Consider the following 113,129-nt stretch of genomic DNA (forward strand, 5'->3'; position numbering starts at 1 on the left):
ATGAATGTTTACGGAGAATTTGATGGAATAGTGGCAGCTTGTAGAGAGTCAAATAAAGTTAGTGGTACTTCTGTATATGTGATGGATTTAAAAACTAAAACAATTAAAGAAATTTTATCAGATAAAACAGTTGAGTATTTTGCTAATTATGAACTAAGCCATGTCAGATAAAAGGAAAATTTCATATAAGGATTGGAGGAAATTAAAATGAAAATTAAAAACATTGATTGGGATGCAGACAGTGAAGATGTTTTATCCCTTCCGACAGAAGTAAATGTCCCAGAATGCATACCAGAAGAAGATATAGCAGATTACCTTTCAGACACTTATGAATTTTGCGTCAAGAGTTTTGAAATGAAGCATTAATAAACAAAAATGACTTAAACGGTCGGAAAGTAGGCAGGCAATGAAAAGATTAGGGATGTTTAGTGGAAAAATATACAGTGAAGAAGATAAAACTATGAATGAATGTAGTTTATGCATTACAGAAAAACAGGCAAATGATAACGAATATATCAGTAAAAAGAAAGAAGAAAATCTTTCTAAGTGTGGCGGTTGTTTCGGTTGCCCAATGTCTAATATGATGATTTAATATTCAATCAAAAATAGATTTCAGTAAATGGTAGGAAGATAAACATAACATTAAATCGTTCTACTTATGGAAAATCAGAAACTAAACAGAGAATAACAGTAGGAAGGTAAAAGCCTTCCTTTTATGTTGCAAAAATGGAGGAATTTAAAATGTTAGCACGAAAGAAGGTTATCTATCAACCATTTTCAGTATGCACCACGTTAGAAGATGTAAGACGGCAGCGCAGAATAACGAAAGCATATTATATTAAACAGAAGTTATTAGGTTTATTGATGCTTGTAATAGGCATAATTTCGCTCTTTACAGTACATGACGGTACATTTTTTATGATGTCTATATTGATTGGTTTGTACTTGGTATTTACGCAACAAAAGGTAACTATATTCAGAAAGGGGTAACAGCTATGAGAATAACAGGAATAATGATCAATGGAATAGAAGTAATTCCAGAACATGGACACTATTTGTTACAAAAGGATAATACGAAAATGAGATGCGATTTCGGAGAATTAAATGAGTGTATACCAGAATTTGAAGAATATTTAGAGGAAGCAAAACAAAAATTGCAAACAGCATAAATTAACAGGAGGAGGATTTATCATGAGAGAAATAGATTTAATTCGTAACTACTATGCTCTTTTAATTAGCATTTGTAAACGGAAAAGCGCAAAAGAATCTTTAATTGATATGAGGATATCGCCAGAAACAAAATAATACATATTGCCGGCTATTCAGTGAAAAATAGTCGCTTACCGTCAAAAACAAACGGATGTACCGGAAGGGAATTATATTTCTTTCGCTAACCTCGTGTAATTGGAGGTAGAAAAATAATAAAAACGCGGCTGGTAATTTTCAAAGGTTATCAGCCGATTTTAGAGAACGGTGTACTTCTCAAAGTAACAGGAAAACGCATTTCAATATAAGATTGGAGGAAATAATAATATGTTGGTTTATATAGTAAATGAACGCACAAACGGAAAAAACGGTTCCTTATTTGGTGGAATATTTAGCACTAAAGAAAAGGCTAAGCAAGTAGCAGATAGAGAAAATAGCAGAAAAAATAAACCTAATGATGTATGGTTTGATTATGTTGGAATTGAAGTTGATGATGATTTTAGAGCCAAATATTAACTTGAAATTCACATTTCAAGACTAATTAGAAAGGAAAAGGATAGGTGAAATATATGAATTTTTATCTAATACAACGTGGGAGTTTTAAAGAATTAAATAATGATTATGAAGGGCTTACAGGTAGAAATGGGCTTATTGATTTAGATTATATGGGTTCATCAGAGTTTGAGTGGGGAGCAATTCCTAAAGCATATCGTAGAATTATGGGAAATAGAGAAAATTATATTTTTTATTATTGCCATGATATAAAAGACTACAGAGGAAAAATCCTTGTAATTTTTTGCAAGAAAGAAAATGCAGAAGCAATTGAAGAAGAATTAAAAAGATATATTAAAGAACATTACCATCTCAAAGAGTTTTGTACTCTTCATGCACATTTAGAAGGGTCGAAAAAGAATAGGATGAATGAATATCAAATTGGAAAAGATTTTTTTTGGTGTATTGATATAGGAGAAGATATATCTGATTGGATGGCGTGGTTTGGAATGGATAAATTGACAGTATTTAAAAATATGATTGATAAAGATTATAACGAATGGTGGATGAAGAAGGCAGAGTCAGAAAGAATAGATGAATATAACAAAGCATTGAATTGGTAACATATATAATGAAATGTACCTTTCTTATGGTATAGATTGGAGAAAAACGATATGAAACGTATGGGATTCTATACTGGAAAAATATATGATGATTCTGTTAATCCAGCAGACATTAAAGAATGTTGTCAGTATATCAATTACAAAGAACCTATTCTTGATGATGAAGAGCTGATTATCAGAAAACGCAAGTTGTTACATGAAAGATGTATTGAATGTAACAGTTGTGAAGAATCGAAAAAAGGTGAATGATGTCTTTCAATAGAGGAGGAATAACGAGATGAAGTGGAAATTATTTTGTACTATTACAATGGGAACTTATCATATAGAGGCAGATAGTTTATATTCAGCAAAAAAGCAATTAGCAGCACAACTTGGCGTACCTGTTAGTTGCATAGATGATTACAGATAAAATGCACGTTTCTTATGGTAGGTATTGTAATTATAGAAAAAAGTTAAAACACATTGAAAATACTTGTTTGATATAGAGAGGAGAAAACTATGAAAGTTAGGGAATATATAATAAGATTAAGAAATGATAATCCAGAGGCGTACATGGTTGCCTATAAATCTCAAGAAGGAGACGGAGACAGTGCACATTTAAGCATCATATCTTTCCTGACGAAGTATGGTGATAGAAATATGGGTGACGAATATCATGATGATTTTTGTCATGCCGATGGAACAAGAAATCTTAATCAATTCATAAAGAGAATATATACGGTATAAACAGAATGCTGATTTTAAATTGAAAGGTAAGAATATGAGAGAAGATTTCAAAGTGGTTGAAAAGAATGGAAAACAATATAGAAAAAATCTTAATACAACAGGAATGTGCGTTTATTATTCTGATTTGAGGTGTGTATGCTGTAATCCAGATTGTAGCTATAACTGTAGTATTGATGATGAAATAGAAGAACAGTTAGAAAATGATTTTCTGAAAAGATGAAATCGGAATTTAGTCTGGATAAATATTATCAGTAGAACTAAATTAAACTTTAAAGAGGTGAAAAATGGTAAATAATGAATACCCAAAAACAAGCAGGACAAAGTTAAGAGGAAAACCTCTTGATGATGATTGCAAAAAAGCAAATACAACTACACATGAAATGGGTATGAAAGATAACAGGGTATTTTGCCGTGGATTATATGCGTGTGGTGGAATGTCGGAAGATATTGATAAAAAATGCCTTTTATGTGGAGCGTATGTATTTAACGATTTAAGTTAGGAGAAAATATGGAAAATATTAAAATGATTGTAGAATCACTATTGGGAGTAGCGGAGGCTACTTATGAAGTATGCACAGATGAAATCGAAAAGGCAAGAATGGATGGATAAGTAAGAGCGTACAGAGAAGTTCTTTCTCACCTAAATTAGCCTTTCGAAAAGGAGAATATATGACAGATAATGATTTAAATGATTTGGCAATACAAACGATGAGTAGTTTAATTGAATATTACGGTAATTCAGACAGCAGAAGCATTGATTGTAAAAGGGCAAAAAATTTATTAATAAAAAACTCTTTGAAAATTTACAAGGGTAATTATACATGTCCCTCCTGCAGCACATTTAATTCTGTATGGGAAAGCAGAGAACATACAGTTAAAAACGATGTTGTGTATTGTTGGCATTGCGGACAAAAAGTTCAATTAAAATAAATTAGTCTTTAATGAGGTGTTGAACATTGAAAACTTAATATTGATAGTTAGTGGTATTGTGGTACAATATAGGTATTGATGAGTAGTAAATTGGAACTTTGGAGGAGATAATGAAATGAAAGTAATGATTAAAATGATTGCTGCCGTAATTATATTTCTAGTTTATTATATTGTGTTTTGTGCAATAGAAGGTATAGATATGGGTGACCCATGGAAAAAATTAATGAAATGGGCAAAAAGTTAATTGGTATAGTCCTTGTAAATTTAATAGTCTTGAGATATCAACTACTAACTACAAATATTAAGTTAGTAGTTTTTTTACGCGAAAAATAGCTAGTTAAACTAAGCATTAGTGGGTAAGAAAAGATGAAACATAGGTTTCAACCGGCACTGGGTTGTGTCGCTGACCATTAAAAACTAATGGTAGATATTTCAAGATTATAGTATAATAACAATAACAGAATATAGTGGATAAAGACCTACATGGTAGGCAGAAAGAGGTATAGGAATGGTAGGATTGATAATTATAGGTGCAATAGCTTGGATAGCATGGCAAGTACTTAAAGACGTATCTACAACACCGTATGATCCGGGTTCGTATGGTGGTTCACATGAAGCGCAGACGAAATTCAGACAGGATATCTCAAAAGTCAGTTTTGGTGAGATGTCACAAAGGGAACTTGACAGAAATACCCGTAACGGAAAATATAGAGACAAATAAGGAGGAGTTTATTATGGGAGTAGCAGAATTTTTTATAGGATTATTTTTGATTTTAGGAACTTATATTTTTATTAAAATGCCAAGATGGAAATCGGACAATAGGGTATCACCGCCAGGATATACGACAGACTATCATAAAATGAACGTTGACAGAAATAATGGTATGAATCAGCGTGATATTGATAATAAAAATATTAATGGTGGTTATGATGTGAAAGCAGATAAAAACGGTTGTCCGGACAGAAGTGAAAGCGGAACAAATTGGATGTATGGCGGAAAATCTGAATAAGGAATGAAAGTTGAATATGAATTATTATAAGAGAGCCACTGGATAGTAAAAATCTGGTGGCTTTTGTGATTGGAAAATAGTATAATATGGAGGTGTATTAATAGTGTTGACATATAAAAAAGTAGAAAAGTTAGTTGAACAGAAAAACAAAGAGCATGACTATTCAGATATTCGTTATCCGCTTACGCTCAAAAGAGGAGTGCCAGATGCGAGATATTCAAATAGTTATAAATACACACTGTATAATGCTGCAAATAGGGGTGTAGACAGTGTTCATAAAACGTTACAAGACGTAGTGGATAGTTTGAAGGGAGAATAATTATGGCGAGAAAAATAAAAATTAAAGACTACTTAGGTGATGAGTATCAAGGTTCTTGGAACGGAAAAGAATATAGCTCAAAATTTTCAGACGGAAAGGATCTTGTACGAATTTATATCGATGACGAAGAGGTTCATGTTGAGCGTAAAGAATTAGATAAAATTTACGCTGGCGATGAAAGACTTCATCTGAAAATGCAAGCAAATTTATTAGATGAAATAATGAAGCAAGATGATGAGTTTCTCAAAAAAGTATTGAGCAAAGTTATAGGCTGTGGTAGGCTAGTTAATAGAAAAGAGCGGAACGAAATTATTACAATATTGGACAATAGCACTACATTTAAAGCCATAGAAGAAAAGGATTACAGATATTAGACGAAGGTAAACAATAATAAGGGACGAGGAAAACAGAAAAATGGAATTGAATCATTTTACAGTAAACACTAAAAATAATAGAGTTAGTAAATCGGAGGAGGTGCTAAAAGCCACTCGGAAAAATTTGAGACAGACAATAATAGATGCACAAGGTGATTGTGGGGTTGATGTGCTTGATAATACCAACTTTAAATTAACTGTTGAAGAAAACTGTTATATGGGAACTCTGAGTGTCTATGAAAAAGATATATTACTCCCTATTTTAGTAACTGGTGGAGCATCTACTGAATATAGTCGAAAATATATTTGGGGTGAAATGTTAAAAGTAAACAATGTTTTGCAAACACAAAGGTTAAATACAATACTTGATGCAAATAGCATTATTTTCCCCACCTCACCTTTAATTATGGATATTGTTATTGAGATGGTTGCAATAAAACATATTGACATAATGGAATGGACTGGTGATTTTTCAAAGTGTATAGGACATATACTGTTAGGAAGTTCAGTTGATTTCAAATAAAAGGATTATTTCATGATGTGATAGGAGGATGTTGATATGTGTATGCCAGAATTAAAGGAAATAAAGTAGTATCAATAAATGGATTTAAAGTTGAATTAGATATGGTAACTTTATTCTATGGAAGCGCAGTAAGTGGGTATAAACAAAAAAGCTATATGTTATATGACGTGGAAGTATTTGAAAGATGAAATGATTGTTTGATTGGAGCATGTGGCTCGTAAAAATAAAGGACAAACTATAAGGAAATATAAAATGTCAGTTGGAGGCTAGAATATGATTATAAAAATGAGTATTGAGAAGTATGAAGAATCTTTTGAAGAACTTAGGAATAAAATAAAATCGTTTAATACGGACAACTATATGTTTGATTTACAATTATCAGATAAGAAGATTTTTGGCAATGTATCTTCTTGTTTTGAATTAATTATAAAAACACCCGTGGTGAAAGAAGTGGAAAGAATTGAATTAGAGTTTATGTATGAAGATGTAGATAGTTATATTTATAGATTTGAACCGATAGTGAAGAATGGTCTTATTGACGAAGCTTTATTAGGACTTATGAGTTATATAGTAGAATACACTAAATAATAGTTTGATCAAGAAAGGAACAAAAATATGGTAACAACAGTTTGCTATAAAAATGAGAAAGTTTGGGAAACGAGAGAGTTAGCAGAACAGTATTTTTTAGAGTGTATGATGAAATGTGACGCGGGAAGTGAAAGAGATAGATATGTTAATATTTATTGTAAATTAAAGAGTGGAAGAGATTACTGCACTGACAATATAGATGAAATTTGAGATTTATAGGATGTAATTATATGAATGCAACATATTATAACAATGAACAACTTTTAAAATCTGTTGTTCAGCTAGAAAAAGATTGGAAAAGATTGTACCCGAATGGAGATATTGACAACCCATTATATGAAGGATTACAATATGAAAGGTACTTATGTAATAAGCGAGGACTTAACTATTGATTAGTGAAATCTAAGATTCAAGGAGGATTTTAAAATGAGTGGTATTAAATTTAAATCTGTGCCTAAACACGCAAATATTATACATGAGACCCCAATTATAGAAATTGATGGTGTTGAATTACATGGGTGCGTGACAAATAAAGACGACGATGAAATTTTAAAAGTTAAGGTTTCAAAATGGAGCGATATGGTACATATTGCTAACGCTCACACCGATGCATGACCGTGAAATCATCGTTTCAAAGGACTGAGAAATCAGTCCTTTTTTGTACGGTGAAATGTTGGATCGTCAGTACGTCCGACTAAATAATCTATAGACGTTTGAAAATAATCAGCTAATTTTATTACCATGTCTAAACTTGGCTTTTTCTGTTCATTTTCAAAATTACTGATTGTTGCTCTCGTAGCCCCTAAATCATTAGCTAATTGCTCCATCGTTAATCCTTTAGATGTACGAAGTTCTTTTAATCTAGTGGAAAATGATGGAAGAAAAAAGAAAAAAAACATTTTATCACCTCTTGACAAAAGTATTCAAATAGAATACAATGTATTCAGATGGAATACAAACGAGATATAAAAACTGGAAAGGAGAGCAAAATGAGCCAGTTAAAGAAACTTCGTTTGCAACATCATTGGACTCAACAATATGTAGCAGATGTTATTGGTATTACAAAGGCAGCTTATTCTAATATAGAAAATGGAAATAGAAATCCATCATTAAAAATTGCTTTACATCTGCAAAATATATTTGGTCTACAAATAGAAAAAATATTGGAAAAAGAATAGCGGTTTCACTCCGACCAAAGAACGAAAACCGCTACACCGTAACTTGGATTTAATCCCTAAGTCGATTACATTCTATCGTACTTTCAGGACTAATTCAAGTCAAATTTTCCAAAACAGAGCACATTGACAATTAAATCCATCCACAAACGGAGAATAACAAAGTGAAACCGTAAGCGTAATACCGTAAATTCGCTGTGAAGTGTGTGACGGATGATAAAAGAAAGGATGATATTATTATGAAGAAAAATTATGAAGTAAAAGAAGTTCCGTTTAAAGGAGACTCATTATTAGGAGTAAAAGATGAAACAGGACAAGTTTGGTTAGGAGTTAGAAAGTGTTGTCTTGATATTGGATTAACAGAGCATCAAGCTGATAGGCAAAGAGATAATATTAAGAACGATTTAGCATTATCCAAAGGGTACTCAAATTTGGATATCCCTACAAATGGAGGAATTCAAAAGGTGTTATGTATTAGCGAAAAGTTTGTCACATTATGGCTTGCTAAAATTTCACTAACTCCTACTATGCAGAAGAAGAATCCGAAGGCAGTACAAAAACTACTTGAATACCAGCTAGAAGCTGCTGATGTTCTTCATAAAGCATTTTATGAGACAGAAGAACAGAAGTCTGCGTTTAACGCTAGAATTGGTTTAGAGGGACATATTGAGGTTATGCAAGTACAGATTAATAACATGGAAAGTATGTTAGAAACACAGACCGAAAAACTTGATAGAGTTGTAGAAAATATGACACTTTCTACCAGGCAACAGCAGAAACTTTATAAAGCAGCTAAAGACAGGATCAATCATCTTTTGGGTGGCGCTCATAGCAGAGAGTATAAAGCTAATGCAAAAAGTTATTTTATTAACCTTTGGAACGGTTTGAAATCTCGCTTTGAGTGTGGCAGCTCATATAAGGATCTAAATCCCGTTTATTATAATGAAGCCTTCGACTTTATTTCTGAATGGGAATATGTAGAGGGATAATACATATAACATAATTCACGTTTTACATATGCGGTCGGTAGCTGTCAAAGGCTGTCGGCTGATTTCTGACATGCTGTATATGCGATGTCGATGGTCTTATACTTTCCCATTGTAAAGAAAGTAGTTACTAGAAATGATTTCTGGAAAGGAAGTGAAACTATGTGCTACAAAGAAGAAGTACAAAGAAAAAATGCTGAGAAGTTACAACGAAAATTTGATGAAGAGAATGTACCAGAATTTATTCAGGACTTTTTCCCACGCATAGCAAGTAGAGCTGCAAGGATTAATTATTGGTCAACTATTAAAAATATGCTTAAATGGTTAATGGAAAATAATTTCATAAAAAGAGATAAGCTAAGTGATATAGTATCTGATGATATTAAAAACATCAGACCTGCAAAGATGATTTCCTACTTTGAGTATTTAAAATATGATAAAAAGATATCACTCAACACACTAAGCACTCAAAAAAATCAGCTTGGAAGTTTTTGGGAGTACTTAAAGGAAGAACACTATCTTGACGATAATATTGTCCATATGGTCAAATCAGAAGAATTTAAGCCAGCAAAAACAAACAGAAGAAAGATGGAAAAAATGCCATTACATGAAGATGTTGAAGAGATGATTGAAAAAATACTCAGAAAGCCAGATGAATTTATAAGGATAAGAAATATTATGGTGTTTAGAGTGTTGAGAGGAACTGGACTAAGAGAGTCTGAATTAGCTGGATTAGATATTGATAATTTATTTTTAGAAGAAGAACATCCCTATATTCTTGTAATCAGTAAAGGAACCTATGATTACTCAGATAATGGAAAAGATATAGTATATCTCACTAAAGATGCAACAGCGGCTTTAAATGAGTGGTTAGAATATCGAATGGAACTAGATGATATTGTAGATAGTAAAGCCATTTTTCTCAACAAAAATGGAAAGCGTATGAATGAGGAAAATATTCAAAACATGTTTAAAACCTATTCTAGTGGAAAATTAACGCCACACATGATGAGACATGAATATACCACTATATTACAAAGAGAAACGAATGATCCAACGTTCGTACAGGAGCAAGGAAGGTGGAAGTCTGATAAGGTTATGAGGTCTGTATATGATAGTGGGGCAAGTAGGTCTTTGGGTAAACTGGCAAATATGTAAACATAAGAATTGTGTGTTTCATAGAGAATGGATTTGTGATAAAATTGAAAGAGAATTAAAAAGAATGCAAGGACGGAGCCGGTTTACCATGAAGAAAATTTTAGACTACACAATTAATAAAGATGATATGGCAAAGATGGACGATAGAGAAGTGGCAGAATTGTTAATGTACACCGATAGAGATAGAAAAGAATTAGAAGTTGCCGAGAAAATATATTGGTGGTGTGTTGAAGAAATTAATCGAAGAGAAGATGAGGTGGTTTCATGAAATGCACATTAGAAGAGGATGTTAATACTTGTCAATTCTTCAAAAGAGAGGTTCACACATGAAATGAAGGTAAATGTTCTTTTCAGGAAGAAGACGAAACAAACGTAAACGGAGAATATACAAGAGATAAGCGTTGGTATGAGCAATATTACAAGAAGAAAGATTGATTTCAAGTGAAGAGGAGGATTTAACATATGGAAACTATTTTGTATGGGGAGCATAGCGTGTGGAAATTTTTAAAAAAAGATAGATATACCAAAGAAGGAATAAAGAAAACAGAACAGATTTATGATTTTCTTCAAAAGATGAAAGAAGATGTGGGTGTTGACAGAATGAGAGAATTGTTTGATATGTGGAATGAATATAGTGATGAGACATTTTGGATTTTATCAAACATTACTCATGATAATGAATAGCAGTTAAAAGCCAGATTAATAGGAGGAAATGATGGAAAAATTTATGAACGAACCAATCCCATATGAGCGGACTAATAAAGACATTATTCAGGAATATGAAAAGTGCCAAGATAAAAAGAAAGTGGCTGTCATATGGGGAATTAGTGTAAAAGAAGTTGATGAGATATTAAAACAAGAGAAGACTTGAGGTGATGTTATATGAAAGTAAAGAGAAATAATCCGGAGTGGTGTTGTCAACAGATTGAGGATAAAATACAAGATTATAAAATAAGTATAACTGAAACAGAAAACGAAGATGTAAGAAGGCAATTAGAAATTATTGTTGAGGACTTAGAAGAAATATTATATGGATGAAATGCTGTTTTCAAATTAAAAATTATTCAGGAGGATAATATGAATATGGATAGTAAGATTAATAATTTATTATATTTAGAAACAATCATAACAAACCTGATACACCGTGAAATTGAAGAATTATTAAGAGGAAAAGAATCGGATAGTCAAAAACTTAAAGAAAGTATTATATACCAAATAGATGACAGACTGAATACACGATAAAATCAACTTTAAAAAGAAATTCATGTAAAAAGAAGTTAGAAGATATGGAATATGAGGTGAGCTTTTCTCCAGATAATTATGAATTAGTGATACGAAAATTTGATATGATAGACAAGCATTGAATAAAATCTTTGTTTGTGGTTGGAGAATAATAAACGTAAAGAGGTAAGGTAGATGAAATTAAATTTTAGCTTGAAGAATAAGGAAGCAAGTTTAGAAGCAGATGTTGAAGGGGTTATTGAAAAAGGTTTCGAGCATAGGGCTAAAAATCCTAATAGAAAAACTCGACATCAGATCAAACAAGAAGAAAAACGGTTGAATGAAGAATTAAAACAGAAAAAGTTAATTCAGGGTATGCTGCTGATGATGGGACTCATTGTTTTTGCTCTAATTATCTGCGCAATCGGATCTGCGTTGAATTGGTAGAAAAGATGTGAGAATTAGTGGTAAGATACAATGAAAGGATAGTTTCGTGGGAGGTGATGTTGTGGGATTTGATATGTACCTGATTAAGGTGGACAAAAATAAGATAAGAAATTTAGAAGAACCTTTGTGGCAAGAAATTCAAGATGCAACGATTGATGAAGTAGATAACTATTATCCTGTTTTACATGATTTTTATTAGGATCATGATGATTTACAATGGATATATGAAGAATATAATCTCTTATCGGAAATCAGTTTGACTGAAATAATTGAGTGGTTAAAAGAGAAAATAAAAACAAAAAAAACTTTGGTTTAGATAGTAGCGAAGAAAGAATGACTAAAATGGTTTATGAAAATATAAAAGATTGGATTCCTCTAAAAGAAAATGAGATTGTTTATTTTGAGGAAGATAGCTAATAAAAGAGAAATCTCTTTTGGAAAGGAGAATAAGTAATTATGGACAATAAAAAATGCATTGAGATTTTAGAAACTTTAAAATGCGACTTAGATGACAATTGGGACAAATCAGACCCTGAAATAATTCAAATTATAAATAGATATTTTTCCGCTATTGATCATGCGATTATCAGTTTATCAAGTAAGAATATGGTAGGAGAACTGATTATTGAAGACAAAAAATATATTATTTGTGGACAAGAATTGAGTTGATGATTTACTAGATAGGAGGGCTTGTATGAGCGTGGAAATGCAAATTGCTTTATTGGGTATCATAGGCACCCTTGTAGGTACAGTATTAGGTTGGTTTTTAAATAATCTGTCACAGCGAGGAAAACTTAATATATATGTTTCATCTTGGAAAGATAAATTCGAGTACAATCATATTGGAACAATGGTTCCTAGTTCAAGCATCGAACAGACTGAAAGTTATTCATACAGATTAGCACTCGATTTATATAACGATAGTGGTGAAACAAAGATAATGAGAAATGTTGAAATTGTATTTGCTAAAAACAAAGAGGTATTGTATTGCAGTGTTCCCAAAGATGAAGCAACTGGGCGAACAAGCCATCCGATGGCATATTATGATGATGTATTACCTATAAACATCCCACCAAAGACTGTTTTACATATAGAACTCTTCAAAGGGGTTTGGAAAAGTAATACCTCACTTGATTTTATTTGGAAAACTACTTCGGTATTTTTGAGATATGTAAACGAGAATAATAAAAAAGTAAGTGTTATGATTAATAAAGTAAACTACAAGGATTATTTTATTCATCATAAGACAGATGAGCAAGATAATGAATAAAAGTTCAGTTTCAATACGGGAGGGATAAATATGGATTGGAATAAAGTAAATCTAAGAAGTAAAGATAAAAATTTACCACAAGCGGACATACCTGTAATATGGGCAACTAATGAAGAAACTCATGATGAAAAGATATTCCATAAATTTATTGGATGGCTAAGTAAGGATTGTAAATATGTGGAGTCTGGATGGAAAAGATATAGAGTAACTAGTAAATTCTGGTGGCAGGAATTGCCAGATGATCCGGAAATTTAATATATAATGAATGTGAAATTTCGTAGCATTGGGAGAAAGTAGGTGATATTTATAATTTATGTAACCGGAGATACTCATGGAGATTGGATGAGCCGTTTAAATTCTAATTCATTTCCAGAGCAAAAGGAGATGACCAAGGATGATTATGTGATTATCTGTGGTGATTTTGGTATATGGGACAACTCCAACAGAGAAAAATATAATCTAAATTGGCTCGAAGATAAACCTTTTACAACACTGTTTGTGTCTGGAAATCATGAAAACTATGATATTCTTGACTCATTGTCAATTTCAGAATGGCACGGTGGCAACGTCAATTACATAAGACCATCAGTAATGCACTTGATGCGTGGACAGGTTTTTAATATTGAAGGTAAGAATTTCTTTACATTTGGTGGCGCAAGTAGCCATGATATTTCAGATGGAATTTTGGAGAAAGACGATCTCAAAATAAAAAAATGGAGAAAAGATTATTCTAAAATGTTTCGTATTAACCATGTCTCATGGTGGGAAAGAGAATTACCTTCCAACGAAGAAATGAATGAAGGAATTGCAAAACTTGCTGTTGTTAAAAATAAAGTTGATTATATTATCACTCATAGTCCATATACATGGCTATTAAAGCAGGTGGATGGTGGTAGTGGACTGTATAAACCGGATATACTGACCGATTACTTGCAAGACATCAAGCAAACTGTTGATTATAAGCATTGGATGTTTGGGCACATGCACACCAATCAAACGTTTTATTGGGAAAGAGCAAGTTGCTTATATGAACAGATTATTAGAATAGAATAATGAAATGTCCAAACGTGAATTATAGTATTAATAAAAAAAAGAAATAAATTCCTATTGAAAAAGAACAACTGTTCGATTATAATAACCTTATCCAATAATTTAGGAGGTGTCATTTTGGATAGGGTTATTTTTCATATAGATGTAAATTCCGCGTTTTTATCATGGGAAGCAGCATATCGCATTCATCATCTGGGAGGTAGATTGGATTTGCGTACAATTCCATCTGCTATCGGTGGAGATGTAAGTATGCGCCATGGTATTATTCTTGCTAAGAGCATACCAGCAAAGCCGTATGGAATTCAGACTGGAATGACGATAATGGAGGCAAAACAAAAATGCCCTAATTTATATTTGGCTCCTCCGAATTACTCTTTGTATCAGAAATGCTCGAAGGCATTTTTGACTATTTTACGTGAATATACACAAGATGTTGAGGTATACAGTATTGATGAAGCATTTCTCGATATGACAACTACAATGCACCTATATGGAGATCCTATAGATGTAGCTAATCAAATTAAGAATCGAATACGAGACGAATTAGGATTTACTGTGAATATTGGAATTTCATCTAATAAACTTCTGGCAAAGATGGCAGGTGATTTCAAGAAGCCAGATTTAGTTCATACACTTTTCCCGGAAGAAATTGAGAAGAAAATGTGGGTATTGCCAGTATCAGAACTATTTTTCTGTGGTCGAGCTACCACAAAGAAATTATTGAACTTTGGTATTAATACAATAGGAGATTTAGCGCATACTGATATAGAGTTCTTAAAAAGAAATTTAAAAAAGCAAGGTGAAATAATGTGGAACTTTGCGAATGGACTTGATTTTTCTGCTGTAATATCAGAAACGCCAAAACAAAAGGGGTATGGAAATTCTACCACCACTCAGTTTGATGTAAAAGATGCTGAGACAGCTCAAAAGGTGTTATTAGCATTGTGTGAAACTGTAGCTGCTAGATTGCGAAAAGATGATTTCCAAGCACAAGTAATATCTGTTGGCGTTAAGAGTTCCGATTTAAGTTATGCAAGTCATCAGATGATTATGAAAAGTCCAACGAATATTACAAATGAATTATATTATTATTCTTGCAAGCTATTTCTTGAATTATGGGATAAACAAACTCCTATACGACATCTTGCGGTTCACACCAGTTCTTTAACATCTGAGTTTGGTTCCCGACAGCTTAACTTATTCGACGTAACTGATTATATAAGGTTAGAAACGTTAGATAAGACAGTAGATATTATCAGAACAAGATATGGTAATGATGCGGTTAAACGAGCAGTATTTATTCAAACGCCAATTGACCATATGGAGGGTGGAGTGTCTAGAGAAAAGCGTACAGTAGATTATTCAAAGATTAACGTTGTCTGATTCAAAGGAAGGTGATTTTTGTGGGAATGGGCATCGGAATAAATGATACAATTACCGATGAAGGTGTGATAAAGGGGCATCAAGAAGAAGTGGCTTGTGATGCGTGGTTTACAGCTAGCGGCAGAATAATTATTCGCCTTATAAAACAAAAGAAAAAAGACGAAAGTATAGTTGAAATAGATAATATTCGTGTACTTTCATCATCTAAAAAGAACTTTTGTGGTATTCAAACGATAGAATTTATATGCGAAGCAGTTGTTGAAGGTTTTATGAAAAGATTTAAGCTGTTCTTTTACACAGAAGAACAAATATGGAGGATGATAATGTTGTAATAAATAAGGAGGTGTAAAAATGTGTGGACGATATTATGTTGATGATAATACAGCCAAAGAAATTGAAAGATTGCTTCAAAAATTAGACAATCGATTAAAGGTAGCACATAAATCAGGAGATGTATATCCAACTAACAGTGCAATGATTGTCAAAGGAGAAAATGAGAAGCTGATTTTAGATGAAATGATTTGGGGTTTCCCACAATATCAGAAAAAAGGTGTTATATTTAATACAAGATCGGAGTCGGCATTAGAGAAAAAGACTTTCTCGAACAGTACACGGAGTCGTAGATGCCTAATTCCTGCAAAGGGGTTCTACGAGTGGGATAGTGTAAAAAATAAAATTTCTTTTGAGCGTCAAGATGGAGATACTATGCTACTGGCTGGTATTTGGAATAATTTTGGATTGGATAGAAGATTTACAATTTTAACAACTGATGCAAATGAAACGATGCATCAGATACATGATAGGATGCCTTTAATAATCGAACCTGAAGAAGCAGAAACGTGGTTGTTTGATGAAAGTTGTGTAGAGTTTATGCTGAATAAAATACCATGTAATTTAGCAATTGTTGAAGGAAATTATCAGCAAAAACTAGATTTATAATAATGTTTGATGAAGAAAAAGACGATAGAAATTATTCACTATCGTCTTTTTTATTTTGTTTATTTAACATAAAATATGCCATTAAGCGATTTAATCGAGGATCATCTGAAACCATAATTTCATTTGGTGTGCATTCGAGTTCGAGACAGATTGCTTCGAGTATTTCCAGCTTTATGCTAGTTGATTCGCCATTATATATTTTATCTACGGTCTTGTAAGTAACGTCAATACGTTTTGCCAACTCATACCTGGTTATTCCTTTATTATCTAACTTATCTTTAATATTTAAACGCATGTTGATATCTCTCCTTGTCCATGACTATACATACTAGTGTACATATAGATAATATCATACATATAGGAAAATAAATATAGGAAATATTTTACTTATAGTTACTTGACAACCTATATGTACTTGTGTATAATATGAAATATAAAGGCACTAATCAGAGAGGAGGATGCGTAAATATGACACATAATTTAAAAAGGTTTGATATTGTTCTTGTTGATTATGGAATAGAAGTAATAGGCTCGGAGCAGGGCGGAATACGTCCATCTATTATTATACAAAATGATATGGGTAATATACATAGCAGCACAACTATTGTAATGCCATTAACAAAACAAATCAAACGCCTCAACCAACCAACGCATACTCTCATTACAAAAGGAGAAGGCAAAGGAATAGTTGAAGATTCTATGGTTTTAGGAGAATGTATGAGACAAGTATCAGAAAAAAGAATTATCAAATATCTTGGTTCTATAACTGAAATTAATGAGAAAAGAAGAATTAAGCGTGTATATGACGCTAATTTTGGAGAGGTGGCATAAGTGCAATATATAATGATGAGTATGGAAGAGGCAAAAAAGGTTGCTAAGGACGATGCAATTGTCTTGCTCGCTGTTTCTAATTTAGAAACAGATGATTGTAACACAGAATTTAAAAAGAGGAATTTTAGGGATTGTGAGAAACTTATTCAAGAAGCTGAAACAATAGCAAGGGTATATGATGATTTTGTCAATCAGTTAAGAGTTTTTACAGCAAAGCAGGTTGATGTAATTAATTATGAACCGCGAGGTAAGTTAAGTACTATACTTCTTCGAGAATAAAATTCGTGACAATTACCAAACTTACATATAAACATATGTTTGCTTTTGGTATTGACTAGAACGCGTGTTCGGATATATAATAGTAAACAAGTCACGCAAAAAGAAAGAAGGCTAATCTTTTCATCGGTGTTGGCGCACCTCCAAGATTGAACCTTCTTTCAAATTACACATATATAACATAATACACGTCAGAATTGACGCAAATTATGAAACATAGCAGAAAAGCTATGTCTAAGCACATTTTACATACTTTCACTTGATTCGTCAAGTAAATTCTTGTGTTAAGGCAGTTCTGCTATAAAATCCCAATTACAAAAAGAGAATAAGTAAGTGAGAGCTAAAGTAATAGAAATTACTTTGGTGTGATATTTTGTTGTCAAAAATCAAAAAAGGAGAAAAATACATGGCAGATTATGTTATTACAGATGGTTCACGATGGATTATGAAAGACCGAAAAGGCAAATATGTTCCTACGTCATGTGAGACTTTTGCTGACCTTTACACCCAGAGACAGGCAAATGCGTTGTACAATAATTCTCTTCCTAAAGCACTGAAAACAGTATTTCGTGTAGAGAAGGTGGACAAACCACCGTCTCTAGTAAAGCAAGCAACTATCAAGGATACTACATACAATACTGAAAAGGTTATGGTTGCTGATAATATCCAGAAGTGGTTGGACAAGGTATCTGACCTAAATGGGTTGGCTAATGATGCATTACATAGGAAAGAGGAATTATTAAAGCAATTAAGTGAAATAGACAAAGAGTTGTCCGATATTTCGCACTACATAGAGTTCGTAAATCTTAATGCAGCACAGGGTTACATGACATATAAGATGATAAAGGATAGACGCATAAAACGTAGAAGTGTCAAAAATGAATTGGAAGTATTGGCTATTATACTTGGTAAAAAGATTTCGGAAACAGCGACTGATGAAATTCAAAAGTGCGTGGCTGGAATGGATGTCAGACAATATGAGCCTAGAATTATGAAAGAGCTGTTTGATTTATGAATAATTCAATGAAAAATTAGTGGGTGGGTGTGACAATGAATAATATGCAAAAACAACAAAACAAGGGAAAATACTCTGAAACAGAAATTAAGATTATTGAAGAGTATTGTGATAATGAACTGTATATATTGAAAAAAATATGTGATCCTATAATTTTCAAAAAAGGTGTTCCACAAATGTACCACGATGATTTATATGCTCTTGCGGTAGACACGCTAGATGATAGTGTAAAGCGTTATGACGCCACTAAGGACTGCCAGTTTAAGACTTTTCTTACGGGAAACATTAAACGAACCTTTTATGATTGGACAAGAGACAATACACGTTGGAAACGTTGTAATCTGCAAACAAACGAAGAGGGGAATATTGTAAAAGATGAAAATAATAATCCTATCATTATTCCTAATATTTCAATTGATGCTCCCACCGATGACGGAATTGATTTAAGTGAAAAAGTAGCGTCATCATTTAAAGTAGAGGACGAGCTATCAGAAGAAATTGGACTTTCATCTAATGACAAAATTGAAAAGTACCTAGAAAAGTTATCTAAAGTACAAAGACAAATTGTATTATTCTTGTCTGATGGATACTCCCAGGAAGATATTAGAGAATTATTACATATAAGCAAAAAAGAATATTCAGATAACATGCTTACCATAAGAGCGTATGAAAACGTAAAAATATTATATTAATTTGGGGGACATAGTCATGGCGAAGAAAATTAGAAAACAAACATTAGCATTAAAATCGTATCTTGAAAAGATGAAAGAAGAAAATCAAGAGATTAGAAGTGACCAGGATGTACAGAGATTATCTGGTCAATGGGATAACAGTATGATTAATGAATTGGTTGCTACAGTACTTACCGATGACTATATTCCACCAATTATATTAGGAGAAGAAGAAAGAGAAGATGATACAACACAGCTTTGGGTTATTGATGGACTACAACGAAGCTCGACATTGGATTTGTACAGATATGGCAACTGGACAATTACATCAGCTATTGAAGATAGTATTATAGAGTATCAAAAGAACAAAATAGAAGATGGAAAAGTTTGTAGAGACGAAGAGGGTAATTTAATTAAGGATACTGTCGAATTTGATATTAAAGGTAAAACGTTCGATGAATTGCCAAATGAACTAAAGAAAAAATTTGATGACTATCAAATAGAAATGGCAGTACATCAAAATTGCACAATGGAACAAATATCAAAACTAATAAGGCGCTATAATAATCATCGCGGAATGAACACGGTACAAAAAGCCTTTACATACTTAAACAACTTTGCACGAAAAATTCGTGCAATTATAGATATGAGATTTTTTAAAGATTGCATGAAGGATTTGGGTAAAGAAAAAATAAAGGGTGGCTATGAACGAATTATTATGGAGTCAGTGATGGTAATGTTTCATTTGGACAAATGGAAAAAGACTCCTAAAGATATTGGAAAGTATTTAAACAATAATGCAACAGATGAAGAGTTTGATGTTTTAAAAGAAGTGATTAGTCGCTTAGAGCCTGTAGTAGATGATAATTTTAAAGAAATATTTAATATGAAAGATTCATTTATTTGGTTTGCATTTTTTCATAGGTTTTTAAAATTAGGTTTAGATGATAGTAGATTTAGAGATTTTCTTAAAGAATTTACAAGTGAATTACATAACAAAACATTTGAAGAATATGATAACAGATCCTTCGATACAGTTGACGGAGGGAAGGGTACTAAAGACAAGAGGGTCATCATTCAAAAATTGGACATGCTTGAAAAATTAATGAATGATTTTTTACATATTAAGAATGTGGAATTTAGCAAAAATGAGCTGGAAATAGAGAATAACGAAGTGAGTAAAGAGCAATTTATTGCGGAAAATGTTGGCATGGATATTGAAGATATAAAAGCTGATATGGAACTTTATGAGCAATCACTTGACGATTTACTTGATAAAGCCGTAAAGGATGGTTCGAAATTGCTTAATAAAGCAAACAGAGTATCTTTGCTGGCAATGATTTCGTATTCGTATAAAGAAGACAAGGATTTAGATGAGTGGATGCTTGAATACGCAAAAAATAATAATACATATTTTATTGACCAAAAGAAGAATTACATACATATGCTTAAAGACTTAGAGAATTTTATTAAGAAGGGAGTAGCTGCTTAATGCCTAGTAATGAATTTAATAAGTGTAATTTTTGCAGAGCATTTGATGAGTATGAGGGATGTCGCAGTTATCATTGCAATAACAAATTAGATTTTGTAGCGGTCCCCGACAAGTTAATTGAAAAAGCAAAAGAGAAAGCCATTTCTGTAACAGATGTAATTGCCTTATTAGAAATAGCAGGCAATGAAGTATAGATATTAAATATAGTAGAAAAAGGAGAGATGAATTATGTGTAGATTTAAATCAGCAGTAATCTTAAAAAACAGGGTGATATTAGCGCCAGAAGGGAATGAAAGTCACTCAGATTTATTAAGGAGTTTAAATATTGAAGATTCTCATTTTAATGCATCAAAGACATTTGTTAGAGCAGAGTTAGTGCCGCCAGATGGAAATAAGGCAATTGATATTGACAAATGGGAATATATTGTTGATCAAGATATTGTACCCGATTGGTTTGATGAAGACTCAGGCAGATATGAAATAGAAATGCGAAATGCAGTTGGCGAATATATGAAGGATAAACTTAAAAATATTATTTGCGGATATGATTGGACACCGGTTACAGAAGGAGAATATACATATTACTTCATGAATGGAATAATGTCTAAATCCAACTTTGGAAAAACAAACGACTACAGAGAATCTGCTGTTAGAGCAGATTTGCTATCTAGTAATCTACTGGCGAATTTAAAGGAAAAGTTTGGCGATAACCTTGTTCCAATTACATTAGACCTTACTTCTATGGATGGGTTTAAAGATTACGGAAATGTAGAAGGAGATCTTCTGGCCATTCCAAATATTGAATTATTAATGAAGTTTGGAAACCAAATTCAACTAATAGATAATTGGTATTGGCTTGCAACACCAAATCAGACTCCTTCTAGGAGAGATTCTTCCAACGTTCAGTGTGTTGGCTCCGATGGCCTCGTGGACTGCTGCGATTGTTGCTGGAATGGCAGGGGCGTGCGTCCGTTTTTTATCTTGAAATCTGATATCTTAGTATCTGCAAGTAAGTAGAGGGCAGCCAGTGAACAGGGCTAGGGCGTAAGCCCTGCCCGTGAGCTTTGGATGAGATTGACAACAAGGAGCAAAATAGTGAGCGAAAATAAACTGGATATTATTGTAAAAGCAATAAATCTTATGGAATACACAATGACAATCACATCAAATAGAAAAAGATTTCCAGTTAAGCATTTAATGTTAGTAAGACGTATCCAGGAATGTTGTATGGATATTTATGAATATTTGATTGATGCCAATAGGATTAAATTAGATACTTCAAAATCCGAACGACAAGAATTGCAGACCAAGGCGATTTCATGTTGTGATAAATTATCGTGTTATGTAGAACTTTCTATGAAATTAAATTTAGTTGGAACCGATACTGTTTCATATTGGCAAAAGCAAGTTAATGATGTGAAATATATGGCGATTGCATGGCGCTCTAAAGACAAACAGAGATAGATATGAAAATGGGTTGTTTGTTGCTTGACTTCCAACGTTCAGTGTGTTAACTCCAATGGCAACGTGAACTACAACGATTGTAACTGGAATGACAAAGGCGTGCGTCCGTTCTGGGTCGGAAGACGAAAGAAAGTAGGAGAAACACCGAAATTAGAGTCCCGATATCAAAAGAATAGACAACCTTTCCTGTCTGATAAAAGGCAGGATAAATACAAAGGATTGAAATATTATGACAGAAGATAAAACAGATTTTGAGGTCGTTACGGATTTTGGTAATTTATATCAAGCTTATAAAAAATCAAAATCAGGTAAGGGATTTTCAAAGAGCAGTCAACAATTCCAAGTGGCGACTCTTGATGGAATTCATCAAATAAAAAGAAGATTAGAAACCAAAACATACGAAGTATCTAAATATAATGAATTTACAATATATGAACCAAAAGAGAGAATTATTAAAGCAGGTTCATTTGTAGATAAAATAGTTCAGCACAGCTTATGCGATAACGTATTAATTCCTAAATTGGAATCTGAATTTATTCAAACTAATTATGCTGGACAAATTGGAAAGGGAACGTTATACGGACTCGATTGTTTAAAGGCACAAATGTATTTGGCATATCAGAAATATGGATATAATTGTTGGATAGTTAAAGCCGATATAAGTAAATTCTTCTATAATATAAATCGCGATATTTTAATAGATATAGTTGCTTATTTTATAGAAGATAAAGATGTATTTTGGTTGTGTAAAAAGTTTATAAATAGCACAGAAGGATTGGGGCTTCCACTTGGAAATCAAGTAAGTCAAGTATTTGCATTATTATATCTATCCGGATTAGATCATTTTGTAACCGGCGAATTAGGTGTGAAATATTATGGAAGGTATATGGACGACTTTTATTTAATTGTAGAAACAAAAGAATGTGCTAAGTGGTGTTTAAGTAATATTTATGAATTTGTTCATTCCCTTGGATTAGAATTGAATAACAAAACTCAAATTATACCTTTCAAAAATGGAATTAAGTTTTGTGGTTTTCATACATATGTTACGGAAGATGGCAGGGTTATTCGTAAATTAAAGAATGAGAACAAAAGAGCTGCAAAGAAAAAATTTAGAAAGATGGCTAACTTAGTGAATAAAGGTAAGTTAAGCAAGGATAAATTTAATGAGTCTTATTGTGCATGGAAAAATCATATTTCTCATGGAAATTGTGTTAAGTTGGGATATGAGATGGATAGGGATATAGAAGAATTATTTAATAAGTCTTGTGAAACGAATATTTCAATAGTAGATTAGGAAGAGAAATATGAAGCTACTTAAATATTGATATGAGAAATAAATAGAGTAAAAATTTTTACTCTATTTATTAAGAACCATTGATTATTTTTCTTACTGCGTAAGGAAGTAAATAATGTTCACTATGATCAATGAACTTTTGTCCATATTTATGTCTTATGTTTGTAACGTAGGTGTCGAAACCTGTATAACTGTAATCATAATTTAGTTTATTTACTATATCACAATATTTACTATTATTATACTGCCTGAAAGTCCAACAAGTATTAGGTCTAATGCTATAAATGGAACAAATGTTATCATTTAAAAATAAACATTGTTTGTTCAATTTTGAATATTCTAAGTTTATGTTGTAACTTTCGTCGTTTGTTATATGCAATATTTTGAATGGTACAAGTGACTCGTTCACAGCATTACATATATTGTTGGCAGTGTTGCCAAGATACCTTTTAACTCTTTTATTTAAAAAATTTATATGGTACTTTAACATTTCAAATTCAATAGGATCAATATAAATAGCTTGTGAACAACACTTAGAGCAGCCAATAGTGCATACGCATTTTAAGCCACAATTATGTTCGACAAGATTAATCATGTCAGTTGCACGTATTATTTCTTGTGAATTCCAATCAGTCAAATCTTTCAAATCTTTAAAATTTGGAGAAACGCCTAGATTAAAAGCTATTTTATTTTGATTATCTTTAATGTAATTTAGAATTTCTTTTGTTTTTAAATTCCAAATAAATTTACTCATATATACAACACTCCTTTGGGGAATTATAGCAAAAATAAAATAAGAAGTAAATAGAAAGATACTAGTAAAGTAGATATATAAAAAATATAAATGGAGACGAAATCAGGATTTTAACGGAAAAAAGTATCAACATATAGTGGCAAATACAATATAAACACAACATATAGTATGTAAAAAGGAGAGAAAATATGGGATTTATTAAATTCAAAGAGGAATTGCAAAAGCATTTTAAAGAAATGACTAAAGATGTGACACATTTATTTGAGGTGGAAGTAGATAAGGATGAATTATGGAATACCTATCTTAGTAGTTATCCACCCGGTACTAATAAAATATTTAGAGAACGTACAGAAAATGATTGCAGTTGTTGCCGACACTTTATTAAAAATATTGGCAACGCAGTTATTATCAAAGACAATCAAGTACATACAGTTTGGGATTTAGAACTAAATGATACTACATATCAACCAGTAGCAAATGCATTGGCATCTTTTATTAAATCTAATGTTGTAACTGATATCTATATTAGTAAGGAAAAGAAAATTGGCACCGATTTCAATTATGAAGATATGAACGGAAAAATGCATAAATGGGATCATTTTTATCTTGACTTACCGGACAAGTTTGTTGATAGAAGTAGCCGTTCAATTGGAGATATTCAGGGAGGATTTAGAGATACAAGAAATGTATTTAAGCGTTCATTAGATGAAATTTCTATAAGTGCACTTGATACAGTTTTAGAACTTATCAATTCGAATACTCTCTACAAAGGTGAAGAATGGAAAGGCGTACTTACAGAATTTCGTAAATATAAGAAAGAATATGACAAATTATCATCCGAAAAAGAGAAAGAATTATATACATGGGAACAATCTGTAAAAGCTGGTGTGGCTATTGGCAGAATTAGAAACCATAGTATTGGAACATTGCTCGTTAATATCAGTGAAGATATGGATTTAGACTTAGCTGTTAAGAAATATGAACAGATAGTAGCTCCGTCGAATTATAAACGCCCAAAGGCTATTTTTACCAAGAAAATGCTTGAAGACGCACAGAAAACTATTACAGAATTGGGTTATATGGATTCGTTAAATAGAAGATTTGCAACGCTTGATGATATTACGGTGAATAATATTCTTTTCTCAAATAAGGATTCCGCTAAAAGAATTGTGGGAGTGGATGATATTTTTGGAGAAATGGAAAAAGATGTTGTTGTAAATCCTAAGAGATTTTCTAAGGTAGAGGATGTTACTGCAAAAGATTTTATTGACAATGTACTTCCAACTACAAAAGAGGTTGAGGTGTTTGTAGAGAATAAACATGATAAGAATTTTGTATCTTTAATTGCCCCAATTAATCCAGATGCTAAAACAATGTTTAAGTGGAATAATGGAATGAGTTGGGCTTACACAGGAAATATCACAGATAGTGACATGAAACAAAACGTGAAGGCTGCCGGTGGTAATGTAGATGGTGTTTTAAGATTTTCCATTCAATGGAATGAGGATGGAAAAGACAATTGTGATTTGGATGCACATTGTAAAGAGCCTAATGGTAATGAGATTTATTTCGGCTCTGATAGAAAACCAGATGTTTCAAGGTTGGGTGGTCAGTTGGATGTTGATATTGTTAATCCTGGTGGTAAAGTAGCTGTTGAAAATATTACATGGGCAGATCAATTAAAAATGCAACCAGGTATATATAGATTTTTCGCACACCAATATTCTGGTAGTGTGAGAAATGGATTTAGGGCAGAGATTGAATTCAATGGTGAAATCTATTCATTCGATTATAATAAATCAATAAGAAGTGGTGAGAATGTTCAAGTAGCAGAAGTTACTTTGGATGTAAACGGAGAATTTACCATTAAAGAGAAATTATCTGGTAGTTCAACGATTTCAAGTAGGGATGTTTGGGGAGTGAGTACAAATCAGTTTACACCAGTTTCCGTGATTTGCTATAGCCCTAACTACTTTGATGAGCAAGACGGTATTGGACACAGACATCTGTTCTTCATGTTGAAAGATTGTGTGAATCCAGAGTCACCGAATGGCTACTATAACGAGTTTTTAAAGAATGAGTTAGCAGACCATAAAAGGGTTTTCGAGGCATTGGGAGCAAAGTGCAAGGTAGAAGATTTAGAAGATCAGCTTTCAGGAGTTGGATTTAGTATGACAAAGCGAGCTGATTTAATAGTTAAAGTAAAAGGCGCAACAGAAAGAGTAATGAAAATTAAATTTTAATTTGGTCCTATGTCAAGATTTAGTACAAGTTAAAATGAGAAAAAATTCCTCACATTAACTTGCTAGAAGCAGGCGGCCATCTTGGCTCTGCTCATATAGTTTTTCAAAGTCATTTGGTGACATATAATCACAGTGACTGTGGATACGTTTTGTATTATAAAATGCCTCTAGATATTCAAATACGAGGCGATAAGCCTGGTCGAAATCGAGGATATGAAATCGGTTCAGCCACTCCCGTTTTATGAGTGCATGAAATGATTCAATACATGCATTATCCCATGGGAAGGCCTTTTTTGAATAACTACGCTTCATATTTTCGGTTGCTTCGTTGTAGGCTTTTGAAACATACTGAGAGCCGCGATCGCTGTGTATAATCAACGGAAGATCTGTTTTGCGACGTGCTTTTGCTTTGGTTATGGCATCAATTACACAAGAAACCTCTAACGTTTCTGAAAGTGTCCATGCAATGATTTTCCTGGAATACAAATCCATAATGCTTGTCAGATAGACAAATCCGTCTACGGTCCAAATATAAGTGATATCGGTGCACCAAACAGCGTTAGGGCGGTCAGGATTGAATTGTTCATCAAGGATATTTTGAAGTTCGTTACTAAAATCAGAATCTTTTGTAGTGATTGTCCATGGTTTTACCCATTGCGCTTTAATTCCCATTTCCTTCATGTAGGTACCAACCGTTCGTTCTGCAATAACTTCTCCCTTTTTTTTGAGCTCTTTGGTGATTTTGGGAGCACCATAGTTTTGTTTGGAGCCATCATAAATCTCTCTTATTTTGGCCTTTATAGTTTTCTTTCGTACGAGTGTATTTGAAGGAGTTTTTCTTAAAAATGCGAAATATCCCGATCGTGAAACGCCTAAGATTCGCAGCACTCTGGAGACAGAAACACGGCGTCCGTTTTTCTTGGAAGCTTCTGTCTTCTCAGATACTTCGAGGTAAATGGCTTGCGTCATTTTCCCAGAATGCCGATGGCTTTTTTTAACACATCAAGTGCATCCTGTGTGTCGCGCAATTCACGCTTAAGACGGGCAATCTCCTTTTCTTCATCCGAAGAGAAATTTCCAGAGCCTCTAGATTCGAGATCACCTGTCTCACGAAATTCTCTTTGCCATCTTGATATAGACTGGTGGCTGATTCCAAGATTGTTGGCACAGCCAATCAAACCAAGCTCCTTGTGGTCATGATAGTACTGGATGCAATCCAATTTAAATTGTTTGTCATAGTTCTTCGGCATAATGAGACCCTCCATGATTCAGTACAAGTATTGTACCATAATTTTTTATATTGGAATTTCTCATTTTGACTTGTACTATTTAAATTCTAACATCAATTAAGAAAAGGAGAATAAGGATTATGAGTACAGAAAAAATGTTTATTTTAGCAACTAGAAACAAGATGAGGTTTCCTTATAAGGGAATGGTTTCAGTGGAAGATTTGTGGGATATGAGCGTATCTGCGCTTGACTCAGTATTTAAAAATCTCAATTCACAGAAGAAACAAGCAGAAGAAGAAAGCTTATTAAATACAAAATCTAATGCTGATGAGGAACTCGAATTACAGATTGAAATTGTAAAATACATCGTATCCGTAAAATTATCAGAAAAAGAAACAAGGGAAAAAGCAAATATAATGAGAGAACAAAAACAAAAGATTATGCAAATTATGGCTACTAAACAGGATGAAGCCTTGCAGAATGCATCATTTGATGATTTACAGAAAATGCTTGATGAATTAGGAGAATAATATTATAGGGTTAGTTGGTGTAACGGCTGGCTAACCCTTTGAAGCAACGATTTCTTTCGAAGAAAGTAGGTGAAATAATGCAAATGGAAACGCGTGTTGTTATAACCGATTATAATAAGTATTGGAGAAGTTACAAAAATACTGTTGGGCATCACGGAACAATTAAAAGCGAAATAAGTAGTGCTGGAAATTACGCAGTGAAGATAGACGATTTACGAAATGATAAGTTTAGTAGTGCAACCGGATGTTTCTGGATTAATAAAGAATATTTAAAATTAGAAAGCGAGGAAAATAATATGAGTAAATTAACAGGATTTAAAGCAGTAGCAGTGGTTAATCAAGGATATAAAAATTATCATTTTGCTATTTACGAAGATAATACAGAGTATCAAGTAGGGGATAGAATTATTGTGTCTGGAAGCGAAACTATACATACTATTACAGAAATCATTACGCCGGAAGAAGCAGAGCAAAGATATAAGGGGAATATAACAGCCGAGGTTATAGGGAAAGTAGATACTTCTGCTTATGAAGAAAGAGTTGCCAAGAGAAAAGAAGCGGAAGAATTAAAGAAGTCTATGGATAGGGCTATTAGGGAAATGGACGAGGTAAATAAGTACGAGATGTATGCAAATCAGAATCCTATTTTGAAAGAAATGTTGGATAAATATAAGAAGTTAGTTGGGTGATGTGATGAAAAAAGAAAAGTGGTTAGTGACGGAAAGTTCTACTAGACCAGCCGGTAAACCAGACAGATGTTTTTATTGCGGCCAATTGATAGGCGAACAACACAAAGAAGATTGTGTTATTAGAAGTAAAACGGTTGTTGTAGATTTTACATTTAGAACTGTACTATCTGTTCCTGAGTGTTGGGACGAAGAACAAATATGTCTCCATTATAACGATGGGTCTTGGTGTGCTGATAATATATTGTCTGAATTAGACGGCAGAAGTGAGAAGATGGGATGCAACTGCGATATCTATAAAGCTAAATTTATTAGAGATGCAGATGAGAGAGATGAAGAAAAATATGGTGTTACATATATTTCAGAAAAAGAAAGCTAAAAAGAGAATAAATAAAAGAACAGTCTGACTAACTTTGGTCGGTGAGCAGACTGTTCTTGCAACACAACTAGGGATAATCCTGAGTTGATATTCTAATTATATCAATTCTGAAATGGCTTAGTCAAGCCTATTATCCCATTAAATAATGCTTTCATTTATTTTTAAAAGAAAGTGAAGAAATATAAATATAGGAGGAAAGAGGTTTTGTATACCGTTAAGTTGCAACTTACTCCTCATACATAATGGAAATAAAAAGAGTTTGGTAAATGCCAAATAAAAATACATTTTCTATCATGCCTATAAGATAATTAATACATAAAGGAAATTTTATTGGTTCCTTATGGTGGTTGGCATAATGATACGATTGTTGTTGTAGAAAGAAAATCAAATTAAAAGACTGAGTTCATCGGTCAACAAAAAAAGAAAGGACAAAAAATTTATTTCACCGGTGGAGCTGCGCAGCGATAGATTTGGTGGAAGATTGGGATTAAACATAGGATATTTAACATCTGATATAGAAGACAATGAATTATTTTCTCCTTATTATATAGTAGATCATATAGTCAAATACTTACCAAAGGATAAGATTATTTGGTGCCCATTTGATGATGAGTGGTCTGCATTTTATCAGAGATTAAATGAAGAAGGATTTAATGTCGTAAGAAGTTCTTTGATGGAAGGATGTAATTTCTTTGAATATGAACCTGATAATTGGGATATCGTTGTATCAAATCCACCTTTTTCAGTAAAGGACAAGATATTAGAACGATTGTATTCATTTAACAAACCGTTTGCAATATTACTTCCACTCAATTCATTACAGGGGAAAACAAGATATAAATATTTCAAAGAAGGTATTCAGATTCTTAGTTTTGATGCGAGAGTTAGCTATCACGATAAAGAACATATGGATAGTGTGGTAAAAGGAAGTCCGTTTGCAACAGCTTATTTCTGTAGAGATTTACTTCCAAAGGATCTGATAATTGAGAAACTGGTTACATATGAAAGACCGCTGATAGGATAAATGGAGGAAGCAATAATGGAATTAGTTATGTGGGTATTAGTGGATGATAATGACAAAGTAGTGGATCAAGTTTTACTTTCTATAAATGATGAAGAGAAAGCAATTGATACATTTGCAATTCGAGGTGTAAAAGGCAAATATTTCTTTGGTTATTTAAAAAATAATGGAAGTAGCCATATTTCAAAAGTAGCAAAACAAGTATTTTAAACTAATGAAATTTTAGTTTCCTTTGAAGAGAGGTGGTGGAATTATTAAAGTAATATTTTTAGATGTAGATGGAGAACTTACATATTCAGGATATAGGAATGAATTAACAAATGGCATTGATCCAAAAAAAGTGTCACTATTAAAAAAGATAGTAGATGCTACAAATGCAATTATTGTGTTGTCATCTTCTTGGAAGGTTGGATTTGAAAAGGAAACCGGTATAAAGAGAAGGTTCTATCAAGTGTTGGAAAGTGTACTAAACGATTTCGGACTAAAAATCTTCGATGTTACACCAGATATCCCAGCTCAAATTTCTGATGACAACCCAGCAGTTGAAGTAATGACTCTCGAAGACACGATTAATATCAAGTGTGTTTACGGCACTGGTAGAGGAGCAGAGGTAAGAAAGTGGATTGATGATAATAAGCCTGAGTCATATGTAATTTTAGATGATGAAAATCACGATTGGTCTGATTATGCTTTAGAGAAAAATTGGATTCAACCAAGTTGGTTTGATAAGAATGGCGGATTACATCAAGAACATGTAGATAAGGCAATTGCAGTATTAAACAGATTATAAAAGGGGAATTGTAATGAATAGTGTTACAGAAACAGTAATAGGATCGGGATTGACAATGCCAGAAGCTTTGGTTGTATGCGTTTTGATCATTGTTGTGGGTATTATTATTTATAAATTGATAGACTCGATTTTTTAATTAGAGGAGAATGTATAATTGAGAACAGAAAATGTAAAAGTAACATTTGAAATCCCTTGCCATTTTGATGAGCCTGATTGCAATGGAGATATTTATACAAGAGAGTCATGGGAAGAAGCTGTTAAGAAGGCAGTTGGATTACCCATTGAAATTATTAATGATGATGGTAGTTCGACAGTTGTTGGTGTTATTCGGGAGTTTGAATTAATTGATGATGGTGAGAATTCGTACATAAAAGCAGTTGGCTCATTGTGGCATGGTGGAACATCAGAGTCAGTTATATTTACTAGAAACAAGATAACAAGTGTTGAGTTGTGCGGTGTTGGGATTACAAAATAAGGTATGGAGGATAAAAATTGGATTTTAAGATTATAGATTGCATTGATTACATTTATATTTCAAAAAATGAAAGATATAGCACGTCTCTTGATAATTTATTTTTTGATGGAGAAAAAGCAGAAAAAACAAATAAAAATGGGTGGTACAAATTACCTCGTATTCCCAAAAACATAACAATTAAAAAGCCAAATGAGCAAATAGATAAAAGGTATGAATTAAAATCTGGTTATGCTGCTACAGAATTAATGCCACAAATCATTACAATGGGAATGTATAACACTGATGAATATGATGAAATAATTGGTTGCTATTCATTAAAATATGATGAGATAGATGGCGGATTTGAGGACGTAGAATTCACTATTGATAAAGTATACACGAAGAAAGATTTTGAATTTATTCCGAATACATATCAAGCAAGTGTTGGGCTATTGACAGAAATCGAATATCCAGAGGAAATTTATCAGGATATGCCATGTAAATTGGATTCCAAGCAGGTTTTTGATTTGATTAGGGAACATGTAAAAGCTAATATAAATACTTCTATTGCAAAAGTAACTTCTGATTATGATTTTCATTTTGAAGTGACAAGAAGTATCGGATTGGCTAATCCATATACAAAAATGGTTGATACAAATAATTCTTGGATGAATAAAAGAAGAAAGCCAAAATGGGTTGAAAAAATGGTATCTGATAAATCTGTTCCTATCTTAAATATTAAGACACCCAGTTCAAGTGATTATGGAAAAGATTGCGTAATTCCTTCTCCAATAATAGGGGAAAATTATAAAGATTTAGAGAAAAAGGTTAACAGCTATTTAGATGAAATTATGATTAATATTAATAAAAAATATTGTGAATGTCCTCAATGTCAGGGTTGGGGAGTTGTGGAGGTGGAATAAATGGCTACGATAAAATTTAGTAAAGACTATCTTAAGAACGAACTTGATTTACCTTATGAAAATACAATTGTTGATAATATTATTGACACTGGAAGATGGTCTATTTATCACGAAATAGTGTTTGCAGATAAAGGGAAGTTTTACATGACGACTTATTCAGAAGGAGCTACTGAGTGTCAGTATGAAATTCCTTGGGAATACGAAGACGAGATTGAATGTACCGAAGTAGAGTTAAAAGAAGTAAAGATTAAGAAATGGGTTCCAGTAGAGAATTAATCATAAGAATTACGAATTTCGTTGGAGGTAAGAAATGTAAATGGACAATACGATAGAAACAAAAGCTCTAATTAAGTTGATTGAAAATTCCGCAATTGGACGTTCGACGAGTTATTGGAAAGGTTTCGTCAAGGCTGATGACCTTATAAAAATAGCGAATATGATTAACAAAGGTGAAATTGATAAATTCGGGAATGACATAGCAGAAATAGATAAATAAAAATTACAGAAAGGATTAGGGTGCTGCAGCCAATAGTCATATGAGCCTTTCGGTAGTTAAAAATAGAGAAAAATATTTACTAAATGAAGATTGTCTTACAGGGATGAAAAGGATTAAGGAGGAACGTTATATTAGAAATTTTAGCAAATGATGAACAGAGAGTTATAAAACTATATGTAGAAGATAGATTTTCGTTACGAATGATAGCAGATGAATATGGAACAGATCATCATAGAATAAAAAGAATATTAGAAAAAAATGAAATAGAAATTACCAGAAAGAATAGAAAAAGAAAAAGTTCTAAGGGTTACAAAAGAAAACCATTTACAGATGAGCATAGAAAGAACATAGGATTGGCACAAAAAGGCAAGGTGGCAAGAAACAAAGGTAAAAAGATGCCAAAAGAATCTTTATATAAGAACATACTCGGACACCTACATAGAAAAGTTTCTTTAGAGTGGCTACGATCGTTTGAGGATATAGAAAAATTAAAATACTTAAACCATATTATGAGTAGAGATAGAGTTGGTAAAAACTTCGCTAATGAAGAATATATAAATTTTATAGAATATTTTTATTATAATAAAGGATTCAATAATACATATGATAATTGGATAAATGAGAATAAAGCGAAATACGCAAAGCCGTCATTAGACCATATAATTCCACTATCCAATGGAGGTGGTTGGGATTTGAGTAATCTCAGAATAATTCCATGGTGTGTGAATAGAGCAAAATTTAATTATAACCCAAATGAATGGGAACATATAAAACATAATTATTTAACGAAAGAGTGGTGATGAAAAATTACGGAAGTAAAAATAGAAAGTAACAATATTTATAACGAGGACTGTTTGGAATTGATGCGATATATTCCTGATAAATCAATAGATATGATTTGCACAGATCTTCCGTATGGTTAAGGACAAAAATCTCGAAATAAGTGGGATACGGTTATACCATTTAAACCATTATGGGAGCAGTATGAGAGAATAATTAAAGATAATGGAGCAATTATCTTATTTGCAAACGGAATGTTTACTGCTGATTTAATGCAAAGCAACCGAAAATTATGGAAATATAATCTGATTTGGGAAAAGACTCAACCAACTGGATTTTACAATGCTAAAAAAATGCCACTAAGATCTCATGAAGATATTTGTGTATTTTATAAGAAACCACCTACATATAGTCCCCAAAAGACAATGGGACATGTTAGGAAGGTAAGTAAAGCGGAACATAAAGTAAATTGCAAGCAGTCTACTGATTATGGAGTTGCTGGTCTTACTACCTATGATAGTACAGAACGATATCCAAAATCTGTATGGACTTTTGCAAAAGATATTCAGAAATCAGCATTGCATCCGACACAAAAGCCAGTGGCTTTAATTGAGGAGTTAATAAAAACCTATTCAAATGAAGATGATACCGTTTTAGATTCTTGTGCCGGTAGCATGACAACGGCAATAGCTGCCATTAATACTAATAGAAATTACATATGTTTTGAAAAGGATAGAGAAATATTTGAGGTGGGAAGAAATAGAGTTGAGGAACATTTAAAAAGTATAGACCGATAAATCTTTACATTCTTATGGTTTATTGATAGAGAGGAGAGAATTGAACGGGTTTTATGACAGAAATAGCGACTAGAAAAAGAAGATTGACTATTTGGGAGAGATTATCAATCAAACTTACATATAAAATACTTTATTCTAAAAGAGGAAAAAGAAGTAGATTGGTATTTTTAGGTGATGATAATCTGCCAGAGTTAACTTTTAGTAAATTATTGAAATGGAAATTGAAACGATAATCTAAATGAAAACGATATTTCAAGATAATAATAGAGACGGCTTATTCGCCGTCCCTGCATGAATCGTGTTTTGATATTTCTATGTTAAAGAATTTAGTTTTTATTTTTACATCGTGAATTTGGTCTTTTATACATATATGTAAAATAGCTCGAATGCCATATATAATCAAAATCACCAAAACCAAAGTAAAAACAACGCCCAAAAGAGCTTCCACATGAAGCACCACCTTTCAGAAAAATGTGAGAGTGTTACTAGCTACAGTATATAAATAATAAGTTTTTTTGATTTTCTCTACGTTTTTAATATTTTTCTGTTTTGGTTTTATATTTGATTGTTGTTTAGTCTGTTTTAGGTTTTTTTGATTTATATTATACATGATTATATCAAGGTTGTAAAGAAAAACGATATTAATTTGGATATAAAAAATATCAAGTATGCAGTTTTAAGGAGTGAATAAATGATAAAAAGAGAAGCTATTAATATAGAAGAAACAGTCAAAAAGATGTTTCCCAAAGAGCTTATCAAAGACTTACAAGATGATGAACGTATTTGTCCTACTTGTCATGGTTTGGGAATGCGAATAGAGAATAATGTTTATGGAATCCATGGTGATACATCTGAGGCCGGTAAAAGAGAGCGTTTCCCATATAAGCACCAAGCATTATCTTTTTGTCCGGATTGTTACAATGGCGTACAAAAGCTGTGTGAGTATTGTAAACAACCATTTAAGCAAAGGGGATATTACCATTGTAACTGTGAGGGATTTAAGAAAGATGAAGAAGAAAAGCGAATTGCAAAATATAATGATATGGTTTCCAAAGCGAAAGATGTTCAGGAAGCAGATGTAACAACAATGTTGTATTGTGAAGAGTTTGATAAATATTTTATCGATACAGATGACTTTTTTGAATATTGGGCTAGTGATTGTGATGATGAAGATATTATACCAGAAAGATTATGGGTGTGTTCTATTGCAGAAGTTGGTATTGATGCTGCTAATGTAATTGAAAACGCTTGCAGCGATTTACATGAGGATGCAAGTGAAAACTGTGATTATGGAAGTTTGCAGAAATTACTTGATATTTGGTGCAAAGAACAAAGTGGAACTACAACGTATTATCCTTGTTACGATGAATATATAACGATTGATTGGATAGGTACTAATGATGAATACAATTAACGAATTTAGAGGTAAATATTATTTTTTAAGTAACTTTTATGAAGCACCTGTTGCGTATGAAGGGGTTACATATAGAAATAATGAAGCAGCATTTCAGGCACAAAAAACATTTTCTGACAGAGAGTGTTTTGGAAACTTAGACCCTTCGTCTGCGAAAAAGTTAGGTAGACGTGTACAACTAAGAAGTGACTGGGAAAAGGTTAAATTTGATGAAATGTACAATATCGTAAAAGCAAAATTTAAACAAAATACTGAGCTGAAAGACAAACTGCTTAATACTGGTGATTTTCGTTTAGAAGAAGGTAATACGTGGGGAGATAGAATATGGGGAACTGTCAATGGTAAAGGGCAGAATAATTTGGGCAAAATTTTGATGCGAGTAAGAGACGAGTTGAAATGAAATGAAAGTCGAGTTTCATTAGAAAAGGGGTGGTGAGAATACAGTTACGAATGAATAAAAATGAGAGTATGTTAAAACAGATAATAGCAGGAATGTCTGTATCTTTGGGCGTTAGTATTGTTACGGGTATATTTCAGATTATGAAGAGTATGAAAATGTCAACCATTCAAGTTGGAGAATGGGATAATTCGTATAATAATGTAAATAAACAATTATATAAATTAGATCCTAAGACCTACATTAAGCATAGGACTCCTACCACTAATCAGGATTTTTACGAGCTTAGTGAAAACATTTCTTATTTCATTAGGCTGAAAAATAATAATTATTTAAAAGTAGAAACATTCAGGGATAAAAATGATAAGACTTCGTATCCGGAGCATCGCCTAAAAATATCATTCTTTGGAAAAGAAAAATACAAGAACAGAGAAGAGTTTTTAAAGAATGCCTTGAAAATGACAGATGATAAACATATCAGGGTTCAGTATTTAAATGAGTTTGACATGAGCTGCGATGTTATTCCGCATACATTTGATAATATTGTTCTCAACAACATCGTAAGAGACAGAATTGTAAAAGGATTGTCAAACTGGGAGAAAAGCAAAGAGTGGTATGAAAAACATCAACTTGTACATAAAATCGGAGTATTTCTATATGGGAAGCCGGGGACGGGTAAGTCTACTATTGCAAAAGCTATTAGTTCGATGTTTAGTAACGCCCCTATATTGACTATCGATCCAGATAATATTATGAATTCAGTTAATGGTATTCTTAGAACTAGAAAGAAATATAGTGGCACAATTATAGTTCTTGTTGAAGATTTTGATTTATTCTTCAAAAGTAGAGAAGAAATAGAGAATGTAGATTTAAACGTGCTACAAAAGAAACAAAAGGATACTAATCAAAATGCTATATTTCAATTATTAGACGGTGTATATTCGACAGATAATACTATTTATATAGCTACAACTAATTACAAAGAAAGGATAGATTCTGCACTTATAAGATATGGTAGATTTGATATTCAAGAAGAAATAGAATATTTTTGTTATAATGACGCATTAAATTTTGTTCAATTACTTGGATATAACAAGAGTGTTTTGGATAGTTTTGAGTTGGAATATCCTGTGCAGCCTTCATATTTGCAAAGTAAGGTTATGGAATATAGGGCAAGGAATCAAAAAGATAAATAAGGGGATGTATGGTATGGAAATACGAGAAATTTAAAGGTAATGGAGCTATATATGCTTTTTGTCCAAAGTGTAATTTTCATCATAATCCAAGTAATCTTGATTGTAAAACCATGATAGTAGAAATTACTTTTCAGTACAATTATTGCCCCATGTGTGGAGAATATCTGCACGACAAAGAAACTGAGACAGATGTTGATGTTACATGGGATGAGAGAGAGATTGCTGTGTTATATGAAGAATATTAATGATAGAAAAGGGTTGAAAATCAAATATGAACATATATGAAGAAATGATAGAAAAACTGCAAACAAAAGAGAAATTAAATTCCAATGATGAACAGATATTATCAAAACTTAAAAAAGAATCTAATATTGTAAAAGCAACAGAAAAATATGGTGTAGATTTTTTACATAGAAGATTTATTGGGATAAATTATACACAAGATGGGATTCCTTATGGCTTAGTGGATCTTTCACCTAGTAGTACATATATTGGAAAACACGAAGAAATTACAAACATAGGAATGTTTGAAACTCCAGAAAACTTGTTATCAATTCGATTTTCAACAGGTGCTTATATTTTTGGGGAAGATTACCCTACTGCGTTTTTCAGAGAATTTTATAATGAATTTTTAGAAACAATGCAGCCGAAATACAGAGATAATATAAATAACCGTACATTTTATGAATTAGATAGAATAAAAGAAGTTTTAGAAAAGTTCGATGTAATTATAAATAAGTATGAAAATTTGAATCGAGAAAACAGAAAGCAAAGAGCCATTGAAGAAAAATTAAGGGAAATTGAGAAATTAAAAGCATCGTTGAACAGTTGAAATCTTGGTTTAATCTTGCATATGAAAGGTACTGAATTATGGACAAAGTAAAAACATATAAAACGCCAAAAGAAATAGTTGAGGATTATTTTCCTAATAGGATTAATGAAGGTTGTAAGGGCGGGGTTATTGGGTGTCCATATGAACTAGTATATAACGAATTAATACACTTGACAGAACAAGAGTGCGTAAAATTCTGTAGCGAGTATGAATATGCAATACCGGCAGCTGCTTGTGACCAATGTTGGAAACAGAAATCATAAGATAAATCCATCGTTTCATCGGAGAAATTAAGAGAATAAATATAAAAAATAGAAAGGGTAGTTTTAAGTTCCTATAGGGTAAAGGTGCACCTGCTTATGACGGTAAGCAAACATGGAACAAAAAGAAAGAGCATTAGCGCATATTGAGAAAATTGAGTGGATTAAACCAATTGAAGGAGCTGATAATATTGAGCTTATTGGTATTCTTGGTTGGATTTGTATCGCCAAGAAGGACGAATTTAAACAGGGAGACTTAGCGGTATACATTGAAATTGATAGTAAGTGTCCTGAAAGCGATGAACGTTTTGCATTTTTACAGTCAAAACATTATAAAGTAAAAACAATGAAGTTAGGGAAGTTTAAAGTCATTTCACAGGGATTAGCCTTACCGATTTCATTATTTCCAGAATTACATAATAAAACGATGGGTTCAGATGTTACAAATGATTTGAAAATTACTTACGCTTCTGAGGATGATATTAAAAGAAAATCAAATAAAGTAGATCCGGAAGCCAAGTATAAAGCTATGGCAAACAGAAGACCAGATTTATTCAAAAGACCGATAGTGAGAACAGCTATGAAATATAAAATTGGTCGAAGATTAATGTTCTTGCTGTTTGGAAAGAAGAAGGATAATCCAAAGGAATTTCCAAAGTGGATTGTAAAGACTGATGAGACAAGAATTGAGAATGCACCATTCTATCTAAATAGTACATCCAAATTTATAAAGACAGAAAAACTTGATGGTACTAGCTGTACATTTGCAGTAGACAGATTAAAGAAGGGAAAGGATAAGTTTGATTTTATTGTTTGTAGTCGTAATGTGAGACAAGCTGACAGAGAGCAGTCTTGTTACCATGAGTTGAATATCTATTGGGAATTAGCAGATAAGTACAATATAAAGAAAATTCTTACGGGTTTTGCTTCAGAAAACGGTTACAACAAAGTCGTATTGCAGGGCGAAGGTGTTGGTTTTGTACAAGGCAATCCATATAAATTAAAAGAGAATAACCTATATGTGTTTAATCTAATTGTAGACGGTATACGTTTCGGAACAATGGAAATGGCTGAATTTTGTAAGCAGAATGACTTAAATCATATCCCTATCATTGACGAAGCTTATACACTTCCTAAGACAATGGAAGAAATGAAAGTGGAAGCTGATGGATATAGTGAAATTAATACAAAAGTAAAGCGAGAAGGATTTGTATATAGAAGTATTGATGGTCAGCAAAGTTTCAAAAACGTAAGTCGCGAATATTTATTAAAGCACAACGGATAGGGGTGATTAATTGTATAAAGAAGAAGTACAGAAACAAGTACGGTGTCATTATGATAAATTGATTAAATTAGGTTACAACGTAGTAGGTGTATTTCTATATGGTTCACAGAATTATGAATTGGATTATGAAAATTCAGATGTTGATACAAAGGCTATTGTATTACCAACTCTAAATGATATTGTTTTAAACCGGCAGCCAGTAAGTACAACAGTTGATATGGGAGATAATTGTCTCTGTGATGTAAAAGATATTCGTAAAATGTTTGAGTGTTTCAAAAAGCAAAATATTAATTTTATCGAATTGCTCTTTACACAATATTATGCATTAAATCCGATTTACAAGAGCCTATATCGACCTATGCTAGATAATGCTGAGATAATCGCTAGGTACAACAATTATGCGAGTATAAATTGTATGTCAGGTATGGCATTAGAAAAATACAATGCGTTGACTCATCCGTATCCAAGTATTATGGATAAAATTGAAAAATACGGATGTGATCCAAAGCAATTGCATCACATTTTAAGACTAAAAGATTTTATCATTAGATACTGTGAGGAAGAAGAATATCGTACAATCTTAATCCCTAAGAACAAAGAAGAACTATTAGATATTAAAGCAAATTATCATTACGAGCTGGAATATTCTAAATCTTTGGCAAAGTCAACGTGTGATTGGATAAAAGAATACAAAGATGAGTATATGAAAGACAATCCTGTCAAAATAGATGAGCGAGCAGAAAATATTATGGCAAAGGTAATGACAGATTTGATTACTTTCAGTATAAAACGAGAGGTGAATACAAATTAACAAACCTAAATTATTTTGTTTTGTAGGGTTGTCTGCATCTGGAAAGTCCACAATAGCCAAGCAGATAGCGATTGTAAATGACTGTGCAATCATATCATCAGATGATATACGTGGTGAAATTTGTGATGGTGGTGTAATTGACCAGACTAAAAATGATGAAGTGTTTAGACTTTTTCACAAGAAAGTCAAGGATAATTTGAAATCTGGTAAAAATGTTATTGCAGATGCTACGAATATTAACATGAGAGCAAGGCGGAGTTTACTTGAAAACGTAAAGAATGTTGATTGCCATAAGATTGCTTACATAGTTCCAAAGTCGGTAGAAAAGTGTATTGAAGATAATATTTATAAAGAATATCCTGTACCACATCATGTTATTCAAAAACAGATGATGAATTTTCAGATACCGTTCTTAGAAGAAGGCTTTGATGAAATTCAGATACATAGATTTGATAAGGATTATGAATTAGCACTTACTGATATTCAAGACAAGATGATTGGATTTGACCAAATGAATCCACATCATAATATGACATTGAGTAATCACTGTGCACACGCTGGTTTATTGTTTTCTGATATATATGGCAAAGATTTTAGAGATGCAGCATACATTCACGATATTGGAAAAATATATACTCAGAAGTTTGATGAGGAAGGTGTAGCTCATTATTACCAACATGAAAACGTAGGTAGTTATTATTTATTGAGTAATTATAACAATCTTAAAATTGAAAGTAATGAGATTTTAAACATGTGTTTTCTAATAAATTATCACATGATACCTATGTCATGGAGTAATGATAAGGCAAAACAGAAGTGGATGAAAAGATTTGGAGAATATAAATATAAGCTGCTTTTAGTTTTTAATGAGTGTGATAAAGCAAGATGAAACAAATCTTTCGTATGGAAATGAGGTGAGATTATCAAAATAAAAGAGAAGATAAAACAATGGTTATTTAAAGATGAATTAACCGACATGAGTATTTTGCAAGAACATTATCTACATATCAAGAAAACTTTGGAGAATCTAGAAAATCAGATACAGCAAGCACGAAATATATACAAACGATCATCTAATGAGTGTAAGCGAGCAACAGAAGAATGTGAAAAGGCTTATGAAATAGTTTCAGATTGTCAAAAGATGATGAATGAAATTTGTGATGTTGGTGTGGATGTGGACTTTCGTGATAATTATCATAGTTGGGCAGTAGTTTGCATTCATGGAAAAATGGATTTTATGAAATTCGTTCCTTTGAATCACTCTGATGTAAGAGAAGTGGCAAGATTTCTAAAACAATTTGAATATTCAAAAAGAGTAGTAGATAGTCCATTCTCCTATGGCATGATTGAAGATTTGATAGCAAGGTTTTAGCAGACGAAACGTGAATTTCAAGTTAGAAATGAGGTGATTTATATAAGTAATCAATATAAAGCAGAGTACATACTAAGTTGCCAATTATCAGGTAGTTTTAGAGTTGGTCAATATGTTCTTTTAGAATTAGGTGGTCTTGATGAAAGCGGAGAATATAAAAGTAACTATTGTGGTGAAATAAAAAGGATTACCCATGACTCAATCCTTGTCGTCTCAGATCAAAATGAAAATCGTGGAATTGGTGGGTATATACCAATTTCTGATATCAAAACCATAACACTAGTATATAGGATTGATGAGAAAACCTGTGGCGGATTTATCTATGATGATGATGTCTTTACTCCGAGTTTTGGTATCTATTGCAAAGATGATATAGAACAGAACACATGGTAAAAGGAGAAATGAAATGAGTTTAGCAGATGGAATAGCATGGGAACGAGAATTTGGAAATAGTATGTCAACAAAAGTGGAAACAAGTAATGGTAGAAATTGTAGAAATTGTAATAAGTCAAATGTATGTAAATATAAAGAGACAGTTGTCGAAGAAGTTGAGAAATTAATTGTAGAAGTTGCGAATTTAGAATTACCTCTTTCTATTAATATTAATTGTCGAGAATTTTTAGGAAAAAACTCAACAGTTAGGGGAGTGCAATGAGTAGATTAACAGAAAATATACATAGTTTTGATCATTATCAAAAAGAGTTTGCCACTTGGGAAGCTACGGAACAAAATATTGACGATAATAAAGCATTTTGGATGTTGCGAAAGCCCGGTAGTCAGTACCAGAAAGTTTGTCTTTACAGAGACGGCTGCAATATGTTTATATATGGCGACTACGGTCAATTCACATTTGATAATATGACGTGGTTAGGTGACGTTTACAATCTGGAATATGACAATATTGGATACCAGACGGAGAAGTTAAATTATGAGAGTAAACAATCGCTGAAAGTATTTGACGATGATTATTGTAAAGAGGATATTATTAACTGGTTCGAAGAAAACGTTCAGGAAAGTTTTTATGATATTGCAGACACTGATGAAGAGCTGAATATCTTAATCAGTAAAGCTAAAGAAAACTTAGTCAATTATGGTTTTGATGTAGACGATTTTTGTGAGAAATATCATTGTGAGGATTTAAGAAGTCTATTAGATTTTACAGATGATCTTTTATCCAACACTGATGAATATGAATGGATTTCGTATCTTAGAAATAATACAGATAGATTACAAGAATTTGATGAACCATGCGAAAGTAGTCTATGGAATGCCGGTAAGAGGATTAATCAGAGATACTTTGTTTGCATGTACGCATTACAGGTGTGTGGTGAAAAGTTGAAGGAACGAAAGGAGATAAAGATGCAAGACTGGGAAAGGATTATGTCAGAATTAGATAAACTAACAAATGAAGTAGTAAATAGATATGAACGTAAAGCTGGGATTGTTATGTTAGAGGATATGAAAGATAGGATAAAAAAAGTGATTAAAGACAACAAGTGATTTGGCTTGAAATGCGACATTCGTAAGGAGGGAAATAATTGAAGAAAAGATTTTACTTTGAAGTAATGTATGGGGATGCGGACGGATATGATGATTTTACACATATCACAGAAAATGAAGCAGAAATAAATTTTCTAACATTTTTCTTAAGTAAATACGATGAGGATTTGTTTCAATTTTACAATAGACCTGACTTGTTAAAATACAACGAGACATATAACAACAACGAGGAACAACTAGTAGCAATTGTTAATGAAATGGCAATATTGGGTAATGAAGTAATAAAACAAGACGATGATTGGGTGGGTTTTGGAATTATTGATAATGCAGTAAATAAATATAATGCTCATGGGTTACTAGAAGAAATTATATGCTTTGTTGGTAATTGGTTTGATTGGAACATGTATCATAGTGGAATGGATTGCTATGGTTGTCCTCAAAGTTATGCCATTGATGATATAACCGGATGTGAAGAGATTACTAGGGAAGGTGCTATTAAAATGTTTAAAGAAAAATTGGGTATAAACGTTGTATTTACAGATTAAATGTTGATTTTAAATGATTATAAGGAGAGATTATGAGTAGAAAACTAACTGATGTTTTGGAACTTGTTAATATTTATAATAAGATTTTACTTCGTTCGAATGGTGTCGCAATTGGATTATATGGTGATAAGGATAGTATTGATAAAAAATTCTTACAGTACGATGTTGATTGTATTGGTGCAATTACAAGAGACGATGAGCCATGTTTGATTGTTGATGTTTGCAGCTAAATTTATTCAAAAGGTGGTGAATTAGAATAGGAAGACTAATAGATTCAGATGAAGTATCGAATAAAATATATTTAAATGGGTGTCTTACCGACAATGCCGAGGACGCAATTCAAGAAACTCCAACTGCTTTTGATATGAATATGGTACTTGATCAGCTTGGCGATTATGGCAAACACAAAGGAATTCTAAAAGGTGATTACGACAAATGTGAGATTTACATTCCTGTATCGGTTGCAAAGCAAATTATAAGAGGTAGGGGACTTGGAGGCGTTTTAGGATATTTAGAAGATAATAATAAGAAGGTAAACGACTGTTCCACTTGTAAGAACAACGTGGAATTTCCAGCTCCACATACCTGCAATATTTGCACAAGTCTTGACCAGGAAGAAGAATATGAGACGTGGGAGGAAAAGTGATGGCAAGAGAACTAATTTGGGTTGAATCAGAATTAGTACCTAAAATCGAATTGATTCAAGATATTATAAAACTAAAAGGAGAAGATATTAGTAAGGCAATTAATAAGTTGGTTGAAAATACAGATGTTTTAAAAACTGATAATATCGACACTTCTCTTCTTGAAATCAAACTACATGCTGCGAAAGTTAGAAATACATATAAGGAATTAGTAGACAAAGAGATCGAAGAGACGAATGTGTTATGGGAAGAATGTGATAGTCGAATCTATGAAAGCAGAACAAAGATTAATCAAATAAAAGACACTTTTAGCGAGTTATCCAGTAGTATAAAAGAGTGTTCTAACAGTTTGGATAGATGGGAAATGGATAAATTTTCAGATGCTATGGATTTAATTGACAGATATAATCAGTACTCAGATAAAGAGAAGGAATTACTAAAAGGACTAATGAAATCAGAATGAAAGGTGGGTTTCAACCGTAGAAAAAGAGGTGAAAATTTTGACTGATAAAGAAAGAATACTAATGACTATAATCACTAGAGTTATACCAGGACTTACATATTGTTGCCATTCATATGAAGACAGAGAAAAATATGTAAAATCATATATGCTGAATAGAAATGGATTAGAAAAAGGCGACTTGGTTTTCGCTAATACTTCTATAAAAATGAATGATTTTGTGGTTGGTTTCATCGAAGACTTTAAACCTGAATGTACAGTTATCAGAGAATTGGGAAGCAATCGTTTATGTAATTATTATAATGAGTCATTTAGCGTAATAAACAAAGACAAACTTGGTTATGAAATATTAGAAGGTATTCAATATAAAATATATCAAAAGGTATTAAAGGCATTTTCTGATTATAGTAGTTATTCAGCCCGTTTTCATAGTATTGAGTTTAATAATAAAATTTGTACAGTAAAGTCAAGAAAGATGTTTTCTAATGAACCAACACATGAGTTTTCTTTTAAATACAATTCAAAAACAACAATAAAAGAGATTGGTAAATTATTAGAGGAGAAAGAGAATAAATGATATATACAAGTTATTTTGCAAAGCTTAAATCACTACCAGATAATATAATTCCAATATCAATTTGTGCTAAAGCTCCTGATTGGTATAAGGGGTTAGAGTATAAAAAACTTACTCCTAGTTATGACTTATTGATGCATTGGAAGATATTCCATGATGAAGAATATTATAGAAAACGCTTTAAAGAACAAGTATTAGATAAATTGAACCCTGAAAGTGTTAGTAGCGATTTATGGTATTTATGTGATAACACAATGCAGACAGAACCAGATATTGTACTCATGTGTTATGAAAAATCGTCGAACTTTTGCCATAGACATTTGGTGTCTGATTGGTTAAACGAGAATGGAATTAAATGTGAAGAATTGAAAGGAGAATGAAACAATATGAATTTTGGAGAAGCAATTGAAAAATTAAAAGTAGGTCAAAAAGTTGCAAGAGATGGTTGGAATGGTAAGGATATGTTTGTCGTATATCAGAAGGGATATCCACAAGGTATTCCGTGTAATAAACAAACGGCAGATGCATGGGGGTTAAGTGAGGGCGAATTATTTAAGTGTGAACCATATTTACAGATTAGAATGGTAAATGGCTCTCATTCCATGTGGGTACCATCAATAAACGACTGTTTGGCAGAAGATTGGAATGTTGTAAGCACCAATTAAACTTCGATTTCGTTTGGAGAATATAAAAGGAGATGTGATTAAATGAGAAAGACAAAGATTATAGAAACTACAGAGAAATATGATGAAAGTGGAAAATTAATAGAGAAAATAGTCAGAGAAGAAACAGATGAAGATGATGCGATTTATTATTCACCTAATTATTTCGATACTTCTCAAGGCACTGAATATCTAAAATATCAACCAACATGTCATTGTGCCAAATAGTTTTAAAGAATATTAATAGGAAATGTTTCTTTTATCTTATAAGGAAGGAAAATAATTAGCCTTGAGAGTACAAAGAGTAGAACAACAAATAATAAGAAAAAATAATCCGATTTGGATAATAGTTGATAAACATTGTTTTTATTCAAAAAATGTATATAACGAGGCTAATTACTTATTAAGGCAGGCTTTTATAAAAGAGAATAAAATTCTAACTGCCTACGAAGTTCAAAAAATTATGCAACCAATGGACTGCTACAAGGAGTGTGGATCGCAGGCAGCCCAAAAGACCATCCAGCTATTAGATGAAAATTGGAAATCATATTTCGCAGCCATTAAGGATTGGAAGAAAAGTCCGGGTAAATATCTTGGAATGCCCAAATTACCGAGATACCTTCCTAAAGATGGTAGACAAGTATTTATGTTAAAGAATATTCAATGTTCATTAAAGGACGGTATATTCAGAATTTCTTACAAACCATTTAAACAATATACAGTCCCAACTCACGCTAATGGAAAATTAATGCAATGTAGGTTTGTTCCAAAACCAAATTATTATGTGATGGAAATTGTATATCAAATTGAAGTGCCAGATATTTCAGAAGAGAGAAATAAAATTTGCAGTATTGATTTAGGAACAGAGAATTTAATAACGATGGTAAATAATTTTGGAGAGCAACCAGTTATTATTAAAGGTGGTGATATTAAATCTGCGAATCAATTTTATAATAAGAAGAAAGCCGAATTACAGTCGCAATTAAAGAAAGACACCAGTAGAGATTGGAGTAATAAACTTCAAAAACTTACTGATAAGAGAAATGAGAAAATCAAATATCTTATGCATTGTGCAAGCAAACAAGTAGTAGACTACTGTGTTCTATACAGTGTCGATACTCTCATAATTGGATTGAATAAGAAGTGGAAACAAGAAAATTGCAATATGCAGAATTTTACTTATATTCCATATGATATGTTTATCAATCAATTAAAAAGTAAATGTGAAGAAAATGGAATTGAAGTTATTATAACAGAAGAAAGTTATACTTCTGGGACATCATTTTTAGACAATGAGAGTCCTGTAAAGGAGAATTATAACAAGGATAGACGAGTTTATAGAGGATTGTTCGTATCTAATACTGGTAAGAAGATCAATGCTGACGTGAATGGCGCGTATCAAATTATGAAAAAGGTAATTCCTGATGCTTTTAGCGAGGGAATAGAGGGTGCAGGTTTACACCCAATACAGTTGAAAGCTGTATAAATGGCAAATATAAAAGCCGATGAATCTCCTGTTTCATTCGGAGAAAGATTTACTCTATTATATTGGTTTGGCGGCTAATGAGATGGCAAGAAAGTTTTTACATAAAATCATATCAATTAAAAATTCCAATATTTAAACTGAACAGAGAATATCTGCACGGGTGCTAAAATAGCTCACCCTTGGGAGAGTTCGCTCATAAATAGCTATTTTTACATAGATTTTTCATTATAGAGTGATTTTCTATGTATCGTCCGGGAGGGCGTTGAAGTAATAGATGTTTTAATATTTTACATATTTAACATACAAAAAATTTAATTAACGGAGGTAGTTTATTTAATGAATTTTGAAATGACAGGCAAGATTGGACTCAGTAAAGAAACAGAAAAGTTTAAACCATATTTAGAAACAACATATGATTCAGGATGGGTTAAAAGAAAGATTATGTTTAACGTAATTTGTGGTGATAACAGACATTTGCTCACGGTAGATGCTGGCAGCTTTGCAGATGGACATGGAGACATCTATACTTTCAGCAAAGGTTCTATTGATGGCAGTGGTAATAAAGTAAAAGGTGAATCTTTAAAAATTCCATTTAAAGATAGGCTCACGTCAAAAAAACTGGCAGAAGTTGCTGAGTTCAAAAAGTTTATTTTTGATTTAGAAAAGCCAGGAAGACGGTATAAACTAGAAAAAGCTGCCGAAAAAATCAAAGAAGGTACAAGTCTTACTGATGAAGAGTTGAAAGAGGTTGGGTTAGAGAATGAAGCAGAGGTAATAGAAGCTCTTGAAAAGAGTAAGAAGAAGCATCATGAATTTATTTCTGAGTGGGATTTTGCTGAATTTATCAAGAAGGTTATTGAAAGTGGAAAGTATAAAGACAGCAAGTTTTTCATTAGAGGAAATAGCAATTATCAGTATTCAGATAAAAAGCAGCAAGTATATGAAAGTTATGTTCCACAGAGAATCTACCTTGCGGCTGAAGATGCTGAAGAGTCTTCAACTGCAACTGTTAAAATTATTTATAATTCCGATAGTCTTGATTCCATGAGTATTGAAGAAAAGGGCAAATATTATGTGAATGGCTACATGATGGAATATGATAACAACCGTAAAACTAATATTCCTGTTCCTGTTACAATTACAATTCCTGTCGCACCAAAAGATGCAAGTGAAAAGGATAAAAAGTTTGTAGAGGGCATTAAGCGAAAATTCACAGTAGAAGATGATACATATAAAGAGCTTGGTATTGATATTAAAATGCTTAATGGTGCTCAGAAGGTTGAAATCACAGATGACATGTTGACAGATGAACAGAAAGAGGATTTAGATTGTGGTCTTATTACTCTTGATGATATTCGTTCAGAACTTGGTGGAAGTGTGTATGGAGACAGAATTCAGGAGTATCAGTTTTTGAAGATTGCACGAGGATTTACTAAGGGAAGAAATGAAACAGTATACACTGACGATGATATGGTAATCAGACCCATCGAAGAAGAATTACCAGAAGGCACAGAAGATTTGTTTGAGGACGAAGATGTAATAGATAGTGATGATGATCTGTAAGATACAGGGGAATTCCTCCCAATTTAAACGAAGTATGAACATAAAAGGAGATTTTTATTAAATGCAGAAACCACAGATTAATGTAATTAAACCAGATATTAAAAATTTATCAATCTATTTAAGGTCAACTAAAAAATTTGGAAAGACAACACTTTTTAGAGATGTAATTCTTGCAAAATATGGAGATGCCTCAAGAGGGCTTTTGGTTGGTTGTGGGAATGAAGTTGGATATAAAATGCTTGACAACTTAAATGTTACCCAGGTCAAAACATATAAGGATATGATTGAACTTTCAGATTGGTTAATCAAAGAAAAGGGGAAAGAGCATAATATTGAAATTATCGCTTTTGATACTGGTGATGAACTCACTCTGATTACGGATACCGAGACAATCAGGCAGAGTAACATTGAAAATCCGAATAAGAAATGCAAGTCTGTAAAAGCTGCATTTGGTGGATACACAGCAGGAGAAAAATATTCGGCTAATGATTTGGTTAAGCCATATATGACAAAGTTGCAAGAAGCTGGATTTGGGGTATGGGCTATTGCTCATACGAAATTTAAAACAATCAAGGAAAAGGGTGGACTTGAGGAAGATGGTTATATGCAGTTATCTTCTAATATGAGTGCTGATTACGAAGCTGCATTTGGTGATATTTTTGATGTGGTTCTCACCGGTGTAATTGATAGAGATTTAGAAGAAAAGAAAGTAGGAGACAAGACTAAGAAATATACAACTGATACTGTTCGTAAGTTGTATTTCAGAGGTACTACTTTGATTGATGCTGGTGGGCGATTTGCAGATGGAGCAGTGCCAGAGTATATGATATTTGATAAACCCGATATGGGTTCGGAATTCATTAAAGTTGTAGAAGAAGGAATGGAAAAATCTAAGACAACATTTGATAAGCCAAAGACAACAACAAAGTCCAAGAAGGAAGAAAAGAAACCAGATCCACTAGAAGAATCGGCAGCTGATATTGATACAACACCACCATTTGAAGAAGAAACTAATACTTCCAATTATCCGGATAACCTAGAGGAAACCATCAGAGTCATGTTCAAGGAGTGCAAGGATAAGGACTTGAAAGCAGAAGTAAAAATAATCATCAACTCTTTTGGTAAATTAAATGATTGTGATGACAATGCTTTGAAGGAAATTTATGACAAATTGAAATAGTTGTATTTATCAAATAATCAGATTGGGTGGCTTACAAGCCACCCAATACTATCAAGGTGGTGGGAAGATGCTTGTCAAATGCAAAATATGTAGAAGCAAGGTAGATAGAAATGAAGCATATAAGGTAGTAGTTGATGGGAAAAATCATTACTACTGCAACAAAAATGAATATACTGAATGGAGAAAAAAGAAAGATATAAAGGATAGGGCATATAATCTGATTTATGAGATTTTTGATAGAAAAGTAACTAATACAATTTTATACAAAGAAATTGGTGAGCTTGCAGATGTTTATACATATGAAAAAATATTGGCATATCTCATAGATAATGAAAATTATCTAACAAGTGTTATAAAGAAAACTTTTATAAGTGAGTATGCTCAAATTAGATATTTTACAGCAATCTTAAAGAACAACTTAACTGATTTTCAATATGAGGGCGAATCAAAAGTGGAAATCAATAGGTTGGATATGCCTGACGTCTCTAACAATCAATTTAGTAGAAAGAAAAGGAAAAAATCATTGTCTGAATATGAGGAGGAAGTTGGTGAGCAGATATAGGCGAATTTCTTACAGGAGTCACAGATAAATACCCACTACAGTTATTAAAAGGAAGAGTAGAGGTAGAGGGGAACGTAGTTAGTTGCTTGTTCAAAGATATGCTTTTACTAGATGAAATCACACTAGAACAGAAAGATTTTATTACAAGTGATGGGTTATTCTATTTTTCATTACTTAATCAGCTAAGAGGAAAAGGCTTCTATTCCCTTGATGAGGTTACAATTCTGTCAAATATGAATGAAGATGTAATTGAAAGATATGAGTCTTGTGGCGGATGGGATTCCATTCAGCATCAAATTGATATCATCAATGAGAAAAATTTTGATACATATATAGATATCCTATATCGAGAAAACATTATTTTACACATGCATGAGGACGGTTTTAATCTTTTAAAAAAGATTGATGTCAACGGGAAAGAAATATCACCGCTTAGTATGTTCCGTAAAATGGATGCCGAATCTGTGACTGATTGGTATGAAGCAAGAATTAGTTCTTATGGAACTGGATACTCTAGCAAGATTATTGAGGAGGAAGAAATTGATTTTGATGACGAATTCATTAAAAACTGCCAAGAAGGATTAGAAAATGGTGTTCCTTTTGACATCGCTGGATATGACATTAATGGGGAAGAGATGAATTGCTTCCAATTCCTTTCCAGACAAGTAAATGGTTTATTGGAAGGGACACTTACTATGATGGGTGGATATAGCAGCACCGGCAAATCCACTTGGTGGGTAACAGTTATAATGGCACTTCTTTATAGAGATAGGAAAGTGCTGATAATATCTAACGAAGAAAATGTAAAGAAATTCAAAATCAAATTCATGGTCTGGTTGCTTGGCAAAAGAAATAGATACTTTAAATTAACAAAGAAAAAATTGATGAGCGGAGACTTGAATGCAGAAGATAAAAAGCAGTTGGCTTCAGTTCAGGATTATTGGAGAAAGAATTATAAAGGCAGAGTTAAATTTATTTCGTTAGCTGACGCGAATATGTCAATTGTAAAGAAGAAAGCAAGAGAAAATATCCTTAGATATGGATACGACACAATACTATATGACACATTCAAACTGGATTTTGACTCTGCTGGCAATACCAGGCAAGATTTATCTCTGATAAAAGATAGCCGTGAGTTTGATTCATTATGTAAAAAGTATAATGTAATTGGATTGGCCTCTCTACAGCTTGCTATTAACACAATAGGAAAGTTATTTCTTGACAGTTCTGTTTTATCAAATAGCAAGCAGATAAAAGAAGTTTTAGAAGGGTTATATCTTATGCGTAATGTATATGATGAAGAACTAGATCCTGATAATAAAAAATATTATTGTAAACCTTTCAAATTAAGAAAGGTAAATGATAAATGGATTCAAGAAGAATATGTGTGTGATAGAAATGCTGTTTGGAGAATGGTATTTCCAGATAAAACTAGAAGCGGGGCAAATTCATCAGATAATGGAATAGCATATTTGTTAAAGTTTTCAGGAGATCACTGTATCTTTAGAGAGGTAGCACAATGCTATCCTAAACATGGATATATACAATAATAAGAAGTAGAGTGGTGAGATATGTTATCAGAAATTAAAAAGGAGTTAATTAATCACCCTGAAAAACTCAAGGAAGTATTAAAACATTTTGGTTATTGTAATGTGGTAGCTAGAACAAAATATTTACAGTTTGGTAGAGATGAATATTCATCAAAAAAGTCTCTAGTTGTTAAACTGGAAAATAACCAGTATCTGTATGTGACTGATTATGCAAGGAATATTCAAAAAGACTTATTTAGTTATATTAGCGAACAAAGAAAAATTGAATTTTCAGAAGTGCTGCATGGACTAAAAGGGATATTGGGTATATCTGACTACTGTGAATATTTTAGTAAAAAGGGAATTTTTGGTGGGTTTTATGAACGCATTAGAAAAAAAAGCACATACAAAGTCAATACATATAATGAATCCATCTTAGACAATTATGCAAAATACGGCAATTTAAGATTCCTTGAAGATAGCATATCAATAAACACTCAACAGTTTTTTAATATTAGATATGATGTTGAGTCACAAGGAATTGTAATACCAATATACGATCAAATAGGGCAACTCATAGGTATAAAGATCAGGGTGAATTTTGAGGTTTCAGATGGTGAGCAGAAATATTACTATTTGATTCCATGTGCAATGTCTCAAACTTTATATGGGTATTCACAGAACTATAACTATTTAGTGGAAAATACAGTGTTTATATTTGAGTCTGAGAAATCAGTGATGCAATGTCATTCATATGGAATAAGGAACTGTGTCGCACTAGGGAGTGGTTCTATTAGTTCAAAACAAGTGCAGATGATTTATGAACTAAATCCAAGTAAAGTAATTTTTATGCATGATGTTGGATTTGACTTAGAAAATATTATGAGAAATATCTTATTGGTAAAATCATATTCAAGATTTTCGGAAATTGAATTAGGGTATTGGAATTACTTTGACTATGGATATGAAGGGAAGATATCTCCCTCTGATTTAGGGAAAGCCGAATTAGAGAGAATTATAAATACAGAAATTTTATTGATTGGAGATGATGAAAGCGAAGACAACTTATAATGTGATTTCTGATTGTCGGGGAATGTGTGAGAATGAAATAATAAATACAATTATTTCTGATAGAGGAATTAAAGATGTAGAGCATTTTTTGAATCCAAATGAAGGTGATTTGTTGCCTTTGGATTCCTTAGAAAATATTGATATGGCGAGAAAAATTGTTGAAAATGGAATCGATAGTGGCTCTCGCTTTGGTGTTTTATGGGATACAGATACAGATGGAGCAACATCTGGAGCAATCATGACCAGATATCTATTGAATTTTACAAAAACTGTGTTTCCATTTATTAATGAGGGAAAAGCCCATGGATTGATAGGACAAGATATTGATAGATTCAATGATTGCGATATTGTGATTGTTGTGGATAGTCTGGATAAAGATATAACTCAATATAAAGAATTGGTAACAAGAGGTAAAGAAGTTATAGTCTTAGATCATCATGCCATCGCTCAAGATGTCCCATATGACAAATATGTCACACTGGTTAGTTCACAGAGAAACTATGATAATCTTGCTCTGTCCGGAGCAGGTGTTGTGTGGAAATTTTGTAAATACCTTGATCAATATTTTATAGAGGATTATGCGGAAGACTATGTCGATCTGGCGGCCTGTGGACTTGTGGCAGATATGATGGACGTTTCTGAAAAGAGTATGGAAAACAGATACATAATTGAAATTGGACTAAATCGGATGATAAATCCTGCAATAAAAAAAATTGTCGGTAGTTTTCCCTTTAATAGTACTGCAATTTCTTTCAGTATCGCACCTTTGATAAATGCTGCAAACCGTATGAATCAAAATGAATCGGCGATGAGTGCTTTTTTAGCAGACGATAATAAAGAAGTTCTAAAATATGTAAAAGAATTAAAAAAATGCAAAGAAGAACAAAATATTGAAGTCAAAAACTTGATGGATGATATTATCATTCAGGCAGACGGACAATTAGATAAAAAGGTTATATCTGTTTTTATAAATAGTGAAAATGGAATCTCTGGATTGGTTGGGAACAAACTACTTGAAAGATATCAAAGACCTTTGTTGATTTTAAAAGAGATAGAAATAGGTGGAGAAAAATATTATGCGGGATCTGCAAGAGCAATTGGTATCGATGATTTTAGAAAACTTTGTAATGAAACTGGTGTTGCTGAAGCAAATGGACATGAGTTGGCATTTGGGATACAGGTAAAGGCAAAAGAATATAGAGATTTTATTTCCAAACTTGAAGAGTCTTTGGAAAACATTGAATTTAAGATGGCAAGAACTGTGGATATTGAGTTAGATATATTTGATATAACAAGAGATTTAATTGACAAAATTAAGTCTATAGATAAAATATCTGGCACAGGATTTAAACCAATAACAGTAAAAGTATCTGATATTACGGAATATGAGGTAGGTAGTATGTCTCAAGGGAAGCATCTTGTATTAAAACCAACAGATTATTTACAACTTATCAAATGGAATTGGAATGGTTCATTTGATGATATGGAGGATAATGCGATATTAGAAGAACCAATAACTGTGATTGGTAAATTGGATTCTGGTTGGTTAGGAAGAACGTTTTCCTTAAAAATAATATGTGATGAAGTAAAGGTGGTGGCATAGAATAGGGACTTTAGAATTAATCAAAACAATTATTCCAACGCTGAATTTTAAATTTCCGTATTCAGCAGAGGATTATGCAGAGAATTTATATCTTGAAAATTATCATTGCCATAAAGATTTTAGCAATACAAGTACACCTGATTGTGCAGAATCTATTGAGAATTATGCAAAGTTGACTCATGAATATCAGTCTAAATGTTTGTTTTCAGGAGATCATGGTTCACAAGGAAATCAATTCTTGGTATATAAAACTTCCGAAAATGAAAAATTAAAATATATTCATTCAACAGAAGCTTATTGGGTGAAGAATCGGTATGAAAAAGATAGAAAAAATTGTCACATGGTTATTGTCGCTAAGAATGCAGATGGTAGGGGCGATATCAACTTTGCCCTATCAAGAGCAAATGAGGATGGATATTACTATAAACCAAGAATTGACTTGGAATTATTGTTTGATATTCCAAAGGATAATGTAATTGTTACCTCTGCGTGTATTGCAGGTTGGAATTACGAAGATGCTGAAGATATTTGGATTAAAATTCACAACTATTTTGGCGATAATTTTTATCTCGAAGTTCAACCACATAATACAGATAAACAAAAGAAACTTAACCAGAAGATTCTTAGAATTGCCAAGGATAACAATATCCAGATTATAGCTGGCATGGATAGTCACTTTTTAAATGATAAATCATCAGTAAAACGTGATCAGATTCTTAAATATAAGGGAGTAAATTATCCAGACGAAGAAGGATGGTACATGGATTGGCCGGATACTAAGACGGTAATCCAGAGATTTAAAGAACAAGGTATCTTATCCGAAGAAGATATTTATAGATCTATTATGAACACTAATGTGTTTGTAACAGAGTGCAGAGAGATTATTCTTGATAAATCATTCAAAATTCCCACTGTCTATCAAGGTAAGACATATGAAGAAAAGTGCAAGATATACAAACATGAACTAAATATCGCTTATGCAAAAGAAAAGGAAAAGTCAAAAAAAAAGGCAGATGGAGTAAGGTACGAAGCCAAGGAAGTTATGGATTCTGGTGTTGTAGATTATTTCCTAACAAGCAAGGCTATTGTTGATGATGCGGTGAACAATGAGGGAGGTATATTAACAACAACTTCTCGTGGTAGTGCAGCTTCATTTATTACAAATAAATTATTAGGACTTACAACCGTCGATAGATTCAATGCTGATATCCCTATTTATCCAGAAAGGTTTTTAACAAAAGAACGTGTTGTTGCGGGTATGATGCCTGATATTGATTTAAACGTAGCTACTCAAGAACCGTTTGTAAAAGCGACAAGGAAATTATTGGGAGAACATGGCTGCTATCCATTAATGGCTATAGAAAAACTAAAAGAAAAGGCTGCATGGCAATTATACGCTGGTGCCAATGATGTTAGCCCTGATGATGCAAATCAAATCTCAAAGTACCTAGATGAATACAACAAAGCATTAAAATATGCTGATGACGAAGAAAAAGATTTGATTTTGGTTGAAGATTATATTCCCGATGATTATTTGGAATTATATAAACAAAGTAACGAATATCAGGGGATTACAATCAATTTAAAATGTCATGCCTGTGGACACATAATTTTTAATGGAGATGTTCGTAGAGAAATTGGACTCATCAGTGCTGTTTCTGAAACAACTGGTCAAAGAACTCTTTGTGCTGCTATTGAAGGTGGATACCTTGATGAATTTGGATATGTAAAAGAAGATTTTCTTATTGTTGATAGTGTTTATCTTACATATAAATTTTTTGGCAGTATTGGCATGAAAGTTCCAACATTTGATGAACTTAGAAAAATGATAGACGGAGATAAACTCACATGGAAAATATACGAAAAGGGTATCACTTGTTGTGTGAATCAATGTGAAAAAGACGCTACTACTAATAGGGTTAAGAAATATAAACCACAAAATTTACGGGAATTGAGTAGTTTTATAGCCGCTATACGCCCTGGATTTGCATCTCTATTGAGCACATTTTTGAATAGGGATCAGTATACAACAGGAGAATCAAAAATTGATGACTTACTGTCAGATACTGCTCATTTCATGATATATCAAGAATCAATTATGAAAGTTTTATCATTCCTGAAATTGGAAATGGGAGAAACATATGGTGTAATCAAGTCCATTTCAAAGAAAAAATTGAAGGGAGAAAAGAAACAACGCTTATTAAATGAACTGACTACATCATGGAGAGAAGAATTTCATAACACTAATAGTTTTAATAATGTGTGGAATGTTATTGAGGATTCAGCTAGATACGCTTTCAACTCCCCTCATGCTTACAGTATGGGAGGAGATAGTGCATATCAAGCGTGGTTTAAAGCACATCATACAAAAGAGTTTTATGAGGTCGCCATTAACCACTATCAAGAAAAAAATAAGAAGAACAAAATTGATGCACTCGTGAAAGAGGCTATAAAGTTTTATGGGTATAAACTAGGAGATTACGAATTTGGAGCAGACAATAGAAAAGTTACAATTGATGAGGAATTTGGATTGATTTATCCTAATCTATCTAGTATTAAGGGGTTTGGAGAAGGAGTATCTGAAACACTTTTTGAGTTAGGACAAGAAGAATATGACAATTTTACAGATGTCCTGACGATTCTGTTTTCAAACTCGATAAACAAAACTGTTATTGACAAACTGATTAGAATTAACTATTTCAAAAAATACGGCGATGTTAATACTCTTTTGTGGATAACAAAATATTATGACTTAGTATTTGAAGCTAAGACCATATCAAAGTCAAAGGCTGAGAAAAACAATCTTCCATTTGATATCTTGAAAAAACATGGAAACGAAACAGAAAAACAGTTTAACAAAATTAATTCAGTTGACTTGTTGAATGAACTAATTCAAAACATCAAATATCAAGAACTAACTATAAAAGAGCGTCTGGATAATGAGAGAGAGGTATTGGGAATTGTATCTAGTTATGAAGAGAAAGCTGATAAGAGATTATATTACATCTCAGAATTAGAGTCTAAGAAGTCAATCACAAATGTAAGACTGTTTGAAATCTATAGTGGTAAAACTAGAGAAGTAAAAATGTGGACGAGTCAGTATAATAAGAGTCATTTTGAATTGGGTGATATTCTGTATATAACCTGTTTGGAGAAAAAGAATAAAAAAGAGCCAACAGGTGAAATAAATCCAGATACTGGGAAAAAGATATATAAGGAGATACCTGATAAATTTGAATACTGGTTGAGCAGATTCATTATAAAAAATGAAATTGAAAACGAGGTGAGAGATTGAAATATTACTATACTGAAAAGCAATTGAAGGAACTAGTTTCTCACCTCGTAATCCTTCACACTACTAATGAGCAGAAGAACCAACATATTTTGGATTATTATGATAAAAGAAGTATTAAACATAAGGCAAAAGCTTTAAAGACGGGAGACTATTCATTTATGATAGAATCTTGTCCAGAATTAGGATTTGCAAAGGATACATATTTTACAGATGAATTATGCATTGAAAGAAAAAATTCTGTTGATGAATTGGCAGGGAATATCAAAGAACATGATGAAAGATTCTTCAAAGAACTAAACAGGATGATTAATATCAAAAATTCTTATCTCTTAATAGAGAACAATAGATTAGACGATATCATCAGCCACAATTACCGGTCAGAGTACAACGAACTTGCTTTTATCAGAAGATTGTTAGGAGTTCAAAAGGTGGCAAATATTTATATTAATTTTGTAAATAAAGAGAATATGGGATTTATGATTTATGAGATTTGTTACAGTGCTTTAATGGGACAGATACTGAAATGATTTTATTTTTCAAATGAAACATATTTTTCATAAAGAAAATCGGAGGTAGTGAAACATGATAATTGAAAGTAAAAAATATGCAATCGCAACTAAGGGGTTCCCGCTATTATTTGATGATGGAGAAGGAAATAACGTAAGTAATTTTGAAGAAGCTTTTCTGAGTTCATATGAAAGCACCGAAGCCGAATTGAAGTGCTATGATGAACCAGACAAGTATCAAATTCTTGAAGTAAAAGTTACATACGAGTTTTAAGGAGGCTGAAAAATAATGTATCAGAACTGTTGTAAAAAGTGTGGCAGCACATCGCTCCACACTGAAGTAAAAGGTAGCAATACCGGCTTATACTGTGACGATTGCGGAGCCTGGGTAAAGTGGTTATCCAAAGATGAACTAAGGGCATTTGAGCATAGTAAAAAAGAGAATAAGAATCAAGGTGATATTATTGAGTGCGAAATCCCAATTGGCAGATTGTGTTGCTTTAAGCCATTAGATCAAGACGCAATTTATTTTGGACATATGGCTGGCAAGGTAGTTGATGATTTTGAAAACATGACGTATATGTATGTGCTTGTGTGTGACGATAGATACTTCTTTTCAAGAAAGGTTATTATCAAACCAAACGACGTTCACACGTCCAACGAGGCGAAGAGGTATTTCTAATATGACAGAGAAAGTTAAAAAATACAGGACGAAACATAAGAGATGTAAATACTGTAAACATCTTAGGCTGGTTATTCGTCGAGATAATACTGGCGGTGATTATTATTGCTGTGTAGCAAAAGATAAAATCATCGGAGATTACTTCCCGGACATAACACAAGTGCCAAGATGTTTCTGTCAGTGTTATGAGGTAAAAGAAGATGAATAATAATTGGACTTTATTTAAAGATGAGAAACCAAAGGTCGGTGAGCCGGTATTGTTTCAAGCAGAACGTGACGGGCATATGTATATCGGATATGTAACAACCTATGGAGGTGTTAAGTGCATTACTGCAAGAAATTCTACAGTAACTGGTATGAAACCTATTACATGGATGGAATTGCCTGAAAGATATAAAAAGAGTTGAAACAGTGGTTTCAACAGGAGGATATAAATGAACGTAACAATAGAACTAATAAATTTACAGACATATATGATATCAAAGGATAGAAGTATTATCGATAGAAATGGGAAATATAAAAGCACTCCAGATGTACTTAAAATACTACATCAAATTTGGGAAGAAATTGATGATAGCGAAAGACATTATTTAGAAAAATTAGTAATTGGGACTCCGTATTTCACGGGAGAAATGAGGTTTTGTTTTTGAATTTATTTTACGTGGGATTAAAAGTAAGAGTAGTAAATGCAGATAAGAATTTGTATGGAGCATTGCTGGATGAATATCAAAAGCGTGGCTATTTGTATATAGCAGATATTTTTGAAAATGGGAATGTCTTTATTTCGTATTCCTCACACGGAGGATTACTCATGAGCTTCGATAGGAACTTATTAGAACCGTATTATGATGAAAATATTCTGCAAGTTCTAAACAATAAAAAGGAAGAACTTAAAAGAATTGGCAGAGAAGTTGCTGATATTGAGAAGTTCATAAATGAAAGGTGTAAGAACAGTAGTGAAAGCCCTATTTCAGAGAGAACGGAGAAATAAAATATGAAACTTAAAATTACAACACAAATAACTGTGGACGACGATATTACTGGCGAAGAGATTGAAAAAATTAGAGAAGAGTTTGAGGACGTTGGCTGGGAAAATAATATGATAGCCACTCAACCAAATGTACATATAGAAGAAATTTCCAAGTAAACGAGTATTTTATACAACGTGAAATTTAAAACCGAATAAGGGGAGTGATAACTATGCAGTTTATTTTATCAGAACACGAAATGAAACGTGGTTGCGAATTACTAGATGCGTGGACTACAGAACCAACAACGTTGGATAGTGTTTATACGGAGCAAGTAAGTCTTAACGAACAAGGATATTTCACTGTAATACATTGCGTTGACGTGGACAATGACTTGTATATAATTAAAGTATTTGAAAGAAATGAGTAATATCTAATAAAATAGAAAGGTTACGATAAGTTCCTATAGGATAAAGTGCGCACACTTATGACGGTAAGTGAATGGAACAAAAGAAAGTATTAGCAGGAAGTAAATTGGCAGGTGGAAATCCTGCAAATGGAAGAGTTGAAAATGATTTTTATGCAACGAACCCAAAAGCGGTAAAGATGTTATTAGATGAATACGCTTTTAATGGGGAGAGGTGGCTTGAACCATGTGTTGGTCAAGGACATATTTCAAAGACTATTTCAGAAATCTATAACAACGATGTGATTATTGATGGAATTGATTTAGTTGATAGAGGATTTCCGGATACAATTGTTGCAGATTTTCTTACATATGAGTCGGATAACAAATATGACGTAGTAATAAGCAATCCTCCGTTTTCTCTTGCACAAGAGTTTATTGAAAAGGGATTGAGTTTATTAAAAGATAAAGGACAGATGGCAATGTTCTTGAAAATTCAATTTTTGGAAGCCGGAAAACGTAAAGAATTTTTTGAAAAATATCCACCTAAATATATTTATGTATTTAGAGATAGAATGGCGACTTGGAACAACGGAAATGAAATAAATCCAGAGACAGGAAAGAAATGGGCAACTACAATGTGTCATGCTTGGTTTATATGGGAAAAAGGTAGTAAGACGGAACCGATTGTAAGATGGTTATAAGATACAGTCGAAATCGTGATTTCATGCGATTTCAAACACTATATATAGTGTTTGAGCGAGGATAATAACACTACATATAGTGGCTGGCTGGCTGACTGAAAAATGAGAATTATGTATAGGTACAAGAAAATGATAGAAAGGCGTCAAATAATGTTAGTAAGATATTCAAAATATATAGACGAACATAGACTTCCAGAAGAATCCAAGTTTTTAAAGGGAGAATACATTGAAGATTATGACAGGTTCTATAATATGCTAAATGTAGCAAATAAGATTGGTAGGACTGTAAAATTAGCGATTGATAACGAATGGTATGAAGTTATAGATTTTGTTTATAACGTTCCCGAAGACGACGATTCATTGACACGTATTAATGTCTATGTTGAAGAACTATACTAGAGAAAGAGGTGATAGATTGAATAAAGTAGAAAAACTAAAACAATTAAATGAAACGCTAAATCAATACAGAGACTCATACTACAACGACTCAAAATCAGAAATTTCAGATGCGCTGTATGATGTCTTGTATGATGAATTAGTAGAATTAGAAAAAGAAACTGGAATTATCATGAGTAATTCACCCACACAAACTGTTGGGTATGAAGTTAAATCTAAATTAGAAAAGGTAAGACATAGTCATCCAATGCTGTCTCTTGACAAGACGAAATTAGCAAGTGATTTAGTTGAATTTGCAAATGATAAAGACTGTTTATTAATGCACAAACTGGATGGGTTAACTATTTTGCTTACATATGAAAACGGAGAATTAATTCAAGCTGAGACTAGAGGCGATGGTGAACAAGGTGAACTAATCACACACAACGCTAAGGCATTTACTAACGTACCATTGAAAATTGATTTTAAAGAGCGACTGGAAATCGAAGGTGAAGCAATTATTACATATGATAATTTTGAAAGAATTAACTCTAGATTACCAGAGGACAAAAAGTATAAAAATCCAAGAAATCTAGTATCAGGATCTGTTAGACAATTAGATAGTGAAATAGCTGCTAGTAGAAACATTAAATTTATAGCATGGAAAGTTCCTATTGGTATAGATACTAATTCCATGTGTGAGCGGTTGATGATAGTTAGGTTCATGGGGTTTGATGTGGTGAATTACTGGGCTTACGCAAACAAGTCGAGCGATAGAGAAAACATTCATAATATGATACAGAATTTAAAATGTAGAGCAAAGGAGAATGGCATTCCGATTGACGGATTAGTTATGTCATACAACGATATTGAGTATGGCAAATTTCTTGGAACTACTGGACATCACCCAAGGCATTCCATCGCCTATAAATTTTACGATGAGGAATCGGCTTCTACTATCAAAGAGATCGAGTGGTCAATGGGAAAGACGGGAGATTTAACACCAGTCGCAATATTTGATGATGTTGAGATTGAAGGAACCACAGTAAGTAGAGCTTCACTTCATAATGTAAGCATATTAAAGGATTTACAAATTGGCATTGGAGATGAAGTAACTGTATACAAAGCAAATCAAATAATACCACAAATACGTGATAATCATACAAGAAGTGACAATGTGATAATTCCTGACACATGTCCTGTATGTGACGGATTTACTATTATTGTAAAAGATAATGACACGGAAGTACTAAAATGTAATAACCCAGAATGTAAAGGTAAATTGCTTGGAAGATTAACTCATTTCTGTTCCAAGAACGCTATTAATATAAAAGAGATGAGTGAGTCAACAATTGAGTTTCTTATAAATAAAGGTTGGGTTACACGTTTTGATGACTTGTATCATCTTGACATATATGCAGATGAATGGACTAAATGTGCTGGGTTTGGTAAGAAGTCGGTATATAAACTACTTGATAACATTGAGAAGAGTAAAAACACTACGCTTGATAGGTTTATCTATTCACTTTCTATTCCACTTATTGGTAAAACGGCGAGTAAAGCTATTTTTAAACACGTAAACGGAGATATTACAGATTTTTATGATAAGTTAATTAACGGTTACAATTGGACTGCACTTGGCGATTTTGGTGCTACTATGAATGAAAGTATCAATAGTTTTGGTAGACATAATTGCTTGTGGATAAAAGAATTGGCAACAAATTTTATCTTTGAAATACCCAAACAAAACGCTCAAAATTATGGTATGAATATTTTGGAAGGAAAGACATTTGTGATTACGGGTAGCGTTAACCACTTTAAGAATAGAGATGAATTGAAGGATAGAATTGAAAATTTAGGTGGTAAGGTATCTGGATCTGTGAGTGCTAAGACTGACTACTTGATAAATAACGAAAAAACAAGCAATTCTTCGAAAAATAAGAAGTCAAAAGAATTAAGTATCCCAATTATTACAGAAGAAGAATTTTTATCAATGATTAATAATTAAATCTATTGAGGTGTTGGCGCATCGAAATAGAGAATTATACATATGTAACATAACTATAAATTCCATCAAATGTAAGGAGATAAAAACTGAATACAGAAAATGCGATTAAAATTAATCTTCACGGAAATGTAGACAAAGCAAGCAAATTGGTTAGTGTTGTCAATACATTTATTAGTGATGTTGATGTTGCCTGTGGTAGTCGTACACTTGATGCCAAATCTCTTTTATCAGTTATGAGTTTAGATCTTAGAAGAGAACTGAGTGTAAGGATTATTTCAGACAACATTGAAGAATACACACGTTTTATAGAAGAAATGGAGGACTTTAAATAATTGAAAATTGAGAATACAAGAGTATATGGTATTGAAAATGCAATTAGCGTAAGTAAATTTCCGATGGCAACAGATGTAAGTAAGTGTGATGAATATTTGGGAAAGAACACAGCAAAACTTTCGAGTTGTAAACCGGGTACAGGTCACGACCAGTTCACACACGGAATAATTGTTCAATTTAATTTGACAGCTTCGAATAAGTTTTGGACAGAGGCTCAACGGTATCACTGGCTTGAGTTTATAAGTTCACAGTCAACAATGCATAAGATTACCCAATTTGATATCAAACAGCAATGCAATAGATATGTAGACGAATTTATTGTTGAGCGTTTACAGACATTGGTTAATGATTACAACAATATCGAGGACAAGTCTACCGATGAAGCTAAAGAAGCTTACTTAAAAGTTCTTTACAATATTCCATCTGGATTTCAACTAACAGCGGGAATGACAACAAACTATTGTCAATTGAAGACAATTTATCATCAAAGAAGACATCATAGATTGCCTGAATGGAAAGTTTTTTGCAAATGGATTGAAGAATTACCTAGATTTAAAGAATTGATGCTGGGAATGGAGGACTGTTACGAATGACCAAAGAGGAGTTAGACATATTAGATGCAGTGAGTTGGAAAGATATGAATGATAGAGATCCACAAGATATTAAAATATGTCAAACAGAAAAAAATTATGATGTAGTAAATAGTCCCTCTCATTATACAGATACAAAAATCGAAGTTATAGAATATATAGAGGATAAGCAGCTTGGTTTTTGTTTGGGGAATGTAATTAAATACATATCAAGAGCAGGCAGGAAACATAGTGCTGATAAATCGGATAAAGAAAAGGCAATTGAAGATTTAAAGAAAGCAAAATGGTATTTGGACAGAAGGATTTTTGAAATAGAGAATGATATTAATGTCTAAAGAAAAGGAAGTCACTCAAGAATTTATATATTGTAGTCTACGAAAGTGTCCACATACGGAGTGTCTTAGACATAATGCAAACACTCCGTGGAATGTGTTGATTTTGAGACGGAGGTACAACCCTGATAAAGATTGGAATTGCAAAGATAAAGCGGAGGAACAATGAGTAAATCTATATATTTAGCTGGTGCTATGGAGATATACGAAGGCACGGATGTAGCAAGAGAATGGAGAAAGCAAGTTGAGGACTATTTTTTACGTGATGGAATTGCCGATATTATTAATCCTACTAGGTATTATGAATATGGCAGAAATTATCACAAAACTGATATGGAAGTTTTTAGATTTGATCTGCACAAAGTTAGAAACGCAGACTTAATTTTAGTAAACCTAGCAGATATAAGAAAATCTGTTGGTACTTGCTTCGAAGTATATGAAGCATATAGAAGTGGAATACCAATCATTGGTTTTATTACAGATGATGTCGAAGGTAAAGAATTAACTAAATTAATACATCCTTGGATTGAGTGTTGTATTAACAGAATAGAAACAGGTGAATTTGCTTTAGAAGAAGCGATGATACATATTACAAAATATTATTGTTAAAAAAGAAATTGGAGGATTTTTATTACGATAGATTTAATTAGTACAAGTCACTTACTGGCTAGAGAATTATTATCCAAACCAGACGGATTTTTAACAGTGACAATAGACGGAAGAGAATGTGTAATCTCTAATATAAAAAGAAGTAAATCACACGCTAACGCTGATGATACAGTGATTAACTGGACTTTGAATACTAGAGATTGCGGACAAGGAAATTTGAAAAGGTAGATAAAAATGATTGAAATAATTGCAGACAAGGAAATCGAGCAGATTTCTAAGGAAGATAAGAAGTTAATTATTGAGCTGATTTGCAATGAACAGACTCATATGATTATTAAAGACCATACGAAGTATGAGTCGGAGAAGTATAAGAAATTAGAGGAACTAAAGGTAAAGATAAAGGATTTATAAAGGAGTGTGGTTTATTGAGAGTTATTAAGAGAGATGGACGCAAAGTAGAGTTTGATAAAGACAAGATAGTTCAAGCCGTATTAAAAGCGTTTAGTGAAGTTGATGGAGAATTAACATCAGAAGCAAAAAGAAAAGCTACTAACATCACCAATTACATAGAGGGGCTTCAAAAACCATTAAAAGTAGAAGAAATACAGGATATTGTCGAAGAACAATTAATGACAGGGAAACGTAAGGATGTTGCTAAAGTTTTTATTTTATATAGAAATGAAAGAACCAAAACAAGAGAGAAAAACATGCAACTAATGAAAGATATTTCAGAAAAACTGCAAGCATCAAATGTACAAAATCAGAATGCAAATGTAGACGAAAAATCATTTGGAGGACGCGTAGGAGAAGCAAGCGATGCGGTTTTAAAGAAATATGCACTTGATAATTGTGTGTCTGAAATGGCTAAAAATAACCACTTAAATAATGAGATTTATATTCATGATCTCAATAGCTATGCGGTTGGTTCTCATAATTGTCTGTCTATTCCATTTGATAAATTACTACTAAATGGATTTAATACAAGACAAACAGATGTTAGACCGGCTCAATCTGTTAGCACAGCTTTTCAATTAATTGCGGTTATATTTCAATTGCAATCCCTGAACCAGTTTGGAGGTGTCTCGGCAACTCATTTGGACTGGACGATGGTTCCTTATGTAAGAAAAAGCTTTTATAAACATTTTAAAGATGGTTTGAAATATGTTGAAGAATCAAATTATTTAAATTATGAGACCATGGAAGGTTATTCTATAGAGAACGATGGTTTTAAATTCCATAAAAAGGCATACCAATATGCAATTGATAAAACAGAAAAAGAAGTATATCAGGCAGTAGAAGGTATGTATCACAACCTAAATACATTACAATCAAGATCAGGAAATCAATTACCATTTACCTCTATAAATTATGGAACTTGCACGGAGCCAGAAGGAAGAATGGTGACTAGAGCACTATTAGAAATTTCGATTAAGGGAATTGGAAAACTACACAAAACTTCAATTTTTCCGTGTGGTATTTTCCAGTGTATGAACGGTGTCAATCGTAAACCGGAAGATCCTAATTACGATTTGTACAGATTAGCATTAAGGTCAACAGCACAAAGATTATATCCAAACTATGCTAACGTTGATTGGTCTGGTAATGAAGGATACGACAAAAATGACCCCAAAACATATTTTAGCACTATGGGTAAGTGTAAATGCAGCCCATGTAAAACCGATTGAACCTTGCTTCGAGGGTGTGGCTGAATAAGCTGCTAACGGATAGGTCTTATTGAGAAGAGATTCTATGACATAAGATGAGTACCGTGCCAAACCTATTTATATAGGAAGTGTGTATCGACTAAGGTGGGATGAGTGTACCACAAGAGGGTTGGAGATAAGCACCAATTCAGAGCAGTCGGCTTGTTGATGAAGAGTAGTGCCTTCGGAGAGAACATATAGTCAGTATCATTAGTAATAATGAGATGTGCAGAACAGCAAACGGTTTTGATATTAATGGTTTAGGTCAGTTAAAAGATGGACGTGGAAATATTTGTCCCGTTACCATCATACTACCAACATTGGCAATGGAAACCAAAGATGTAGAAAAATTTATGGAGTTGCTAGATAAAAAGATTTATGAAGCAAAAGATATGTTGATAGAGCGATTTGAATGGATTTGCAGTCAGTCATCAGAATCTGCAAAATTCATGTACGAAAATGGCGTTATGGAAGGATATATACCAGAAGAGGGAATAGTGAGTGCACTCAAACATGGAACATTGGCTTTAGGACAATTAGGATTGGCAGATACTTTGCAAATTTTAATTGGGTGCGACCACACAACAGGCAATGGAATGGTTTTAGCGAAAAGAATAGAACAACTATTCAAGGATAGATGTGCAGAATTTAAAAATGAATATCAATTAAATTTTGGAGTGTATTATACACCGGCAGAAAATCTTTGTTTTACAGCCATGAAAAAATTTAAAGAAAAATATGGTGTCATTAAAAATGTGTCTGATAAGGAATTTTTTACAAATAGCATACATGTTCCAGTGTGGATTAATATGACACCAATGAAAAAAATCGACATTGAATCACAATTAACTGGATATAGCTCGGCTGGCTGCATAACATATGTTGAATTAGAAGGTAGCGTTAAAAATAATATAGAAGCAATTGAAGCAATTGTGAATTATGCAATGGATAAGGATATTCCGTATTTTGCTTTAAATGTTCCTAATGATATGTGTACCAATTGTGGATATTGTGATGATATTGACAAAGCTTGCCCTATGTGTGGAAGTGGTGAAATCCGTAGACTAAGACGTGTGACTGGATATTTAACCGGCGACTACAAATCAGCTTTTAACGAAGGTAAACAACAGGAAGTTGAAATGCGAGTAAAACACGAAAAGTTCTAAAGTATTTAGAGAATTAAATGTTGGAGAGGTTATTAAATTAATCTCTACTAACATTTAATGAGGTGGTACTTTATAAGAATTTTAAATGAAGATACAAAAAGAAAAAGAACAGAAACATTCCGTAAACACATGTATGAGAAGGCAGAAAAAGAAATTGGTAATAAATATGGTAATTTTATAGTAAAGAACATTAATTACAAAATTACCGAGCAAAATTATAACGAAGGTAAACGATATGGTATATTTTTCGATTTAGAGTGTGTATGTGGAAACAAAAGAACACATAGATTTAATAGTATTAAAAGTGGACATGTTAAATCCTGTGGCTGTTCAAGATTTAATAATCCTCTAATTGTAGAAGATTTAACTGGTCAAAAGTTCGGTAGGCTCACAGTGATTGCAAGAGACATTGAAAGAGACAAACAAGAAATAGAAGATGAGAAAAAGAGAGGCAATGCACACTGGATATGTAAATGTGACTGTAGAAACCCTGATTATTCTAGTGTGGTGGGCTACCAATTAAAATCTGGACATACCCAGTCTTGTGGGTGTTATGCTTCAGAGCAAATAATAAAACGAAATAAAAAATATTCAACCAAGTATAATCAGATTATTGATAATGGTGATGGATTTATTTCACTGATCGATGGAGACAACAGATGTTTGGTTGATAAAGAAGATTATGACACTGTTAAAAATTGGTATTGGAGAAAGATTTGTAAACGTGGAGATAACACTAAAGGATACTGGATTACAAATGTTAAAATTGATGATAAATATACCAAATCGGTACTTATGATTCATCAAGTAATAGCTGAATTGAAATATGGTGAATATGATAAAAATTTGGTGCCAGACCATTTATCAAGAGATACTAATGATAATAGAAAATGCAATATTTTATTAAAAGATAATATGAGTAATAGCAGAAACAGAGGAATTAGTAAAGCCAACAGTTCTGGAAAGACAGGTGTTAGTTTTACTAAAGATAAAAATATGTGGACGGCATACATAACAGTAAATTATAAGACTATCTTTCTTGGAGACTATTCTGATATAAATGATGCAATCAAGGTTAGAAAAGAGGCAGAGCAGCGTTATGGGTTTACTTGTGATGATGTGGTGGCAGATTACGATGAGGTTATTTAAATGAATTACATAAAAATTGAAAAAGAGAGTGCTATTTCAGGAAACGGACTTCGTGTTGTCATATGGCTATCCTCTTGTTCACATAACTGTCCAGGATGCCAAAATCCTCAAACCTGGAATCCGAATAGTGGGATAGTATTTGACCAAGCGGCTCATAATGAATTATTTGAGCAATTATCAAAAGATTACATATCGGGGATCACTTTTACCGGTGGTGATCCCCTCCATGATAATAACCTTCGCGGTGTATTAGATTTGGTAAACGAATTCCATATTTCATATCCAAAGAAAAATATCTGGTTATATACGGGATTTTATTGGGAAGAAATATTTGAACCATCGTTCACTGAGCAGTCAGACGAAGAGATAGAAAAATATTTACAGGATTGTGAAATTAGAAAGAGAATTATATCTATGTGTGATGTATTAGTTGATGGTCGATATGTTGATGAACTCAGAGACTTAACATTAAAATTTCGAGGAAGTAGTAACCAACGTCTAATTGACGTTCAACAATCATTGAAGAAAGGAGAAGTGATGCTATGGGATACATAATTGCAAATTTAGCGTGTCTGCTAATGGGTATATTTATGGGCATTATTATATCTACACTATGCAAATCCGCTTCATCTAATTGGAACAACGAGGATAATATAGACGATAATCAGAAAAGCGAGGAATAGTGCATGAAGAGATACATATTAAATAATAATGCAGAAATAAGTGCTTTAAAGAGTTATGGCTTCAAATATAGCGGCGTAGAAGATAAATGCATTGTTCCTATTTACTTATATAAAGATAAGCACAATAAGAAAATTCCACTTATTTTTTTATCGTTTACTATCAACATTTCAGACAAGTTTTTTGGATATACGGTTATTAATAAGGATAATACTTTACATTCAGCATATTACAACAAAGACGGCAATAAGAACAATAAAGTTCTGAATACTATTGAGAGAAATATACAAAAGGAACTGTCAAAACTAGAGATGATGAATATTATCACAGTCAAAAGTGAGGAGGATTAACTAACAATGCAAAGAGTAACTGATGGTAATCTTGCAAGTGAATATCTTTTTTATGATAGGGTGTTCAGTGTTTTAATAAAAAGTAAGAAACATAAATTATGGAATAGATTGAGAATAGAGGGAAATAAACTTGATGATGTGCAAGAAAAGCTATTCCAGCAAATTAGATTAGGAAGTTGAGGGTGATAAAGTAAATGCCAAACGTATATGAGTATAGGAAATTACTAATGAATAAAAATAACTTTTCACTTTCAGATATAGAAAGTTTTGAGTATATGACAGCAGATGAAATTGACAATCTTCAAGCTGAAATTGAGAAAGATACTAACAATCCAAAACGACTTGAATTATTAAGAGCGTTTATTACTATGAAGAAGCAATTAGCAGAAACAGATCTGTTTAGATAAGGATGTGAATTACAACGAGCAATTATTTGATTGATAATTATAAGCAAAAATATAAATTAAAAACAGAATATGACTTGCAGCTTAATCAATTTCCTCGTGGGTTGAAGGGTGAGTTATCAGATTATGACGTGTATATCGAATGTCAGAATAAAATGAGAATATTTAGTTATGGTCATGGAATTTTACAAGCATATATTCCGTCACTGGGTAGAGGTAGAAATATACTGAAAGCAATAGCTGAAATTGTACAAGTTGATGTTGAGAAGTACATATATCAGGAAGAGTATACGAATAAAAACGGTGAAGTCAATATGAGACAGATTTACGATTATGACAATTTTTATCATGCATTAAATGAAAATAAAACAATATTCAATATAGAAGAAACAGACTCAGAAATACTGTTTAAATTTCATTCTAAGAATTTTTCAGTGCTTGAACCATTTTTGAAACCGAAACAAAGTACCTCTGGACGTTCACCTTTTTCTACAAAGAATCTACGCAAAATCAAATATGAAATGTCGAGTGAGGATTTGTCAGCGTATAAAGAAATAACCACGAAAATTCCCTCGACAGACATATTAAAGTTAAGCACATACACGAATGATTTTATCAAATCACTGACAAACAAATCAAAAACTTTGGATGATATTAAGTTGGATATGAGCAAAAAATGTATCAAGGGAAAAGATTACATTCATAGTTTGGGCGATAAAACTTGGAATAATTATTTAGGATTTCTAAAAGGAGAAATATGTCGTGATTATGAAAAAGTACTTTAAAACAAAAGAAGATTATATAGCATTTGCTGACAGTGAAATTGAAAGAACAAAAAGAGAATACTTCTATAAGCTGTTTATTCTAGCTACTGACAAAGAAGATTTTGTGTCAAGGGCTAAAAGAGATTTCCCAACTTTTTCGCAAGAAGAAATAGAGAAAGCATATAAGGACAATAGCAATATTTTGATTAGAGTTAGAAATAAGAAAACAAAGGAGAAAACTAAATGCAATTAAATGAAAATGATTTAATATTTTCAAAAGTGAAACCCGATGCAATCATTCCAACTAAGAAAGATGAAGACGCCGGCTATGATATTTTTGCTTGTTTTGAAGAGGATTATATGGTCATTCCACCTCATTCAACGGTTATGATTCCAACTGGAATTGCTAGTGCGATGCATCCATCTAAATATATTCAAATAGAAGAAAGAGGATCCACTGGAAGTAAAGGAATTAAAAAATCAGCAGGTGTCATTGACAGTTCGTATCGTGGAGAATGGTTTATTCCAATTTCAAACGTAAACAATGTCAATATTATTATTTCAAAACTAAGTGATTATGAATTATTAAACAAAGACATAATTTACTCATATTCTAAAGCTATTGCACAAGGAATTGTCCACGAAGTAATTAAGATGAACAAAAAAGAAATCCCCTATGAAAAATTATTAGCTATTAAATCTGAAAGAGGCACAAACTGTTTAGGCAGTACAAATTAATAAAATTACAAGGAGTATGAATGACAAAATTTACAAAATTACTAGGCGTGTCATTACTTGTAAGTATGTTCATGGTCGCCCCCGCAAGGGCGGCTGGAATATCAAATTACATAGACACATTAACAAATAACCAAGCAGAAATACAGAATCAAATAACTAAAATAATTGAACAGAATAAAGAACAAAAGAGATTAAACTTAGGGATAGAACTAGAAGAGATTAATAATATTGAAGATAGTCTTGAAAGGTATCTTGCATACAAAGAACTAGTATTTAACAACAATGATGTTTTAGATGCACCCGAAACAATCTACGATTATTATACAGAAGAAGAGATCGCTATACTTTGGAGAATAGTAGAAGCTGAAGCTACAGCAGGTGATTTTGATAATAAGGTAAATGTAGCAAACGTAGTGTTTAATCGAGTTGATTCAGAAGATTTTCCGGATACAATTTCTGATATTGTGTTTCAGAAAAACTCAAAGGTCACACAATTTTCACCTGTTTCAGATGGACGTTTTTGGAAGATAGAAGTTTCAGAAGAGACAAAATTAGCATGTGAATATGCTTTTATTTTTGAAGATACTACGAATGGGGCTTTGTATTTTACAAAGAATGCGACCGGATTTTTTAAGACACTTGATTACATTATGACTGATAGTATTGGTCATGATTTTTATAGATAAATATAGTTTATCCGCTAAGTACAGCTTGGCGGATTTTTACAAACAAGGAGATGTGAGATATAGATAGTATTGAATTGTTGAAATATGCGCTCGAAAATGGTATGATTGATATATCCAATATACAAAAAGATATAACAATGAAAAAGCGAGAGCAATATTTAGAAATGCATCCTTATGAAATATGGCAAGGAAGTAATGGAAAATATTACACTTATCTTCCTGACGACGAGAAGGGAAGAATATTAAAGAAACGGGCAAAAAGAAAAGATTTAGAAGATATTATAATCAACTATTACGAGAATTTGGATGACGAGATTGAGATTATTAACAAAATAAACAAGAATATGACACTAAGAGAACTTTACGATGTATGGAAAAAGTATAAAAGCTTACACACTAATTCAAGTTCTTATATGAAACGTATTCATTCTGATTGGAGAAGTTTTTATAGTAATGACCCAATCGCAGATGTGCAAATTGAAACACTCACTAAGATATTTATTGACGAATGGTTTCATAAGAAAATAAAAGATTATAATATGACAAAAACAAAGTTTTATAATATGTCTATTATAATAAGGGAATCGCTTGTTTATGCTAAAGATCGTGAACTCATTGAAAATAATCCATGTTTAGAAGTAAAAGTTGATTCGAGATTGTTTAGGGGTAAAAAGAAAAAGGAAAACTATGAGGAAGTTTTCCTGACCAATGAAGAACCTATTATAAAGGAGTATTGCAGAAAAAGATTTGAAAGCAACCCAGCGTGTACAACTCCGTTAGCAATTCTCTTAATGTTTGAACTTGGTTGTCGTTCCGGGGAATTAGTAGCACTTTCAGATGCGAGTCTAAGAGGTAAATATGTATGTTTTTCAGATCAAGAGGTAGCAGAATATGATATGGAAAGTGGAGAATTTGAATATAAGGGAACAAAAGTCGTATCATATACCAAAACAGAAACTGGAGATAATAGAAATGTTTACGCCTCAGTCGAAGCTAGAAAATTAATATCACAAATTAAAGAAGCAAATATGTTAAATGGGTATTCTGATGGAAGTTATTTAATACTCAATCCTAATGGAAGAACACATGCCGAAACAATCAATAAAGCATTGGGAAGATATTGTAATGCTTCAGGAGTAAGTCACAAAACCACTCATAAAATCAGAAAGACTTATATCTCGAAAGCAATTGATGGTAATATTAACATTAAAAAGTTAATGGAGATGGTTGGTCATTCTTCAGCAAAAACAACTTATGGCAACTATTGTTTTGATAGGAATACAGAAACAGAATTTGAAGACAAAATGGAACGAATTCTTGTTGGGTAATCAATGATTACCTTTTTGATTACCTCATTAAAACAACCTCTCAAAAGCCCTTAAAACAGTGGGTTTATAAACACTTTCGTGGGTTCGAGTCCCATCGGAAGCTTTATAAATATAAATCATAAAAATAGGGTAGAAGAGAAGTAATAATACAACATCTCAACTACCTTTTTTATATACTCAATTCTACCCAAACTATTTTGAAAATGAAAATGCACGTTTTGTCAAACACCCCACGATGCTCTCATATTTCTTACGATTTATAGAATAGTATTGTATATGGCAGTATTTTAATATACTATATATAGAGGATTTTATATAAAATATTTTAGGAGATAGTATAAGTGATTGAAAAGATTACCTTAGATAAATTACAGAAAAATTTAGACTTTTTTAATAAGATGTATGATATGGTACGTCTTGTAGATCCAATTCATAAAAGAGTCATAGAATATCGCAGTAATGGTACAGAGCATACTTGTGAAAATTGTTATGCATATTGGGAAAGTGGACAGATTTGTGAAAATTGTGTTTCGGTTAGAGCATATCGTGAGCAAAAAAGCTTTATAAAACTGGAACACAGCCCTAATGCGGTAATGCTAGTTACGGCGTTACCGATAGATTCCGCTCAACAGCCTGTAGTTCTTGAACTTTTAAAAAATGCAACGGATACAATGATGATTGGTACAGGTGACTATAACAAAGGGGAGACGTTATTTAATGCAGTTCAGGATATGAATGATATGATAATACGAGATGAACTGACATCCCTATACAATCGTAGATTTATTGATGAACGTCTGCCGGCAGACATAGTATCTGCTGTAGCTAATCAAAAACCATTATCCTTGATTTTTATAGATATTGATAATATGAAAACAACAAATGATGCTTTAGGTCATCCCGTTGGAGACAAGCTTTTAATGTATGCATCAAAAATAATTAAAGAAAGCATTCTCACGAAAGCAGATTGGGCAGCTCGTTACGGAGGGGATGAGTTTGTAATATGTCTGAATAATACCGATGAGGAAACTGCATTTCATGTTTCGCAGCAGATTGAAAATAATTTTAGTAAAGCGAAGTTTTTAGTACAGGACTCTGAGATTACGATTAAAGCATCTCTTGGTGTAACTACAATGCCTGAATCTGGGTTAACGGCAGAAGAGCTAATTAATTTGGCTGACAAAAACATGTATAAATCAAAAAAACTGCACAGAAAAAACTAAAGATTAATTCTTCATATAAATTGAAAAATTCAGATAAGCAGCAAATAAACACCATAGTAAATATGGAATTTGTAAATATGCGGCAATCGGACTTATTTCATAAAATTGTTTTATCATGATGACAATTAGAATGATTAATACTAACAACCACAAAAACGCAAGTAAGTATTGGGAGAAACCAAAAAAGAGGATGCTCCATCCAAAATTAAAGAATAGTTGAAGTGCATAGGTTTTTAAAGCCTTTGGTGCATTTTCATCTTTTGAGGTATATATGATATATGCCGATATCCCCATTAAAATATAAAGTATTGTCCACACAATAGGGAAAATAAAAGAGGGCGGGCTTAGCACCGGTTTGTTAATGGTGGAATACAATGATGTATTTCCGCTTAAAAGTGAAGACAAAGCCCCAACAGCTAAAGGAATAAGAATTGAAATTATTAAACCGCTTTTATTTTGTAGCCTCATACAGTAATCACACCTTAATTATATACATATAAGTAATCATATGAAACAAGATAAAAAAATATAACCAATATGAATTGGTTATATGAATGAACCAATATGACGCTTTACTTGGAATATTTTTTGTATTTAATATAATTTGTTAGGAAAATGGTTATATTCGCACATAGAATGGAAAGCGTGCAACAAAACAGCACAATGCCGCTGGCTGCATCGTTTTCATTAATGATCGTATATCTAAGGTTTATTACAGAAATAAGAACTGCAACGAGGCAAATCACAATTGAAGCCATAGAAATAATCAACGATATTTTGTTGCTTTTAGCATTATCTTTCATTTTGATACCCCTATAAAATTCTTAGATATTTGTTACCCAACATTATATAAATGCAAATTATTTACATATCAAGCATACATCAAATCACATTATTTTACAATAATGAACGTCTTTGGATAGACCAAGACGTTCAACAGATATTACAGGTAGGAAAATAAAATTCTGGCAAACCGGTTGAGTATGGAGCGATATCATAATGCTGATAATAAATAACACCGCACAAAGGCTGTAAATAAAAATTATCGGCACAAAAATAATCTCTTAATAAAAATCTATAATTATCGAAGTATATGCCCGGATTTTCTTGCAGTCTTTCCGATATTTGTTTTTCAATACATTTTTGCAGATCGAGTATTGAGTTTGGTGTAAGAAGATAGACATCGCCAAGCTGCATTAAATTTCCTGTTCTTAAATCCCATGTGTTTGAGTTACGTCTTGTATTGCCGTGTGCACCGCCTGTGTAAGTATAGGTGTCCATGTAAAGACTAATAACGTTACATTGGTTATATGTCACTGTAAAATCAACAATAAATTCATAGCTATGGAATGGCGCTTCTTCGGAATTCTGAGCGTTTTCCAGAGCCATTGGGTATAACACGGTACGGCAATAATCTTCACTATTTTTTGCCTCGTGGTAATAAAAATAATTTATGTCTTTTACAGATATTGAGCAACGATTTGATTCAATACATGGATAATAGATTTTGTAAGTTAGTACAGGTATATCACCATAATACATGGTATCTTCTAAAAGTTTTCGGCAAACATTTAACATAATAGCACCTTAAATTAGTAGTTGTATTAATATATGCGTAAGCTTTCAAAATGACACCAAACGGTATTGGAAATAGGCATAGCATTTTGCAAAAACAGGGCAGACGAGAATGGCATCTCGACTACCCTGTTTTTTTATCATTAAGAAGTTCTTGTGAATTTCTTATGATATCAATTATTTACTCCGTTTTCATACCGTCATTGTCAGGCTGCGGAACTAGAATAGGAGGCATCGGTGCCGGTTCAAACGGACTAAAAGGAGGAATCGGAATAATCGGATCCTCGTCACCGGATTTATTTTTTACATTTTCTTCTTCATCTTTTATCATGCATGCACCGCCTTTCAAGGATAGTATGTACCGGATATTGAAAAATATTAGGAAAAATATAAAAAATATAACAAAGGTACCATAATATGGGAAAGTTATAAAATTAACATAAAATTAATGATATTTTAGGAAAAGTCATGTCGAAATCGCTCGTTTGCTGTATAATGAATTCAATCAAAAGAAAGGGGGCACTTGTTATGAAAATAATAAAAAATTTAAAAGTATCCACAAAATTACTTTTGCTTTATCTACCGGTCTGTGTTTTACTGGCAGCCATGCTGGGAGTATTCATTTATGAAACCGGATATGTAAATAATACGACAAAGCGGGTGTATTATGATGAAGCATATGTAAGCACACAGATGATTTTAAATGCTGATCGTGATTTTTATCAGGCAGCGGTATCAGAGAAGGAGCTTTTTCTCAGCCAGTCTACATTAGACGCGGATAGGAAAGAAACTCTGGTGAACGACTATAAGGAAAATATTGGCCAGACAAAGGAACGTATGCAAGGGGCAGTGGATAATATAAAGGAGAATGAAGCTTTATATGGCGAGTTTAAGCATTCCGTAACCCAGATGACAATGCAGCAGCTATTCGAGGACTTCAGTGCAGATATAGAGCAGTATGAGGGTTCCTACGATATCGATAAGATGCAGGGTGACATGGATACACATCTGACAGCATTTGATGGTGCAAGAGAAAATATCAATGCGATGACAGAGCTGATGGAAGAATATGCACTGTACACGTCCAAGCAAATGGAGGCGAAGATTTACACAAACATCATTGTGATAGCTACAGTTATCGTAGTTGTGATTATTTCGTTGTCAGTGTTTGCGATGGCAATTATTCGCCATCTGAAGAGGACAATTTTATTTACGACGAGGGATATGAATTCCTTGAGCAACAATGATTTATCCTTTGAGCCTTATTATCTTGAGGCGAAGGATGAGATGGGAACACTTTCAGCGTCGGTTATTCATCTGGTTAAGTCACTTAGAGAGATTGTTTCTCTTCTTGACATCACCTCTTCAAAGCTGACGGAGAATTCTGCTGAGATGAGCGGAAATTCAGATCGCATCACAAAGTCTATGAACGAAATTACAAGCACGGTAGGAGAGATAGCTCAGAGTGCGGGACAGCAGGCACAGGATTCGGAGAACGCGGCGATGGAATTTGAAAGTCTCGGAAAGATTATTGAGCAGAGTGTGGAGAGCACACAAAAACTCTATGAGGCAAGCAATCGTATTCAGACGATAACGAAGGAAGGATTGGCGACGGTCACAGAGCTTTCCGATATCACAGATGAAAACCAGAAATCCTTTGACCTGATTTTTGATACAATACGAAATACAAATGAGAGTGCGGGCAAGATTGGCGAAGTAAGTAATATTATTGCGAGCATTGCGGAGGAGACGAATCTTTTGGCACTGAATGCGTCAATTGAGGCGGCGCGTGCCGGAGAGGCAGGAAGAGGCTTTGCGGTGGTTGCAAATCAGATAAAAAAACTAGCCGAGCAATCAAGCGCATCGACTAGCTCCATCAATTCAATATTAGAGGTACTGCAAAAGCAAATTTCCCATGCCAATACCCAAAGTGATACGGTAAAGGAAGCAGTAGAACGGCAGTCAGCAAGTGTAAATGAAACAAAGGAACGCTATTCTAACATTGTAAATACAATAGGTAAGATAAACGACGAAATCGAAATACTCGACGAGGTAGGCAAAAACATGGAAGAAAGCCGCAGCAGGGTAGTGGACATTATTTCCTCCCTGGCAGCAATAGCTGAGGAAAATGCCGCCAGTACAGAGGAAACGTCAGCGACAACCGAGGAGATTATGGCGTCGATGATAACGATTAATGAGGCGGTGACCGAGGTTGACAGTTTGAGTGTAGAATTGAAGTCGCTTATTAAAAAGTTTACGCTTTAAAAGCGTTTCATAATTATTTTTTCTGCCATGCCAAGCAGCATGTAAAGAAGCATTGCCATAATACAAAGAAGTACAATTGACATAAGCAGCCAATCCATTTTAAAAACCTGACTGGAATAGATAATTAAATAGCCAAGCCCCTTTCTTGCAGCCAAAAACTCTCCGATGATGACACCGACGAGAGCCAGCCCGATGTTTACCTTCATTGTGCTGATAATGACAGGAATGGAGCTTGGCAAAACTACTTTTAAAAGGACATTCTGTCGGCTACCGCCCAATGTGTAGATGAGCTTGATTTTATCCTCATCAACCTCTTTAAAGCCTGTGTATAGGCTGATAATTGTGCCAAATATGGCAACCGATATTCCGGCGATGATGATAGTGTTCATATTGGCTCCGAGCCAGACGATGAGAAGAGGAGCCAGTGCTGACTTTGGAAGGCTGTTTAGAACGACCAGATAAGGCTCTAATATTTCAGCCAGCTTTTCTTTTGTCCAAAGGAGCACGGAGGTTAAAATACCGATGAAAATAACAAGCAGAAAACTGAAAAAGGTTTCTGTCAGTGTAATAAAAATATGCGGAAGGATAGTGCCGTCCTTTAACATTTCATAAAAGCAGGCGGCAATCTTAGCTGGGCTGCTGAAAATAAACGAATCAATAATCCCGAAGCTCGCTGTTATCTGCCAGATAAGCAGAAAGGCGATAAACAAGATGCAGCGAAAGAAATTGACACTATGCCTGTATTTTGTTTTTTGTTTTATATATGCAAGCTGGTGAATTGACAAGTCATTCATGATAATTTAACTCCTTCCAAATTGCATTGAAGTAGTCCTTAAACTCAGGAGCATTCCGGCAGCTTAGAGGAGTCTTGTTCTCCAATGCAAATGTAATGGGAACAATAGTTTTAATAGTAGCGGGGCGCTTGGAAAGCACAACAACTCTGTCACCAAGGCTGATTGCCTCCGACAAATCATGTGTCACCAAGATAGCAGTCTTTTTTTCTTTCTTTATAATACAGCCGATATCATCCCCTACGTTTAGGCGTGTTTGATAATCTAAGGCGGAAAAAGGCTCGTCGAGCAGGAGTATAGATGGATTTAGTGCGAGGGTGCGAATTAGGGCAGCTCGCTGTCTCATACCGCCTGAAAGCTCGGAGGGGCGTTTGTCCTTAAAAGAATCCAACCCATAATTGACAAGCATTTCGTCTACCGTGTCCAAATACTCACTTGTCAGTTTTTTTTGTATTTCAAGCCCTAAAATAATATTTTTATAGACGCTTCGCCACTCAAAGAGGTGGTCGCGCTGGAGCATATAGCCGATGCTTGCACGGGCACTCGAGACATCTGTGCCGTTTACTGTTATGCTTCCGGACTCGGGTGTGATTAATCCTGCAATGAGAGATAAAAGCGTTGACTTTCCGCAGCCGCTTGGTCCTACGATCGCGATGAATTCTCCTTCCTTTACATCAAAGGATATATTATTTAAAGCGGGTGTTTCGCCAGATAAACTGTGATAAGAATAGCTCACGGACTCAAGGTTAAGTAAAGAGTTCATACAAGCCCTCCATTTTATTTATACCTTATTGTATGAGGTGAGAAAAAGAATGGTTACTACTCCCCCATTGAATAAATAAGGAAGCTATAATATAATGAGAATTGGAGAACTATGTTCCGAAAAGAAGAACGCAAATTCCAAACGGAGGAAGCATGAATACAATAAACTACCAAAAAGAGCTTGATAAGCTCATTGATAAGTTAAATAAAGAGGAGCGCGTGCCTAGCCTGCTTTTACATAGCTGCTGTGCGCCTTGCAGCAGTTATGTGCTGGAATATTTGTCACAATTTTTTAAGATTACCGTATTTTACTATAACCCGAATATTTACCCGCAGCAGGAATACGAAATGCGTGTGAAGGAGCAGGAAAAGTTTATTAAAGATGTTCCCGCGACACATGAGATTTCCTTTGTTGCAGGCGAGTACGATACAAAAACCTTTTACAATATGGCAAAGGGCATGGAGAATGAAAAAGAGGGAGGCGAGCGCTGCTTTGGTTGTTATGAGCTACGAATGAAGCAGACGGCCCAGCTTGCGAAGGAGATGGGCTTTGACTATTTTACGACGACCCTGTCTATCAGCCCTCTAAAAAACTCACAGAAGCTCAATGAAATCGGAGGAAAGCTGGAGGGAGAATATGAGGTGAATTACCTATATTCTGACTTTAAGAAGAAAAACGGCTACAAGAGGTCGGTGGAGCTGTCAAAGGAATATGAGATGTATAGGCAGGATTATTGCGGCTGCATTTTTTCCATGCGGGAGCGTGAGGCAGCTAAGGCTCTGTCTGCGTCCGAACTGTAATAAAGCAGTCCAGCAAAAAGAGAACTATCTTGTTAAATGTGAATAAATATGCTATAATAATGCAAAATTATACAAATAAAGAAAAGAGGACGAAAAATGGCACAGTTATGGGGTGGTCGTTTCACGAAGGAAACAGACCAATTAGTTTATAATTTTAATGCTTCAATCTCATTTGATAAGAAATTTTATAAGCAGGATATCATAGGAAGTATTGCTCATGTCACGATGCTTGCGAAGCAGAATATTTTGACAGAAGCCGAAAAGGAAGAAATCATAGAAGGCTTAAACAGTATTCTCAGTGACGTGGAGAATGGAAAGCTTGAAATTACCGAGGAATATGAAGATATTCACAGCTTTGTGGAAGCGAATCTGATAAAGCGAATCGGCGATGCAGGAAAGAAGCTTCACACAGGAAGAAGCCGTAATGATCAGGTTGCCCTTGATATGAAATTGTATGTGCGTGATGAAATTTCAGAGACAGACGAGTTGATTAAGGAGCTGCTGGAAGCCCTGCTTGTTATTATGAAGGAGCATACGGAGACGTTTATGCCGGGCTTTACCCATCTGCAAAAGGCACAGCCGATTACGCTTGCCCACCATATCGGTGCATATTTTGAAATGTTTAAGAGAGACCGTCTGCGCATGAGCGACATTTATAAAAGAATGAATTACTGTCCGCTGGGCTCCGGCGCGTTGGCAGGAACGACCTATCCTCTGGACAGAGAATATACGGCCAGTCTTCTTGATTTTGAAGGTGCGACGAGAAACAGTATGGATTCGGTATCGGACAGAGATTATGTCATTGAGCTTTTGTCGGCGTTGTCGACTGTTATGATGCATTTGAGCCGCTTTTCCGAGGAAATTATCATATGGAATACAAACGAATATCGTTTTGTGGAGCTGGATGACGCTTACAGCACGGGCAGCAGCATTATGCCGCAGAAAAAGAACCCTGATATTGCAGAGCTGGTGCGAGGAAAGACTGGGCGCGTGTATGGAGCACTTATGTCAATTCTTACAACGATGAAGGGAATTCCGCTTGCCTATAACAAGGATATGCAGGAGGATAAGGAGCTGACCTTTGACGCAATTGATACAGTAAAGGGGTGTCTTGCGTTATTTACCGGAATGGTAAAGACAATGACGTTCAACAAACAGGTGATGGAGGAGAGTGCCAAGGGCGGCTTTACCAATGCAACCGATGTGGCAGATTATCTGGTAAACAAGGGTGTACCTTTTCGTGATGCGCACAGTATATCAGGTCGCCTTGTGCTGCTTTGCATTGAAAAGAACTGTACACTGGATGATTTGTCCCTGGAAGAATTTAAGTCTGAACATGCACTTTTTGAAGCGGATATCTATGAGGCAATTAGCCTGTTTACATGTGTAAATAAACGAGAGACGCTGGGTGCTCCGGGAAAACGAGTGATGGAGCAGGTAATCAGTGAGTATGAGACTTATTTAAGCAAATAGTAAAGTAACTTTTACGGCGGAGGAAATTCTTAGGAATTTCCTTTGTTTTGAAAAAAAGTGTTGCATTATTGAGAATTATAGTATAATATACTTATTACAAAGACAAATGTACGCGACAGAAAAACAAACAAGCAAAGAGGAGATTTATTATGAGTCAGAAGTTAAGAGTTGGTATCCTTGGGGGTACCGGTATGGTAGGACAGCGTTTTATATCCTTATTGGAAAGCCATCCTTGGTTTGAGGTGACTGTAATTGCAGCGAGCCCGCGTTCCGCAGGAAAGACATACGAGGAAGCGGTAGGAGGCAGATGGAAGATGTTGACCCCGATGCCGGAAGCTGTTAAAAAAATAGTAGTAATGAACGTGAATGAAGTAGAGAAGGTTGCGGCAGGAGTAGATTTCGTATTCAGTGCCGTTGATATGTCAAAAGACGAGATAAAGGCAATTGAAGAAGCATACGCAAAGACGGAGACACCGGTTGTTTCCAATAACAGCGCACACCGCTGGACACCGGACGTACCAATGGTAGTACCGGAAATCAATCCGGAGCACTTTGAGGTAATCAAGTCTCAAAGAGAGAGACTGGGAACAAAGAGCGGATTTATTGCAGTAAAGCCAAATTGTTCGATTCAAAGCTATGCGCCTTGTCTGGCAGCATGGAGAGAGTTTGAACCAACTACTGTTGTTGTTACGACCTATCAGGCGATTTCAGGAGCAGGAAAGAACTTTGAAGACTGGCCGGAGATGGTCGGAAATGTAATTCCGTTTATCGGCGGTGAGGAGGAAAAGAGTGAGCAGGAACCGCTTCGAGTACTTGGCAAGGTAGAGAACGGTGTTGTTGTAAAGGCACAGGAGCCTGCTATCACAGCACAGTGTATCCGTATTCCTGTATTGAACGGTCATACGGCAGCCGTATTTGTTTCCTTTAAGAAAAAGCCGACCAAGGAGCAGTTGATTCAGAAATTGACGGAATTCAAAGGACTTCCTCAGGAATTAGAGCTTCCAAGTGCGCCAAAGCAGTTTGTGCAGTACATGGAGGAGGAGAACCGTCCGCAGATTACACTTGACGTGGATTATGAAAACGGAATGGGTGTATCCATCGGAAGATTGAGAGAAGATACGGTTTACGATTATAAATTCGTGGGAATGTCCCACAATACAGTGCGCGGAGCAGCAGGCGGAGCGGTATTGTGTGCAGAGCTTTTGAAGGCACAGGGATATATTCAGGCGAAATAAAGAGAATAGATAATCAAGAAAAAAGCATTGAGATTAACGAAGAAGGTTAACTTCAATGCTTTTTATCGAGTTTAAGTTAGCTAAGCATACCATCCAGCAGAATAAAAATTCCAAGTCCGATCAGAACAACAGGAACAATAATGTGGTTATATTTTTGCAGATTATTCTTTATCAGCGGATAATCTGCGAGTCTTGAGCCGATGAGACACCAAAGTGCCGTCATAGCCGCAAATATCAGGACAGTGAGAAATAATTCTGTTGCGTCATAGCCGCTAAAAACAGGAATATATACGCCAAGATTATCGGCTCCGTTTGCAATCGTAATGAGAAATACATTTATAATGCCCGTATTGGTGAGTATTTGAGGCTCATTCTCTTTTTGGCTGTTTTTATATTGAAGCCATGTTCTTATTCCAAGGAGAATAGGAAATATTCCGAGCAGACCGATATACTTCTGTGGCAGAAGCTGGGTACCAAAAGCACCTAATATACTGAGAAAAACAAGCAATCCGATGCCGAGATATTGCCCGGCTGTAATCTTATAGCGTCTCTCTTTTTCGGGCAGTTGGGTATATAAAATCATCAATAGAAATATGTCATCAATATTTGTACTAACGAATGATAAAACAGATGTTAAAATAAATTTAAGCATTTATCCTCCTAAGAAGTTTATTTGTATCATAGCGGATAGCAATAGGTACTGTCAAGGAAAAGCATAGTACTTTTGTACCGAAGCGAATAATTTTGTTGCATTTGATAAAAAAATAGATTATTATGGTAATAAATGTTAAATATTCATATAAAGTATAAAAAATATATAAAAACAGGAAGCTTTATGGTATAGTGATTGCACTTAGCGAGGTATTTCACGAGCTTAGTATTTATGGTAGAATATATAACATTAGTAAGACGCTATGCATGGTAATGAAAAGACGCTGGGGAGCGGTTGAAGGACCTAAGTGCAGCGCAATAAGGGAATATATAATGTTTTGCAATATACAAGGATTAAGATGCTAAGGTGTATCAGTATGCCTTGTTACTTAATCGTATAAGGAAAATTCTGGGCATGAAGTATTGTGTTAGGTCGGAAGCTGATAGCGTATTATAAAATATATCATGCCTGGAATTTGATGCAACTGAAGATTTAAATTATATATTAGGTATACAGAAGGTATTCCTTTAGTGTGAGCGAGGTGATAGGCTTGAAACAGGAAGAAATACTAAATTGCTCAAATGAGTCGTTGAAATTTAAAATTGATTTGATGAAAGCGGAAGCGGATAAATTAATGTATCATGAACATATTTACAAGACAGCGTTGGATATGTCAGATGATGCATTTATTTATGAGGATTTAAAAACAGGAAAAGTTGTTGTTTCAAATAGTTTTTACAACATGTTCGACTTGCAGAAAGGGATAAACTTTAATCAGAACGTATTGATTAATTTGATTTGCGAGGAAGATAAGACGATTTTACTACGCCTTATTTCAGCAAAGACAGAGGAATTCTCAGGCAAGGCGATTGAGTTTAGATTGTCAGATAACAAGACATGGATTACAGCGAATGTAAAGTTTTGTATAGACTGTGAAGGACAGATTTCGGAGCGGATTATTTTTTTCAGGGATATCACTCTTGTGAAAAAGAAGAATGAAGAATTGAAGTATATGGCATATTTTGATTCGCTCACAGGTCTGTTTAATCGAAATTATTTTGTAAAGAGATTGAATGATTCATTGCAGGCAGCTAAGAATGAAAGATACAGTGTTACCGTATTATATATGGATATTGATGATTTTAAAGTGATTAATGACAGCCTTGGAATTGTCGCCGGAGATGAAGTGATTCAAATGTTTGCACAAGATCTCAACGGTTTGCTAGACGAGAATATGTTTGCAGCACGAATAGCGAACGATGAATTTTGTATCGCAGTTATAAATCCCATTGGAAACAGAGCAATAGAGGTAGTGTACAATAGAATAAAGAACCTGCTGAGAAAAACATACCGTCTTATCAATGGTAGAGAAGCAGGTTTTTCAGTGAGCATTGGTGCGGCGGAGTATCCGGAGAGCGGAGAAACAGCACTGGAAGTTATGAAAAATGCAGAAATCGCGTTGTTTGATGTAAAGAAGAACGGAAAAAATAATATTTGTTATTTTGATTATCAGATGTACAGTGCATTTTTGGAGGCTCTGCGTTTGGAAAGACAACTGAACAATGCCATTTATAACAAGGATTTTCTGCTGTATTTTCAGCCTCAGTTTGACGTCAGGACAAACAGGCTGAGAGGGGTAGAAGCGCTTGTACGCTGGAAAAGCGACGGAGTTATCATATCGCCGGATGTATTTATTCCTGTTTCGGAGAAAAACGGAACGATTATCTCTATCGGAGACTGGGTTCTTGAGGAGGCAATCAGCACCCTGTCAAGGTGGAAGACAGAGATGAACTATGAGGGGATTATGTCCATTAATATTTCTACTCTTCAGATTAAGAAAGAGGACTTTGTGCGCAAGTTAAAGGCAATTATTGATAAATATTATGTGAATCCCGAGGATGTCGAGATTGAGATTACGGAGAGTGTTTTGATTGACGATTTGGAAGGTGTGATATCGAAGATAAATACGCTTCGTGCATATGGGATTAAAGTATCCTTGGATGATTTTGGAACCGGTTTTTCATCCCTGTCCTATTTAAAGGACTTGCCGATTGACACATTAAAAATTGACAAGACATTCGTTGACGGAATTGCCTGTGATGCATCAACTGCAATTATTACCCAGTCCGTTATCAGTATGGTGAAGCAGCTGGGAGTTGAAACGGTGGCAGAAGGCGTTGAGAATAAGGAACAGTATGAAGTCCTCAAAAAAATGAAATGTGATAATATCCAAGGGTTTTTGATGGGACGGCCTATGAGCGGAAAAGATATGGAAAGGGTCATTTTGGGAGCCTGACATGTACGAGAAAGCGAGAGAATATTTAGACGGGATAACGAAATATGGAAGCGTTTTGGGATTGGACAGTATAAGAGAGCTTTTAAGCCGATTGGGCAATCCACAAGACGATTTAAAATTTGTTCATGTTGCAGGAACAAACGGAAAAGGTTCAACAGTTGCATTTATTTCTACAATTCTTAAGGAGGCGGGCTGCAAGGTTGGCAGATACACCTCCCCAAGTGTGTTTTCCTATCGTGAAAAAATACAGGTAAATGAAATATATATCGAGAGAGAGTCGCTTGCGAAACTGGTTTTTCAGATAAAGGCGGTGATTTCTAATATGACAGAGGAAGGGCAGGCTCATCCAACGATTTTTGAGGTGGAGACTGCGCTTGCTTTTTTGTACTTTAAACAGGAAAATTGTGATATTGTTGTTTTGGAAACCGGGCTTGGCGGTCTGCTTGATGCGACTAATATTGTGAAAAATACGCTTGTATCAGTTTTAACCTCCATCAGTAGAGATCATATGGATTTTCTTGGAGGCAGTATAGAGGAGATTGCATTTCAAAAAGCCGGTATTATAAAGAAGAACGCAATTGTTGTAACTGCCGAGCAGGAAGCGGGAGCGATGCAAGTCATAAAAGAACAGTGCCAAAAAGGTGATAATCAGCTTGTTGCTGCACAGACAGAAGAACTTTCACAGATCCGTTATGAGAATTTGAGTGTATTTTTTGATTACAAGGAATTTGGGCAGATTGAAATCGGACTTGTGGGAAGCTATCAGATAAAAAATGCTATACTTTCCATCGAAGCAGTGAAAGCTCTTCGGAAAAAAGGTTTTGCCATTTCAAACGAGGCAATCAGACAAGGCTTAAAGAATGCAAAATGGAAGGGCAGATTTACGCTTATCTGTGAAAAGCCTGTCGTTATTATAGATGGAGCACACAATGAAGCAGCCGCAGAAGAACTGAAAAAGACGATAGAGAACCTCTTTCAGGACAAGAGGAGACTGCAAGCGGCATCACCTGCCATGGAAAAAAAGCTGCTTTTTGTCATGGGAGTGTTTGCAGATAAGGAATATGAGAGAATCCTACAGATACTCGCACCTTTGGCACATAGGATACTGACTGTGACCATACTGGATAATCCGCGTGCACTGGATGGAGAAGTGCTTGCAAGGACAGCAGAAAAATATCATACAAGGGTAGAATTTATGCCGTCTCTTGAGACGGCGGCTTTGGAGTGTATGAGACAGACAAAGGAGGAGGAAGCAGTCATTGCATTTGGCTCCCTGTCTTATCTTGCAGAGTTTGAAAGGCAGATAAAGGCACTTGTCATGAATTAAGGCTCAATCGCATCAGCCGCCTCATCAAATCGTGTCACGTTGATGTCTCCCGAGGCACCTATTTTATAAATCGGAGTATCGTAACCAAACTGATTGAAATAGACGAAGTTTGATGTGACATTAATATTGCAGAAATTACCCTCCAGAATTGTTTCACGCTCCGTTCCGTCCTTTTTCATACGATAGAAGCGAGGATTGCTTGTCCCGGCAGACTGATAATAAATATAATCACCATATAGATTATAGGAATCGACCGCCTCTGAGCTAAGCTTTTCCTTTTTCAAGGTTGGCAGATTGATTCTAAAAAGGGATGAGCCATCCGTCAAATCCATAAAATAAATATAATTGTCATGATAAATCGGATTTTTCAGCCTTCCCTCATAGAGCAAGGAAGAGGTGGAGGACTCAATATCCAGAGACATCAAGCTATTGTTCTGGTATAAATCAACATAGTACATAATGCCGTCAATAATGCATGACGGATTGACAGGGTCATGAAACAGGTATTCTTTCTCTGTGCCGTCGATGGAAACTCTTTTTAGAGAAATATCATCATAGTAATCATAGGTTTGGTAAAACAGCGTATTATTTCCAAGACTTACTGCGCCGGAGCTTTCTTCATCCAAGGTCAGTAAATCCTCTCCGTTTGTATTCCGACGATAGATGCCGAGAAAGCTTTTGCGAAGGCTGTCTTTGGTGAGAAAAGTATTTGTCTCGTTGCGTGTGTAATAGATATATTTTCCGGCAACGTTGATGTAGGATACCGTGTCGGCAGAAAGCTTTCGGATATGTGTTCCGTCCGTATTCATGACATAGAGAGTACCATTATCATAGGAATTGCTGAAATAAATCTTGCCGTCATATTCGCAAAAAATCCCCTTATTATATAGATTGCCGGCGGTGTTGCCAGACACATTTCCCTTGTTAAAAACCGTTTTGTCGCCCAAGCGGGAGGAAACGGTAAACGCAGAGAGCATAAAAATGGCAATAAATACGACAAAAAGAAAAGCAATTATCAGCTTTTTCTTTCTTTTCATATTCATTCCCCCATTCTTTTCCATTTTGTTAAAAATATTACAATTTTCTTACTATTTATTTAATTTTATTATATAATTTCTGACAAAAAATTGCAAGAAGGTAAATAAGTTTCATCTAAAAATTACTTAAATTTTACGATAAGAAATAGTAAAGTATGATAAGCTAATATTAAGAACTGGTGAAAAGTGAATCATTATGATATAATATCGTAAACATTATATCAGCCTGAAGGGGGATATAGTATGAGTTACGAAGCATTTCGTAACAATGGAGAATAAAAATATCAGTAATCAGAAGGAAGATAAAAAGATGGATTTACTAGAGTTGAGAAATGAGATTGATTCGATTGACACCCAGATTGTAGAGTTGTATGAAAAGAGAATGAAGGTCAGCGAGGCGGTTGCAAAATACAAGATAGAAACCGATAAGCCGGTCTTTGACAGGGAGAGAGAAAAAGCAAAAATCGAACAGGTCAAAACGTTGACAAACAGTGATTTTACGAGCCATGGGGTGGAGGAACTGTTTACACAGATTATGGCGATGAGCCGCAAGCTCCAATACCAGCTTTTAAATGAGCATGGCAAACCGGAGAAAAATGCATTTCATTTTGTCGACTCATTCAAGAAAGAGAACATCAAAGTTATTTTCCAAGGCGTTCCGGGAGCACACAGCCAGAGAGCGATGAAAGAGTATTTTGGCGATGAGATAGAGAATTTTTGTGTGGATACCTTCAAGGATGCGATGGAGGCAATTAAAAAGGGCGATGCAGATTACGCGGTGCTTCCGATTGAGAATTCCTCAGCGGGCATTGTGAATGCAAGCTATGATTTACTGGTGGAATATGATAATTATATTGTCGGTGAGCATATCATAAGCATTGAACAGGCACTTTTGGGAACAGCAGATTCTGAGATTTCCGATATCCAGACCGTTTATTCTCACCCGCAGGGGCTTATGCAGAGTGCAAAATATCTTGAGACTCACAAGGATTGGAAGCAGATTAGTATGCAAAACACTGCCTTAAGTGCCAAGAAGGTGCAGGAGGATAACGATAAGACGCAGGCGGCAATCGCGAGTGTGGAGGCGGCAGAAATTTATGGCTTGAAGGTATTGCAGGAAACCATCAATTTCAGCGATACGAATTCGACACGCTTCATTATTGTATCAAGGGAGGCGGTATTTACTGCGGCTTCCAATAAAATAAGCATCTGCTTTGAGATAGCGCATGAGAGCGGAACACTTTACAATGCTTTATCCCATTTTATTTACAACGGAATCAGTATGACAAAGATTGAATCAAGACCGCTGGAGGACAGACCTTGGGAATATCGTTTCTTTATCGATTTTGAGGGAAACTTAGAGGACTGTGCTGTAAAGAATGCTCTGATGGGGCTTGGCGCTGAGACGATTGATTTAAAAATACTTGGAAACTATGAGAAATACGAGGACGAAAGCAATGGAAAAAGTAAGTGAGCTAATCATATATAAAAATATTGAAAATGGTGAAGCGTTACAGGATATGGCATGGATTATGGAGAATTACGACAATGAATATTATAATGTCTCCGATATCAAAGCACTGCTTTATGACAACGTGAATCGCTTGATTGAGATGGCGGAGCAGTACGGCTTCGAGGGAAATGTTTGGCATAACTACCTGGCGTTTCTTCTTGCTAACAATGAGAATGCATACAGTACGGCATGTGAGGTTGTCGGTGAAGTGGAAGGGACAATTAACGAAGTTGCATTAAATGATTTTCGCATTTTTGGCGAGCTGATGAAGTTTGATTTTAAGAAGTTGGAGGAAAAACTGTCTGCACCGTGTCTTTTGCTTTTGGAAAACTATAAGGGAGCGTCTTCAAACGGCAAGGTGTTTAACAAGAGAATCAGAGACAGAATCTGTGAGCTTAGCGTAAAACTCTCAAGGAGCAATGACGAATTTGAATTTAAAGAGGTTATCACAAGCTTTTATAAGGATTTTGGTGTTGGAAAGCTCGGCTTACACAAGGCCTTCCGAATCACGCATGAAAATAACGAGCCAAAGCTTGTGCCGATTACAAATATCTGTCATGTCCATCTCGATGATTTGGTAGGCTATGAGCTGCAGAAGAAAAAGCTTATCGACAATACGGAAGCCTTTGTAAGCGGAAAGAAAGCAAACAACTGCCTGCTTTTCGGTGATGCGGGAACGGGAAAATCTACGAGCGTAAAGGCAATCCTGAATGAATATTATGACAGAGGGCTTCGTATGATTGAAATTTACAAGCACCAGTTTCAGGATTTGACGTCTGTTATTGCACAGATTAAAAATAGAAACTATAAATTTATTATTTTTATGGATGATTTGTCGTTTGAAGAGTTTGAAATTGAATACAAATACTTAAAGGCTGTAATTGAAGGCGGGCTTGAAAAGAGACCGGACAATGTGCTTATCTATGCAACCTCAAACAGAAGACATCTCGTAAGAGAAAAATTCAGTGATAAGGAAGAGAGAAGAGACGATTTGCATTCCTCCGATACGGTACAGGAAAAGCTGTCGCTTGCATATCGCTTTGGTGTATCCATCTTTTTTGTTGCACCGGAAAAAAAGGAATATATGAAAATAGTTGATGTTCTGGCAAAAAGACATGGGTTGGAAATGCCGCAGGAGGAGCTTTTCATGGAAGCAAACAGGTGGGAGCTTTATCACGGTGGATTGTCAGGAAGAACAGCACAGCAGTTTATTGATTATTTGTTAGGAAGGTACTAGGTAACCGTTTGGTACGATACTAGAGATAGAAGGGAAGAAAGCCTATGCATATTACCACCTTTGCCGCTATAGATATAGGGTCATATGAGGTCGGAATGAAGATATTTGAATTATCCTCCAAGTTTGGCATGAGACAGGTTGATTTTGTGAGACATAAAATTGAGCTTGGAAAAGATGCTTATGTGCTCGGTAAAATCGGCTGTGATTTGACGGACAGCCTATGCGAGGTACTGTGTGATTTTACAAAAATTATGAAGGAATATCAGGTGGAGGCTTACCGTGCCTGTGCGACAAGTGCGGTGAGGGAATCAAAAAATATTATTATGCTTCTCGACCAGATACGAATACGAACGGGGCTTGACGTGGAAGTTTTGAGCAATTCAGAGCAGCGTTTTCTCCGCTATAAATCGATTGCTTACCAGATTAATAATTTTGAGAAAATAATTCAGGTGGGTACGGCGATTCTGGACGTAGGAGGCGGAAGCATCCAGTTTTCCCTGTATGACAAGGATAAGTTGATTGTGACTCAGAATATCCGTCTAGGCTCTCTTCGAATCAGAGAAAAGTTGGCGGGGCTTCAAAAGTACACAACAAATATTCCTGCATTGGTGGAGGAGCTGATTGACAGTGATATTTCAAACCTCCATTTCCACTATATTAAAAATTATACAATCAAGAATATTATCGTAATCGGAGATTACATCAATCATATCCAGTCAGACAGCAGCACGTATTTCACGCGCGAGGAATTTATCTCCTCCTGTGATAATGTGTCACACATGTCCACGCAGGAGCTTGCCGTGAAGCTTGGAATCCCGTCTGATGAAGCCGGGCTTTTGCTCGCGTCCTTCATTATCTATAAGAGAATTATTGAGAAGACAAAGGCAGAAAATGTATGGACGCCGGGAGTTAAATTATCCGACGGAATTGCATACGACTATGCAGAAAATAATAAAATAATAAAGGTAAAGCATAATTTTGAATTGGATATTGTTGCAGCTGCCCGTAATATCGGAAAACGCTACATGAACAACAAAGAGCATATTGATATGATGGAGGAGCTGGCGCTCAAAATATTTGACAGCACGATTAAAATCCACGGTATGGGGAACAGAGAACGGCTTTTGCTGCAAATTGCGGTTATTCTCCATGACTGCGGAAAATATATCAGTTTGTCTTCCTTTGCGGAGTGCTCCTACAATATTATTATGGCGACAGAGATTATCGGACTCTCACACTTGGAGCGTGAAATTATAGCAAATGCGGTTAAGTTCAACACGACGGAGTTTGCATATTATGACTCGCTTGCAGGAAAGTTTGATAAGCAAAGCTATCTTGTTTTAGAAAAAATAACGGCGATTATTCGTGTGGCAAACGCACTGGACAGAAGCCACAGGCAGAAATTTAAAAATGTAAAGATTACCTTGAAGGAAAAGGAACTCCTTTTGACGTTGGATACAATGAGTAATATTTTGCTGGAAAAGGGGCTGTTTAAGGAAAAGGCAGAGTTTTTTGAAGAGGTATTCAGTATCAAACCGGTCATTAAGCAAAAGAAAAAATTTGAGTAGCAACGATTGTACAGTATGATTGGAGGAAGAGAGAAATGGACTATTTAGACTTTGGTAATCCTCATTTTTACCAGAACAGGGAATTGAGCTGGATCAGCTTTAATAAAAGAGTGTTGAGCGAAGCAAGGGATAAGAGTATTCCTTTATTTGAGCGGCTTAAATTTTTGAGTATCACGGCTTCTAACCTTGACGAATTTGTGATGATAAGGGTTGCGTCTTTGAAGGATATGGTGCATGCAGGCTATGAAAAGCCTGATATTGCCGGCATGACACCGCAGGAACAGCTAAAAGAAATCAATAAGTCCACACATGAGCTGGTGAGTCTGCAATATTCGACCTACAATCGCTCTCTGATTCCGATGCTCAAGAAAAACGGCATCAAGGTGGTAAAAATGCATGAGATGCTCACGAAGCAGCAGGCAGAGTACGTTGACGAGTATTTCAAAGAAAATGTCTATCCGGTGCTCACGCCGATGGCGGTGGACTCGTCAAGACCATTTCCGCTTATCCGAAACAAAACACTCAATATTGCGGCACTTTTAAGGAAAAAGCAAAAGGATAAGGAGGAACTTGAATTTGCTACGGTTCAGGTACCGTCCCTGCTTCCGAGGCTGGTAAAAATTCCGACCGGCAAAAAGGGTGACTATAGCATTATTATGCTAGAGGAAATCATTGAGCGAAACATGGATAAACTCTTTTTAAATTATGATGTCATATGCGCCCATCCATACCGGATTATGCGAAATGCGGATTTGACCATCGATGAGGATGAGGCTTCCGATTTACTGAAAGAAATCCAAAAGCAGTTAAAGAAGAGGCAGTGGGGCGAAGCAATCCGTCTGGAAATAGAGGAGGAGATTGACAGCAGACTTCTGGCAATTCTTCAGGAGGAGCTTGCAATCAATGAGGATGATATCTACAAGATAAACGGACCTCTCGACTTGACCTTTTTGATGAAAATGTATTCTTTGGAGGGCTACGATCATTTAAAAACTCCGAAATATCAGCCGCAGCCGATAAAGGGAATGACGGCGGAAGAGAGTATTTTTGCCCAGATTAGAAGAGGGGATATTTTACTTCATCACCCATATCAGACATTTGATCCGGTTGTTGATTTTATCAAGACGGCGTCCAGAGATCCACAGGTGCTTGCAATCAAGCAGACCTTGTACCGTGTCAGCGGTAATTCTCCGATTATCGAGGCGCTTGCACAGGCGGCAGAAAATGGAAAGCAAGTGTCTGTTCTAGTTGAGCTGAAGGCGCGATTTGACGAGGAAAACAATATCGTATGGGCGAAGATGCTTGAGAAGGCAGGCTGCCACGTTATTTACGGATTGGTTGGTCTGAAAACGCACAGCAAAATCACGCTTATCGTAAGACGTGAGGAGGACGGTATCCGAAGATACGTGCATTTGGGAACCGGAAATTATAATGATTCCACGGCAAAAATCTATACGGATTTGGGTCTCTTTACTTGCGCGGAGGCAATCGGAGAGGATGCAACGGCGGTTTTCAACATGCTGTCCGGCTATTCAGAGCCGCTTACATGGAACCGGCTTTCCCTCGCTCCAATCTGGCTTCGTGATAAATTTATCAATCTCATACGCAGAGAGACCGAGAATGCACAGGCAGGAAAGAAGGCACACATCATAGCAAAGATGAATTCACTGTGCGATAAAAAGATAATCGAGGAGCTATACCGCGCTTCAGCGGCAGGTGTCAAGATAGAACTGATTGTAAGGGGAATCTGCTCTCTTAAAGTCGGTATAGGCGGCGTAAGTGAAAACATCAGCGTCCGCTCGATTGTTGGAAATTTTCTGGAGCACAGCCGTGTGTTCTATTTCTATAACAACGGAATGGAAGAGATATACATGGGCAGTGCCGACTGGATGCCTCGTAATCTGGATAAACGTGTTGAAATATTGTTCCCGGTTGATGATGAAGGATTAAAGAAGGAAGTTATGAAAATACTTCAAATGCAGCTGAATGACAATGTGAAGGCTCATGTTCTGGAGGAAGACGGAACCTATGAAAAAATTGACAGACGCGGCAAGCAAAAGTTTGATTCACAGGATTATTTTTGCAAGGAAGCTGTCAAACAGTCAAAGGGGAAGGAAGAGAACCGGATCAGCCGCGTTTTCACACCGTCGGAGGGGATTTAGGGAGTTGATGCGGAGTGGAAGTTGCTGCTTTGCAATCCGCTCAGGCGCGAAGTGTGAGCAACGCTCACACTCTATTATCATGAAATATATACCGGTTTGCCGGTTATAGGAAAGTTGGATACAAATGGCGAAAGCTTTATATATATCAGAAAAACCAAGTGTCGCGCAGGAATTTGCAAAGGCACTCAAATTGAAAACAAGAAAAGGGGACGGCTTTCTTGAAGCGGAGGAAGCGGTTGTTACCTGGTGTGTAGGGCATCTGGTCACGATGAGCTATCCGGAGGAGTATGATGAAAAGCTGAAAAAATGGAGCTTGGACACCTTGCCTTTCATCCCCCAGGAATTTAAATACGAAGTGATTGAAAATGTCAAAAAGCAGTTTCGCACCGTGGAAAGCCTGCTTCATCGGGAGGACATTGATACAATCTATGTCTGCACGGACTCCGGACGGGAGGGAGAATATATATACCGTCTTGTTGAGCAGAAAGCAGGGGTAGAGGGAAAGACAAGAAAGAGGGTCTGGATCGATTCCCAGACAGAGGAGGAAATCTTAAAGGGGATTCACACGGCGAAGGATTTGTCAGAGTATGACAATCTGGCTGAAGCCGCCTATTTGAGAGCGAAAGAGGATTACCTGATGGGAATCAATTTTTCACGCCTCCTGTCCTTAAAATACGGAAATTCCATTGCAAATTACTTAAATGAACGTTACTGTGTTATTTCGGTGGGCCGTGTTATGACCTGCGTGCTCGGAATGATTGTCAGACGCGAGAGAGAAATCAGGGAGTTTGTAAAAACGCCCTTTTATCGCGTTATCGGTACCTTTACAAGCGAAGATAAGGAGCTGGAAGCAGAATGGAAGGCGGTTGCCGGTTCCAGATATTTTGAAAGCGCCAAGCTCTATAAGGAAAACGGCTTTAAGGAGATGGACGAAGCCAAGGCTTTGATTGCCTATTTAAGTGAGGATGCTCCCGTGGAAGGGGAGGTTATCGCTGTAGAAAAGAAGAAAGAAAACAAGAATCCGCCTCTTCTTTACAACTTGGCTGAATTGCAGAATGATTGCTCGAAGATGTTTAAGATAAGCCCGGATGAGACCTTGAAAATCGTGCAGGAGCTGTATGAGAAAAAGCTTGTCACCTATCCGAGAACCGATGCGAGAGTGCTTTCCAGCGCTGTTGCAAAGGAAATTTATAAGAATATAAGCGGGCTGAAAAGCTATGAGCATGCGAGCGTATTTGCGGAAGAAATTCTGGCAGCGGGCTCATATAAGGGCATAGCGAGCAGCCGTTATGTCAATGATAAGCAGATAACGGATCATTATGCCATTGTGCCGACAGGACAAGGACTTGCCGCTTTGCGGTCAGTTCCTCCTACTGCAAGTAAGGTATATGAAACAATTGTGAGAAGATTTTTAAGTATTTTTTATCCCCCTGCTGTTTATCAGAAGATTTCTGCCACGGTAAAGGTGAAAGAAGAGTGCTTCTTTGCCAGCTTTAAGGTGCTGTTGGATGAGGGGTATCTGAAGGTGGCGGAAAGCTCCTTTGGCAAGAAGAAGGAGGAGAATACCTCCGACGATGCGCAGGTGGACACTGAGATGCTTGAACTGTTAAAGACACTCAAAAAGGGAAGTAAAATGCCTGTGAAGGAATTTAACATAAAGGAGGGCGAGACATCACCTCCGAAGCGCTACAATTCCGGTTCGATTATCCTTGCGATGGAAAATGCAGGGCAATTGATTGAGGATGAGGAACTGAGGGCGCAGATTAAGGGAAGCGGTATCGGAACGAGTGCGACCCGTGCTGAGATTCTAAAAAAGCTGGTAAACAACAAATATATTGCATTGAATAAAAAAACACAGATATTGACGCCGACGCAGCTTGGAGAGATGATTTTCGATGTGGTAAACAATTCAATACGCTCTCTGCTAAATCCGGAGCTTACGGCAAGCTGGGAAAAGGGGCTTACTTACGTGGCAAACGGCGAGATTACCGCGGAGGAATACATGGAAAAGCTGGAAAAGTTTATTGTAGATAGAACAAACGGAGTGCTTGGGGTAAATAATCAGTATCAGCTAAGAGTTTGTTATGATTACATAGCGCAAAATTATAAGTAGCGTTATACTAAAAATTGAGTGCAAAAAGGGAAAGGCTTGGTGCAAGATATGAAAATGGAATGTTTGGAAATAAAAAAATTATATGACTTAAACGAGACAATTGCAAAAGAGTTGTTTGAGAATGCAACCTATCCTTGGGAGGTACTTCCAAACATCGGAAGTTTTATTGTGAAGCTCGGAAGTACTTTAAGTGAAGAGGAATATGAGAAGAAAGAGGATAATATTTGGATTGCCAAAAGTGCAAAGGTAGCACCGACGGCTTGCATCAACGGACCTGTGATTATCGGTAAAAATGCGGAGGTGAGGCATTGTGCGTTTATCAGAGGAAATGCGATTGTGGGCGAGGGCGCTGTGGTGGGAAATTCGACAGAGCTTAAAAACGTGGTGCTATTTAATCTGGTTCAAGTGCCTCATTACAACTATGTGGGCGATTCTGTTCTGGGCTATAAGGCACATATGGGAGCCGGCTCTATTACATCGAATGTCAAATCTGATAAAACGCCTGTTACCATCGGAGATCGCGGCAAAAAGATAGAAACCGGACTTAAAAAATTCGGTGCAATGCTCGGTGATAACGTAGAAATCGGCTGTAACAGCGTATTGAATCCGGGAACCGTTGTCGGAAGAAACAGCAATGTTTATCCGCTCTCTATGGTAAGGGGATATGTGGCAGAGAAAAGCATTTATAAAAAACACAATGAAGTTGTGGCAAAGCTAGACGAATAAGAAGAAAAGTCTGGCTTTGCATACACGAGCGCGAAAAGAATGTGCAAAGTCACATTCTTTTTTTTCATACAATGTATGATAGCAGTTGACAAATGTTTTTAAGTATATTATTGTATTAATAAAGTAGTACAGTGATGCAGGACCAGAGAAGATAGAGTGGAATACGGAGGGTAAGACGATGCTTCAGATAGTGAATTTAACGAAGAAATACGGAAAGACACTGGCGGTGGAGGATGTGAGTTTTGCGATACCGGATGGGAATGTCGGTATTTTGCTTGGACCAAACGGTGCAGGAAAATCAACGATTATCAAGAGTATTGCAGGTTTGCTGAAATTTGATGGAGTTGTCCATATTCAAGGGATTCCGTCAAGGGAGATAGATGCGAAAAAGGTTTTTGCTTATGTCCCGGAAATGCCGGTAATGTTTGAGGCATTGACCGTAAGAGAGCATCTTGAGTATATTTGCAAGGCATATGATATTTCGGATGAGGAAAATTATTTGGAGACGCTGATGGAGCGTTTTGAACTGACAGATAAGCAGGATAAGCTCGGCAATGAGCTGTCCAAGGGAATGATGCAGAAGGTGAGCATCTGCTGTGCCCTTATGATTAAGCCGAGGGTAATTTTATTTGATGAGCCTATGGTCGGGCTTGATCCGAAGGCAATCAAGGAATTAAAGGAAGTAATTGCAGAGCTAAAGGAAAATAATGTCACAGTTTTAATCAGCACGCATATGCTTGAGATGGTGAAGGATCTGTGGGATGTTATGTTTATTATGAATAAAGGAAAAGTCGTAGGAGAGTACACAAAGAAGGATACAGACAGCAAGGATATCGAGGATATCTTTTTTGAAATTACGGGTGGTGAAGCATAATGAGAGGACTATTTTATCTGCTGGAAAAGACCACAAAAAACAAAATTAAAAAGGCGCTGCGAAAACCGTGGACTTATTTTTGGGTTGTTTTTGCGATTGCTTATATTGTTATGGTTGTAGGTTCCTTTCAGCCGCTTATTACACAGTTTAACCTTGGCAATCCAGAAGGATTTACGCTGGCGGTATCTCTAAGTGTTTTCTTTCTTCTTCCTACCAATATTATTACTTATGCGAAGAGAAAAGGACTTATTTTTAAACAGAGTGAGGTGCATTTTGTATTCCCTTCTCCTGTAAACCCTAAAGCCGTGTTGATTTATGCAAAGACAAAGCAGATTTTACTCTCCTTGCTTATCAATTTGGTCATTGTTTGGGCGGGAGTAGTTTATTTTAAGCTATCGATCCTTCAGATTGTCCTTTATTTTGTTTTGGCATTTATCGTGGAGACGATATTGGAGACAAGTATTACAATTTTGCTGTATGGAAATGAGACTTTGTCGGAAAAGAAAATTCTATTGTTTTGCCGCAGCCTATATTTGATTATCGGTGCTTTGCTTGTCTTTGGAGCATACCTATTTTTTACCTATGAGGCTTCATGGAAGATTATCGGTATGTTTTTAACGCATCCGGTTGTACAGTGCGTGCCGGTTATAGGTTGGAATATTGCCTTTTTAAGACTAATTATGCTTGGACCGACCACACTGAACGTCATATGTACCGTATTGTATCTTATGTCGGCAATTATCCTGTTTATCATGGCATATAAAATGAAATGTCAGGGAGCATATTACGAAGAAGCAATGAAATTTGCCGATGATTATGCGGTAAAGATGGCGAAAAATAAAAAGGGCGAAATGAGTGTACGTTTTAAGAAAATAAATAAAAATGCCACGGTCGTTTACAAAGGAAATTATGCAAAGGCAATTTTTTACCGACAGCTCTTGGAATACAAGAAGAATCGATTTTTTATATTCGGATTGACCTCCGTTATAAATCTAATTGCCGGTATTGCGATTGGTGTATTTGGGTACTATAATTACGAAGAGATTGGTGCGTTTTCTGTCTTTATCATACCGGGTATAAGCGCGTATATCACTTTTATATTCAGCGGCTATGTCACAAAATGGTCGAAGGAGATTGCACATCCGTACACCTTCCTAATTCCGGATACTGCGGCGAGAAAGCTTTGGTATGCGACGGTTATTGAGCATATAAGGGCTGCGGTGGATGGAATTTTGATTACGCTGCCGGCGGCTGTCACCCTGCATTTGAACCCGATTGAAATCCTGCTGACTGTACTTGTATATGTTTGCCTGCAAGCAAATAAGCTGTACTTAAATGTTTTGACAGATGCAATTATGCAGAAATTCTTAGGAAATGTGGGAAAACAGCTATTTCGGGTATTCACAATCGGAATCATTATAAGTATTTGTGCAGTCAGCGCAATTTTTGGAGGGCTTTTCCTCAGTGCTGCGGCAGGATATATGATTATGATTGGCATATCGCTCGCGATTACGGCAGTTTTAGTGTTATTGGCATCGAAAGCTTTTGAAAACATGGAGAGTATTGATTAAAGGATGAGAAGTATGAATTTATTAATAAGGGAAAAAACAGAGAAAACAAATGAGAAAAGCAGCATGATGATAACCGGTTTCCTTGTAGTGGAGCTTCTGTTGTATCTAGGCTTTCTGGCATTGGATTTGGGAGGGAAATCCGTACATATGTCGAATGTGCTGAAATATATCTCAATATGGGGCTGCTTTTGCTTTCTGTTTTGCTCTTACCTGATATGGAAGGACAGAGAAATATTTTTTATGTCTGTTGTCCTCCTATTCACGGTGACAGCAGATACCTTTCTGCTATTTACAAATCGGTTTGAGATTGGTGTATTTTTCTTTATCTTGGTGCAGGTTCTCTACTCACGCAGAATAAAGCGTATGTGCGGGGACGGATGCAGGAAGTATATGGCAGAGGCGTTAGGAGTCGTTTTTTTCTGGAATATCATGATAGTGTTATTAAAGAATGAAAGCTATTTAACACCGGTGATTGCGATTACCGGCTTATACTTTGCTATTTTTACGGGAAATATGCTGAGAATATGGATACAGGCGATAAGGGAAAAGAAAGAGAGAGGAGAAATTCTCGGATTTGTAATAGGACTTACCTTGTTTTATCTCTGTGACATATGTGTGGGACTTAACTATTTGCATACAACAGGAGCTGGCTTGGGAATTTTAAAGGCGATAGCGGCACATGCGTGGATTTTTATGTGGATTTTTTATCTTCCCGCCCAGGTTATTTTGTCCATTCACGGTGTGATTTATGGGAGAGAAGCAGAGTAGGGAAGACAACCCAAAAAAGTGCGCATAACAATTTTCCGGGAGATAAAAGAGGGGAAGCCACAGGGGATACTGTGGCTTCGTTAAGTGGGGGAAACATAGCAGTTTTAAACTGCCTACAAAGAGTATATAAAAATGATAATGGCATAAGGGGGAAGAAACTGTATATCTATTTCTTACATACAGTGTATCACGGGAATGAAATAATAAAATATATCCCGCATAAAGAATAAATAAAATATTGTAAAAAAATATTAGCAAAAATAAATGAATTAGTATCTTCATGAAATCAAGTTAAAGTTGTTTTAAAAACAAAGACAATTTTTTGCAAATTTATATTGCAATGTTTTGGAATATATGATAGAATAACTTTTGTTCGGTTACGAATTATGCGGATGTGTCGGAATGGCAGACGAATCAGACTCAAAATCTGACGGGGGCAACCCCGTGTGGGTTCAAGTCCCACTATCCGCAGTAAGTTAAAAATGTGAGAAGCCTTATATACTAAGGCTTCTCTATTTTTTTGTCAATAGAAGTTCCAAAGTTTGTAGAATGATGCATTTGTCTGTGATACAATCAGTTTATCAAATTTAAATTTTGAAAGGAGTGATTGTGATGAAAGGTTTATGATATCTTGAACATCAAACAATTTATAATTTATGGAGGGAATATGCCAACAATAACTTTTTCAAAATTAACAAATGGGAACTTCAATGCGAACTCTTTAGACGGTTTTATTAGACACCAAGAAGTCAAAGAATGTTGGCGAAAAATTAATAGCGAGTTTGTTTTGATAGTAAATGACTACATTGAAGATTGGAATATAGAAAAATGTAGGGAAATAGCAAAAATAATTGAGAGTGGAATCGATGATATTGGATTTGCATATGGTGCATTTTGTGAAAACAAGATCGTCGGCTATATTTATCTATCTAATCATTTCTTTGGAAGCGACAATCAATACATAGAATTACAGCTGTTTCATATATCAGAGCCATTTCGCAGAAAAGGCATTGGTAAAGAACTTTTTGAACTCGCATGTATGGAGGCAAAAAAAATGGGTGCAAAAAAATTATATATTTCAGCTCATTCATCAAAGGAAAGTCAAAATGCATATCGAAGATTAGGTTGTATTGATGCAATAGAGATAAATAAAGAAATAGCTGAAAATGAACCATTTGATATTCAAATGGAATATCAATTATAATGTTGTGAAACTTGTAAACTGCCTGCTATGCAAATTTTTTCTTCAGAAAAAACGAGCAGTTGATAAGTGGTTACACGTTTGGTTACATTCTTTAGATGCTGGACAACGTTTCAGGATTAAAAAATTGTAAAAAATCTAGCTCGAATCCTCAATTGTAAAATAACTTTCCCGTCTGAAAGGGAAAGTTAGGTACAAATATTTGAAAATAGAATAGAGAAATTCGTGTTACAAAAAGGCAGGGCGCAGTCCCTGCCTTTCGTGATATATTGAACTTAGCCGGTGGAGAAAGGAGACACTATGGCTAAGTTTTTATCTTATGAGGATCGTTTGGAGATTGAAAGTGGACTGAAGGAGGATATGACTTTTACCGAGATAGGCAAGAAGCTAGGGAGGGACAGAACTACTATTACAAAAGAAGTCCGCAACTATGGAGTAGAGCAATGTAGTGGATATTCAGTCTATCCCCATAATGTATGCAAGTATCGAAAAGGATGCAAAAGAAAAAAAGTGTGTGGAACAAATGAATGTAAGCATCCAATGATAACCACATGCAGACAGTGTGAGCGTCTGTGTAACAGGTATTGTGAACAGTTTGAGGAAGAAGTATGTACCAGCAGATTTAAAGCCCCCTATGTATGTAATGGATGCAGTGAAGTGAAGAAGTGTACGCTGACGAAGACAATCTACGACGCATTGGAAGCCCATCGTCAGGCATCTGAGAAGATTGCGGAATCAAGAAGTGGGATTCTTTCCACGGAAGGAGAAATTGCCAGACTGAATGAAATCCTGGTTCCGCTGATCAAACAAGGACAGTCTATACATCAGATTTATTTAAATAATAAGGATGAGCTGATGTGCAGCGAGAAGACTTTATACAATTACATAGATGGAAGTCTGTTTGATGTGAGGAACATTGATCTCCCACGGAAAGTAAAGTATCGTCCACGTTATAAAAAAGCAGAACTGAAGGTAGACAGAGGCTGTCGTGTGGGAAGAAACTATCACGATTATGAGGTGTATATGGAGCAGCATCCTGATACAGCAGTGACCCAGATGGATTCTGTGATAGGAAGCAAAGGTGGAAAGGTTCTGCTCACGGTATTCTTTGTAGAAACATCCTTGATGCTTGCATTCCTAAGAGAGGCCAATACCTCTAAGTCAGTAATCGATATTTATGATGAACTATATCATAGGCTGGGAGGACAGGACTTTCGAAAGTTGTTCCCAATCATTTTGACAGACAACGGAAGTGAATTTTCTAATCCAAAGAGTATAGAGTATGGGCCGGATGAAAAAGGATTTCAAAGAACCAGAATCTATTATTGCAATCCAAGTGCACCCTATCAGAAAGCGGAAATAGAGGTAGGGCATGAATTCATAAGAAGGGTATTGCCAAAGGGAAAAAGCTTTGATGAACTGATGCAGGAGGATATCAATCGGATGATGAATCATATCAATTCCTATAGAAGGAAAAAGCTGAATGGGAAAAGTCCGTATGAAGCATTCTGTTTTTATTATGGAAAAGACCTGGCTGATAAATTAGGATGCCAAGAGGTTGCTGCCAACAGCATCAATCTAACCCCAGGTCTTTTGAAAAAGTAGCAAGATAATCTGAACATGAAACCACCGGATGGAACGAAAAGACAGATACCAGCAGACGTGAATTTCGGAGTACAAAATTTGTAAGCCAAAAGTGACGTCCGGTTTTTGTGCGTCAAAATCATCCTGTTACCAGAGATTATACCATGAAAAGCAATAGAAAAACGGGAAAGTCATAACAATTGTGGAATTTCGGGTTCAAAATTTGAAGGTTACTTTCAAAATGTGAATCTCGTTTACAAAACGGGAAAGTGGAGTTACATTCAACCATCTAGCTCGAATAAAATGCAGTTTTTTATCCATTCACGCTTTTAGATTGTCTATTTATGTTTTTTGACTATTAAAGGTTTCTAAAATATGTTAATTATATACTGTACTTATAGGGCAAATAGGGAATTATTTAATTAAAGAGAGGATTTTAAATTGTGAAAGACAAATCTAAAAACAATCTTATAGTTATTAGAACTATTATAATTGTTATAATACTAAGCTTTATACTAAATATAATTATTGCCACTATAATTTTACATAGCTTCAACAGGGACAGAAGTGAAAGTGCAGAATGGAATATAAGTCCTATATCCTATGAAATAGCTAAAAATGATGTAGAATTAGCGGCATGGTTAGATGAATGTAATAAGTTTGAAAAGGGGGTATATGTTTTAAGAAACAAACAATATAATGATGGTCAATATATAACAAATATCTATATTTATAGAACCGACAATAATTATGCGCGAGTGGGAAGCGGTTTTTCTGTTAACTTCTTAAAAAAAGAAACATTAAGTATAATCTATGGGGATGTTACAGATGATGATCCTGAAGCCTCGGATATTTTGTCCGTTAAGGCAAATTCTAAAAATGGCTATATTGATTTAACTATAATGCGTGATAATGCTAAAGAGACATTTTTACTAAAGGATATTGGTATCGAAGAATAGTAGACTAATAATTAAACCCTGAAAAGAATATATGACTAAGCTGTAGACAATTACTTTATCTTTGAATAAAGTAGTTGTCTATTTTTATTTTATATTATAAACCAAGGAAAACTAATTAATATTTGGAAAGACAAAATGAATATTCTAAAAAACCTTTAAGAAATATAGGCAAGTTGAATTGATTATCTTTTAACCCAACACCTTAAATGTCAGATAAATGATATTTGGTATTTGGGGTGTTCTTCAAAGATTTTTGAAATGCTTAAATATTTTAACAAAAAATATCGACTTAACAGCAAAATACTTATTTGATGAAATCCATATTGGTCCTATGTCAAGATTTAGTACAAGTTAAAATGAGAAAAAATTCCTCACATTAACTTGCTAGAAGCAGGCGGCCATCTTGGCTCTGCTCATATAGTTTTTCAAAGTCATTTGGTGACATATAATCACAGTGACTGTGGATACGTTTTGTATTATAAAATGCCTCTAGATATTCAAATACGAGGCGATAAGCCTGGTCGAAATCGAGGATATGAAATCGGTTCAGCCACTCCCGTTTTATGAGTGCATGAAATGATTCAATACATGCATTATCCCATGGGAAGGCCTTTTTTGAATAACTACGCTTCATATTTTCGGTTGCTTCGTTGTAGGCTTTTGAAACATACTGAGAGCCGCGATCGCTGTGTATAATCAACGGAAGATCTGTTTTGCGACGTGCTTTTGCTTTGGTTATGGCATCAATTACACAAGAAACCTCTAACGTTTCTGAAAGTGTCCATGCAATGATTTTCCTGGAATACAAATCCATAATGCTTGTCAGATAGACAAATCCGTCTACGGTCCAAATATAAGTGATATCGGTGCACCAAACAGCGTTAGGGCGGTCAGGATTGAATTGTTCATCAAGGATATTTTGAAGTTCGTTACTAAAATCAGAATCTTTTGTAGTGATTGTCCATGGTTTTACCCATTGCGCTTTAATTCCCATTTCCTTCATGTAGGTACCAACCGTTCGTTCTGCAATAACTTCTCCCTTTTTTTTGAGCTCTTTGGTGATTTTGGGAGCACCATAGTTTTGTTTGGAGCCATCATAAATCTCTCTTATTTTGGCCTTTATAGTTTTCTTTCGTACGAGTGTATTTGAAGGAGTTTTTCTTAAAAATGCGAAATATCCCGATCGTGAAACGCCTAAGATTCGCAGCACTCTGGAGACAGAAACACGGCGTCCGTTTTTCTTGGAAGCTTCTGTCTTCTCAGATACTTCGAGGTAAATGGCTTGCGTCATTTTCCCAGAATGCCGATGGCTTTTTTTAACACATCAAGTGCATCCTGTGTGTCGCGCAATTCACGCTTAAGACGGGCAATCTCCTTTTCTTCATCCGAAGAGAAATTTCCAGAGCCTCTAGATTCGAGATCACCTGTCTCACGAAATTCTCTTTGCCATCTTGATATAGACTGGTGGCTGATTCCAAGATTGTTGGCACAGCCAATCAAACCAAGCTCCTTGTGGTCATGATAGTACTGGATGCAATCCAATTTAAATTGTTTGTCATAGTTCTTCGGCATAATGAGACCCTCCATGATTCAGTACAAGTATTGTACCATAATTTTTTATATTGGAATTTCTCATTTTGACTTGTACTATTTAAATTCTAACATCATATCATTACATACTGGTTTAACGTAAATAGCATCAACAATCGACCTATTCGACCTAAAAACCAAAAGGCACCGACCATAAAAAAATTCTTCCTATGTTAAGTTTAGAAAAAATAGGAAGGAGGGGTTGGTGTGAGTCTTGTAGATTGGATTAGACTGTTTTGGGCATAACAGGGATGATATCATTTTATTACAAGTAATATTAGCATTGAAATTATGATTCGATATGGTGCATGTAATTGTCTTCTTTGTAAGATGTGGATATAATATCCATATTATACAAGGGAGGAAATGAAAGTGTCAGTACATATCGAGATGATTGGTGTGTTATTACAGGGGATTATCGCATTAATTATTATTGATAAAATATCAAATATTAAACAGAACAGAAACGTATACTTAGCGAAGGTAATATGTCTATGCTTAAATTTAGTAATTTGGTATTTTATAAAAGAAGTGGGGAGTTGGAGATATACAGTAGGAGTAGTTCTGGATATATTGAATTTTAGCTTCTATACCGTTGTATTAAAACGGCAAAGATTTTTGTTTATGTTTGTCTCAGTAATGGCGGCAAATATTTTAAATGCATTTTTTGGAATATTAGTCGCTGTTCTGACGTATATGACTTTAGATATGGAGAAAACTCATCCACTATATCTGGAAGTTGTGCTGTTTGGATATTTTTTTAGGTTTATATTATTATATATAATGGGCTTGCTTGAAAATAAGTTTCACCTAAGCCGCTTATTGGAAAAGGGAAAGATACAAATAATAGTAATTGCCGTAGGAATTTTTATCCAGATTATACGACAGCCTATTTATTTAATTAGTGAATACAGAGAGAATTTATATGTACAAACATCTATTATTGTTTTAATTACAACAGCAGCTTTTGGAATATTATGGTTTACCGATAAATATTTTACAGAGCGGGAGCAAAGGTTATTATGGGAAGATAATGTAAAAATGGCAAAGAGATTACATAAATCAAAAGAAATTCTTCCGATTCTAGACAAGACGTTAGCGAAAATAAAGCTTAATTATAAATCAGAGGAATTGAACGAGCTTTTAAACGAAGTACATCAATTATGCAAGGAACAAATATATGAAAGTAGGAATGAAGAGATGCAATATAAAAGTTTTCCGAGTACTGGCATTCATATATTAGATGAACAAATACAGTTATATGGAAAGGAAGCGGCGGACAAAGGAATTAACTTTGATATTTTTGTCAATATTTCAATGTCTGAGGCTCTAAAGAAACACGACATTTCAAAACTGGATTTTTTACAGCTCATAGGAAACCTTATGAGAAATGCATTCCGTGCCGTGGAAAGAAATCAAGAGAATACAGGCAATATATTGCTGGTTATGGGATGCGTGAATGAAGTGCTGGAGCTGGAAATATATGATAATGGAGATCTGTTCCCGATGTACATTCTTGATGAATTCGGAAAAATAGGAAATACGAACGGCGGAACAGGATATGGAATAGCTGAAATATTAGATATTTTAAAAGATTATAATGCCACCTATAAGCTGACAGAATATGAGGATGATATGAGTTTTTCAAAGGGAATCGGTATTATCTGGAACGAGAAAGACGGAAGGTGGATAGAAAGTTTTAGAGGCAACCAAATTTCAAAGGATAGTATATTAGAGAGTGAGAACTTAGAAGTTGCAGATTCCTCAATCGGGTAATCTATAACTTTTTAATATCAGAGGAAATTGCTTTGCGATTTCCTCTGATATTAAAAACTATTTATGCGCGCGAATGCAATAGGAAACTTTTCCGAGTTTCTTATACACATTCTACCTGACAACTATTTTCCAAACAGCCGCAATTTCATATGAGCAATAAATTCACCATTGCTTGGACGCCCGTTTTTATTATCCACATCATAGGGATAATATTCCCTGAGCCGAAGGAGGGTGGAAGTGCTCCATACCCGCTCAATTGCGGTACGAATTGACTTTTCAATGTTAGAGGGATCAGTATTATATTGTTTAGCCAGTGCGGGGTATATTGTCTTTGATATCTGATAGTGATTATCCTGATTTTCTGATAAAAGTAGAAGTGCAGCGGCAATATACTCTGTCCCCATGTGTTGTGTGCCAAATCCTATGTTCTGGAGCTCCTTTAAAATATTCTGTTTTAGAAGCTCCTTTTCCTCCAGCCCTGCTACTCCCTTTGTTTTATGAAACTTATATACCTTATCAATCACGCTCAATACCTGATTAGGAGAGTAGCTTGAGTTGATTTTCTGAAAAATGAAGTCGATTTTAAGCTCTTTTCGCATATATTGAAGTATTGCATCAGAACAATTATTGGTTGTCACTACCGTAAAAGGCTGCTCAATTGACAGCATTCTCATTTTTTCAGCAAGATGAATTCCATTCCCTTCCTCTAATTCTAAGTCCAAAATAACAACATCGATATTGCCTTTTTCTATTAGCCTTAAGCCCTCTTTTTCACTACCTGTTTCCGCATACAATTCAAAATTCTGATGAAAGTGTATGCATGTCTGGAACTCTTTTCTCCTATCAAGATTATCTTCAATTAACAAGATTTTAAATTTACTATTCATGTTTTTTGGTCCTTTAATACTGATTTTTAATAGTATTATAGCACCAATAGCATTTTTCGTACAACTAAATGTGACAATACGACAATAATCGACTCTAAAAGAGTTGGAAAATGAAAAGAAAGAGCGATTCCAGAGGTAAAAAACAACCTAAATTGAGAAAACATTTGACTTGAGAATTCATCCCCCTGTGCTATAGTGGTCAAAGTTAGATAGAGAAAGAAGAAAGAGAGAACGAAACGATAAGAAATCGGTAAGGAGCTTACTCCGCTTTATATAGTTGTGTATGATTGGGACAAGTTTGTTAACTAATAAGAAAGGAAGGATGTTATAATGGAAAATAAAACAGAATTTTTACCGCTTGGCAGTATTGTAAGATTAAATGGGAGTGTGAAAAAGGTTGTTGTTATTGCCAGAGCAATAGCGACCAAAATTGAAAACGAAGTAAAATATTTTGAATATGGAGGCTGCCTTTATCCGGAAGGATTGTTAGGTGATATGATTTTATATTTTAACAATGAAGATATTCAAAGAGTAGAATATAAAGGATATGCGGATGAAGATGATACGGTTATGATTCAAAATTTAAATGAAAGCATTCAGAAGCTGGGATATAAAAAGGGAACTCCTTTGGAACTGAATAAACAAAAGGAGGCGACTGCTCAGTGATTGAATTAAATACAGTCAGCTTCCAAACAGCGACCAATCAGTTGATGATGGCAGCAAGTAAATTATCCGGTGTTAAGAAACAAAAACCGGAGGACACAGGGAATTCGGAACCGCTGAAGCAGTACATAGAATGTTTTCATGAAATGTAGGAGCTGGTAAAAGAATATTGCAGCCTATTAAAAACAGACAGCGAGAGAATACGAAGTGCAGGAGAGGCTTTGAAATTAGTGGAACAAACACTTCTTATTTCACCGGGATGCTAGAGGGGAGCGGTATGCAGAGAGCAACTACGGAGAGCATCAAAAGCTATATCAACGAAATACACATAAGCCTTCTTGTCGGCATGGCGCAAATGCTTGGAGAGTATAAGAACCGCTTCTATGTCTATGAAATATGTTAATCAATTAACAAAGATATATGAAGAGGTAAGTATAAATATTTATATTCGTTCAGAGTTTGCAGAAATAGGTTTTGCTTTGCCGAGTAGCATATTAAAAAAATATCATTGATTGACTGTTCACTTAATTTTGAAATATTTTCATTCGGTATGGCAATAAATGAAGAAGCTTAAGTGAATTAACACAATTATTAAAATGAAGATAATAATACAAACGTAACAATTTTGTGATATTTTACTTAATGCTTCACAAATGCCCATGTTACAATAGCACTCACCGAGAGGGATTTTGAATACCCCTATGTTCCTCTTAGTACTTCACAAAACTAAATAAATAAAAAACAGTAAATCGGATGCCACTTTAAGTTTCGTTGAAATAGCATCCGATTTTTGCTACTTTAAGTCTGCTAGTTGAAGCAGCAGGGAAAAGCATTGCTGCATTCCTATGTGGAATGTTACCGCTACAAATCCTTGTTGGGAAAGATGTCGAAGGAGGATTTGTAGAACTATGAACCGTTCTTTAAAAAAAGGAACAATGCAGGGGTTTACAGAGACAGAGCTGAATGCAGGGAGAAAGATAAAAAAGTAGACAATAATGAAACCTTAAAAATACAGGAGATTAGTAAGGGGGGGGAAGCAACAGGTACTATATGGGATGATATTTATCCTACGTAACCAAAGATTGACAGAATCGAAATACCCAAATCGTTTAAAATAAAGGCAGAGGGTGAAAAATTTGGGGGCATCCGAATGGCAGGAGAGTATATTACTAGAGGCGGAATGTCACATGAAATGCTGATGAATAGTTAAACTTTTTTGACAAGCTTTC

Annotated in this window: 154 protein-coding genes, 1 tRNA gene and 1 pseudogene (1 of these 156 running past the window's edge); 141 read left to right on the plus strand and 15 right to left on the minus strand. The window is 34.6% G+C overall.

Features of this window, described 5'->3' with window-relative positions:
* The 20 genes from CTY48_RS06905 to CTY48_RS06990 form a co-directional block, all read left to right on the plus strand.
* Positions 1–171 carry the 3' portion of a hypothetical protein gene (locus tag CTY48_RS06905; protein ID WP_099467784.1) on the plus strand. 30 nt of this gene lie to the left of the window's left edge, so the window shows 171 of its 201 coding nt (coding positions 31–201); the start codon falls outside the window, past its left edge; its stop codon occupies positions 169–171.
* A gap of 36 nt (positions 172–207) precedes the next feature.
* A complete protein-coding gene (locus tag CTY48_RS19595; RefSeq protein ID WP_180272663.1) occupies positions 208–366 on the plus strand; it encodes a hypothetical protein in 159 nt (52 codons plus the stop codon).
* 40 nt (positions 367–406) lie between these two features.
* Complete coding sequence (locus CTY48_RS06910; protein ID WP_099467785.1) at positions 407–592, plus strand: hypothetical protein; 186 nt, start codon at positions 407–409, stop codon at positions 590–592.
* 403 nt (positions 593–995) lie between these two features.
* Complete coding sequence (locus CTY48_RS19600) at positions 996–1,169, plus strand: hypothetical protein (protein ID WP_180272664.1); 174 nt, start codon at positions 996–998, stop codon at positions 1,167–1,169.
* A gap of 364 nt (positions 1,170–1,533) precedes the next feature.
* Positions 1,534–1,722, plus strand: a complete 189-nt coding sequence (locus tag CTY48_RS06920; RefSeq protein ID WP_099467787.1) for a DUF7336 domain-containing protein — start codon at positions 1,534–1,536, stop codon at positions 1,720–1,722.
* A 53-nt stretch (positions 1,723–1,775) separates the two neighbouring features.
* Positions 1,776–2,321 (plus strand): hypothetical protein, encoded by a 546-nt coding sequence (locus CTY48_RS06925; RefSeq protein ID WP_099467788.1) that lies wholly within the window; start codon positions 1,776–1,778, stop codon positions 2,319–2,321.
* A gap of 51 nt (positions 2,322–2,372) precedes the next feature.
* On the plus strand, positions 2,373–2,570 hold the full coding sequence (locus CTY48_RS06930; RefSeq protein ID WP_099467789.1) for a hypothetical protein: 198 nt from the start codon (positions 2,373–2,375) through the stop codon (positions 2,568–2,570).
* 28 nt (positions 2,571–2,598) lie between these two features.
* Positions 2,599–2,730: a hypothetical protein gene (locus CTY48_RS19950; protein ID WP_268876710.1), complete on the plus strand. Its 132-nt coding sequence runs from the start codon at positions 2,599–2,601 to the stop codon at positions 2,728–2,730.
* An 89-nt stretch (positions 2,731–2,819) separates the two neighbouring features.
* Positions 2,820–3,047 (plus strand): hypothetical protein, encoded by a 228-nt coding sequence (locus CTY48_RS06935; protein ID WP_099467790.1) that lies wholly within the window; start codon positions 2,820–2,822, stop codon positions 3,045–3,047.
* 284 nt (positions 3,048–3,331) lie between these two features.
* Positions 3,332–3,547: a hypothetical protein gene (locus CTY48_RS06945; protein ID WP_099467792.1), complete on the plus strand. Its 216-nt coding sequence runs from the start codon at positions 3,332–3,334 to the stop codon at positions 3,545–3,547.
* 169 nt (positions 3,548–3,716) lie between these two features.
* Entirely contained in the window at positions 3,717–3,977 is a 261-nt protein-coding gene (locus CTY48_RS06950) for a hypothetical protein (protein WP_099467793.1), read from the plus strand.
* 115 nt (positions 3,978–4,092) lie between these two features.
* On the plus strand, positions 4,093–4,221 hold the full coding sequence (locus tag CTY48_RS19955) for a hypothetical protein (protein ID WP_268876711.1): 129 nt from the start codon (positions 4,093–4,095) through the stop codon (positions 4,219–4,221).
* A gap of 264 nt (positions 4,222–4,485) precedes the next feature.
* Positions 4,486–4,698 (plus strand): hypothetical protein, encoded by a 213-nt coding sequence (locus tag CTY48_RS06955; RefSeq protein WP_099467794.1) that lies wholly within the window; start codon positions 4,486–4,488, stop codon positions 4,696–4,698.
* A 13-nt stretch (positions 4,699–4,711) separates the two neighbouring features.
* A complete protein-coding gene (locus CTY48_RS06960) occupies positions 4,712–4,987 on the plus strand; it encodes a hypothetical protein (protein ID WP_099467795.1) in 276 nt (91 codons plus the stop codon).
* 103 nt (positions 4,988–5,090) lie between these two features.
* Positions 5,091–5,306: a hypothetical protein gene (locus CTY48_RS06965; protein ID WP_099467796.1), complete on the plus strand. Its 216-nt coding sequence runs from the start codon at positions 5,091–5,093 to the stop codon at positions 5,304–5,306.
* A gap of 2 nt (positions 5,307–5,308) precedes the next feature.
* Positions 5,309–5,680 (plus strand): hypothetical protein, encoded by a 372-nt coding sequence (locus CTY48_RS06970; RefSeq protein ID WP_099467797.1) that lies wholly within the window; start codon positions 5,309–5,311, stop codon positions 5,678–5,680.
* Between the two features lie 40 nt (positions 5,681–5,720).
* Positions 5,721–6,203, plus strand: a complete 483-nt coding sequence (locus CTY48_RS06975; RefSeq protein ID WP_099467798.1) for a hypothetical protein — start codon at positions 5,721–5,723, stop codon at positions 6,201–6,203.
* Positions 6,204–6,241: 38 nt separating this feature from the next.
* Positions 6,242–6,391, plus strand: a complete 150-nt coding sequence (locus tag CTY48_RS19605) for a hypothetical protein (RefSeq protein WP_180272665.1) — start codon at positions 6,242–6,244, stop codon at positions 6,389–6,391.
* 85 nt (positions 6,392–6,476) lie between these two features.
* Complete coding sequence (locus CTY48_RS06980) at positions 6,477–6,791, plus strand: hypothetical protein (RefSeq protein WP_099467799.1); 315 nt, start codon at positions 6,477–6,479, stop codon at positions 6,789–6,791.
* Between the two features lie 426 nt (positions 6,792–7,217).
* The gene (locus tag CTY48_RS06990) at positions 7,218–7,406 is read left to right on the plus strand and encodes a hypothetical protein (RefSeq protein WP_099467801.1); all 189 of its coding nucleotides are present in this window, start codon (positions 7,218–7,220) and stop codon (positions 7,404–7,406) included.
* 32 nt (positions 7,407–7,438) lie between these two features.
* Here CTY48_RS06990 and CTY48_RS06995 read toward each other — a convergent pair whose 3' ends face one another.
* The gene (locus tag CTY48_RS06995; protein WP_099467802.1) at positions 7,439–7,690 is read right to left on the minus strand and encodes a helix-turn-helix domain-containing protein; all 252 of its coding nucleotides are present in this window, start codon (positions 7,688–7,690) and stop codon (positions 7,439–7,441) included.
* 90 nt (positions 7,691–7,780) lie between these two features.
* Between CTY48_RS06995 and CTY48_RS07000 the strand changes: the two genes are divergently transcribed.
* The 18 genes from CTY48_RS07000 (at position 7,781) to CTY48_RS07060 (ending at position 16,420) form a co-directional block, all read left to right on the plus strand.
* The gene (locus CTY48_RS07000; RefSeq protein WP_180272666.1) at positions 7,781–7,969 is read left to right on the plus strand and encodes a helix-turn-helix transcriptional regulator; all 189 of its coding nucleotides are present in this window, start codon (positions 7,781–7,783) and stop codon (positions 7,967–7,969) included.
* A 236-nt stretch (positions 7,970–8,205) separates the two neighbouring features.
* On the plus strand, positions 8,206–8,955 hold the full coding sequence (locus tag CTY48_RS07005) for a phage antirepressor N-terminal domain-containing protein (RefSeq protein ID WP_099467804.1): 750 nt from the start codon (positions 8,206–8,208) through the stop codon (positions 8,953–8,955).
* A gap of 159 nt (positions 8,956–9,114) precedes the next feature.
* A complete protein-coding gene (locus CTY48_RS07010) occupies positions 9,115–10,110 on the plus strand; it encodes a site-specific integrase (protein WP_180272667.1) in 996 nt (331 codons plus the stop codon).
* Between the two features lie 88 nt (positions 10,111–10,198).
* Positions 10,199–10,378: a hypothetical protein gene (locus tag CTY48_RS19490; protein ID WP_143452703.1), complete on the plus strand. Its 180-nt coding sequence runs from the start codon at positions 10,199–10,201 to the stop codon at positions 10,376–10,378.
* Positions 10,379–10,572: 194 nt separating this feature from the next.
* Positions 10,573–10,794, plus strand: a complete 222-nt coding sequence (locus CTY48_RS07020) for a hypothetical protein (protein ID WP_099467807.1) — start codon at positions 10,573–10,575, stop codon at positions 10,792–10,794.
* 31 nt (positions 10,795–10,825) lie between these two features.
* Positions 10,826–10,981, plus strand: coding sequence for a hypothetical protein (locus CTY48_RS19610; RefSeq protein ID WP_180272647.1), 156 nt, complete (start codon positions 10,826–10,828; stop codon positions 10,979–10,981).
* 11 nt (positions 10,982–10,992) lie between these two features.
* On the plus strand, positions 10,993–11,148 hold the full coding sequence (locus CTY48_RS19615) for a hypothetical protein (RefSeq protein WP_180272668.1): 156 nt from the start codon (positions 10,993–10,995) through the stop codon (positions 11,146–11,148).
* A 39-nt stretch (positions 11,149–11,187) separates the two neighbouring features.
* Positions 11,188–11,352, plus strand: coding sequence for a hypothetical protein (locus CTY48_RS19620; protein WP_180272669.1), 165 nt, complete (start codon positions 11,188–11,190; stop codon positions 11,350–11,352).
* Between the two features lie 174 nt (positions 11,353–11,526).
* Entirely contained in the window at positions 11,527–11,778 is a 252-nt protein-coding gene (locus tag CTY48_RS07025; RefSeq protein ID WP_099467808.1) for a hypothetical protein, read from the plus strand.
* A 61-nt stretch (positions 11,779–11,839) separates the two neighbouring features.
* Entirely contained in the window at positions 11,840–11,977 is a 138-nt protein-coding gene (locus CTY48_RS19625) for a hypothetical protein (RefSeq protein ID WP_180272670.1), read from the plus strand.
* A gap of 74 nt (positions 11,978–12,051) precedes the next feature.
* Positions 12,052–12,195 carry a hypothetical protein gene (locus tag CTY48_RS19630; protein ID WP_180272671.1) on the plus strand — a complete coding sequence of 48 codons (144 nt, stop codon included), beginning with the start codon at positions 12,052–12,054 and terminating at the stop codon, positions 12,193–12,195.
* A 39-nt stretch (positions 12,196–12,234) separates the two neighbouring features.
* Complete coding sequence (locus CTY48_RS07030) at positions 12,235–12,447, plus strand: hypothetical protein (protein WP_099467809.1); 213 nt, start codon at positions 12,235–12,237, stop codon at positions 12,445–12,447.
* Between the two features lie 25 nt (positions 12,448–12,472).
* Entirely contained in the window at positions 12,473–13,048 is a 576-nt protein-coding gene (locus CTY48_RS07035; protein ID WP_099467810.1) for a hypothetical protein, read from the plus strand.
* A gap of 30 nt (positions 13,049–13,078) precedes the next feature.
* Positions 13,079–13,303 carry a hypothetical protein gene (locus tag CTY48_RS07040; RefSeq protein WP_099467811.1) on the plus strand — a complete coding sequence of 75 codons (225 nt, stop codon included), beginning with the start codon at positions 13,079–13,081 and terminating at the stop codon, positions 13,301–13,303.
* 42 nt (positions 13,304–13,345) lie between these two features.
* The gene (locus tag CTY48_RS07045) at positions 13,346–14,101 is read left to right on the plus strand and encodes a metallophosphoesterase family protein (RefSeq protein ID WP_328587795.1); all 756 of its coding nucleotides are present in this window, start codon (positions 13,346–13,348) and stop codon (positions 14,099–14,101) included.
* Between the two features lie 114 nt (positions 14,102–14,215).
* On the plus strand, positions 14,216–15,481 hold the full coding sequence (locus CTY48_RS07050) for a Y-family DNA polymerase (protein WP_331463151.1): 1,266 nt from the start codon (positions 14,216–14,218) through the stop codon (positions 15,479–15,481).
* Between the two features lie 20 nt (positions 15,482–15,501).
* On the plus strand, positions 15,502–15,813 hold the full coding sequence (locus CTY48_RS07055) for a hypothetical protein (protein ID WP_099467812.1): 312 nt from the start codon (positions 15,502–15,504) through the stop codon (positions 15,811–15,813).
* A gap of 19 nt (positions 15,814–15,832) precedes the next feature.
* Positions 15,833–16,420 (plus strand): SOS response-associated peptidase, encoded by a 588-nt coding sequence (locus CTY48_RS07060; RefSeq protein ID WP_099467813.1) that lies wholly within the window; start codon positions 15,833–15,835, stop codon positions 16,418–16,420.
* Positions 16,421–16,451: 31 nt separating this feature from the next.
* On the opposite strand, the gene CTY48_RS07065 is transcribed toward CTY48_RS07060, so the two are convergent.
* Positions 16,452–16,715 (minus strand): helix-turn-helix domain-containing protein, encoded by a 264-nt coding sequence (locus tag CTY48_RS07065; protein WP_099467814.1) that lies wholly within the window; start codon positions 16,713–16,715, stop codon positions 16,452–16,454.
* Positions 16,716–16,888: 173 nt separating this feature from the next.
* On the opposite strand from CTY48_RS07065, the gene CTY48_RS07070 reads away from it, so the two are divergent.
* The 9 genes from CTY48_RS07070 (at position 16,889) to CTY48_RS07115 (ending at position 23,466) form a co-directional block, all read left to right on the plus strand.
* Positions 16,889–17,251: a type II toxin-antitoxin system PemK/MazF family toxin gene (locus CTY48_RS07070; RefSeq protein ID WP_099467815.1), complete on the plus strand. Its 363-nt coding sequence runs from the start codon at positions 16,889–16,891 to the stop codon at positions 17,249–17,251.
* A complete protein-coding gene (locus CTY48_RS07075) occupies positions 17,252–17,530 on the plus strand; it encodes a hypothetical protein (protein WP_099467816.1) in 279 nt (92 codons plus the stop codon).
* A 403-nt stretch (positions 17,531–17,933) separates the two neighbouring features.
* Entirely contained in the window at positions 17,934–18,542 is a 609-nt protein-coding gene (locus CTY48_RS07080) for a hypothetical protein (RefSeq protein ID WP_099467817.1), read from the plus strand.
* A gap of 35 nt (positions 18,543–18,577) precedes the next feature.
* Positions 18,578–19,234: a hypothetical protein gene (locus CTY48_RS07085; RefSeq protein ID WP_099467818.1), complete on the plus strand. Its 657-nt coding sequence runs from the start codon at positions 18,578–18,580 to the stop codon at positions 19,232–19,234.
* Positions 19,235–19,250: 16 nt separating this feature from the next.
* On the plus strand, positions 19,251–20,705 hold the full coding sequence (locus CTY48_RS07090) for a DUF262 domain-containing protein (protein WP_099467819.1): 1,455 nt from the start codon (positions 19,251–19,253) through the stop codon (positions 20,703–20,705).
* Positions 20,705–20,899 (plus strand): hypothetical protein, encoded by a 195-nt coding sequence (locus CTY48_RS07095; protein WP_099467820.1) that lies wholly within the window; start codon positions 20,705–20,707, stop codon positions 20,897–20,899. Before CTY48_RS07090 ends, CTY48_RS07095 begins: the two co-directional genes overlap by 1 nt.
* A 34-nt stretch (positions 20,900–20,933) precedes the next feature.
* Complete coding sequence (locus CTY48_RS07100; protein WP_099467821.1) at positions 20,934–21,722, plus strand: hypothetical protein; 789 nt, start codon at positions 20,934–20,936, stop codon at positions 21,720–21,722.
* A gap of 78 nt (positions 21,723–21,800) precedes the next feature.
* The gene (locus CTY48_RS07105; RefSeq protein ID WP_099467822.1) at positions 21,801–22,169 is read left to right on the plus strand and encodes a four helix bundle protein; all 369 of its coding nucleotides are present in this window, start codon (positions 21,801–21,803) and stop codon (positions 22,167–22,169) included.
* Between the two features lie 229 nt (positions 22,170–22,398).
* Positions 22,399–23,466: a reverse transcriptase/maturase family protein gene (locus tag CTY48_RS07115; RefSeq protein WP_099467824.1), complete on the plus strand. Its 1,068-nt coding sequence runs from the start codon at positions 22,399–22,401 to the stop codon at positions 23,464–23,466.
* Positions 23,467–23,536: 70 nt separating this feature from the next.
* Here the strand turns inward: CTY48_RS07115 and CTY48_RS07120 are convergent, their stop codons facing one another.
* The gene (locus CTY48_RS07120) at positions 23,537–24,220 is read right to left on the minus strand and encodes a YkgJ family cysteine cluster protein (protein WP_099467825.1); all 684 of its coding nucleotides are present in this window, start codon (positions 24,218–24,220) and stop codon (positions 23,537–23,539) included.
* 188 nt (positions 24,221–24,408) lie between these two features.
* Between CTY48_RS07120 and CTY48_RS07125 the strand changes: the two genes are divergently transcribed.
* Positions 24,409–26,463 carry a hypothetical protein gene (locus CTY48_RS07125; RefSeq protein WP_099467826.1) on the plus strand — a complete coding sequence of 685 codons (2,055 nt, stop codon included), beginning with the start codon at positions 24,409–24,411 and terminating at the stop codon, positions 26,461–26,463.
* Between the two features lie 54 nt (positions 26,464–26,517).
* Here CTY48_RS07125 and CTY48_RS07130 read toward each other — a convergent pair whose 3' ends face one another.
* Entirely contained in the window at positions 26,518–27,432 is a 915-nt protein-coding gene (locus CTY48_RS07130) for an IS3 family transposase (protein WP_099466477.1), read from the minus strand.
* The gene (locus tag CTY48_RS07135) at positions 27,429–27,713 is read right to left on the minus strand and encodes a transposase (RefSeq protein ID WP_099466478.1); all 285 of its coding nucleotides are present in this window, start codon (positions 27,711–27,713) and stop codon (positions 27,429–27,431) included. The genes CTY48_RS07130 and CTY48_RS07135 overlap by 4 nt, the downstream gene beginning before the upstream one ends.
* 119 nt (positions 27,714–27,832) lie before the next feature.
* On the opposite strand from CTY48_RS07135, the gene CTY48_RS07140 reads away from it, so the two are divergent.
* From CTY48_RS07140 to CTY48_RS07480, 70 genes and pseudogenes are all read left to right on the plus strand, one after another.
* The gene (locus tag CTY48_RS07140; protein WP_099467827.1) at positions 27,833–28,222 is read left to right on the plus strand and encodes a hypothetical protein; all 390 of its coding nucleotides are present in this window, start codon (positions 27,833–27,835) and stop codon (positions 28,220–28,222) included.
* 83 nt (positions 28,223–28,305) lie between these two features.
* Positions 28,306–28,911, plus strand: coding sequence for a hypothetical protein (locus tag CTY48_RS07145; protein ID WP_143452704.1), 606 nt, complete (start codon positions 28,306–28,308; stop codon positions 28,909–28,911).
* A gap of 4 nt (positions 28,912–28,915) precedes the next feature.
* On the plus strand, positions 28,916–29,287 hold the full coding sequence (locus CTY48_RS07150) for a hypothetical protein (protein ID WP_099467829.1): 372 nt from the start codon (positions 28,916–28,918) through the stop codon (positions 29,285–29,287).
* Positions 29,288–29,768: 481 nt separating this feature from the next.
* A complete protein-coding gene (locus CTY48_RS07155) occupies positions 29,769–30,311 on the plus strand; it encodes a tRNA (adenine-N(6)-)-methyltransferase (protein WP_099467830.1) in 543 nt (180 codons plus the stop codon).
* 15 nt (positions 30,312–30,326) lie between these two features.
* A complete protein-coding gene (locus tag CTY48_RS07160; protein ID WP_099467831.1) occupies positions 30,327–30,518 on the plus strand; it encodes a hypothetical protein in 192 nt (63 codons plus the stop codon).
* Positions 30,519–30,540: 22 nt separating this feature from the next.
* Positions 30,541–31,098, plus strand: a complete 558-nt coding sequence (locus CTY48_RS07165; RefSeq protein ID WP_099467832.1) for an HAD domain-containing protein — start codon at positions 30,541–30,543, stop codon at positions 31,096–31,098.
* A 154-nt stretch (positions 31,099–31,252) separates the two neighbouring features.
* Complete coding sequence (locus CTY48_RS07170; RefSeq protein ID WP_099467833.1) at positions 31,253–31,573, plus strand: hypothetical protein; 321 nt, start codon at positions 31,253–31,255, stop codon at positions 31,571–31,573.
* A gap of 17 nt (positions 31,574–31,590) precedes the next feature.
* Complete coding sequence (locus CTY48_RS07175; protein WP_099467834.1) at positions 31,591–32,475, plus strand: hypothetical protein; 885 nt, start codon at positions 31,591–31,593, stop codon at positions 32,473–32,475.
* Positions 32,476–32,751: a hypothetical protein gene (locus CTY48_RS07180; protein ID WP_099467835.1), complete on the plus strand. Its 276-nt coding sequence runs from the start codon at positions 32,476–32,478 to the stop codon at positions 32,749–32,751.
* Positions 32,752–32,791: 40 nt separating this feature from the next.
* The gene (locus tag CTY48_RS07185; RefSeq protein ID WP_099467836.1) at positions 32,792–32,971 is read left to right on the plus strand and encodes a hypothetical protein; all 180 of its coding nucleotides are present in this window, start codon (positions 32,792–32,794) and stop codon (positions 32,969–32,971) included.
* A gap of 200 nt (positions 32,972–33,171) precedes the next feature.
* A complete protein-coding gene (locus tag CTY48_RS07190; protein WP_099467837.1) occupies positions 33,172–33,771 on the plus strand; it encodes a hypothetical protein in 600 nt (199 codons plus the stop codon).
* 144 nt (positions 33,772–33,915) lie between these two features.
* A pseudogene (locus CTY48_RS07195) lies at positions 33,916–34,548 on the plus strand (DNA-methyltransferase); the annotation flags it as partial.
* A gap of 691 nt (positions 34,549–35,239) precedes the next feature.
* Positions 35,240–35,962, plus strand: coding sequence for a hypothetical protein (locus tag CTY48_RS07205; RefSeq protein WP_099467839.1), 723 nt, complete (start codon positions 35,240–35,242; stop codon positions 35,960–35,962).
* Positions 35,946–36,362: an NADAR family protein gene (locus CTY48_RS07210; RefSeq protein WP_236354797.1), complete on the plus strand. Its 417-nt coding sequence runs from the start codon at positions 35,946–35,948 to the stop codon at positions 36,360–36,362. Before CTY48_RS07205 ends, CTY48_RS07210 begins: the two co-directional genes overlap by 17 nt.
* A gap of 50 nt (positions 36,363–36,412) precedes the next feature.
* A complete protein-coding gene (locus CTY48_RS07215) occupies positions 36,413–37,555 on the plus strand; it encodes an AAA family ATPase (RefSeq protein WP_099467840.1) in 1,143 nt (380 codons plus the stop codon).
* Positions 37,556–37,665: 110 nt separating this feature from the next.
* Complete coding sequence (locus CTY48_RS19960) at positions 37,666–37,800, plus strand: hypothetical protein (RefSeq protein WP_268876712.1); 135 nt, start codon at positions 37,666–37,668, stop codon at positions 37,798–37,800.
* Between the two features lie 26 nt (positions 37,801–37,826).
* Entirely contained in the window at positions 37,827–38,387 is a 561-nt protein-coding gene (locus CTY48_RS07225) for a hypothetical protein (protein ID WP_099467842.1), read from the plus strand.
* Positions 38,388–38,762: 375 nt separating this feature from the next.
* Positions 38,763–39,932: an RNA ligase family protein gene (locus CTY48_RS07235; protein ID WP_099467844.1), complete on the plus strand. Its 1,170-nt coding sequence runs from the start codon at positions 38,763–38,765 to the stop codon at positions 39,930–39,932.
* 10 nt (positions 39,933–39,942) lie between these two features.
* Positions 39,943–40,743: a nucleotidyltransferase domain-containing protein gene (locus CTY48_RS07240; RefSeq protein WP_099467845.1), complete on the plus strand. Its 801-nt coding sequence runs from the start codon at positions 39,943–39,945 to the stop codon at positions 40,741–40,743.
* Positions 40,739–41,632 (plus strand): ATP-binding protein, encoded by an 894-nt coding sequence (locus CTY48_RS07245; RefSeq protein ID WP_099467846.1) that lies wholly within the window; start codon positions 40,739–40,741, stop codon positions 41,630–41,632. The genes CTY48_RS07240 and CTY48_RS07245 overlap by 5 nt, the downstream gene beginning before the upstream one ends.
* An 87-nt stretch (positions 41,633–41,719) precedes the next feature.
* Positions 41,720–42,115 carry a hypothetical protein gene (locus CTY48_RS07250; RefSeq protein WP_236354801.1) on the plus strand — a complete coding sequence of 132 codons (396 nt, stop codon included), beginning with the start codon at positions 41,720–41,722 and terminating at the stop codon, positions 42,113–42,115.
* A gap of 33 nt (positions 42,116–42,148) precedes the next feature.
* A complete protein-coding gene (locus tag CTY48_RS07255; RefSeq protein ID WP_099467848.1) occupies positions 42,149–42,508 on the plus strand; it encodes a hypothetical protein in 360 nt (119 codons plus the stop codon).
* A gap of 13 nt (positions 42,509–42,521) precedes the next feature.
* Positions 42,522–42,770 carry a hypothetical protein gene (locus CTY48_RS07260; protein WP_099467849.1) on the plus strand — a complete coding sequence of 83 codons (249 nt, stop codon included), beginning with the start codon at positions 42,522–42,524 and terminating at the stop codon, positions 42,768–42,770.
* On the plus strand, positions 42,767–43,615 hold the full coding sequence (locus CTY48_RS07265) for a hypothetical protein (protein WP_099467850.1): 849 nt from the start codon (positions 42,767–42,769) through the stop codon (positions 43,613–43,615). The genes CTY48_RS07260 and CTY48_RS07265 overlap by 4 nt, the downstream gene beginning before the upstream one ends.
* Before the next feature lie 38 nt (positions 43,616–43,653).
* Positions 43,654–44,160, plus strand: coding sequence for a hypothetical protein (locus tag CTY48_RS07270; protein WP_099467851.1), 507 nt, complete (start codon positions 43,654–43,656; stop codon positions 44,158–44,160).
* 32 nt (positions 44,161–44,192) lie between these two features.
* Positions 44,193–44,390: a hypothetical protein gene (locus CTY48_RS07275; RefSeq protein WP_099467852.1), complete on the plus strand. Its 198-nt coding sequence runs from the start codon at positions 44,193–44,195 to the stop codon at positions 44,388–44,390.
* A gap of 134 nt (positions 44,391–44,524) precedes the next feature.
* Positions 44,525–44,806, plus strand: a complete 282-nt coding sequence (locus CTY48_RS07280; RefSeq protein WP_099467853.1) for a hypothetical protein — start codon at positions 44,525–44,527, stop codon at positions 44,804–44,806.
* Complete coding sequence (locus CTY48_RS07285; protein ID WP_099467854.1) at positions 44,806–45,267, plus strand: hypothetical protein; 462 nt, start codon at positions 44,806–44,808, stop codon at positions 45,265–45,267. Before CTY48_RS07280 ends, CTY48_RS07285 begins: the two co-directional genes overlap by 1 nt.
* A gap of 37 nt (positions 45,268–45,304) precedes the next feature.
* Positions 45,305–45,841: a hypothetical protein gene (locus CTY48_RS07290; protein WP_099467855.1), complete on the plus strand. Its 537-nt coding sequence runs from the start codon at positions 45,305–45,307 to the stop codon at positions 45,839–45,841.
* On the plus strand, positions 45,838–46,218 hold the full coding sequence (locus tag CTY48_RS07295; RefSeq protein ID WP_099467856.1) for a DUF488 family protein, N3 subclade: 381 nt from the start codon (positions 45,838–45,840) through the stop codon (positions 46,216–46,218). Before CTY48_RS07290 ends, CTY48_RS07295 begins: the two co-directional genes overlap by 4 nt.
* A gap of 6 nt (positions 46,219–46,224) precedes the next feature.
* On the plus strand, positions 46,225–46,503 hold the full coding sequence (locus CTY48_RS07300) for a DUF2829 domain-containing protein (RefSeq protein WP_099467857.1): 279 nt from the start codon (positions 46,225–46,227) through the stop codon (positions 46,501–46,503).
* A 42-nt stretch (positions 46,504–46,545) separates the two neighbouring features.
* Entirely contained in the window at positions 46,546–46,728 is a 183-nt protein-coding gene (locus CTY48_RS07305) for a hypothetical protein (RefSeq protein ID WP_099467858.1), read from the plus strand.
* Between the two features lie 61 nt (positions 46,729–46,789).
* Entirely contained in the window at positions 46,790–47,986 is a 1,197-nt protein-coding gene (locus CTY48_RS07310; RefSeq protein ID WP_236354805.1) for an RNA-guided endonuclease InsQ/TnpB family protein, read from the plus strand.
* Between the two features lie 336 nt (positions 47,987–48,322).
* Positions 48,323–49,549 carry a hypothetical protein gene (locus tag CTY48_RS07315; protein WP_099467859.1) on the plus strand — a complete coding sequence of 409 codons (1,227 nt, stop codon included), beginning with the start codon at positions 48,323–48,325 and terminating at the stop codon, positions 49,547–49,549.
* Between the two features lie 61 nt (positions 49,550–49,610).
* Positions 49,611–50,729, plus strand: a complete 1,119-nt coding sequence (locus CTY48_RS07320) for an AAA family ATPase (protein WP_099467860.1) — start codon at positions 49,611–49,613, stop codon at positions 50,727–50,729.
* 67 nt (positions 50,730–50,796) lie between these two features.
* Positions 50,797–51,291 carry a hypothetical protein gene (locus CTY48_RS07325; RefSeq protein WP_099467861.1) on the plus strand — a complete coding sequence of 165 codons (495 nt, stop codon included), beginning with the start codon at positions 50,797–50,799 and terminating at the stop codon, positions 51,289–51,291.
* A gap of 86 nt (positions 51,292–51,377) precedes the next feature.
* Positions 51,378–52,841 carry a DnaB-like helicase C-terminal domain-containing protein gene (locus tag CTY48_RS07330; protein WP_099467862.1) on the plus strand — a complete coding sequence of 488 codons (1,464 nt, stop codon included), beginning with the start codon at positions 51,378–51,380 and terminating at the stop codon, positions 52,839–52,841.
* Between the two features lie 21 nt (positions 52,842–52,862).
* Positions 52,863–53,891 (plus strand): hypothetical protein, encoded by a 1,029-nt coding sequence (locus CTY48_RS07335; protein WP_099467863.1) that lies wholly within the window; start codon positions 52,863–52,865, stop codon positions 53,889–53,891.
* Positions 53,869–55,494, plus strand: coding sequence for a DHH family phosphoesterase (locus CTY48_RS07340; RefSeq protein WP_180272672.1), 1,626 nt, complete (start codon positions 53,869–53,871; stop codon positions 55,492–55,494). The genes CTY48_RS07335 and CTY48_RS07340 overlap by 23 nt, the downstream gene beginning before the upstream one ends.
* Before the next feature lie 40 nt (positions 55,495–55,534).
* On the plus strand, positions 55,535–58,789 hold the full coding sequence (locus CTY48_RS07345; protein ID WP_268876761.1) for a PHP domain-containing protein: 3,255 nt from the start codon (positions 55,535–55,537) through the stop codon (positions 58,787–58,789).
* Positions 58,790–58,812: 23 nt separating this feature from the next.
* Entirely contained in the window at positions 58,813–59,316 is a 504-nt protein-coding gene (locus CTY48_RS07350) for an ERCC4 domain-containing protein (protein ID WP_268876762.1), read from the plus strand.
* 55 nt (positions 59,317–59,371) lie between these two features.
* Positions 59,372–59,569, plus strand: coding sequence for a hypothetical protein (locus CTY48_RS07355; protein WP_099467867.1), 198 nt, complete (start codon positions 59,372–59,374; stop codon positions 59,567–59,569).
* 15 nt (positions 59,570–59,584) lie between these two features.
* Positions 59,585–59,977: a hypothetical protein gene (locus tag CTY48_RS07360; RefSeq protein ID WP_099467868.1), complete on the plus strand. Its 393-nt coding sequence runs from the start codon at positions 59,585–59,587 to the stop codon at positions 59,975–59,977.
* A gap of 1 nt (position 59,978) precedes the next feature.
* Complete coding sequence (locus tag CTY48_RS07365; RefSeq protein WP_099467869.1) at positions 59,979–60,185, plus strand: hypothetical protein; 207 nt, start codon at positions 59,979–59,981, stop codon at positions 60,183–60,185.
* Positions 60,178–60,384 carry a hypothetical protein gene (locus CTY48_RS07370; protein ID WP_099467870.1) on the plus strand — a complete coding sequence of 69 codons (207 nt, stop codon included), beginning with the start codon at positions 60,178–60,180 and terminating at the stop codon, positions 60,382–60,384. Before CTY48_RS07365 ends, CTY48_RS07370 begins: the two co-directional genes overlap by 8 nt.
* A gap of 27 nt (positions 60,385–60,411) precedes the next feature.
* On the plus strand, positions 60,412–60,627 hold the full coding sequence (locus CTY48_RS07375) for a hypothetical protein (RefSeq protein ID WP_099467871.1): 216 nt from the start codon (positions 60,412–60,414) through the stop codon (positions 60,625–60,627).
* Complete coding sequence (locus CTY48_RS07380) at positions 60,624–60,968, plus strand: hypothetical protein (protein ID WP_143452708.1); 345 nt, start codon at positions 60,624–60,626, stop codon at positions 60,966–60,968. Before CTY48_RS07375 ends, CTY48_RS07380 begins: the two co-directional genes overlap by 4 nt.
* Before the next feature lie 3 nt (positions 60,969–60,971).
* Positions 60,972–61,124 (plus strand): hypothetical protein, encoded by a 153-nt coding sequence (locus tag CTY48_RS19635; protein WP_180272673.1) that lies wholly within the window; start codon positions 60,972–60,974, stop codon positions 61,122–61,124.
* A gap of 322 nt (positions 61,125–61,446) precedes the next feature.
* A complete protein-coding gene (locus tag CTY48_RS07390; protein ID WP_099467874.1) occupies positions 61,447–62,055 on the plus strand; it encodes a DNA methyltransferase family protein in 609 nt (202 codons plus the stop codon).
* Between the two features lie 150 nt (positions 62,056–62,205).
* Positions 62,206–62,454 carry a hypothetical protein gene (locus CTY48_RS07395; RefSeq protein ID WP_143452709.1) on the plus strand — a complete coding sequence of 83 codons (249 nt, stop codon included), beginning with the start codon at positions 62,206–62,208 and terminating at the stop codon, positions 62,452–62,454.
* A gap of 16 nt (positions 62,455–62,470) precedes the next feature.
* Complete coding sequence (gene ligA, locus CTY48_RS07400; RefSeq protein ID WP_099467876.1) at positions 62,471–64,438, plus strand: NAD-dependent DNA ligase LigA; 1,968 nt, start codon at positions 62,471–62,473, stop codon at positions 64,436–64,438.
* 146 nt (positions 64,439–64,584) lie between these two features.
* Positions 64,585–64,770 (plus strand): HPr family phosphocarrier protein, encoded by a 186-nt coding sequence (locus CTY48_RS20050; RefSeq protein WP_236354807.1) that lies wholly within the window; start codon positions 64,585–64,587, stop codon positions 64,768–64,770.
* A complete protein-coding gene (locus CTY48_RS07410; protein WP_099467878.1) occupies positions 64,771–65,364 on the plus strand; it encodes a hypothetical protein in 594 nt (197 codons plus the stop codon). It abuts the gene before it with no gap.
* Positions 65,361–65,696: a DUF3310 domain-containing protein gene (locus CTY48_RS07415; RefSeq protein ID WP_099467879.1), complete on the plus strand. Its 336-nt coding sequence runs from the start codon at positions 65,361–65,363 to the stop codon at positions 65,694–65,696. The genes CTY48_RS07410 and CTY48_RS07415 overlap by 4 nt, the downstream gene beginning before the upstream one ends.
* 162 nt (positions 65,697–65,858) lie before the next feature.
* Positions 65,859–66,302 (plus strand): nucleoside 2-deoxyribosyltransferase, encoded by a 444-nt coding sequence (locus CTY48_RS07420; RefSeq protein ID WP_099467880.1) that lies wholly within the window; start codon positions 65,859–65,861, stop codon positions 66,300–66,302.
* A gap of 234 nt (positions 66,303–66,536) precedes the next feature.
* On the plus strand, positions 66,537–66,713 hold the full coding sequence (locus CTY48_RS19640; RefSeq protein WP_180272648.1) for a hypothetical protein: 177 nt from the start codon (positions 66,537–66,539) through the stop codon (positions 66,711–66,713).
* A gap of 14 nt (positions 66,714–66,727) precedes the next feature.
* On the plus strand, positions 66,728–67,987 hold the full coding sequence (gene nrdD, locus CTY48_RS07425; RefSeq protein WP_099467881.1) for an anaerobic ribonucleoside-triphosphate reductase: 1,260 nt from the start codon (positions 66,728–66,730) through the stop codon (positions 67,985–67,987).
* 242 nt (positions 67,988–68,229) lie between these two features.
* On the plus strand, positions 68,230–69,171 hold the full coding sequence (gene nrdD / locus CTY48_RS07430; protein ID WP_236354808.1) for an anaerobic ribonucleoside-triphosphate reductase: 942 nt from the start codon (positions 68,230–68,232) through the stop codon (positions 69,169–69,171).
* A 129-nt stretch (positions 69,172–69,300) separates the two neighbouring features.
* Positions 69,301–70,320, plus strand: coding sequence for an HNH endonuclease (locus tag CTY48_RS07435; protein WP_099470098.1), 1,020 nt, complete (start codon positions 69,301–69,303; stop codon positions 70,318–70,320).
* On the plus strand, positions 70,321–70,875 hold the full coding sequence (nrdG, locus tag CTY48_RS07440) for an anaerobic ribonucleoside-triphosphate reductase activating protein (RefSeq protein WP_099467882.1): 555 nt from the start codon (positions 70,321–70,323) through the stop codon (positions 70,873–70,875).
* Positions 70,863–71,003 carry a hypothetical protein gene (locus CTY48_RS19645; RefSeq protein WP_180272674.1) on the plus strand — a complete coding sequence of 47 codons (141 nt, stop codon included), beginning with the start codon at positions 70,863–70,865 and terminating at the stop codon, positions 71,001–71,003. Before nrdG ends, CTY48_RS19645 begins: the two co-directional genes overlap by 13 nt.
* A gap of 3 nt (positions 71,004–71,006) precedes the next feature.
* Entirely contained in the window at positions 71,007–71,351 is a 345-nt protein-coding gene (locus CTY48_RS07445) for a hypothetical protein (protein ID WP_099467883.1), read from the plus strand.
* Between the two features lie 6 nt (positions 71,352–71,357).
* Positions 71,358–71,531, plus strand: coding sequence for a hypothetical protein (locus CTY48_RS19650; RefSeq protein WP_180272675.1), 174 nt, complete (start codon positions 71,358–71,360; stop codon positions 71,529–71,531).
* 47 nt (positions 71,532–71,578) lie between these two features.
* Positions 71,579–71,758, plus strand: coding sequence for a hypothetical protein (locus CTY48_RS07450; RefSeq protein WP_099467884.1), 180 nt, complete (start codon positions 71,579–71,581; stop codon positions 71,756–71,758).
* Positions 71,759–71,784: 26 nt separating this feature from the next.
* A complete protein-coding gene (locus tag CTY48_RS07455; protein WP_099467885.1) occupies positions 71,785–72,540 on the plus strand; it encodes a hypothetical protein in 756 nt (251 codons plus the stop codon).
* Positions 72,524–72,772, plus strand: coding sequence for a hypothetical protein (locus CTY48_RS07460; protein ID WP_143452710.1), 249 nt, complete (start codon positions 72,524–72,526; stop codon positions 72,770–72,772). The genes CTY48_RS07455 and CTY48_RS07460 overlap by 17 nt, the downstream gene beginning before the upstream one ends.
* Positions 72,763–73,257: a dCTP deaminase/dUTPase family protein gene (locus tag CTY48_RS07465; protein ID WP_099467887.1), complete on the plus strand. Its 495-nt coding sequence runs from the start codon at positions 72,763–72,765 to the stop codon at positions 73,255–73,257. Before CTY48_RS07460 ends, CTY48_RS07465 begins: the two co-directional genes overlap by 10 nt.
* Positions 73,258–73,277: 20 nt before the next feature.
* Positions 73,278–73,943 (plus strand): cell wall hydrolase, encoded by a 666-nt coding sequence (locus CTY48_RS07470; RefSeq protein WP_099467888.1) that lies wholly within the window; start codon positions 73,278–73,280, stop codon positions 73,941–73,943.
* Between the two features lie 137 nt (positions 73,944–74,080).
* Entirely contained in the window at positions 74,081–75,271 is a 1,191-nt protein-coding gene (locus CTY48_RS07475) for a tyrosine-type recombinase/integrase (protein ID WP_180272676.1), read from the plus strand.
* 341 nt (positions 75,272–75,612) lie between these two features.
* A complete protein-coding gene (locus CTY48_RS07480; RefSeq protein WP_099467890.1) occupies positions 75,613–76,494 on the plus strand; it encodes a GGDEF domain-containing protein in 882 nt (293 codons plus the stop codon).
* Positions 76,495–76,497: 3 nt separating this feature from the next.
* Here the strand turns inward: CTY48_RS07480 and CTY48_RS07485 are convergent, their stop codons facing one another.
* The 3 genes from CTY48_RS07485 to CTY48_RS19655 all read right to left on the minus strand — a co-directional run bounded on the left by CTY48_RS07485 (position 76,498) and on the right by CTY48_RS19655 (position 78,400).
* Positions 76,498–76,962 (minus strand): TspO/MBR family protein, encoded by a 465-nt coding sequence (locus tag CTY48_RS07485; protein ID WP_099467891.1) that lies wholly within the window; start codon positions 76,960–76,962, stop codon positions 76,498–76,500.
* 465 nt (positions 76,963–77,427) lie between these two features.
* Positions 77,428–78,072 carry a DUF3298 and DUF4163 domain-containing protein gene (locus tag CTY48_RS07495; protein WP_099467893.1) on the minus strand — a complete coding sequence of 215 codons (645 nt, stop codon included), beginning with the start codon at positions 78,070–78,072 and terminating at the stop codon, positions 77,428–77,430.
* A gap of 178 nt (positions 78,073–78,250) precedes the next feature.
* Positions 78,251–78,400 (minus strand): hypothetical protein, encoded by a 150-nt coding sequence (locus tag CTY48_RS19655; protein WP_180272677.1) that lies wholly within the window; start codon positions 78,398–78,400, stop codon positions 78,251–78,253.
* 197 nt (positions 78,401–78,597) lie between these two features.
* Between CTY48_RS19655 and CTY48_RS07500 the strand changes: the two genes are divergently transcribed.
* Positions 78,598–80,334, plus strand: coding sequence for a methyl-accepting chemotaxis protein (locus tag CTY48_RS07500; RefSeq protein WP_180272678.1), 1,737 nt, complete (start codon positions 78,598–78,600; stop codon positions 80,332–80,334).
* On the opposite strand, the gene CTY48_RS07505 is transcribed toward CTY48_RS07500, so the two are convergent.
* Positions 80,331–81,128, minus strand: a complete 798-nt coding sequence (locus CTY48_RS07505; RefSeq protein ID WP_099467895.1) for an ABC transporter permease — start codon at positions 81,126–81,128, stop codon at positions 80,331–80,333. The two genes, CTY48_RS07500 and CTY48_RS07505, sit on opposite strands and share 4 nt — an antisense overlap.
* The gene (locus tag CTY48_RS07510; RefSeq protein WP_099467896.1) at positions 81,121–81,888 is read right to left on the minus strand and encodes an ABC transporter ATP-binding protein; all 768 of its coding nucleotides are present in this window, start codon (positions 81,886–81,888) and stop codon (positions 81,121–81,123) included. The genes CTY48_RS07505 and CTY48_RS07510 overlap by 8 nt, the downstream gene beginning before the upstream one ends.
* A 152-nt stretch (positions 81,889–82,040) precedes the next feature.
* Between CTY48_RS07510 and CTY48_RS07515 the strand changes: the two genes are divergently transcribed.
* From CTY48_RS07515 to asd, 3 genes are all read left to right on the plus strand, one after another.
* A complete protein-coding gene (locus CTY48_RS07515) occupies positions 82,041–82,688 on the plus strand; it encodes an epoxyqueuosine reductase QueH (RefSeq protein WP_099467897.1) in 648 nt (215 codons plus the stop codon).
* A gap of 96 nt (positions 82,689–82,784) precedes the next feature.
* Positions 82,785–84,161 (plus strand): argininosuccinate lyase, encoded by a 1,377-nt coding sequence (gene argH, locus CTY48_RS07520; protein ID WP_099467898.1) that lies wholly within the window; start codon positions 82,785–82,787, stop codon positions 84,159–84,161.
* A 149-nt stretch (positions 84,162–84,310) separates the two neighbouring features.
* A complete protein-coding gene (asd, locus tag CTY48_RS07525) occupies positions 84,311–85,396 on the plus strand; it encodes an aspartate-semialdehyde dehydrogenase (RefSeq protein ID WP_099467899.1) in 1,086 nt (361 codons plus the stop codon).
* Positions 85,397–85,472: 76 nt separating this feature from the next.
* On the opposite strand, the gene CTY48_RS07530 is transcribed toward asd, so the two are convergent.
* A complete protein-coding gene (locus CTY48_RS07530; protein ID WP_099467900.1) occupies positions 85,473–86,048 on the minus strand; it encodes a cadmium resistance transporter in 576 nt (191 codons plus the stop codon).
* A gap of 550 nt (positions 86,049–86,598) precedes the next feature.
* Here CTY48_RS07530 and CTY48_RS07535 point away from each other — a divergent pair.
* A complete protein-coding gene (locus CTY48_RS07535) occupies positions 86,599–88,344 on the plus strand; it encodes a sensor domain-containing protein (protein ID WP_143452712.1) in 1,746 nt (581 codons plus the stop codon).
* A gap of 1 nt (position 88,345) precedes the next feature.
* A complete protein-coding gene (locus tag CTY48_RS07540; protein ID WP_099467902.1) occupies positions 88,346–89,671 on the plus strand; it encodes a bifunctional folylpolyglutamate synthase/dihydrofolate synthase in 1,326 nt (441 codons plus the stop codon).
* On the opposite strand, the gene CTY48_RS07545 is transcribed toward CTY48_RS07540, so the two are convergent.
* Entirely contained in the window at positions 89,668–90,708 is a 1,041-nt protein-coding gene (locus CTY48_RS07545) for a DUF5050 domain-containing protein (RefSeq protein ID WP_180272679.1), read from the minus strand. The two genes, CTY48_RS07540 and CTY48_RS07545, sit on opposite strands and share 4 nt — an antisense overlap.
* A 310-nt stretch (positions 90,709–91,018) precedes the next feature.
* On the opposite strand from CTY48_RS07545, the gene pheA reads away from it, so the two are divergent.
* The 13 genes from pheA (at position 91,019) to CTY48_RS07610 (ending at position 106,984) form a co-directional block, all read left to right on the plus strand.
* Entirely contained in the window at positions 91,019–92,182 is a 1,164-nt protein-coding gene (gene pheA / locus CTY48_RS07550; RefSeq protein WP_099470099.1) for a prephenate dehydratase, read from the plus strand.
* Complete coding sequence (locus CTY48_RS07555) at positions 92,166–93,458, plus strand: ATP-binding protein (protein ID WP_099467904.1); 1,293 nt, start codon at positions 92,166–92,168, stop codon at positions 93,456–93,458. The genes pheA and CTY48_RS07555 overlap by 17 nt, the downstream gene beginning before the upstream one ends.
* Positions 93,459–93,553: 95 nt before the next feature.
* The gene (locus CTY48_RS07560; RefSeq protein ID WP_236354810.1) at positions 93,554–95,026 is read left to right on the plus strand and encodes a Ppx/GppA phosphatase family protein; all 1,473 of its coding nucleotides are present in this window, start codon (positions 93,554–93,556) and stop codon (positions 95,024–95,026) included.
* A 35-nt stretch (positions 95,027–95,061) separates the two neighbouring features.
* Positions 95,062–97,188 carry an RNA degradosome polyphosphate kinase gene (locus CTY48_RS07565; protein ID WP_099467906.1) on the plus strand — a complete coding sequence of 709 codons (2,127 nt, stop codon included), beginning with the start codon at positions 95,062–95,064 and terminating at the stop codon, positions 97,186–97,188.
* Between the two features lie 124 nt (positions 97,189–97,312).
* Entirely contained in the window at positions 97,313–99,301 is a 1,989-nt protein-coding gene (locus CTY48_RS07570) for a DNA topoisomerase (RefSeq protein ID WP_099467907.1), read from the plus strand.
* A gap of 54 nt (positions 99,302–99,355) precedes the next feature.
* A complete protein-coding gene (locus tag CTY48_RS07575) occupies positions 99,356–100,027 on the plus strand; it encodes an acyltransferase (protein ID WP_099470100.1) in 672 nt (223 codons plus the stop codon).
* Positions 100,028–100,205: 178 nt separating this feature from the next.
* Positions 100,206–100,901 (plus strand): ABC transporter ATP-binding protein, encoded by a 696-nt coding sequence (locus CTY48_RS07580; protein WP_099467908.1) that lies wholly within the window; start codon positions 100,206–100,208, stop codon positions 100,899–100,901.
* Complete coding sequence (locus CTY48_RS07585; RefSeq protein WP_099467909.1) at positions 100,901–102,472, plus strand: putative ABC exporter domain-containing protein; 1,572 nt, start codon at positions 100,901–100,903, stop codon at positions 102,470–102,472. The genes CTY48_RS07580 and CTY48_RS07585 overlap by 1 nt, the downstream gene beginning before the upstream one ends.
* Positions 102,473–102,484: 12 nt before the next feature.
* On the plus strand, positions 102,485–103,240 hold the full coding sequence (locus CTY48_RS07590) for a hypothetical protein (protein WP_099467910.1): 756 nt from the start codon (positions 102,485–102,487) through the stop codon (positions 103,238–103,240).
* Between the two features lie 388 nt (positions 103,241–103,628).
* Positions 103,629–103,711: transfer RNA gene (locus CTY48_RS07595), tRNA-Leu, on the plus strand.
* A 196-nt stretch (positions 103,712–103,907) separates the two neighbouring features.
* On the plus strand, positions 103,908–104,444 hold the full coding sequence (locus CTY48_RS07600) for a GNAT family N-acetyltransferase (protein WP_099467911.1): 537 nt from the start codon (positions 103,908–103,910) through the stop codon (positions 104,442–104,444).
* A 297-nt stretch (positions 104,445–104,741) separates the two neighbouring features.
* Complete coding sequence (locus CTY48_RS07605; protein ID WP_099466476.1) at positions 104,742–106,046, plus strand: IS30 family transposase; 1,305 nt, start codon at positions 104,742–104,744, stop codon at positions 106,044–106,046.
* A 422-nt stretch (positions 106,047–106,468) separates the two neighbouring features.
* The gene (locus tag CTY48_RS07610; RefSeq protein ID WP_099467912.1) at positions 106,469–106,984 is read left to right on the plus strand and encodes a hypothetical protein; all 516 of its coding nucleotides are present in this window, start codon (positions 106,469–106,471) and stop codon (positions 106,982–106,984) included.
* A 376-nt stretch (positions 106,985–107,360) separates the two neighbouring features.
* Here CTY48_RS07610 and CTY48_RS07615 read toward each other — a convergent pair whose 3' ends face one another.
* Both CTY48_RS07615 and CTY48_RS07620 read right to left on the minus strand, forming a co-directional pair.
* Entirely contained in the window at positions 107,361–108,275 is a 915-nt protein-coding gene (locus tag CTY48_RS07615; RefSeq protein WP_099466477.1) for an IS3 family transposase, read from the minus strand.
* Entirely contained in the window at positions 108,272–108,556 is a 285-nt protein-coding gene (locus CTY48_RS07620; protein WP_099466478.1) for a transposase, read from the minus strand. Before CTY48_RS07620 ends, CTY48_RS07615 begins: the two co-directional genes overlap by 4 nt.
* Positions 108,557–108,946: 390 nt before the next feature.
* On the opposite strand from CTY48_RS07620, the gene CTY48_RS07625 reads away from it, so the two are divergent.
* The gene (locus CTY48_RS07625) at positions 108,947–110,350 is read left to right on the plus strand and encodes a GHKL domain-containing protein (protein WP_099467913.1); all 1,404 of its coding nucleotides are present in this window, start codon (positions 108,947–108,949) and stop codon (positions 110,348–110,350) included.
* A gap of 122 nt (positions 110,351–110,472) precedes the next feature.
* Here CTY48_RS07625 and CTY48_RS07630 read toward each other — a convergent pair whose 3' ends face one another.
* Entirely contained in the window at positions 110,473–111,237 is a 765-nt protein-coding gene (locus CTY48_RS07630) for a sporulation initiation factor Spo0A C-terminal domain-containing protein (protein ID WP_099467914.1), read from the minus strand.
* A gap of 330 nt (positions 111,238–111,567) precedes the next feature.
* Between CTY48_RS07630 and CTY48_RS07635 the strand changes: the two genes are divergently transcribed.
* The 3 genes from CTY48_RS07635 to CTY48_RS19965 all read left to right on the plus strand — a co-directional run bounded on the left by CTY48_RS07635 (position 111,568) and on the right by CTY48_RS19965 (position 112,303).
* Positions 111,568–111,903: a DUF4176 domain-containing protein gene (locus CTY48_RS07635; protein WP_099467915.1), complete on the plus strand. Its 336-nt coding sequence runs from the start codon at positions 111,568–111,570 to the stop codon at positions 111,901–111,903.
* Complete coding sequence (locus CTY48_RS19660) at positions 111,900–112,052, plus strand: hypothetical protein (protein WP_180272680.1); 153 nt, start codon at positions 111,900–111,902, stop codon at positions 112,050–112,052. The genes CTY48_RS07635 and CTY48_RS19660 overlap by 4 nt, the downstream gene beginning before the upstream one ends.
* Positions 112,053–112,177: 125 nt before the next feature.
* Complete coding sequence (locus CTY48_RS19965) at positions 112,178–112,303, plus strand: hypothetical protein (RefSeq protein ID WP_268876713.1); 126 nt, start codon at positions 112,178–112,180, stop codon at positions 112,301–112,303.
* Positions 112,304–113,129: the final 826 nt, after the last annotated feature.

It is taken from the genome of Konateibacter massiliensis (assembly GCF_900184995.1).
Taxonomy (GTDB): domain Bacteria; phylum Bacillota; class Clostridia; order Lachnospirales; family Lachnospiraceae; genus Lachnotalea; species Lachnotalea massiliensis.

Excerpts from the sequence above, each read along its gene's own strand:
- CTY48_RS19595 (WP_180272663.1), top strand. The coding sequence starts at position 208 with ATGAAAATTAAAAACATTGATTGGGATGCAGACAGTGAAGATGTTTTA.
- CTY48_RS06910 (WP_099467785.1), top strand. The coding sequence starts at position 407 with ATGAAAAGATTAGGGATGTTTAGTGGAAAAATATACAGTGAAGAAGAT.
- CTY48_RS19600 (WP_180272664.1), top strand. The coding sequence starts at position 996 with ATGAGAATAACAGGAATAATGATCAATGGAATAGAAGTAATTCCAGAA.
- CTY48_RS06920 (WP_099467787.1), top strand. The coding sequence starts at position 1,534 with ATGTTGGTTTATATAGTAAATGAACGCACAAACGGAAAAAACGGTTCC.
- CTY48_RS06925 (WP_099467788.1), top strand. The coding sequence starts at position 1,776 with ATGAATTTTTATCTAATACAACGTGGGAGTTTTAAAGAATTAAATAAT.
- CTY48_RS06930 (WP_099467789.1), top strand. The coding sequence starts at position 2,373 with ATGAAACGTATGGGATTCTATACTGGAAAAATATATGATGATTCTGTT.
- CTY48_RS19950 (WP_268876710.1), top strand. The coding sequence starts at position 2,599 with ATGAAGTGGAAATTATTTTGTACTATTACAATGGGAACTTATCATATA.
- CTY48_RS06935 (WP_099467790.1), top strand. The coding sequence starts at position 2,820 with ATGAAAGTTAGGGAATATATAATAAGATTAAGAAATGATAATCCAGAG.
- CTY48_RS06945 (WP_099467792.1), top strand. The coding sequence starts at position 3,332 with ATGGTAAATAATGAATACCCAAAAACAAGCAGGACAAAGTTAAGAGGA.
- CTY48_RS06950 (WP_099467793.1), top strand. The coding sequence starts at position 3,717 with ATGACAGATAATGATTTAAATGATTTGGCAATACAAACGATGAGTAGT.
- CTY48_RS19955 (WP_268876711.1), top strand. The coding sequence starts at position 4,093 with ATGAAAGTAATGATTAAAATGATTGCTGCCGTAATTATATTTCTAGTT.
- CTY48_RS06955 (WP_099467794.1), top strand. The coding sequence starts at position 4,486 with ATGGTAGGATTGATAATTATAGGTGCAATAGCTTGGATAGCATGGCAA.
- CTY48_RS06960 (WP_099467795.1), top strand. The coding sequence starts at position 4,712 with ATGGGAGTAGCAGAATTTTTTATAGGATTATTTTTGATTTTAGGAACT.
- CTY48_RS06970 (WP_099467797.1), top strand. The coding sequence starts at position 5,309 with ATGGCGAGAAAAATAAAAATTAAAGACTACTTAGGTGATGAGTATCAA.
- CTY48_RS06975 (WP_099467798.1), top strand. The coding sequence starts at position 5,721 with ATGGAATTGAATCATTTTACAGTAAACACTAAAAATAATAGAGTTAGT.
- CTY48_RS06980 (WP_099467799.1), top strand. The coding sequence starts at position 6,477 with ATGATTATAAAAATGAGTATTGAGAAGTATGAAGAATCTTTTGAAGAA.
- CTY48_RS06990 (WP_099467801.1), top strand. The coding sequence starts at position 7,218 with ATGAGTGGTATTAAATTTAAATCTGTGCCTAAACACGCAAATATTATA.
- CTY48_RS06995 (WP_099467802.1), bottom strand. The coding sequence starts at position 7,690 with ATGTTTTTTTTCTTTTTTCTTCCATCATTTTCCACTAGATTAAAAGAA.
- CTY48_RS07000 (WP_180272666.1), top strand. The coding sequence starts at position 7,781 with ATGAGCCAGTTAAAGAAACTTCGTTTGCAACATCATTGGACTCAACAA.
- CTY48_RS07005 (WP_099467804.1), top strand. The coding sequence starts at position 8,206 with ATGAAGAAAAATTATGAAGTAAAAGAAGTTCCGTTTAAAGGAGACTCA.
- CTY48_RS07010 (WP_180272667.1), top strand. The coding sequence starts at position 9,115 with ATGTGCTACAAAGAAGAAGTACAAAGAAAAAATGCTGAGAAGTTACAA.
- CTY48_RS19490 (WP_143452703.1), top strand. The coding sequence starts at position 10,199 with ATGAAGAAAATTTTAGACTACACAATTAATAAAGATGATATGGCAAAG.
- CTY48_RS07020 (WP_099467807.1), top strand. The coding sequence starts at position 10,573 with ATGGAAACTATTTTGTATGGGGAGCATAGCGTGTGGAAATTTTTAAAA.
- CTY48_RS19610 (WP_180272647.1), top strand. The coding sequence starts at position 10,826 with ATGGAAAAATTTATGAACGAACCAATCCCATATGAGCGGACTAATAAA.
- CTY48_RS19615 (WP_180272668.1), top strand. The coding sequence starts at position 10,993 with ATGAAAGTAAAGAGAAATAATCCGGAGTGGTGTTGTCAACAGATTGAG.
- CTY48_RS19620 (WP_180272669.1), top strand. The coding sequence starts at position 11,188 with ATGAATATGGATAGTAAGATTAATAATTTATTATATTTAGAAACAATC.
- CTY48_RS07025 (WP_099467808.1), top strand. The coding sequence starts at position 11,527 with ATGAAATTAAATTTTAGCTTGAAGAATAAGGAAGCAAGTTTAGAAGCA.
- CTY48_RS07030 (WP_099467809.1), top strand. The coding sequence starts at position 12,235 with ATGGACAATAAAAAATGCATTGAGATTTTAGAAACTTTAAAATGCGAC.
- CTY48_RS07035 (WP_099467810.1), top strand. The coding sequence starts at position 12,473 with ATGAGCGTGGAAATGCAAATTGCTTTATTGGGTATCATAGGCACCCTT.
- CTY48_RS07040 (WP_099467811.1), top strand. The coding sequence starts at position 13,079 with ATGGATTGGAATAAAGTAAATCTAAGAAGTAAAGATAAAAATTTACCA.
- CTY48_RS07060 (WP_099467813.1), top strand. The coding sequence starts at position 15,833 with ATGTGTGGACGATATTATGTTGATGATAATACAGCCAAAGAAATTGAA.
- CTY48_RS07065 (WP_099467814.1), bottom strand. The coding sequence starts at position 16,715 with ATGCGTTTAAATATTAAAGATAAGTTAGATAATAAAGGAATAACCAGG.
- CTY48_RS07070 (WP_099467815.1), top strand. The coding sequence starts at position 16,889 with ATGACACATAATTTAAAAAGGTTTGATATTGTTCTTGTTGATTATGGA.
- CTY48_RS07080 (WP_099467817.1), top strand. The coding sequence starts at position 17,934 with ATGGCAGATTATGTTATTACAGATGGTTCACGATGGATTATGAAAGAC.
- CTY48_RS07085 (WP_099467818.1), top strand. The coding sequence starts at position 18,578 with ATGAATAATATGCAAAAACAACAAAACAAGGGAAAATACTCTGAAACA.
- CTY48_RS07090 (WP_099467819.1), top strand. The coding sequence starts at position 19,251 with ATGGCGAAGAAAATTAGAAAACAAACATTAGCATTAAAATCGTATCTT.
- CTY48_RS07095 (WP_099467820.1), top strand. The coding sequence starts at position 20,705 with ATGCCTAGTAATGAATTTAATAAGTGTAATTTTTGCAGAGCATTTGAT.
- CTY48_RS07100 (WP_099467821.1), top strand. The coding sequence starts at position 20,934 with ATGTGTAGATTTAAATCAGCAGTAATCTTAAAAAACAGGGTGATATTA.
- CTY48_RS07115 (WP_099467824.1), top strand. The coding sequence starts at position 22,399 with ATGACAGAAGATAAAACAGATTTTGAGGTCGTTACGGATTTTGGTAAT.
- CTY48_RS07120 (WP_099467825.1), bottom strand. The coding sequence starts at position 24,220 with ATGAGTAAATTTATTTGGAATTTAAAAACAAAAGAAATTCTAAATTAC.
- CTY48_RS07125 (WP_099467826.1), top strand. The coding sequence starts at position 24,409 with ATGGGATTTATTAAATTCAAAGAGGAATTGCAAAAGCATTTTAAAGAA.
- CTY48_RS07130 (WP_099466477.1), bottom strand. The coding sequence starts at position 27,432 with ATGACGCAAGCCATTTACCTCGAAGTATCTGAGAAGACAGAAGCTTCC.
- CTY48_RS07135 (WP_099466478.1), bottom strand. The coding sequence starts at position 27,713 with ATGCCGAAGAACTATGACAAACAATTTAAATTGGATTGCATCCAGTAC.
- CTY48_RS07140 (WP_099467827.1), top strand. The coding sequence starts at position 27,833 with ATGAGTACAGAAAAAATGTTTATTTTAGCAACTAGAAACAAGATGAGG.
- CTY48_RS07145 (WP_143452704.1), top strand. The coding sequence starts at position 28,306 with ATGGAAACGCGTGTTGTTATAACCGATTATAATAAGTATTGGAGAAGT.
- CTY48_RS07150 (WP_099467829.1), top strand. The coding sequence starts at position 28,916 with ATGAAAAAAGAAAAGTGGTTAGTGACGGAAAGTTCTACTAGACCAGCC.
- CTY48_RS07160 (WP_099467831.1), top strand. The coding sequence starts at position 30,327 with ATGGAATTAGTTATGTGGGTATTAGTGGATGATAATGACAAAGTAGTG.
- CTY48_RS07180 (WP_099467835.1), top strand. The coding sequence starts at position 32,476 with ATGGCTACGATAAAATTTAGTAAAGACTATCTTAAGAACGAACTTGAT.
- CTY48_RS07185 (WP_099467836.1), top strand. The coding sequence starts at position 32,792 with ATGGACAATACGATAGAAACAAAAGCTCTAATTAAGTTGATTGAAAAT.
- CTY48_RS07190 (WP_099467837.1), top strand. The coding sequence starts at position 33,172 with ATGATAGCAGATGAATATGGAACAGATCATCATAGAATAAAAAGAATA.
- CTY48_RS07205 (WP_099467839.1), top strand. The coding sequence starts at position 35,240 with ATGATAAAAAGAGAAGCTATTAATATAGAAGAAACAGTCAAAAAGATG.
- CTY48_RS07210 (WP_236354797.1), top strand. The coding sequence starts at position 35,946 with ATGATGAATACAATTAACGAATTTAGAGGTAAATATTATTTTTTAAGT.
- CTY48_RS07215 (WP_099467840.1), top strand. The coding sequence starts at position 36,413 with ATGAATAAAAATGAGAGTATGTTAAAACAGATAATAGCAGGAATGTCT.
- CTY48_RS19960 (WP_268876712.1), top strand. The coding sequence starts at position 37,666 with ATGATAGTAGAAATTACTTTTCAGTACAATTATTGCCCCATGTGTGGA.
- CTY48_RS07225 (WP_099467842.1), top strand. The coding sequence starts at position 37,827 with ATGAACATATATGAAGAAATGATAGAAAAACTGCAAACAAAAGAGAAA.
- CTY48_RS07235 (WP_099467844.1), top strand. The coding sequence starts at position 38,763 with ATGGAACAAAAAGAAAGAGCATTAGCGCATATTGAGAAAATTGAGTGG.
- CTY48_RS07250 (WP_236354801.1), top strand. The coding sequence starts at position 41,720 with ATGAGTATTTTGCAAGAACATTATCTACATATCAAGAAAACTTTGGAG.
- CTY48_RS07260 (WP_099467849.1), top strand. The coding sequence starts at position 42,522 with ATGAGTTTAGCAGATGGAATAGCATGGGAACGAGAATTTGGAAATAGT.
- CTY48_RS07265 (WP_099467850.1), top strand. The coding sequence starts at position 42,767 with ATGAGTAGATTAACAGAAAATATACATAGTTTTGATCATTATCAAAAA.
- CTY48_RS07275 (WP_099467852.1), top strand. The coding sequence starts at position 44,193 with ATGAGTAGAAAACTAACTGATGTTTTGGAACTTGTTAATATTTATAAT.
- CTY48_RS07280 (WP_099467853.1), top strand. The coding sequence starts at position 44,525 with ATGAATATGGTACTTGATCAGCTTGGCGATTATGGCAAACACAAAGGA.
- CTY48_RS07285 (WP_099467854.1), top strand. The coding sequence starts at position 44,806 with ATGGCAAGAGAACTAATTTGGGTTGAATCAGAATTAGTACCTAAAATC.
- CTY48_RS07295 (WP_099467856.1), top strand. The coding sequence starts at position 45,838 with ATGATATATACAAGTTATTTTGCAAAGCTTAAATCACTACCAGATAAT.
- CTY48_RS07300 (WP_099467857.1), top strand. The coding sequence starts at position 46,225 with ATGAATTTTGGAGAAGCAATTGAAAAATTAAAAGTAGGTCAAAAAGTT.
- CTY48_RS07305 (WP_099467858.1), top strand. The coding sequence starts at position 46,546 with ATGAGAAAGACAAAGATTATAGAAACTACAGAGAAATATGATGAAAGT.
- CTY48_RS07315 (WP_099467859.1), top strand. The coding sequence starts at position 48,323 with ATGAATTTTGAAATGACAGGCAAGATTGGACTCAGTAAAGAAACAGAA.
- CTY48_RS07320 (WP_099467860.1), top strand. The coding sequence starts at position 49,611 with ATGCAGAAACCACAGATTAATGTAATTAAACCAGATATTAAAAATTTA.
- CTY48_RS07325 (WP_099467861.1), top strand. The coding sequence starts at position 50,797 with ATGCTTGTCAAATGCAAAATATGTAGAAGCAAGGTAGATAGAAATGAA.
- CTY48_RS07335 (WP_099467863.1), top strand. The coding sequence starts at position 52,863 with ATGTTATCAGAAATTAAAAAGGAGTTAATTAATCACCCTGAAAAACTC.
- CTY48_RS07340 (WP_180272672.1), top strand. The coding sequence starts at position 53,869 with ATGAAAGCGAAGACAACTTATAATGTGATTTCTGATTGTCGGGGAATG.
- CTY48_RS07355 (WP_099467867.1), top strand. The coding sequence starts at position 59,372 with ATGATAATTGAAAGTAAAAAATATGCAATCGCAACTAAGGGGTTCCCG.
- CTY48_RS07360 (WP_099467868.1), top strand. The coding sequence starts at position 59,585 with ATGTATCAGAACTGTTGTAAAAAGTGTGGCAGCACATCGCTCCACACT.
- CTY48_RS07365 (WP_099467869.1), top strand. The coding sequence starts at position 59,979 with ATGACAGAGAAAGTTAAAAAATACAGGACGAAACATAAGAGATGTAAA.
- CTY48_RS07370 (WP_099467870.1), top strand. The coding sequence starts at position 60,178 with ATGAATAATAATTGGACTTTATTTAAAGATGAGAAACCAAAGGTCGGT.
- CTY48_RS07375 (WP_099467871.1), top strand. The coding sequence starts at position 60,412 with ATGAACGTAACAATAGAACTAATAAATTTACAGACATATATGATATCA.
- CTY48_RS19635 (WP_180272673.1), top strand. The coding sequence starts at position 60,972 with ATGAAACTTAAAATTACAACACAAATAACTGTGGACGACGATATTACT.
- CTY48_RS07390 (WP_099467874.1), top strand. The coding sequence starts at position 61,447 with ATGGAACAAAAGAAAGTATTAGCAGGAAGTAAATTGGCAGGTGGAAAT.
- CTY48_RS07395 (WP_143452709.1), top strand. The coding sequence starts at position 62,206 with ATGTTAGTAAGATATTCAAAATATATAGACGAACATAGACTTCCAGAA.
- CTY48_RS07415 (WP_099467879.1), top strand. The coding sequence starts at position 65,361 with ATGACCAAAGAGGAGTTAGACATATTAGATGCAGTGAGTTGGAAAGAT.
- CTY48_RS07420 (WP_099467880.1), top strand. The coding sequence starts at position 65,859 with ATGAGTAAATCTATATATTTAGCTGGTGCTATGGAGATATACGAAGGC.
- CTY48_RS19640 (WP_180272648.1), top strand. The coding sequence starts at position 66,537 with ATGATTGAAATAATTGCAGACAAGGAAATCGAGCAGATTTCTAAGGAA.
- nrdD (WP_236354808.1), top strand. The coding sequence starts at position 68,230 with ATGTGCAGAACAGCAAACGGTTTTGATATTAATGGTTTAGGTCAGTTA.
- CTY48_RS07435 (WP_099470098.1), top strand. The coding sequence starts at position 69,301 with ATGTATGAGAAGGCAGAAAAAGAAATTGGTAATAAATATGGTAATTTT.
- nrdG (WP_099467882.1), top strand. The coding sequence starts at position 70,321 with ATGAATTACATAAAAATTGAAAAAGAGAGTGCTATTTCAGGAAACGGA.
- CTY48_RS19645 (WP_180272674.1), top strand. The coding sequence starts at position 70,863 with ATGGGATACATAATTGCAAATTTAGCGTGTCTGCTAATGGGTATATTT.
- CTY48_RS07445 (WP_099467883.1), top strand. The coding sequence starts at position 71,007 with ATGAAGAGATACATATTAAATAATAATGCAGAAATAAGTGCTTTAAAG.
- CTY48_RS19650 (WP_180272675.1), top strand. The coding sequence starts at position 71,358 with ATGCAAAGAGTAACTGATGGTAATCTTGCAAGTGAATATCTTTTTTAT.
- CTY48_RS07450 (WP_099467884.1), top strand. The coding sequence starts at position 71,579 with ATGAATAAAAATAACTTTTCACTTTCAGATATAGAAAGTTTTGAGTAT.
- CTY48_RS07460 (WP_143452710.1), top strand. The coding sequence starts at position 72,524 with ATGAAAAAGTACTTTAAAACAAAAGAAGATTATATAGCATTTGCTGAC.
- CTY48_RS07465 (WP_099467887.1), top strand. The coding sequence starts at position 72,763 with ATGCAATTAAATGAAAATGATTTAATATTTTCAAAAGTGAAACCCGAT.
- CTY48_RS07470 (WP_099467888.1), top strand. The coding sequence starts at position 73,278 with ATGACAAAATTTACAAAATTACTAGGCGTGTCATTACTTGTAAGTATG.
- CTY48_RS07475 (WP_180272676.1), top strand. The coding sequence starts at position 74,081 with ATGAAAAAGCGAGAGCAATATTTAGAAATGCATCCTTATGAAATATGG.
- CTY48_RS07485 (WP_099467891.1), bottom strand. The coding sequence starts at position 76,962 with ATGAGGCTACAAAATAAAAGCGGTTTAATAATTTCAATTCTTATTCCT.
- CTY48_RS07495 (WP_099467893.1), bottom strand. The coding sequence starts at position 78,072 with ATGTTAAATGTTTGCCGAAAACTTTTAGAAGATACCATGTATTATGGT.
- CTY48_RS19655 (WP_180272677.1), bottom strand. The coding sequence starts at position 78,400 with ATGATAAAAGATGAAGAAGAAAATGTAAAAAATAAATCCGGTGACGAG.
- CTY48_RS07500 (WP_180272678.1), top strand. The coding sequence starts at position 78,598 with ATGAAAATAATAAAAAATTTAAAAGTATCCACAAAATTACTTTTGCTT.
- CTY48_RS07505 (WP_099467895.1), bottom strand. The coding sequence starts at position 81,128 with ATGAATGACTTGTCAATTCACCAGCTTGCATATATAAAACAAAAAACA.
- CTY48_RS07510 (WP_099467896.1), bottom strand. The coding sequence starts at position 81,888 with ATGAACTCTTTACTTAACCTTGAGTCCGTGAGCTATTCTTATCACAGT.
- CTY48_RS07515 (WP_099467897.1), top strand. The coding sequence starts at position 82,041 with ATGAATACAATAAACTACCAAAAAGAGCTTGATAAGCTCATTGATAAG.
- argH (WP_099467898.1), top strand. The coding sequence starts at position 82,785 with ATGGCACAGTTATGGGGTGGTCGTTTCACGAAGGAAACAGACCAATTA.
- asd (WP_099467899.1), top strand. The coding sequence starts at position 84,311 with ATGAGTCAGAAGTTAAGAGTTGGTATCCTTGGGGGTACCGGTATGGTA.
- CTY48_RS07530 (WP_099467900.1), bottom strand. The coding sequence starts at position 86,048 with ATGCTTAAATTTATTTTAACATCTGTTTTATCATTCGTTAGTACAAAT.
- CTY48_RS07540 (WP_099467902.1), top strand. The coding sequence starts at position 88,346 with ATGTACGAGAAAGCGAGAGAATATTTAGACGGGATAACGAAATATGGA.
- CTY48_RS07545 (WP_180272679.1), bottom strand. The coding sequence starts at position 90,708 with ATGAAAAGAAAGAAAAAGCTGATAATTGCTTTTCTTTTTGTCGTATTT.
- pheA (WP_099470099.1), top strand. The coding sequence starts at position 91,019 with ATGGATTTACTAGAGTTGAGAAATGAGATTGATTCGATTGACACCCAG.
- CTY48_RS07555 (WP_099467904.1), top strand. The coding sequence starts at position 92,166 with ATGGAAAAAGTAAGTGAGCTAATCATATATAAAAATATTGAAAATGGT.
- CTY48_RS07560 (WP_236354810.1), top strand. The coding sequence starts at position 93,554 with ATGAAGATATTTGAATTATCCTCCAAGTTTGGCATGAGACAGGTTGAT.
- CTY48_RS07565 (WP_099467906.1), top strand. The coding sequence starts at position 95,062 with ATGGACTATTTAGACTTTGGTAATCCTCATTTTTACCAGAACAGGGAA.
- CTY48_RS07570 (WP_099467907.1), top strand. The coding sequence starts at position 97,313 with ATGGCGAAAGCTTTATATATATCAGAAAAACCAAGTGTCGCGCAGGAA.
- CTY48_RS07575 (WP_099470100.1), top strand. The coding sequence starts at position 99,356 with ATGGAATGTTTGGAAATAAAAAAATTATATGACTTAAACGAGACAATT.
- CTY48_RS07580 (WP_099467908.1), top strand. The coding sequence starts at position 100,206 with ATGCTTCAGATAGTGAATTTAACGAAGAAATACGGAAAGACACTGGCG.
- CTY48_RS07585 (WP_099467909.1), top strand. The coding sequence starts at position 100,901 with ATGAGAGGACTATTTTATCTGCTGGAAAAGACCACAAAAAACAAAATT.
- CTY48_RS07590 (WP_099467910.1), top strand. The coding sequence starts at position 102,485 with ATGAATTTATTAATAAGGGAAAAAACAGAGAAAACAAATGAGAAAAGC.
- CTY48_RS07600 (WP_099467911.1), top strand. The coding sequence starts at position 103,908 with ATGCCAACAATAACTTTTTCAAAATTAACAAATGGGAACTTCAATGCG.
- CTY48_RS07605 (WP_099466476.1), top strand. The coding sequence starts at position 104,742 with ATGGCTAAGTTTTTATCTTATGAGGATCGTTTGGAGATTGAAAGTGGA.
- CTY48_RS07615 (WP_099466477.1), bottom strand. The coding sequence starts at position 108,275 with ATGACGCAAGCCATTTACCTCGAAGTATCTGAGAAGACAGAAGCTTCC.
- CTY48_RS07620 (WP_099466478.1), bottom strand. The coding sequence starts at position 108,556 with ATGCCGAAGAACTATGACAAACAATTTAAATTGGATTGCATCCAGTAC.
- CTY48_RS07630 (WP_099467914.1), bottom strand. The coding sequence starts at position 111,237 with ATGAATAGTAAATTTAAAATCTTGTTAATTGAAGATAATCTTGATAGG.
- CTY48_RS07635 (WP_099467915.1), top strand. The coding sequence starts at position 111,568 with ATGGAAAATAAAACAGAATTTTTACCGCTTGGCAGTATTGTAAGATTA.
- CTY48_RS19965 (WP_268876713.1), top strand. The coding sequence starts at position 112,178 with ATGCAGAGAGCAACTACGGAGAGCATCAAAAGCTATATCAACGAAATA.